The sequence below is a fragment of the Amycolatopsis sp. QT-25 genome, from assembly GCF_029369745.1.
Lineage (GTDB): Bacteria > Actinomycetota > Actinomycetes > Mycobacteriales > Pseudonocardiaceae > Amycolatopsis.
Genome location: NZ_CP120210.1, coordinates 795,371 through 909,524 on the forward strand (window position 1 = coordinate 795,371; position 114,154 = coordinate 909,524).

112 protein-coding genes (1 of these 112 only partly in view) are annotated in these 114,154 nt (G+C 68.6%); 50 read left to right on the plus strand and 62 right to left on the minus strand.

Annotated features, from left to right (window positions below):
- The first annotated feature begins 371 nt into the window (after positions 1-371).
- Positions 372-719 (plus strand): hypothetical protein, encoded by a 348-nt coding sequence (locus P3102_RS03980; protein ID WP_276366603.1) that lies wholly within the window; start codon positions 372-374, stop codon positions 717-719.
- Between the two features lie 459 nt (positions 720-1,178).
- Here the strand turns inward: P3102_RS03980 and P3102_RS03985 are convergent, their stop codons facing one another.
- On the minus strand, positions 1,179-1,925 hold the full coding sequence (locus P3102_RS03985; protein ID WP_276366605.1) for a serine protease: 747 nt from the start codon (positions 1,923-1,925) through the stop codon (positions 1,179-1,181).
- A 163-nt stretch (positions 1,926-2,088) separates the two neighbouring features.
- On the opposite strand from P3102_RS03985, the gene trpS reads away from it, so the two are divergent.
- Positions 2,089-3,108 carry a tryptophan--tRNA ligase gene (gene trpS / locus P3102_RS03990; protein WP_276366607.1) on the plus strand — a complete coding sequence of 340 codons (1,020 nt, stop codon included), beginning with the start codon at positions 2,089-2,091 and terminating at the stop codon, positions 3,106-3,108.
- A 41-nt stretch (positions 3,109-3,149) separates the two neighbouring features.
- Complete coding sequence (locus tag P3102_RS03995) at positions 3,150-4,172, plus strand: YhjD/YihY/BrkB family envelope integrity protein (RefSeq protein ID WP_276366609.1); 1,023 nt, start codon at positions 3,150-3,152, stop codon at positions 4,170-4,172.
- A gap of 348 nt (positions 4,173-4,520) precedes the next feature.
- Here the strand turns inward: P3102_RS03995 and P3102_RS04000 are convergent, their stop codons facing one another.
- Entirely contained in the window at positions 4,521-5,759 is a 1,239-nt protein-coding gene (locus tag P3102_RS04000) for a D-alanyl-D-alanine carboxypeptidase family protein (protein ID WP_276366610.1), read from the minus strand.
- 43 nt (positions 5,760-5,802) lie between these two features.
- Between P3102_RS04000 and P3102_RS04005 the strand changes: the two genes are divergently transcribed.
- Both P3102_RS04005 and P3102_RS04010 read left to right on the plus strand, forming a co-directional pair.
- Complete coding sequence (locus P3102_RS04005) at positions 5,803-6,057, plus strand: hypothetical protein (RefSeq protein WP_276366612.1); 255 nt, start codon at positions 5,803-5,805, stop codon at positions 6,055-6,057.
- A gap of 78 nt (positions 6,058-6,135) precedes the next feature.
- Positions 6,136-7,551, plus strand: a complete 1,416-nt coding sequence (locus P3102_RS04010) for a S8 family serine peptidase (RefSeq protein WP_276366614.1) — start codon at positions 6,136-6,138, stop codon at positions 7,549-7,551.
- A gap of 347 nt (positions 7,552-7,898) precedes the next feature.
- Here P3102_RS04010 and P3102_RS04015 read toward each other — a convergent pair whose 3' ends face one another.
- Positions 7,899-8,816, minus strand: a complete 918-nt coding sequence (locus P3102_RS04015; protein ID WP_276366616.1) for a DUF4064 domain-containing protein — start codon at positions 8,814-8,816, stop codon at positions 7,899-7,901.
- Between the two features lie 160 nt (positions 8,817-8,976).
- Here P3102_RS04015 and P3102_RS04020 point away from each other — a divergent pair, with 160 nt between their 5' ends.
- On the plus strand, positions 8,977-10,200 hold the full coding sequence (locus P3102_RS04020; protein WP_276366617.1) for a M14 family zinc carboxypeptidase: 1,224 nt from the start codon (positions 8,977-8,979) through the stop codon (positions 10,198-10,200).
- 79 nt (positions 10,201-10,279) lie between these two features.
- Here P3102_RS04020 and P3102_RS04025 read toward each other — a convergent pair whose 3' ends face one another.
- The 5 genes from P3102_RS04025 to sdhC all read right to left on the minus strand — a co-directional run bounded on the left by P3102_RS04025 (position 10,280) and on the right by sdhC (position 14,849).
- Complete coding sequence (locus P3102_RS04025; RefSeq protein WP_276366619.1) at positions 10,280-11,245, minus strand: hypothetical protein; 966 nt, start codon at positions 11,243-11,245, stop codon at positions 10,280-10,282.
- A gap of 168 nt (positions 11,246-11,413) precedes the next feature.
- Positions 11,414-12,184, minus strand: a complete 771-nt coding sequence (locus tag P3102_RS04030) for a succinate dehydrogenase iron-sulfur subunit (protein WP_007032047.1) — start codon at positions 12,182-12,184, stop codon at positions 11,414-11,416.
- On the minus strand, positions 12,184-13,938 hold the full coding sequence (gene sdhA, locus P3102_RS04035; protein WP_276366621.1) for a succinate dehydrogenase flavoprotein subunit: 1,755 nt from the start codon (positions 13,936-13,938) through the stop codon (positions 12,184-12,186). The genes P3102_RS04030 and sdhA overlap by 1 nt, the downstream gene beginning before the upstream one ends.
- Positions 13,939-13,983: 45 nt before the next feature.
- Positions 13,984-14,403 carry a succinate dehydrogenase hydrophobic membrane anchor subunit gene (locus P3102_RS04040; protein ID WP_037315751.1) on the minus strand — a complete coding sequence of 140 codons (420 nt, stop codon included), beginning with the start codon at positions 14,401-14,403 and terminating at the stop codon, positions 13,984-13,986.
- A gap of 2 nt (positions 14,404-14,405) precedes the next feature.
- Positions 14,406-14,849, minus strand: coding sequence for a succinate dehydrogenase, cytochrome b556 subunit (sdhC, locus tag P3102_RS04045; RefSeq protein ID WP_276366624.1), 444 nt, complete (start codon positions 14,847-14,849; stop codon positions 14,406-14,408).
- Between the two features lie 544 nt (positions 14,850-15,393).
- Here sdhC and P3102_RS04050 point away from each other — a divergent pair.
- From P3102_RS04050 to P3102_RS04075, 6 genes are all read left to right on the plus strand, one after another.
- Positions 15,394-16,533, plus strand: a complete 1,140-nt coding sequence (locus P3102_RS04050; protein ID WP_276366625.1) for a BMP family ABC transporter substrate-binding protein — start codon at positions 15,394-15,396, stop codon at positions 16,531-16,533.
- Positions 16,534-16,656: 123 nt separating this feature from the next.
- A complete protein-coding gene (locus P3102_RS04055) occupies positions 16,657-18,198 on the plus strand; it encodes an ABC transporter ATP-binding protein (RefSeq protein WP_276366627.1) in 1,542 nt (513 codons plus the stop codon).
- A gap of 43 nt (positions 18,199-18,241) precedes the next feature.
- Positions 18,242-19,330, plus strand: a complete 1,089-nt coding sequence (locus P3102_RS04060) for an ABC transporter permease (protein ID WP_276366628.1) — start codon at positions 18,242-18,244, stop codon at positions 19,328-19,330.
- Between the two features lie 37 nt (positions 19,331-19,367).
- The gene (locus P3102_RS04065) at positions 19,368-20,639 is read left to right on the plus strand and encodes an ABC transporter permease (protein ID WP_276366630.1); all 1,272 of its coding nucleotides are present in this window, start codon (positions 19,368-19,370) and stop codon (positions 20,637-20,639) included.
- Between the two features lies 1 nt (position 20,640).
- Complete coding sequence (locus P3102_RS04070) at positions 20,641-21,030, plus strand: cytidine deaminase (RefSeq protein ID WP_276366632.1); 390 nt, start codon at positions 20,641-20,643, stop codon at positions 21,028-21,030.
- Positions 21,027-22,307, plus strand: coding sequence for a thymidine phosphorylase (locus P3102_RS04075; RefSeq protein ID WP_276366634.1), 1,281 nt, complete (start codon positions 21,027-21,029; stop codon positions 22,305-22,307). The genes P3102_RS04070 and P3102_RS04075 overlap by 4 nt, the downstream gene beginning before the upstream one ends.
- A 112-nt stretch (positions 22,308-22,419) precedes the next feature.
- Here P3102_RS04075 and P3102_RS04080 read toward each other — a convergent pair whose 3' ends face one another.
- Positions 22,420-23,508 carry a PA containing protein gene (locus tag P3102_RS04080; RefSeq protein WP_276366636.1) on the minus strand — a complete coding sequence of 363 codons (1,089 nt, stop codon included), beginning with the start codon at positions 23,506-23,508 and terminating at the stop codon, positions 22,420-22,422.
- Positions 23,509-23,718: 210 nt separating this feature from the next.
- Here P3102_RS04080 and P3102_RS04085 point away from each other — a divergent pair, with 210 nt between their 5' ends.
- Both P3102_RS04085 and P3102_RS04090 read left to right on the plus strand, forming a co-directional pair.
- Positions 23,719-24,828: an adenosine deaminase gene (locus P3102_RS04085; RefSeq protein WP_276366637.1), complete on the plus strand. Its 1,110-nt coding sequence runs from the start codon at positions 23,719-23,721 to the stop codon at positions 24,826-24,828.
- Positions 24,829-24,884: 56 nt separating this feature from the next.
- On the plus strand, positions 24,885-26,093 hold the full coding sequence (locus P3102_RS04090) for an MFS transporter (protein ID WP_276366639.1): 1,209 nt from the start codon (positions 24,885-24,887) through the stop codon (positions 26,091-26,093).
- Between the two features lie 20 nt (positions 26,094-26,113).
- On the opposite strand, the gene P3102_RS04095 is transcribed toward P3102_RS04090, so the two are convergent.
- Positions 26,114-27,355 (minus strand): primosomal protein, encoded by a 1,242-nt coding sequence (locus P3102_RS04095; RefSeq protein ID WP_276366641.1) that lies wholly within the window; start codon positions 27,353-27,355, stop codon positions 26,114-26,116.
- A 153-nt stretch (positions 27,356-27,508) separates the two neighbouring features.
- Between P3102_RS04095 and P3102_RS04100 the strand changes: the two genes are divergently transcribed.
- Entirely contained in the window at positions 27,509-30,013 is a 2,505-nt protein-coding gene (locus P3102_RS04100; RefSeq protein ID WP_276366642.1) for a DEAD/DEAH box helicase, read from the plus strand.
- A 238-nt stretch (positions 30,014-30,251) separates the two neighbouring features.
- On the plus strand, positions 30,252-30,638 hold the full coding sequence (locus P3102_RS04105; RefSeq protein WP_276366644.1) for a winged helix-turn-helix transcriptional regulator: 387 nt from the start codon (positions 30,252-30,254) through the stop codon (positions 30,636-30,638).
- 94 nt (positions 30,639-30,732) lie between these two features.
- Here P3102_RS04105 and P3102_RS04110 read toward each other — a convergent pair whose 3' ends face one another.
- Positions 30,733-30,927 carry a ferredoxin gene (locus P3102_RS04110; protein WP_276366645.1) on the minus strand — a complete coding sequence of 65 codons (195 nt, stop codon included), beginning with the start codon at positions 30,925-30,927 and terminating at the stop codon, positions 30,733-30,735.
- A gap of 8 nt (positions 30,928-30,935) precedes the next feature.
- A complete protein-coding gene (locus P3102_RS04115) occupies positions 30,936-32,150 on the minus strand; it encodes a cytochrome P450 (RefSeq protein WP_276366647.1) in 1,215 nt (404 codons plus the stop codon).
- Between the two features lie 214 nt (positions 32,151-32,364).
- Between P3102_RS04115 and P3102_RS04120 the strand changes: the two genes are divergently transcribed.
- The gene (locus P3102_RS04120; RefSeq protein WP_276366648.1) at positions 32,365-33,003 is read left to right on the plus strand and encodes a TetR/AcrR family transcriptional regulator; all 639 of its coding nucleotides are present in this window, start codon (positions 32,365-32,367) and stop codon (positions 33,001-33,003) included.
- 266 nt (positions 33,004-33,269) lie between these two features.
- Here the strand turns inward: P3102_RS04120 and P3102_RS04125 are convergent, their stop codons facing one another.
- The 5 genes from P3102_RS04125 to P3102_RS04145 are packed head-to-tail and all read right to left on the minus strand — an operon-like array spanning position 33,270 to position 38,358.
- Complete coding sequence (locus P3102_RS04125; RefSeq protein WP_276366650.1) at positions 33,270-34,136, minus strand: aldehyde dehydrogenase family protein; 867 nt, start codon at positions 34,134-34,136, stop codon at positions 33,270-33,272.
- Positions 34,129-35,562, minus strand: coding sequence for an aldehyde dehydrogenase family protein (locus tag P3102_RS04130; protein ID WP_276366651.1), 1,434 nt, complete (start codon positions 35,560-35,562; stop codon positions 34,129-34,131). Before P3102_RS04130 ends, P3102_RS04125 begins: the two co-directional genes overlap by 8 nt.
- A gap of 3 nt (positions 35,563-35,565) precedes the next feature.
- Entirely contained in the window at positions 35,566-36,540 is a 975-nt protein-coding gene (gene deoC, locus P3102_RS04135) for a deoxyribose-phosphate aldolase (protein WP_276366653.1), read from the minus strand.
- Between the two features lie 19 nt (positions 36,541-36,559).
- Positions 36,560-37,729 (minus strand): serine hydrolase domain-containing protein, encoded by a 1,170-nt coding sequence (locus P3102_RS04140; RefSeq protein WP_276366655.1) that lies wholly within the window; start codon positions 37,727-37,729, stop codon positions 36,560-36,562.
- A gap of 20 nt (positions 37,730-37,749) precedes the next feature.
- A complete protein-coding gene (locus P3102_RS04145) occupies positions 37,750-38,358 on the minus strand; it encodes a DUF1707 domain-containing protein (protein ID WP_276371613.1) in 609 nt (202 codons plus the stop codon).
- A gap of 105 nt (positions 38,359-38,463) precedes the next feature.
- Between P3102_RS04145 and P3102_RS04150 the strand changes: the two genes are divergently transcribed.
- Together P3102_RS04150 and upp are read left to right on the plus strand one after the other, a co-directional pair.
- Positions 38,464-38,919 (plus strand): protein-tyrosine phosphatase family protein, encoded by a 456-nt coding sequence (locus P3102_RS04150; protein WP_276366656.1) that lies wholly within the window; start codon positions 38,464-38,466, stop codon positions 38,917-38,919.
- Positions 38,920-38,924: 5 nt separating this feature from the next.
- Complete coding sequence (gene upp / locus P3102_RS04155) at positions 38,925-39,548, plus strand: uracil phosphoribosyltransferase (protein ID WP_276366657.1); 624 nt, start codon at positions 38,925-38,927, stop codon at positions 39,546-39,548.
- Between the two features lie 202 nt (positions 39,549-39,750).
- On the opposite strand, the gene P3102_RS04160 is transcribed toward upp, so the two are convergent.
- Positions 39,751-40,347, minus strand: a complete 597-nt coding sequence (locus tag P3102_RS04160; RefSeq protein ID WP_276366659.1) for a TetR/AcrR family transcriptional regulator — start codon at positions 40,345-40,347, stop codon at positions 39,751-39,753.
- An 85-nt stretch (positions 40,348-40,432) separates the two neighbouring features.
- Between P3102_RS04160 and P3102_RS04165 the strand changes: the two genes are divergently transcribed.
- Genes P3102_RS04165 through P3102_RS04175 form a run of 3 tightly spaced genes read left to right on the plus strand, consistent with a single transcriptional unit; the run spans position 40,433 to position 42,841 of the window.
- Positions 40,433-40,834 (plus strand): MerR family transcriptional regulator, encoded by a 402-nt coding sequence (locus tag P3102_RS04165; RefSeq protein WP_276366660.1) that lies wholly within the window; start codon positions 40,433-40,435, stop codon positions 40,832-40,834.
- Positions 40,831-41,814 carry an aldo/keto reductase gene (locus tag P3102_RS04170; protein WP_276366662.1) on the plus strand — a complete coding sequence of 328 codons (984 nt, stop codon included), beginning with the start codon at positions 40,831-40,833 and terminating at the stop codon, positions 41,812-41,814. The genes P3102_RS04165 and P3102_RS04170 overlap by 4 nt, the downstream gene beginning before the upstream one ends.
- 25 nt (positions 41,815-41,839) lie before the next feature.
- Positions 41,840-42,841: an aldo/keto reductase gene (locus tag P3102_RS04175; protein ID WP_276366663.1), complete on the plus strand. Its 1,002-nt coding sequence runs from the start codon at positions 41,840-41,842 to the stop codon at positions 42,839-42,841.
- Positions 42,842-42,886: 45 nt separating this feature from the next.
- On the opposite strand, the gene hisS is transcribed toward P3102_RS04175, so the two are convergent.
- The 7 genes from hisS to P3102_RS04210 form a co-directional block, all read right to left on the minus strand.
- A complete protein-coding gene (hisS, locus tag P3102_RS04180; protein WP_276366665.1) occupies positions 42,887-44,173 on the minus strand; it encodes a histidine--tRNA ligase in 1,287 nt (428 codons plus the stop codon).
- A gap of 101 nt (positions 44,174-44,274) precedes the next feature.
- On the minus strand, positions 44,275-45,474 hold the full coding sequence (locus P3102_RS04185) for an amidohydrolase family protein (protein WP_276366667.1): 1,200 nt from the start codon (positions 45,472-45,474) through the stop codon (positions 44,275-44,277).
- Positions 45,471-46,604, minus strand: a complete 1,134-nt coding sequence (locus P3102_RS04190) for an MAB_1171c family putative transporter (protein WP_276371614.1) — start codon at positions 46,602-46,604, stop codon at positions 45,471-45,473. Before P3102_RS04190 ends, P3102_RS04185 begins: the two co-directional genes overlap by 4 nt.
- Positions 46,601-47,122 carry a hypothetical protein gene (locus P3102_RS04195; protein ID WP_034304696.1) on the minus strand — a complete coding sequence of 174 codons (522 nt, stop codon included), beginning with the start codon at positions 47,120-47,122 and terminating at the stop codon, positions 46,601-46,603. Before P3102_RS04195 ends, P3102_RS04190 begins: the two co-directional genes overlap by 4 nt.
- Positions 47,119-47,511, minus strand: coding sequence for a helix-turn-helix transcriptional regulator (locus P3102_RS04200; RefSeq protein ID WP_276366668.1), 393 nt, complete (start codon positions 47,509-47,511; stop codon positions 47,119-47,121). Before P3102_RS04200 ends, P3102_RS04195 begins: the two co-directional genes overlap by 4 nt.
- A 386-nt stretch (positions 47,512-47,897) precedes the next feature.
- Complete coding sequence (locus tag P3102_RS04205) at positions 47,898-48,350, minus strand: NAD(P)H-dependent oxidoreductase (RefSeq protein ID WP_276366670.1); 453 nt, start codon at positions 48,348-48,350, stop codon at positions 47,898-47,900.
- 1 nt (position 48,351) lies between these two features.
- Positions 48,352-49,998 (minus strand): phospho-sugar mutase, encoded by a 1,647-nt coding sequence (locus P3102_RS04210; RefSeq protein WP_276366671.1) that lies wholly within the window; start codon positions 49,996-49,998, stop codon positions 48,352-48,354.
- Between the two features lie 29 nt (positions 49,999-50,027).
- On the opposite strand from P3102_RS04210, the gene P3102_RS04215 reads away from it, so the two are divergent.
- Positions 50,028-51,185 carry a glycosyltransferase gene (locus P3102_RS04215; protein WP_276366673.1) on the plus strand — a complete coding sequence of 386 codons (1,158 nt, stop codon included), beginning with the start codon at positions 50,028-50,030 and terminating at the stop codon, positions 51,183-51,185.
- 64 nt (positions 51,186-51,249) lie between these two features.
- Here the strand turns inward: P3102_RS04215 and P3102_RS04220 are convergent, their stop codons facing one another.
- Entirely contained in the window at positions 51,250-52,035 is a 786-nt protein-coding gene (locus tag P3102_RS04220) for a purine-nucleoside phosphorylase (RefSeq protein WP_276366674.1), read from the minus strand.
- Here P3102_RS04220 and P3102_RS04225 point away from each other — a divergent pair.
- Positions 52,034-52,201: a hypothetical protein gene (locus P3102_RS04225; protein WP_276366676.1), complete on the plus strand. Its 168-nt coding sequence runs from the start codon at positions 52,034-52,036 to the stop codon at positions 52,199-52,201. The two genes, P3102_RS04220 and P3102_RS04225, sit on opposite strands and share 2 nt — an antisense overlap.
- Here the strand turns inward: P3102_RS04225 and P3102_RS04230 are convergent.
- Positions 52,198-53,970 (minus strand): serine/threonine-protein kinase, encoded by a 1,773-nt coding sequence (locus P3102_RS04230; protein ID WP_276366678.1) that lies wholly within the window; start codon positions 53,968-53,970, stop codon positions 52,198-52,200. The two genes, P3102_RS04225 and P3102_RS04230, sit on opposite strands and share 4 nt — an antisense overlap.
- Before the next feature lie 128 nt (positions 53,971-54,098).
- Here P3102_RS04230 and P3102_RS04235 point away from each other — a divergent pair, with 128 nt between their 5' ends.
- From P3102_RS04235 to P3102_RS04260, 6 genes are all read left to right on the plus strand, one after another.
- Positions 54,099-55,979: a methylmalonyl-CoA mutase family protein gene (locus P3102_RS04235; protein ID WP_276366679.1), complete on the plus strand. Its 1,881-nt coding sequence runs from the start codon at positions 54,099-54,101 to the stop codon at positions 55,977-55,979.
- The gene (gene scpA / locus P3102_RS04240) at positions 55,979-58,147 is read left to right on the plus strand and encodes a methylmalonyl-CoA mutase (protein WP_276366681.1); all 2,169 of its coding nucleotides are present in this window, start codon (positions 55,979-55,981) and stop codon (positions 58,145-58,147) included. Before P3102_RS04235 ends, scpA begins: the two co-directional genes overlap by 1 nt.
- 3 nt (positions 58,148-58,150) lie before the next feature.
- Positions 58,151-59,149 (plus strand): methylmalonyl Co-A mutase-associated GTPase MeaB, encoded by a 999-nt coding sequence (gene meaB, locus P3102_RS04245; RefSeq protein WP_276366684.1) that lies wholly within the window; start codon positions 58,151-58,153, stop codon positions 59,147-59,149.
- Positions 59,150-59,221: 72 nt separating this feature from the next.
- A complete protein-coding gene (locus P3102_RS04250) occupies positions 59,222-59,518 on the plus strand; it encodes a hypothetical protein (protein WP_276366685.1) in 297 nt (98 codons plus the stop codon).
- Positions 59,519-59,756: 238 nt separating this feature from the next.
- The gene (locus P3102_RS04255; protein ID WP_276366687.1) at positions 59,757-61,055 is read left to right on the plus strand and encodes an amidohydrolase; all 1,299 of its coding nucleotides are present in this window, start codon (positions 59,757-59,759) and stop codon (positions 61,053-61,055) included.
- A gap of 493 nt (positions 61,056-61,548) precedes the next feature.
- Positions 61,549-62,136, plus strand: a complete 588-nt coding sequence (locus tag P3102_RS04260) for a DUF559 domain-containing protein (RefSeq protein ID WP_276366688.1) — start codon at positions 61,549-61,551, stop codon at positions 62,134-62,136.
- 63 nt (positions 62,137-62,199) lie between these two features.
- On the opposite strand, the gene P3102_RS04265 is transcribed toward P3102_RS04260, so the two are convergent.
- Positions 62,200-62,652 (minus strand): gamma-glutamylcyclotransferase, encoded by a 453-nt coding sequence (locus P3102_RS04265; protein ID WP_276366689.1) that lies wholly within the window; start codon positions 62,650-62,652, stop codon positions 62,200-62,202.
- A 127-nt stretch (positions 62,653-62,779) separates the two neighbouring features.
- Here P3102_RS04265 and P3102_RS04270 point away from each other — a divergent pair, with 127 nt between their 5' ends.
- From P3102_RS04270 to P3102_RS04285, 4 genes are all read left to right on the plus strand, one after another.
- Entirely contained in the window at positions 62,780-64,183 is a 1,404-nt protein-coding gene (locus tag P3102_RS04270) for an NAD(P)H-quinone dehydrogenase (RefSeq protein ID WP_276366691.1), read from the plus strand.
- Between the two features lie 107 nt (positions 64,184-64,290).
- Positions 64,291-64,728, plus strand: a complete 438-nt coding sequence (locus P3102_RS04275; protein WP_276371616.1) for a hypothetical protein — start codon at positions 64,291-64,293, stop codon at positions 64,726-64,728.
- A 152-nt stretch (positions 64,729-64,880) separates the two neighbouring features.
- Positions 64,881-65,558: a class F sortase gene (locus P3102_RS04280; protein WP_276366693.1), complete on the plus strand. Its 678-nt coding sequence runs from the start codon at positions 64,881-64,883 to the stop codon at positions 65,556-65,558.
- 5 nt (positions 65,559-65,563) lie between these two features.
- Positions 65,564-66,061, plus strand: a complete 498-nt coding sequence (locus P3102_RS04285) for a hypothetical protein (RefSeq protein WP_276366695.1) — start codon at positions 65,564-65,566, stop codon at positions 66,059-66,061.
- A gap of 273 nt (positions 66,062-66,334) precedes the next feature.
- Here P3102_RS04285 and glpK read toward each other — a convergent pair whose 3' ends face one another.
- Both glpK and P3102_RS04295 read right to left on the minus strand, forming a co-directional pair.
- Positions 66,335-67,849: a glycerol kinase GlpK gene (gene glpK, locus P3102_RS04290; RefSeq protein WP_276366696.1), complete on the minus strand. Its 1,515-nt coding sequence runs from the start codon at positions 67,847-67,849 to the stop codon at positions 66,335-66,337.
- Positions 67,850-67,862: 13 nt separating this feature from the next.
- Positions 67,863-68,618, minus strand: a complete 756-nt coding sequence (locus P3102_RS04295) for an MIP/aquaporin family protein (RefSeq protein ID WP_276366698.1) — start codon at positions 68,616-68,618, stop codon at positions 67,863-67,865.
- Positions 68,619-68,852: 234 nt separating this feature from the next.
- Here P3102_RS04295 and P3102_RS04300 point away from each other — a divergent pair, with 234 nt between their 5' ends.
- Both P3102_RS04300 and P3102_RS04305 read left to right on the plus strand, forming a co-directional pair.
- Positions 68,853-70,592 carry a glycerol-3-phosphate dehydrogenase/oxidase gene (locus P3102_RS04300; protein ID WP_276366699.1) on the plus strand — a complete coding sequence of 580 codons (1,740 nt, stop codon included), beginning with the start codon at positions 68,853-68,855 and terminating at the stop codon, positions 70,590-70,592.
- A 215-nt stretch (positions 70,593-70,807) separates the two neighbouring features.
- Complete coding sequence (locus P3102_RS04305; protein WP_276366701.1) at positions 70,808-72,271, plus strand: aldehyde dehydrogenase family protein; 1,464 nt, start codon at positions 70,808-70,810, stop codon at positions 72,269-72,271.
- A gap of 87 nt (positions 72,272-72,358) precedes the next feature.
- Here the strand turns inward: P3102_RS04305 and P3102_RS04310 are convergent, their stop codons facing one another.
- The 5 genes from P3102_RS04310 to P3102_RS04330 all read right to left on the minus strand — a co-directional run bounded on the left by P3102_RS04310 (position 72,359) and on the right by P3102_RS04330 (position 76,065).
- On the minus strand, positions 72,359-72,889 hold the full coding sequence (locus P3102_RS04310; protein WP_276366703.1) for a GNAT family N-acetyltransferase: 531 nt from the start codon (positions 72,887-72,889) through the stop codon (positions 72,359-72,361).
- Positions 72,890-72,910: 21 nt separating this feature from the next.
- Complete coding sequence (locus tag P3102_RS04315; RefSeq protein WP_276371618.1) at positions 72,911-73,285, minus strand: DUF1707 domain-containing protein; 375 nt, start codon at positions 73,283-73,285, stop codon at positions 72,911-72,913.
- Positions 73,286-73,326: 41 nt separating this feature from the next.
- Positions 73,327-73,791 carry a DUF1707 domain-containing protein gene (locus tag P3102_RS04320; protein ID WP_276366704.1) on the minus strand — a complete coding sequence of 155 codons (465 nt, stop codon included), beginning with the start codon at positions 73,789-73,791 and terminating at the stop codon, positions 73,327-73,329.
- 45 nt (positions 73,792-73,836) lie between these two features.
- Positions 73,837-75,630: an acetyl/propionyl/methylcrotonyl-CoA carboxylase subunit alpha gene (locus P3102_RS04325; protein ID WP_276366706.1), complete on the minus strand. Its 1,794-nt coding sequence runs from the start codon at positions 75,628-75,630 to the stop codon at positions 73,837-73,839.
- A gap of 150 nt (positions 75,631-75,780) precedes the next feature.
- Positions 75,781-76,065 carry an SAV_915 family protein gene (locus P3102_RS04330; RefSeq protein ID WP_276366707.1) on the minus strand — a complete coding sequence of 95 codons (285 nt, stop codon included), beginning with the start codon at positions 76,063-76,065 and terminating at the stop codon, positions 75,781-75,783.
- 83 nt (positions 76,066-76,148) lie between these two features.
- Between P3102_RS04330 and P3102_RS04335 the strand changes: the two genes are divergently transcribed.
- On the plus strand, positions 76,149-76,841 hold the full coding sequence (locus P3102_RS04335) for a hypothetical protein (protein ID WP_276371620.1): 693 nt from the start codon (positions 76,149-76,151) through the stop codon (positions 76,839-76,841).
- Positions 76,842-76,939: 98 nt separating this feature from the next.
- Here the strand turns inward: P3102_RS04335 and P3102_RS04340 are convergent, their stop codons facing one another.
- From P3102_RS04340 to P3102_RS04395, 12 genes are all read right to left on the minus strand, one after another.
- A complete protein-coding gene (locus P3102_RS04340) occupies positions 76,940-78,304 on the minus strand; it encodes a dicarboxylate/amino acid:cation symporter (RefSeq protein WP_276366709.1) in 1,365 nt (454 codons plus the stop codon).
- A 100-nt stretch (positions 78,305-78,404) separates the two neighbouring features.
- On the minus strand, positions 78,405-79,031 hold the full coding sequence (locus P3102_RS04345) for a nucleoside triphosphate pyrophosphatase (protein WP_276366711.1): 627 nt from the start codon (positions 79,029-79,031) through the stop codon (positions 78,405-78,407).
- A 189-nt stretch (positions 79,032-79,220) separates the two neighbouring features.
- Positions 79,221-80,834, minus strand: coding sequence for a DHA2 family efflux MFS transporter permease subunit (locus P3102_RS04350; RefSeq protein WP_276366712.1), 1,614 nt, complete (start codon positions 80,832-80,834; stop codon positions 79,221-79,223).
- Positions 80,815-81,441: a PadR family transcriptional regulator gene (locus P3102_RS04355; RefSeq protein ID WP_276366714.1), complete on the minus strand. Its 627-nt coding sequence runs from the start codon at positions 81,439-81,441 to the stop codon at positions 80,815-80,817. Before P3102_RS04355 ends, P3102_RS04350 begins: the two co-directional genes overlap by 20 nt.
- A gap of 356 nt (positions 81,442-81,797) precedes the next feature.
- Entirely contained in the window at positions 81,798-82,118 is a 321-nt protein-coding gene (locus P3102_RS04360) for a hypothetical protein (protein WP_020633552.1), read from the minus strand.
- On the minus strand, positions 82,115-82,321 hold the full coding sequence (locus P3102_RS04365; RefSeq protein ID WP_276366716.1) for a DUF397 domain-containing protein: 207 nt from the start codon (positions 82,319-82,321) through the stop codon (positions 82,115-82,117). Before P3102_RS04365 ends, P3102_RS04360 begins: the two co-directional genes overlap by 4 nt.
- 197 nt (positions 82,322-82,518) lie before the next feature.
- Positions 82,519-83,352 carry a helix-turn-helix transcriptional regulator gene (locus tag P3102_RS04370; protein WP_276366718.1) on the minus strand — a complete coding sequence of 278 codons (834 nt, stop codon included), beginning with the start codon at positions 83,350-83,352 and terminating at the stop codon, positions 82,519-82,521.
- A gap of 85 nt (positions 83,353-83,437) precedes the next feature.
- Positions 83,438-83,659: an acyl-CoA carboxylase subunit epsilon gene (locus P3102_RS04375; RefSeq protein WP_276366719.1), complete on the minus strand. Its 222-nt coding sequence runs from the start codon at positions 83,657-83,659 to the stop codon at positions 83,438-83,440.
- On the minus strand, positions 83,656-85,302 hold the full coding sequence (locus P3102_RS04380) for an acyl-CoA carboxylase subunit beta (RefSeq protein ID WP_276366721.1): 1,647 nt from the start codon (positions 85,300-85,302) through the stop codon (positions 83,656-83,658). Before P3102_RS04380 ends, P3102_RS04375 begins: the two co-directional genes overlap by 4 nt.
- Before the next feature lie 157 nt (positions 85,303-85,459).
- Positions 85,460-86,122, minus strand: coding sequence for a response regulator transcription factor (locus P3102_RS04385; protein ID WP_276366722.1), 663 nt, complete (start codon positions 86,120-86,122; stop codon positions 85,460-85,462).
- Positions 86,119-87,270 (minus strand): sensor histidine kinase, encoded by a 1,152-nt coding sequence (locus tag P3102_RS04390; RefSeq protein ID WP_276366724.1) that lies wholly within the window; start codon positions 87,268-87,270, stop codon positions 86,119-86,121. Before P3102_RS04390 ends, P3102_RS04385 begins: the two co-directional genes overlap by 4 nt.
- 353 nt (positions 87,271-87,623) lie before the next feature.
- Entirely contained in the window at positions 87,624-88,403 is a 780-nt protein-coding gene (locus tag P3102_RS04395) for an NAD(P)H-dependent oxidoreductase (RefSeq protein ID WP_276366725.1), read from the minus strand.
- Between the two features lie 43 nt (positions 88,404-88,446).
- On the opposite strand from P3102_RS04395, the gene P3102_RS04400 reads away from it, so the two are divergent.
- From P3102_RS04400 to P3102_RS04410, 3 genes are all read left to right on the plus strand, one after another.
- On the plus strand, positions 88,447-89,457 hold the full coding sequence (locus P3102_RS04400; protein WP_276366727.1) for a helix-turn-helix domain-containing protein: 1,011 nt from the start codon (positions 88,447-88,449) through the stop codon (positions 89,455-89,457).
- 50 nt (positions 89,458-89,507) lie between these two features.
- The gene (locus P3102_RS04405) at positions 89,508-90,236 is read left to right on the plus strand and encodes a lysoplasmalogenase family protein (RefSeq protein ID WP_276366728.1); all 729 of its coding nucleotides are present in this window, start codon (positions 89,508-89,510) and stop codon (positions 90,234-90,236) included.
- A gap of 347 nt (positions 90,237-90,583) precedes the next feature.
- Positions 90,584-92,347, plus strand: a complete 1,764-nt coding sequence (locus tag P3102_RS04410; RefSeq protein ID WP_276366730.1) for a prolyl oligopeptidase family serine peptidase — start codon at positions 90,584-90,586, stop codon at positions 92,345-92,347.
- Here the strand turns inward: P3102_RS04410 and P3102_RS04415 are convergent.
- The 6 genes from P3102_RS04415 to P3102_RS04440 all read right to left on the minus strand — a co-directional run bounded on the left by P3102_RS04415 (position 92,344) and on the right by P3102_RS04440 (position 96,308).
- A complete protein-coding gene (locus P3102_RS04415) occupies positions 92,344-92,778 on the minus strand; it encodes a VOC family protein (protein ID WP_276366731.1) in 435 nt (144 codons plus the stop codon). The two genes, P3102_RS04410 and P3102_RS04415, sit on opposite strands and share 4 nt — an antisense overlap.
- Positions 92,779-92,830: 52 nt before the next feature.
- Positions 92,831-93,454 carry a LysE family transporter gene (locus P3102_RS04420; RefSeq protein WP_276366733.1) on the minus strand — a complete coding sequence of 208 codons (624 nt, stop codon included), beginning with the start codon at positions 93,452-93,454 and terminating at the stop codon, positions 92,831-92,833.
- 142 nt (positions 93,455-93,596) lie between these two features.
- Entirely contained in the window at positions 93,597-93,941 is a 345-nt protein-coding gene (gene trxA / locus P3102_RS04425) for a thioredoxin (RefSeq protein WP_276366734.1), read from the minus strand.
- Positions 93,942-94,337 carry a MerR family transcriptional regulator gene (locus P3102_RS04430; protein WP_276366736.1) on the minus strand — a complete coding sequence of 132 codons (396 nt, stop codon included), beginning with the start codon at positions 94,335-94,337 and terminating at the stop codon, positions 93,942-93,944.
- A gap of 41 nt (positions 94,338-94,378) precedes the next feature.
- Positions 94,379-94,774: a nitroreductase/quinone reductase family protein gene (locus tag P3102_RS04435; RefSeq protein ID WP_276366737.1), complete on the minus strand. Its 396-nt coding sequence runs from the start codon at positions 94,772-94,774 to the stop codon at positions 94,379-94,381.
- A 412-nt stretch (positions 94,775-95,186) separates the two neighbouring features.
- The gene (locus P3102_RS04440; RefSeq protein ID WP_276366739.1) at positions 95,187-96,308 is read right to left on the minus strand and encodes a C40 family peptidase; all 1,122 of its coding nucleotides are present in this window, start codon (positions 96,306-96,308) and stop codon (positions 95,187-95,189) included.
- An 80-nt stretch (positions 96,309-96,388) separates the two neighbouring features.
- Here P3102_RS04440 and P3102_RS04445 point away from each other — a divergent pair, with 80 nt between their 5' ends.
- The 5 genes from P3102_RS04445 (at position 96,389) to P3102_RS04465 (ending at position 100,121) form a co-directional block, all read left to right on the plus strand.
- A complete protein-coding gene (locus P3102_RS04445; RefSeq protein ID WP_276366741.1) occupies positions 96,389-97,213 on the plus strand; it encodes a biotin--[acetyl-CoA-carboxylase] ligase in 825 nt (274 codons plus the stop codon).
- A gap of 98 nt (positions 97,214-97,311) precedes the next feature.
- Positions 97,312-97,896, plus strand: coding sequence for a PH domain-containing protein (locus tag P3102_RS04450; protein WP_276366742.1), 585 nt, complete (start codon positions 97,312-97,314; stop codon positions 97,894-97,896).
- A complete protein-coding gene (locus P3102_RS04455) occupies positions 97,896-98,828 on the plus strand; it encodes a hydroxymethylglutaryl-CoA lyase (protein WP_276366744.1) in 933 nt (310 codons plus the stop codon). Before P3102_RS04450 ends, P3102_RS04455 begins: the two co-directional genes overlap by 1 nt.
- Positions 98,829-99,021: 193 nt before the next feature.
- On the plus strand, positions 99,022-99,846 hold the full coding sequence (locus P3102_RS04460; protein ID WP_276366745.1) for a TNT domain-containing protein: 825 nt from the start codon (positions 99,022-99,024) through the stop codon (positions 99,844-99,846).
- Positions 99,843-100,121 carry a hypothetical protein gene (locus tag P3102_RS04465; RefSeq protein ID WP_276366747.1) on the plus strand — a complete coding sequence of 93 codons (279 nt, stop codon included), beginning with the start codon at positions 99,843-99,845 and terminating at the stop codon, positions 100,119-100,121. Before P3102_RS04460 ends, P3102_RS04465 begins: the two co-directional genes overlap by 4 nt.
- A 24-nt stretch (positions 100,122-100,145) precedes the next feature.
- Here P3102_RS04465 and hisN read toward each other — a convergent pair whose 3' ends face one another.
- On the minus strand, positions 100,146-100,931 hold the full coding sequence (gene hisN, locus P3102_RS04470; RefSeq protein ID WP_276366748.1) for a histidinol-phosphatase: 786 nt from the start codon (positions 100,929-100,931) through the stop codon (positions 100,146-100,148).
- Positions 100,932-100,973: 42 nt separating this feature from the next.
- On the opposite strand from hisN, the gene P3102_RS04475 reads away from it, so the two are divergent.
- From P3102_RS04475 to P3102_RS04485, 3 genes are all read left to right on the plus strand, one after another.
- Positions 100,974-101,744, plus strand: coding sequence for a response regulator transcription factor (locus P3102_RS04475; RefSeq protein WP_276371622.1), 771 nt, complete (start codon positions 100,974-100,976; stop codon positions 101,742-101,744).
- Between the two features lies 1 nt (position 101,745).
- Entirely contained in the window at positions 101,746-103,029 is a 1,284-nt protein-coding gene (locus P3102_RS04480; RefSeq protein WP_276366749.1) for an ATP-binding protein, read from the plus strand.
- 64 nt (positions 103,030-103,093) lie between these two features.
- A complete protein-coding gene (locus P3102_RS04485) occupies positions 103,094-103,606 on the plus strand; it encodes a hypothetical protein (RefSeq protein ID WP_276366752.1) in 513 nt (170 codons plus the stop codon).
- Here P3102_RS04485 and P3102_RS04490 read toward each other — a convergent pair.
- The 8 genes from P3102_RS04490 to P3102_RS04525 all read right to left on the minus strand — a co-directional run bounded on the left by P3102_RS04490 (position 103,584) and on the right by P3102_RS04525 (position 111,863).
- The gene (locus P3102_RS04490) at positions 103,584-103,997 is read right to left on the minus strand and encodes a hypothetical protein (RefSeq protein ID WP_276366753.1); all 414 of its coding nucleotides are present in this window, start codon (positions 103,995-103,997) and stop codon (positions 103,584-103,586) included. The two genes, P3102_RS04485 and P3102_RS04490, sit on opposite strands and share 23 nt — an antisense overlap.
- A 3-nt stretch (positions 103,998-104,000) precedes the next feature.
- Complete coding sequence (locus tag P3102_RS04495) at positions 104,001-104,633, minus strand: response regulator transcription factor (RefSeq protein WP_276366755.1); 633 nt, start codon at positions 104,631-104,633, stop codon at positions 104,001-104,003.
- 118 nt (positions 104,634-104,751) lie between these two features.
- Positions 104,752-105,411, minus strand: a complete 660-nt coding sequence (locus P3102_RS04500) for a response regulator transcription factor (RefSeq protein ID WP_276366757.1) — start codon at positions 105,409-105,411, stop codon at positions 104,752-104,754.
- A 281-nt stretch (positions 105,412-105,692) separates the two neighbouring features.
- Positions 105,693-106,529 carry an NAD(P)H-binding protein gene (locus P3102_RS04505; RefSeq protein WP_276366758.1) on the minus strand — a complete coding sequence of 279 codons (837 nt, stop codon included), beginning with the start codon at positions 106,527-106,529 and terminating at the stop codon, positions 105,693-105,695.
- 12 nt (positions 106,530-106,541) lie between these two features.
- Positions 106,542-107,900 (minus strand): MDR family MFS transporter, encoded by a 1,359-nt coding sequence (locus P3102_RS04510; protein ID WP_276366760.1) that lies wholly within the window; start codon positions 107,898-107,900, stop codon positions 106,542-106,544.
- A gap of 246 nt (positions 107,901-108,146) precedes the next feature.
- On the minus strand, positions 108,147-108,686 hold the full coding sequence (locus P3102_RS04515; RefSeq protein ID WP_276366762.1) for a GtrA family protein: 540 nt from the start codon (positions 108,684-108,686) through the stop codon (positions 108,147-108,149).
- Between the two features lie 365 nt (positions 108,687-109,051).
- Positions 109,052-109,552 carry a GtrA family protein gene (locus P3102_RS04520; RefSeq protein WP_276366764.1) on the minus strand — a complete coding sequence of 167 codons (501 nt, stop codon included), beginning with the start codon at positions 109,550-109,552 and terminating at the stop codon, positions 109,052-109,054.
- Positions 109,553-109,562: 10 nt separating this feature from the next.
- Positions 109,563-111,863 carry a sigma-70 family RNA polymerase sigma factor gene (locus P3102_RS04525; protein WP_276366765.1) on the minus strand — a complete coding sequence of 767 codons (2,301 nt, stop codon included), beginning with the start codon at positions 111,861-111,863 and terminating at the stop codon, positions 109,563-109,565.
- A 309-nt stretch (positions 111,864-112,172) separates the two neighbouring features.
- On the opposite strand from P3102_RS04525, the gene P3102_RS04530 reads away from it, so the two are divergent.
- Entirely contained in the window at positions 112,173-113,045 is an 873-nt protein-coding gene (locus P3102_RS04530; protein WP_276366767.1) for a GGDEF domain-containing protein, read from the plus strand.
- A gap of 81 nt (positions 113,046-113,126) precedes the next feature.
- On the plus strand, positions 113,127-114,154 hold the 5' portion of the coding sequence (locus tag P3102_RS04535) for a glycosyltransferase 87 family protein (protein ID WP_276366769.1). Its footprint extends 319 nt past the window's final position; the window shows 1,028 of its 1,347 coding nt (coding positions 1-1,028); it begins with the start codon at positions 113,127-113,129; its stop codon lies off the right edge, out of view.

The following is a 114,154-nucleotide window of genomic DNA, read 5'->3' on the forward strand; positions in this document are numbered from 1 at the left end:
TGCAGGGAGATTGGTCTATACCTTTTAAGGGGTATGGCCAATAGGTATAGACCATTGCGGAGCAGAAACCAACCGGAGAAAGGTGGATCTTGCCTGTTCGGCCCCGTGGAGAGAGCCGAATGGCGTAACGCTGTCCGCTTTTGCCGGAAACAGATTCGGCCGTCGACAACTCCGGGAAGAGGGGTGCTCGAAAGAACCCCCTTGTGAGGGGCTATTCTCGGGCCTCGAGTTGATCAGACCCCCAAGTCTTGACACGCTCGGTAGTTTTTTGACCAGCAGTCTGGAAATGCTCACTCGTTCGGGTTAGCGTTCTGATTCGGCAAAGTCACGTCACGGGAGGCACTCCGGTGCGGAGCCCAGTTCATCTCCTGATGCGATCGGCCCTGCCCGCGGCAAGGGCCGCGGCGGTCGTCGCGATCCCCGTCGCCCTGCTCGTCGGAGGCGCCGGTCCGGCGTCGGCCGCGGAGATGGCGTCGCGCTCGGAGATGGCGTTCGGTCTTCTGGGCCCGGTCGGCTTGGTCGCCGTCGCGCTCGGCATCGTCGGTATGGCCTTCGGCGTGTTCCGTCAGCGTCGGAAGGCCCGCGCGGCCGCCGTCGCCCCCGCCCCCGCCCCCGCCCCCGCTCTCGCGGTCCCGGCCCAGCCCGCCGCCCCGCACGTCGCCGCGATGGCCGAGGCCGTACTCGCGGACGACGCCCTTATCCGTCGGCAACGCCTCTGACCTGCGCCATCCCGGTTCAGATCGCGGTTAGCCCGCTGAAGTCGACACGCCTGCGGATCGCGGTTAGCCCGCTGAAGGCGACGCGGCGGATTTCTTGGGTAGGTACACCTAGTCCCGCCCGGATTGTTTAGCCGCCCGCTGATCGCCACGCTCGGGTCCATGACGGTGACGCGGCGTCGCAGCCGGCCCGGTGACCCCTTCCCGCGCGCGCTGGACCGGGCGATCACGGACAGCGGTCTCGGCCTCGACCGGATCCGGCACCGACTCGCCCAGCAGGGCGTCCGGGTCAGTGTCGCGACCTTGAGCTACTGGCGGACCGGAAGAAGCCGCCCCGAGCGGTGCGACTCCTTGAAGGCGGTCGCGCTGCTGGAGCGGCTGTTCGAACTTCCGCACGGTTCGTTGCTGAACCGGCTGGGCCCGCGTCGCCCCCGGGGCCGGTGGGGCGACGCGGGAACCGGATCAGACTCCGGAGTTGGTGCGGATCCAGCTGCGGAAGTAGGGGACGTCCACGTAGATCGACGGCCCGGTCGCGCAGGTGCTGCTGTTGTTCCCGGCGCGGCTGGTGGCGCCGACCAGCTGCCAGACACCGTTGACCTGCTTCACCTGCGGGCCGCCCGAGTCGCCGTAGCAGGCACCCTTGTTCCCGCCGGGGTTGTTGGTACAGATCTCGCTGGCACCGCTGATCCCGAGACAACGGCTGTCGGCGACGATCGAGGTGTTCAGTTCCTGCAGGGTGATCGGGGCACCACAGCCGCCCTGCGGGGCGCAGGTCTGGCCCCAGCCGATGATCCGCGTCGCGGTGCCGACGGGCCCGGACGTGTCGGCGATCGTGACCGGCGCCTGCGAAACCGCCGTCGAGAGCCGCAGCAGCGCCAGGTCGGCGCTCGGGTGGGCGATCCGCTGGGCCACGCGGGCCACGGTGCCGCCGCTGGTGCGGTTCGTGGTGCCGACCCGCACCTGGTACGGCGTGCCGCAGTGCTTCGCGGTGACCACCCAGGTCGAGCTGATCAATGACCCACCACACTGATGCCCGCCGCCGCTCGACTGCTGGGACACCATGAACGAATAGACCTGCGTCGCGTTGCCGCCGCCGACGATGTTCGGCTGGACGCCTCCGGTGGGCTCGGCGGCCGCCGCGACGCCGGAAAGCGAGAAGACGGCCGCAGCCGCCGTGGCCAAGCCCATCAGCAGGGATCGTGCCTTCATCTGGGTTCTCCTTCGGTGTGGCCGGAAGATCCGGTGCCATGAACGCTAGGAATCGGGCACCTTGCCCAGAACCGTCGGAAGTATGTGGCCTTTAACCGTTTAGACCGTTCGGCCGGGGTGAGGCCGGATGACCTGCCGGGAGGTGGCCTGAGAGAATCCGGGCGTGTCCGACGAACTGAAGCGCCCGCGGGTGCTCTCCGGGATCCAGCCGACCGCCGACTCGTTCCACCTGGGCAATTACCTGGGTGCGCTGCGGCAATGGGTGCGGCTGCAGGACACCCACGACACCTTCTACATGGTCGTCGACCTGCACGCGATCACCGTCGAGCAGGACCCGAAGGTGCTGCGCGACCGGACGCGCCGCTCGGCCGCGCAACTGCTCGCGCTCGGCGTCGACCCGGCCCGCAGCGCGTTGTTCGTCCAGAGCCAGGTGCCCGAGCACGCCCAGCTGGGGTGGGTGCTGGAGTGCCAGACCGGGTTCGGCGAAGCGAGCCGGATGACGCAGTTCAAGGACAAGGCCGCGAAGCAGGGCACGGATCGCGCCAGCGTCGGCCTGTTCACGTATCCGGTGCTGCAGGCCGCGGACATTCTGCTGTACCAGGCGAACGAGGTCCCCGTCGGCGAGGACCAGCGGCAACACCTGGAGCTGACTCGCAACCTCGCGCAGCGGTTCAACAACCGCTACGGCAAGACGTTCACCGTGCCGGAGCCGCATATCGTCAAGGACACGGCGAAGATCTACGACCTGCAGGACCCGACCGCGAAGATGAGCAAGTCCTCGTCGACCGGCAACGGACTCATCGAACTGCTCGAAGACCCGAAGAAGTCGGCGAAGAAGGTGCGCTCGGCGGTCACCGACACGGGCCGCGAGATCGTCTTCGACACCGAGAACAAGCCAGGCGTCTCGAACCTGCTGACCATCCTCTCCGCGTTGACCGACCAGCCGGTCGCCGACCTTCAGAGCTCTTACGAAGGCAAGGGCTACGGCGACCTGAAGAAGGGTGTCGCGGAGGCCTTCGTCGAGTGGGTGACGCCGGTGCAGGAGCGCGTCCAGTCCTACTTGGACGACGTCACCGAGCTCGACAAGGCGTTGGCCCTCGGCGCGCAACGGGCCAGGGAAGTCGCTTCGGTGACTTTGCGGAACGTCTACGAGAACATCGGGTTCCTTCCCCCGGTGGCCTGATTCGCGCTGCGATGTCGTCGCTGTGTGGTTAGCGTTTGACGGTGGCGAAAGACGACGGCGCGAAGCCGGAAGAGGACAAGCTGTTACCGCGGTTGAGGCGGAAGTACGGCTGGCTCGATCACCTCATCCGGGCGAACGACGCGTTCACCGAGCGGTACGGAAACCACTACGCCGCCGCCATCACCTACTTCAGCGTGCTTTCGGTGATCCCGATCTTGATGGTCGCCTTCGCGACCATCAAGATCGTGCTCGCCGGTGATCAGGTGGTGACGAACCAGCTCGTCGACGGCATCAAGAAGTCGGTCCCGGCGGGGCTGAGCGAGCTGGCCGGCAGCATCATCAAGGCGGCGCTGGACTCCGGCGGCGGTATCGGGGTCTTCGGTCTGCTGCTCGCGCTGTACTCCGGCGTCGGCTGGATGTCGAACCTGCGGGACGCGCTGACCGCTCAATGGGGCCAGGAAAAGCAGAAGCTGCCGCTGGTTTCGACGACCATCAAGGATCTGCTGTCCCTCGTCGGACTCGGTGTCGCACTGGTGGTCTCGTTCGGTCTCACCGCGGCGGGCAGTGGCGTCGGGCGGTTCCTGCTCGAACTGGTCGGTCTCGAGAACCAGGCCTGGGCCGTGTTCCTGTTGAGAGTCGCGACGATCGTGCTCGGCCTGCTCGCGAACACCCTGGTCTTCCTGTGGGTCATCGCGAGGCTGCCTCGTGAGCACGTCGCGCTGCGCAGCGCGATCAAGGGCGCGATCTTCGCCGCGGTCGGGTTCATCGTGCTCCAGCAGGCGGCGACCTTCTACCTCGGCAGTGTCACGAAATCACCGGCGTTCACGTTGTTCGGCCCGGTGATCGGCCTGCTCGTGTTCGCGAACCTCGTCTCGCGGTTCCTGCTGTTCGTCACCGCGTGGACGGCGACGGCGAAGGAGAACGCGAAGACGGTCGTCGAGCCGCCGGCCCCGGTGCTGATCCACCCGAGGGTGACCGTTCAGCAGGGGCCGGGACTCGGCACCGTCGGCGGGGCTTTCGCGACCGGCGCGCTCTTGGGCTGGCTCGGCCGCCGAAAGTCCTGACTTGCCGGCCGGGTTCCGGCGTGACAGGCGCCGGCTGTGCCTGCGCGGCCTTCTTGTTCCGGACGAGGCCCGCGACGAGCAGGGCCACCCCGGCAACGCCGACGACGACGCCGAGCACCGGCTGGTAGTCCTCGGCCCACATCGGCAGGACGAACCGACGGTCGGTGTAGGTCATCGCGACCGAGCCGAAACCGAGCAGGATGAACAGGAACGCGAGTCTTCGCAGGGAAGAGGACACCCCGGAAACGAGTACGTGAGATCGGGGAACACCCGTGGCCGTCCCCCGAACGGTTCACGAGTGGAGACCGAAGGGCAGTGGCCCGGGTGGCCACTGTCCGCCGATCCGGGCTACTCGCCCGACATGGCCTTCTTGCGCTGGTGACCGACGACGAACGACACCACGATGATCAGGAAGACGGCCAGCGTGATGATCCAGCCCGTCACTCCGAACGGGTCTTCGGCCGTGGCGGCGGCCCCGCTGTTCGACGAGCCGTCGGCGTTCGGAGCGGGCTTGGCCACTTCCGCGTTCACGGATTCCGTCGGCTTGTAGTCGATCCGCCCGACCGGTTCGGCTTTGGCTTCACGCAGCGCGAAGCCGTAATCGAGAAGCTTCGCGGCCTGTTCGGTGACTCGCGTCGGCCGCTGCTCGGCGCGAAGCATCACGATCCCGATCCGATGACCGTTCTGGACCGCGCTGCCGGCGTAGGTGTGGCGCGCGTCATCGGTGAACCCGGTCTTCCCGCCGGTGAATCCGGGATAGTGGCCGAGGAGTTTGTTGTCGTTGTAGATCGTGACGACGGGTTTTCCCGCGATGGGCGGGATCTCGAAGCTCTTGGTCTTGACCACCTTGGCGAATTCGGGGTTCTTCATCGCGTGGTGGAAGATCAGGCTCATGTCGTAGGCGGAGGTCGACATGCCGGGGCCGTCGAGCCCGGACGGTGTCGCGGCCCGGGTGTCCGTGGCGCCGATGTTGGTGGCCAGCGCGTTCATCTTCGCGAGGGTCGCGTCCACGCCGCCGAGCACGGTGGAGAGCGCGTGCGCCGCGTCGTTCCCCGAGTGCATCAGCAGTCCGTGCACCAGCTGGTCCACTGTGTACTGACCACCCGCGGCGATGCCCATGCAGGTGCACTCCTGCTCGGCGTCCTCCTTGGTCGGCACGACGACCTTGTCCGGCGGGAGTTCGGTGACCACCACCAGTCCGAGCAGGACCTTGATCAGCGAGGCGGGCCGCTGGCGGCCGTGCGGATCCTTCGCGGCGATGACGTCGCCGGTTTCCAGATCCTGCAGCACCCAGGACGCGGCGGTGTTTCCCTCGGGCGGGTTCAGCGCGCGCTTCGGCAGCACGAGCCCGCATTCGGCCATCCGGTCGCCACCCACCGGCACCGGCGGGACCGGCAACGGCTCCGGCGCGGCCTCCCCTGGGCGCGGTTTCTCGGAGGTGTCGACCGGCGCGGGAGGCGTCGTCTTGTTCGCGCACGGCTGCGCCTGGGCTGGTGGCATCGGAGCGGCTGTGGCCACCGGCGTCACCGCGAAGGCGAGCACACCGGAAACGAGGACCATGAGCGACCGGGAGATAGCGCTGTGCACCCGAGCAATGTAGCGTCGCCGGGCCCGCTGCATACTCAGGGGCATGCGCATTTCGCGAGGTACTTCGATGTTCCTGCTGGGTTTCGGCGTGTGGTCGTGGATCATCTGGATCACGTTCGCCAAGAATCTCTGGGACAGCGACCGCGCCTGGGCCGCCGACGGCTCACCCACCGCCTACTTCATCGTGCACGCGGTGCTGACCGTGGTCTCGTTCGTGCTCGGCACCGTCATCGGGCTCATCGGTCTGCGCACGCTCCGTGGCGCCAAGTCACGAGACGCGGAAAAGGCTGACGCCTGATCAGGTCTGTCGTCCTTTTGACGGTGGTGGCCGGGCTCCGCCTCCCTTACGTTCACTCCACCGAATCATGGAGGTGGAATGTCCCGGATCAGACGCCTGCTCGTCCCCGCGCTCGTCGCGGCGGCGACGGGAAGTGTGTTCGCGGCCCCGTCGGTGAGCGCCGCGCCCGCACCCCAGTGCGACACCGCTAGCGCGCCGTTCAACTACGTGGTGCTCTACGACCCGCGCACCCCGGAGCGCAAGGTCGACGCCGAGCTGCGCGCCAAATGCGGCGAGAAGGTCGCGTACTACCCGGAGATCGGGGTCGCGGTGGCGACCTCGCGCAACGCCGACTTCCAGGCGAAGATCGGCGTCTTCCGCGCCTACTCGGGCGGCCGTGACGTGGCGTTCCCGCCGGCGGCCACCGCTCGCTCGACCCGCTCCGCCGTGGTCGACACCAAGGAGAACGAAGAGACCACCAGCGTCGCCGTCGAAGAGGACCTGTCGGCTCAGCAGTGGGACATGCGGGCGATCCAGGCTCCCGAGGCGAACAAGGTCTCCGGTGGCAGCCGCTCGGTGACCGTCGGCGTGCTGGACTCGGGCATCGAGCCGACCCACCCCGCGTTGAAGGGGGCACTGGACCCGAAGGCGTCCGCCGGCTGCAACTCGGGCGCGCCCGACACCACCCCCGCCGCCTGGGCGCCCACGAACTCCGACCACGGCACGCACGTCGCCGGCACGATCGCCGGCAAGGACACCGCGCGCGGCTTCACGGGCGTCGCGCCGGGCGTCAAGCTGGCGTCGGTGAAGGTCGTGAACGACGACGGCCTGATCCTTCCCGAGGCCGCGGTGTGCGGGTTCATGTGGGCGGCGAAGCACCGCTTCCCGGTCACGAACAACAGCTACTACATCGACCCCGGCATGTTCTACTGCTCGAAGGAGCCGGGCGACGCGGCCGCGTACGAGGCCGTCCGCCGCGCGGTGGTCTACTCGACCGGCCGTGGCGTGCTGAACGTCGCCGCCGCCGGCAACAGCGGCTTCGACGTCACGAAGCAGACCACCGACCCGAACCGCCCGCACCCCGTCGACTCGAGCTGCGGGATCCTGCCGAAGGCGATCGAAGGCGTCGTGACCGTGTCGGCCATCGGCTACGCGGGCACGAAGTCGTCCTACAGCAACTTCGGTGCCGGCCAGGTCGAGGTGACCGCCCCCGGCGGTGACCGCGCCCAGCTGCCGCCGACCGGTCAGGGCGCCGGTTGCCCGTTGTCGACCATCTTCAACGGTGCCTACGGCACCAAGTGCGGCACCTCGATGGCGTCCCCGCACGCCGCCGGCGTCGCCGCGCTGCTGGCGTCCCGCTACCGCCACGCTCCGCCGCGGCTGCTGACCTGGCTGCTGGAGCACCAGGCCGACGCCGTCGCGTGCGGCACCGCGGCGCCGGTCTGCGAAGGCCCGGCGAAGAACAACTCCTACTACGGGCACGGCCGCGTCAACGCCCTGGACGCGGTGAAGTAGATCTTTTCGAGTGCCGGGGCCCGTCCGCGTTTCGCGGGCGGGCCCCGGTTTCGTTTTCGGACTTGCGCGAAAGCAGGATTCGGTCGGTGATCGCCCGATCACGTGCCGGGTTTTTCGGTATTGACGGTCTTCCGACGAGGTAAGCTCGTGAGTGAAGCTCAATGGGGTGACACACCGAGCGAGTCTCCAGGGGCCTGCGTTAGGGTGCCCACTTCCACATCGCTCGATGGGGATGTCAGGTTCGACCTCGCGAATGGACACATGATGACCGGCGGTTCCGAGACGGGCGGCAACTAGCCCATCGCCTGGCTCCGGCATGAGGTCGAGCTTTCACCCATGCCGGAGCGTCAGCCGTTACGCGTGTAGTCCGCGACGAAGCCCATCCGCTGGCTCATTTGGGGCTCACGAGCGGAGAACTCGACTATCACGTCGTTGTTCCGCACCTTCTTCTTGAAATTGCGCGCGCCCTGGTTGCGCACGGTGAGAGAGGCGGGGTTCAGGACGTTGCGGAACACGACGCGGTGGGTGAACTTGCAGACCTGCTTGTCGAAGACCACGTCGAAGTCCTCCGGCTCGGTGCCGTTCATCAGGTCCGCCGACATCTTCGGCCACCACCACTCGACGGTCACGAGGTCACCGTCCGCGACCCGGTTCCCCAAGTGGACATAGATGTCGAGACGAGGTTGGCCGGCCTTCGAGTTCTTCCAGACCGAGGTGGCCTTCGCTCGGGTGCGTTCGGCAGCGCTTTCCGGCCTCGCGTGATACGCCTTGCATGAGATGCGCCGTTTCGCCCTGGCGGTCAACGGAGTTATCCCGTAGTAGGCCATCTTGAGTGAAACGTATCTCGGCTTGCCGTCCGCGGCGGCATTGAGAATGATGTTGCGTTTGCAGTAGACGTCACCGTTGTTCTCGACGATGGTTTCCTGCCGCCACTCGCGGAGGACGATCGGTGAATCCGTGTGCATGCTGTCGGCGTAGTCGTGGAGAATGTTCTCCACGTTGACGAGTTTGTTGCGTTGTCGTTGCGTTCCCGCGAACGAAACCAGTGCGGCCAAAACGAACAGGACGCCGGCGACGGTGGCGAAAACCGTCCTGAGCCAGGCGATGCCGAGTACCTGGCCGAGCAGGCCGACAAAGCCCAGCATCGTGACCGTGCCGCCGAAGACACGGATGTAACCGTGCTTGTAAACGAGTTCTTCGATTTCCGCGATCAACGGGAGAAATCGCTGCGAAAGGAGCGCACGCAGCTCCGAACCTGCCGTCATCCCCTCGCCGCCCCTCGATCACCGGCTTGGTGACTCTCCAGGCTATCTCAGTCACGTACCGTTTCCAACGGCTTCAGAGTCGGTGAAGCACCTTTCGTCGGATTCGCGATCGGGTCCCGCTGGTTACGTTGGGAACACCTTCGACAGTGGGGAGTTCACGATGTCGGTGTTCGGTCGGTTGGTTCCCGTGGTGGTGGGGCTGGCGGTGCTCCCGCTCGTCAGCACGCCCGCGGCGGTGGCGGCTCCGGTGGCACCTTGCAGCGAGGAGCCTCGGGAGCTGCCCATCAGCGAGTTCACCGACTATCGCGAGCTGGTCCGCGAACTCGGCAGGCTCGAGCGCGTGAGCAAGGGACGGGTGGCGGTCGAGGAGGTCGGGCGGTCCCACCGCGGGCGGGTGATCCACCAGGCGACCGTCGGTACCGGCCCGAAGGTCTTCGTGGTTTCCAGTGAGATCCACGGGAACGAGAAGACCGGGACCGACGCGCTGTTGCGCATCCTCGACTACCTCGGCACGTCGGAATCGCGGGACGCCGAGCGGCTGCGGAAGACCATCACCTTCGTCGCGGTCCCGAAACTGAACCCGGACGGCGCCGAACTCGACCGGCGCGGCAACGACCTCTCGTGGGCCGAAGTGCAGCGGAAGTTTCCGCAGCTCAAGGACCGGCCACCCGCCTGGAACTACCTCAGCGACGTCCTTCAGGGCGACGACTACCGGAAACGTCCGGGCTTCGACGTCAACCGCGACTTCAACCCGGACCTGAACTACGTCCCGCGCGCGGAGGACTTCCCCGGCGCGCCCGACCAGCCGGGCTGGTTCGTCACGCCCGAGGCGCGGGCACTGCGTTCGGTGTACGCCAGGTTGACCGAGCAGCGGGGGAAGGTCCCCGATGTCTACGTCGATCTGCACCATCAGGGCGCCTGCGTCCGGCAGGAAGGCAGCAACCGGCTTCTCGACGTCGGCATCGACTACCCGCCGCTGCCCGACAAGTTCTTCGCGCCCGGCCAGAAGTACGCGAAGTACCGCGATGTGTACACAAAGGACGAATCGCGGCAGCTGGCGATCAGCGCCTTCACCGGCATGACGGCACGCGGGTTCGTCGGCGCGCGGTATCCGCACGGCGCCGATCGCGATCTGCCGGGGCAGGCGCGGTGTTCGTTCGCCCTGAACGGGACCGGCACGGTGCTGTTCGAGGTGCGCGGGCAAACGCAGACGCTGGGGCAGCGGCACCGGGAGCACTTCACGCGCGCGGTGCTGGCCGGGCTGTACACCATGCTTCGGGACGTGAGCACGGGCGCTGTCGACTACCTCGATCCGGAGGCTTTCGACCGGCTGCCCGGAACCGCCGCTTCCTCCTCCGCGGCACTCGCCCGCGTTCTGGAGTAGCGGCTGTCTGCTTTGCCTCTTAAGTACATGATGGCCCCCTTCCTTGCGCCTAGGTACAGGAAGGCGGCCTTCATGTACTTCAGGCAGCTGTCGCCAGGTGAATGTCGGGCCCGGGTCTGCCCGCGGCGATGTCGTGTGCGGCGGTGAGGGAGGCGAGGACGCCATCGGGATCGTCTCGCAATCGGGTTGGCAGAGTCTGCACGACGACGAGGCCCGCCGCCGCATACCGAGTATTGCGCTCGACGGTTCGCGCATAGTCCGACTTGCGGAAATGAAACTCGAAGGAGTCGATTTCCCAGACGAGACCGATGTCCTTCCACAACGCGTCGGGACGTCCGATGTAGTTGCCTTGCCGGTCATAGATCGCCGCGTTCCAGTGAGTCGGTGGGGCCGGCATGCGCTGACTGAGGACTCTGGCGCGTGATTCGGCCATGGAACGGAGATCCACCCAGTTCGTGAGCAGGCGCCTCGGTACAGCGGTACCTCGAAGTGAGCCGTGATCAAGTTCGCGAAGCAAAGCCTTCGGATGGCATCCGCCTTTCTGGATCGCTTCGATCAAGAGCGCCTCTACCCACTCGGCGTCCCCGAGCTGTCGCGCCGTGTCCGTCGTGGCCCGGACCAACGGCGCCAAGGGAACTCCGTTTCGGAGGACCGGAGACGGCAAATGGATCGTCCGTTCCATCGTCACGAAGCCGGTGCTGCGGATCTTCCGATCATGCGGGATCAGCAGATGCAGACCCGTGTTCGGCGGCATCGTGGGTGTGCGCAGTCCGTGCCGCCGACAGGCTTCGAATCCGGTGAGAACCGCGTCCGCCCCGCCGTGCAGGAGCCCCGCGGTCACGAGCTGCTCGCTCGTGGGTTCGTTGTTGTGCAACAGGATGATGCCCGGCAGCAAGCGTTGCCAGGGGCCGCCGGGAAGGCAGCGGGTGTAGATCGTCCGGCTGCTCATCTCGAGGCTCTCCAGCTCGGATGCGCGGACGACGCCGTTGCGACTCCGTTCGTGCAGCAGTTCGGGATGCTGAGCCCATCTCCCCCGTTTGGTCATGTAGCTCAGCGTGAACCCGAAGCGACCTGTCCCGCTAGAGCCGATTTACCGACCTGTGGATAACTGCCCCATTGTGGATAACTCAGCTCCAAGTACATGAAGGCCCCCTTCCTTGCGCCTAGCGCAAGGAAGGGGGCCTTCATGTACTTACCGACCGAGTCAGAAGCGTCAGACGCGTTTGAAGAGCAGAGCGCGCTTGACTTCCTGAATGGCTTTCGTCACCTGGATGCCGCGCGGGCACGCGTCGGTGCAGTTGAAGGTCGTCCGGCAGCGCCAGACACCTTCGGAGTCGTTCAAGATGTCGAGCCGCTCTTCGGCGCCTTCGTCACGCGAGTCGAAGATGAACCGGTGCGCGTTGACGATCGCGGCCGGGCCGAAGTACGAGCCGTCGTTCCAGTACACCGGGCACGAGGACGTGCAGCAGGCGCACAGGATGCACTTGGTCGTGTCGTCGAACCGGTCGCGGTCGGCCTGCGACTGGATCCGCTCACGCGTCGGCTCGTTCCCGTAGGCGATCAGGTACGGCTTCACGGCCTTGTACGCCTCGAAGAACGGGTCCATGTCGACGTAAAGGTCCTTGAGCGTCGTCAGGCCCTTGATCGGCGCGATGGTGATCGTCGTCTTCTTGCCGCCGGTCTCCAGCAGGTCCTTCATCAGGACCTTGCACGCCAGCCGGTTGATGCCGTTGATCTGCATCGCGTCGGAACCGCAGACGCCGTGCGCGCACGAGCGCCGGAACGAGAACGTCCCGTCGATGTAGTCCTTCACGTAGAAGAGCAGGTTCAGCAGCCGGTCGGTGCGCTGCGCCGGGACGTCGTAGGACTCCCAGTGCGGCTCGGTGTCGACTTCGGGGTTGAACCGGAGGATCTTCAGCGTGACGGTGATCGGCGTGTGGTCGGAGGACACGGCCTCCGACTTCTCGGGGGTTGCCGTGGTCATCAGTACTTCCGCTCCATCGGTTCGTAGCGGGTGAAGGTCACCGGCTTGTAGTCCAGTCGGATGTCGGCGGTCAGCTCGGAACCCTGCTTGTAGGCCATGGTGTGCCGCATGAAGTTCGTGTCGTCGCGGTTCGGGTAGTCCTCGCGCGCGTGGCCGCCGCGGGACTCCTTGCGCGCCAGGGCGCCGACGACCAGGACCTCGGCGAGTTCGAGCAGGAAGCCCAGCTCGACGGCCTCGAGGACGTCGGTGTTGTACCGCTTCCCCTTGTCCGACACGGTGATGCGGCTGTACCGCTCCTTCAGCGCCTGCACGTCGGTCAGCGCCTGCTTCAGCGTGTCTTCCGTGCGGTACACCGAGGCGTGCGAGTCCATCGTCCGCTGCAGTTCGGTGCGGATGTCGGCGACGCGTTCGTCACCGTGCTCCGAAAGCAGCAGGGCCAGCTGGTCCTCCACCACGCGGGTCGGGTTCTCCGGCAGCTCGATGTGCTCGTGCGCCAGCGCGTACTCGGCGGCGGCGATGCCGGCCCGGCGGCCGAACACGTTGATGTCCAGCAGCGAGTTGGTGCCGAGCCGGTTCGAGCCGTGCACGGAAACGCACGCCACCTCGCCTGCGGCGTACAGGCCGGGGATGACGTTCTCGTTGTCCCGCAACGCCTCGCCGTGGATGTTGGTCGGGATGCCGCCCATCACGTAGTGGCAGGTCGGGAACACCGGCACCGGTTCGGTGACCGGGTCGACGCCCAGGTACGTCCGCGAGAACTCCATGATGTCCGGGAGTTTCGCGTTCAGCGTCTCTTCCGGGATGTGCGTGACGTCGAGGACGACGTAGTCCTTGTTCGGCCCGCAGCCGCGGCCCTGCAGCACTTCCTGCACCATCGACCGGGCGACGATGTCACGCGGCGCGAGGTCCTTGATGGTGGGGGCGTAGCGCTCCATGAACCGCTCGCCGTCGGCGTTGCGGAGGATGCCGCCCTCACCGCGCACGGCTTCGGAAATGAGGATGCCGAGCCCGGCCAGACCTGTCGGGTGGAACTGGAAGAACTCCATGTCCTCCAGCGGCAGGCCCTTGCGGAAGATGATGCCGAGGCCGTCACCGGTGAGGGTGTGCGCGTTCGACGTCGTCTTGAAGATCTTGCCCGCGCCGCCGGTGGCGAACACGATCGACTTCGCCTGGAAGACGTGCAGCTCGCCGGTCGCCAGCTCGTAGGCGACGACGCCGGAAGCGGCCGGGTTGCCGTCCTCGTCCGGGGTCAGCACCAGGTCGAGCACGTAGAACTCGTTGAAGAACTCCGTGCCGTGCTTGACGCAGTTCTGATACAGCGTCTGCAGGATCATGTGCCCGGTGCGGTCCGCGGCGTAGCAGGCGCGGCGTACCGCGGCCTTGCCGTGGTCACGGGTGTGCCCGCCGAAGCGGCGCTGGTCGATCTTGCCTTCGGGCGTCCGGTTGAACGGCAGGCCCATCTTCTCGAGGTCGAGGACCGCGTCGATGGCTTCCTTCGCCATGATCTCGGCGGCGTCCTGGTCGACCAGGTAGTCGCCACCCTTGATCGTGTCGAAGGTGTGCCACTCCCAGTTGTCCTCTTCGACGTTCGCCAGCGCGGCGCACATACCGCCCTGGGCGGCACCGGTGTGCGAACGCGTCGGGTAGAGCTTGGTGAGGACCGCGGTGCGGGCACGCTGGCCGGACTCGATGGCCGCGCGCATGCCGGCGCCACCGGCGCCGACGATCACCACGTCGTACTTGTGGAACTGCATAGGGATGCTCCGCTTATCAGGAATCGAGCACTGTGTGGTGGGGCGTCAGTTGGCCGAGATGCCGGGATCGAAGGTGAAGATCACCATCGTGCCGACGGCGAGGATCAGCACCATCGAGACGTAGAGCACGATCTTCAGCCAGAACCGGGTGCTGTCCTTGCGGGCGTAGTCGTCGATGATGGTGCGCAGCCCGTTGCCGCCGTGGATCTCGGCGAGCCACAGCATCGACAGGTCCCAGAACTGCCAGAACGGCGAAGCCCAGCGACCGGCGACGAAGCCCCAGTTGATGCGGTGCACGCCGCCGTCGAGGATGTTCATGATGAACAGGTGGCCGAGCACCAGCACGATCAGGGCGAGGCCCGAGATGCGCATGAACAGCCAGCTGTAGAGCTCGAAGTTGCTGCGGCGGGCAGCGGGGCGCTTCGGCGAGCGCGGCTTGTCGAGTGCGAGAACTTCGGATGCCATGGTCAGTGCCCCCCGAACATAACTTCGACGGTGCGCTTCATCATGAAGAAGGCACCGGGAATCATCACCACGACCCAGATGGCCAGGATGGTCCAGAGCATCGGCTTCTGGAACTTCGGTCCCTTTTCCCAGAAGTCGACCAGCATGACCCGGATGCCGTTGAGCGCGTGGAACAGCACCGCGCCGACGAGGCCGACCTCGAGCAGGTTGACCAGTGGGGTCTTGTAGGTCTCGATGACCTCGTTGTACGTGTCGGGTGACACGCGCACGAGCGCGGTGTCGAGCACGTGCACGAAGAGGAAGAAGAATGTCAGCACGCCGGTGATGCGGTGCAGCACCCAGGACCACATACCGGGGTCGCCCCGGTAGAAGGTCCCTTGCCGGCGTGAGGCACCCGCCCGATCGCTCGCGGCCGCCTCGGGGGCAGCGCTAGCCGTGGTGGACATCGGTGAACGGCCTCCAACGTCATGGCTTGGGCCCGCTGACCGCTGGTTTCCGCGCCTGCCGCCGGGACGTCCACCTGGGGACGGCTCCGGCGACGGTGCCGAGATCATGGTCATCGAGCGTGGATGAAAACGATGCTAGACCCGCACCTCACGGTGGGCTCACCTCCGGGTTCGTCTGTGTGATGGACCAGACATCGGGACCCTTCCACGATCGGGTGACGCGGGGCCGGTAACTCACCGGTTCGTCCACTGTGGACGGGACGGGGGAGGCGGGGATGTCCTGAACGGTGTGTGACGATCTTGGGTCCGTCCCGCGGCCAGGGGCCGGGTACGGCCTGCGTTTTACTCCGCCGCGATCACCGTGCGTACCGCGTTCGTCGCGCGTACGATTCATGAGTAAACGTTTGTGTTACGTAGCGTGCCTTTCCTATGGCGGCTAAGCGGCCGTTAGGTACCGTCTCTCGGTCGAACCCGGCACTGTCGCCGGGTCGTTTCTTCGGACCATCCGCTGGATCAGCGGGGAGGGAGACACACGTTGCGTCGCATGCGTGGAACCGCGCTGGCCGCCGCCGCCATGGCCGGTGCTCTGGTACTGGCCGGGTGCGCGAAGGATTCAGGTGCGGGGAACAACAACAACGCGAGCACCGGGGACCAGTCCGCCGGTTGCGTGACGGCGCCGAAGCCGCCCGCCGCGGCGGCCGCCTCGACCAGCACCAGCCAGGCCGGTGAGAAGGTCGACGGCAGCAAGCTCAAGGTCGCGCTGGCCTTCGACGTGGGCGGCCGTGGCGACGCGTCGTTCAACGACTCCGCCGCCGCCGGTACCGACAAGGCGAAGGCCGACCTCGGTGTCACGTCGGTCACCGAAAGCACCGCCGCCGCGACCGAGGACGAGGCCGCGAAGTCGCAGCGTCTCGACCAGCTCGCCTCGCAGGGCTTCAGCCCGGTCATCGCGGTCGGCTTCGCCTACGCCAAGGCCGTCGGCGCCATCGCGCCGAAGTACCCGAACACCCAGTTCGCGATCGTCGACGACGACTCCGTCAAGGCGCCGAACGTCACCCCGCTGGTCTTCGCCGAGGAGCAGGGCTCGTTCCTGGCCGGTGTCGCCGCCGCCTACAAGTCGAAGAAGTGCCACGTCGGCTTCGTCGGTGGCGTGAACACGCCGCTGATCCAGAAGTTCGAGGCCGGCTTCCTCCAGGGCGTGAAGGCCGCTTCGAACAAGGCCAAGATCGAGGACGAATACCTCACCCCGGCCGGTGACTTCTCCGGGTTCCAGGACCCAGCGAAGGGCAACGTGAAGGCCGCCGCGCAGATCGCCAAGGGCGCGGACGTGATCTACCACGCCGCCGGCGCCTCCGGTAAGGGCGTTTTCGAGGCCGCGAAGTCCAACAACGCCATGGCCATCGGCGTCGACTCCGACCAGTACAACCAGAAGACGGTCGAGGCGTCGAAGGACGTCATCGTCACCTCGATGCTCAAGCGCGTCGACGTGGCGGTGTTCGACTACCTGCGCGCGCTGGCGAAGGGTGACCTGTCGTCGCTGCCGAAGCGGTTCGACCTCAAGGTCGACGGCATCGGCTACGCCACCTCCGGTGGCAAGGTCGACGACATCAAGGACGTCCTCGACGGCTACAAGGCGCAGATCGTCTCCGGGGCGATCACCGTCTCGGACAAGCCGCAGAAGTAAGCTTCACCAGGGGGCCCGAAGTATGTTTTCCCGCTGAGGGCCGATCGTGACCGTGGGGCTCGGGAGGGTTGACCACCCTTCCGAGCCCTCACCTGTTTGACTCCCAGAACTGGATGGCTTTTCATGAGCGCTTCCCAGCCGGCCGTGCAGCTGACCGGGATCACGAAGCGGTTCCCCGGTGTCGTCGCCAACTCCGACGTCAACCTCACCGTCGCCAAGGGCGAGGTGCACGCTGTCTGCGGTGAGAACGGCGCGGGCAAATCGACCCTGATGAAGATCCTGTACGGCATGCAGCAGCCGGACGAGGGCGACATCGCGATCAACGGCGAACCGGTGAAACTGCGCAACCCGCAGGACGCCATCAAGGCCGGGATCGGGATGGTCCACCAGCACTTCATGCTGGCCGACAACCTGACCGTGGGGGAGAACGTCTTCCTCGGCGCGGAGAAACTGCACGGCATCGGCCGCGCGGCCAGGGCGAAGCTGGCGGAGCTGGCCGGACGGGTCGGCCTGCGCGCCCGGCCGGACGCGCTGCTCGAAGAACTCGGCGTCGCCGACCGCCAGCGCGTGGAGATCGTGAAGGTGCTCTACCGCGGCGCTCGGATCATCATCCTCGACGAGCCCACCGCGGTGCTCGTGCCGCAGGAGGTCGAGGCGCTGTTCGAGACCGTCCGCGCGATGAAGAAGGACGGTTTCACCTTCCTCTTCATCTCGCACAAGCTCGACGAGGTGCGCGCGATCGCCGACACGGTCACCGTGATCCGCCGCGGCACCACCGTCGGCACGGCCGATCCGAAGACGATCACCTCACGTGAGCTGGCCGAGATGATGGTCGGCTCGGAGTTGCCCAGCCCCGAGACCCGCGAGTCCACGGTGACCGATCGGCCCGTCCTCCGGCTGGACGACGTCTGCTTGCGCGTCGAGGGTTCCGAGCGCAACGTGCTCGACCACATCTCCTTCACCGTGCACGCGGGCGAGGTGCTCGGGATCGCCGGTGTCGAGGGCAACGGGCAGACCGAACTCGTCGAGACGATCATGGGCATGCGCAAGGGCGGCGGCCGGATCGAACTGACCGAGGCCGACGGCGAAGTCGTCGAGCTGTACAAGCTGGGGACGCTCGCCCGCCGCGAGGCCGGGATCGGCTACATCGCCGAAGACCGCACGCGGCACAGCCTCCTGCTCACGCAACCCTTGTGGCTCAACCGGATCCTCGGCTACCAGACCCGCGAACCGGTCGCGAAAGGACAGTTGCTCGACATCGTCGGCGCGCGTGAGGACACCCGCCGCATCGTCGCGCAGTACGACGTCCGCACGCCGGGCATCGACGTCGCGGCCGCCGCGCTTTCCGGTGGCAACCAGCAGAAGCTGATCGTCGGTCGCGAGCTTTCCGGCGACCCGGTGCTGCTCATCGCGTCGCATCCGACGCGGGGTGTCGACGTCGGCGCGCAGGCGCTGATCTGGGAGCAGATCCGCCGGGCCCGCGCGGCCGGGCTGGCCGTGCTGCTGGTCTCCGCCGACCTCGACGAGCTGATCGGGCTTTCCGACACCATTCAGGTCATGCTGCGCGGACGACTGGTCGGCGAGGCCGATCCCGCGACCGTGACCCCGCAGGAACTGGGTTCCGCGATGACGGGTGCTTCCGACTTCGAAGAAGGTGTGGCGTGAAAAGGTTCGCGGTTTACGGCACTCAGGGCGTGGGAGGCACAGCGTGAGCAGCTGGCGTACGCGGCTGCTGCCGCCTCTGCTCGCGATCGTGTTCGCCGTCATCCTGACGGCCATCGCGCTGATCATTTCGGGCGCCGACCCGCTCCAGGCCTACGGCACGATGATCGGCCAGCTCTTCAAGGGCTCGACGGCCGTCGACACGGTGAACCTGGCGACGGTCTACTACCTGTCCGGGCTCGCGGTGGCCATCGGCTTCCAGATGAACCTCTTCAACATCGGTGTCGAGGGCCAGTACCGGTTCGCCGCCATCGTCACCGCGATCATCGGCGGGGCACTGCGGCTGCCGCCGGTGATCCACGTGCTGGCGATCCTGGTCGTCGCGGTGGCCAGCGGCATGCTGTACGCGGCCATCCCGGCCGTGCTGAAGGTGACCCGTGGCGTTTCCGAGGTGATCTCGACGATCATGCTGAACGCGATCGTCGGCGGCATCGTGGCGTTCCTGGTGAACGCGGATCAGTTCGGCGTGCAGACCGGCAACAACATCGCCACCCGCGAGATCGCCGAGACCGGCCGGATCTCCGGCATCCCGATCGGGTCCGGTGAGCTGTTCGGTTTCGTGTTCATCGCGGCGCTGATCGGCGCGGCCTACTGGTTCATGCTCAACCGGACCCGGTTCGGGTTCGAGCTCAAGGCCTCCGGCGAATCGACGACGGCGGCGGCCGCCGGCGGCGTGAACGCCAAGAAGATGACGCTGATCGCGATGCTGCTTTCCGGTGGCGTCGCCGGCCTGGTCGCGATGCCGGAACTGCTCGGCCGCGACTTCAGCTACGGCATCACCTCGACCCAGATGTACGGCTTCACCGGTATCGCGGTCGCCCTGCTCGGCCGCAACCACCCGGCGGGGATCGCGCTGGGCGCCCTGCTGTGGGCGTTCCTCGACCGGTCCGCGGTGTCGCTCGAGCAGATCAACGTGTCCAAGGAGATCGCCACCATCATGCAGGGCGTGATCGTGCTGTCGGTCGTCATCGCGTACGAGATCGTGCGCCGCGCGGACCTGGCCGCCGAACAGCGTCGCGTCGGTCGCGCGCTGGCGGGCAAGGGTTCCAGCGTTTCCGAGGGAGGTGCGGTGTGACCACCACCGCCGACGTACTTTTCACCGCGGAGGCGGCATGACCACGAACGTTCTGTCGCCCGACACGGGCGGCGCCACCATGCCGGTGAAGCCGACGAAGCGGCGCCTCCCCGGCTGGCTCAAGGGCGCCATCTGGGGGCTGCTGGCGGTCGGCGTGCTCGCGATCGCGTCGTACGCCACCGGCGTCAACACGCTGACCTCGACCAACACCGCGCACACCGCGCTGAGGCTGGCGCTGCCGATCCTGCTCTGCGCGCTCGGCGGCCTCTGGGCCGAACGCGCCGGCGTGATCAACATCGGCCTCGAAGGCATGATGATCCTCGGCACCTGGGGTGCCGCCTGGGGCGCGTACCACGGCGGGGTCTGGGCCGGGCTGATCTCGGCGGTCGTGTTCGGCGCGCTCGGCGGGCTGCTGCACGCCGTCGCGACGGTGACCTTCAACGTCAACCACATCGTCTCCGGTGTGGCGATCAACCTCCTCGGCCTCGGGGTGGCGAAGTACCTGGCGAACCTGGTGTTCACCCCGCTTTCGGGGAACCCGCGCCAGTCGCCGCCGGTCCCGAAGTTCGACACCTATTCGGCGACGTTCCTCTCGGACTGGCTTTCGGATCTGGAGAAGATGCAGCGCGTCTTCGTCTCCGACCTCGCCGGCATTCTCAACGGCCTGGTCACCGAGGTCGCGCCCCTGACGATGATCGCGATCGCGCTGGTGCCGATCAGCTATCTCGTGCTGTGGCGGACGCGGTTCGGCCTGCGGCTGCGGTCCTGCGGCGAGAACCCGGTGGCGGCCGAATCCCTCGGCGTGAACGTCTACCTGCACAAGTACGTCGCCATGATCATCTCCGGCGGGCTCGCCGGAATGGGCGGCGCGTCGCTCGTGTTGCTCGCGGGCGGGGCGGACTACCTGGAGAACCAGACCAACAACCGCGGATACATCGGCCTCGCGGCGATGATCTTCGGCAACTGGCGCCCTGGCGGCCTGCTCGGTGGCGCGGCGCTGTTCGGTTACGCGGACGGCCTCCAGCTCGCCGGTGGCGGCACCGCGGTGCTCGCGCTGCTGTACGGCGCGGTGATCCTGCTGGCCGTGCTCGTGGCGGTGCAGTTGTTCCGCCGTCAGTGGATCGCTTCCGCGCTCGGGGTCGTGGGCGCCGGTCTGCTGTACGCGATCTACTGGACGAACGAAGACCTGCCCAGCGACTTGATCCCGTACACCGCGCACTTCGTGACGCTGATCGTGCTGGCGGTGGCTTCGCAGCGGCTGCGGCCGCCCAAGGCGGATGGCGCGCTGTACCGGCGAGGTGAGGACTGACATGGCGGAGTACGACTGGGATGCCCTGCGGGCTCAGGCCGTCGAGGCGGCGAAGTCGGCGTACGCGCCGTACTCGGGCCTGCACGTCGGTGTCGCCGGTGTGGTGGACGACGGCCGGATCGTCGTCGGCTGCAACGTCGAAAACGCTTCGTACGGCTTGGGAATGTGCGCGGAATGCACGATGGCGGGGCAGCTGCGGCTGACCGGCGGCGGCAAGCTCGTCGCCGTCGCCTGCCGCAGTGGTGAAGGCGATCTGCTGATGCCGTGCGGGCGCTGCCGTCAGATCCTGTTCGAGCACGGTGGTCCCGACTGCCTGGTGGACACCCCGAGCGGCATCCTGCCGATGTCTTCGGTGCTGCCGGACGCGTTCGGGCCGGACGACCTGCCATGACCGCGTTCGCCGCCGTCGACGTCATCCGCGCGAAGCGGGACGGCGAACGGCTCACCGACGAGCAGATCGACTGGACGATCGACGCGTACACACGCGGCGACCTCGCCGAGGAGCAGATGGCCGCGCTCGCGATGGCCGTCTTCCTGCGGGGGATGGACTCCGGTGAGATCGCGCGCTGGACCGGCGCGATGATCTCGTCGGGGGAGCGGCTCGACCTGAAGGTCGGCCGCCCGACCATCGACAAGCATTCGACGGGCGGGGTCGGTGACAAGATCACCCTCCCGCTGGCGCCGCTCGTCGCGGCCTGCGGGGCGGCCGTGCCGCAGTTGTCCGGGCGCGGGCTCGGGCACACGGGCGGGACACTCGACAAGCTGGAGTCGATCCCCGGCTGGCGTGCCGCCTTGTCGACATCGGAGATCATCCGGCAGCTCGACGAGGTCGGCGCGGTGGTCTGCGCGGCCACGTCCGGGCTGGCTCCCGCGGACAAGAAGCTGTACGCGCTGCGGGACGTGACTTCGACGGTGGAGTCGATCCCGCTGATCGCGAGCTCGATCATGAGCAAGAAGATCGCGGAAGGTTCGGCTGGGCTCGTCCTCGATGTGAAGACCGGTTCGGGCGCGTTCATGAAGACGCTTCCGCAGGCCCGCGAACTCGCGCGGACCCTGGTGGAGATCGGGACCGCGCACGGCGTCGCGACGACGGCGCTGATCACGGACATGAACGTGCCGCTGGGACATGCCGTCGGGAACGCGATCGAGGTCGCGGAGTCGGTCGAGGTGCTGCGCGGCGGTGGCCCGGCCGACGTCGTCGAGCTGACCGTGTCGTTGGCGAGGGAGATGCTGGCGCTGGCGGGATTGTCCGAGGTGGACCCGGCCGCGGTGCTCGCGTCGGGGAAGGCCTACGAGACATGGTGCCGGATGATCGCCGCGCAGGGCGGGGATCCGGACGCTGCTTTGCCGCGGCCCGAGCACGTCCATGTCGTCGAGGCGCCTGCGGACGGTGTGTTGTCTTCGCTGGACGCCTATTCGGTCGGGGTCGCCGCTTGGCGGCTCGGGGCCGGGCGGGCGCGCAAGGAGGATCCGGTGCAGGCCGCGGCCGGCGTGTTGTGCCTGGCGAAGCCGGGCGACAAGGTTTCCGCCGGGCAGCCGCTGCTGGAGCTGCACACCGATACGCCGGAGGCTGTTCCTTCGGCTCTCGCTGCGCTCACGGACGCCTACGCCGTCTCCTCGGATGCCCCGGCCTCCGCTTCGCTCGTCCTGGAGACCGTGCGGCCCTGATCGCGATCCGCGTGGTAGGCCCAGAAGTACATGAAGGCCCCCTTCCTTGCGCCTAGCGCAAGGAAGGGGGCCTTCATGTACTTCTGACGTGCTTCGGCGCGCTACGAGCGGATCAGTCGGTGGTCTCGTCGGTACCGTCGGCCTTGGTCTTGCCGTCGGCCGCCTTGGGCGCCCGGCCGTTGCGCGAGCTGCGCCGCGGCTGACGCGGGGCGGGCGGCGGCGGGGAGATCTGCTGCACGGCCGGGCCACCGCCGAGCATCAGCTCCGCGAAGGTCGCCATCGCCTCGTCCAGCTGGCCGCCGATGCGGCGCACGGACTCGTCGTTGCTCCTGCGCACCAGCGAGTCGACCGAGTCGGTGTCCGGCTGCTTCTGCAGCGTGCTCTCGACCTTCGACAGACCGGAGCGGATCGAGCCGTCGAGGTCGCCGAGGCGGCCGGTGAAGCCGTCTTCGACCTTGTCGAGGCGCTCGGCCAGGTCGTCGAGGCGCGAGGTGACCTTTTCGAGGCGGTCGCCGAGGCCGTCGAGGCGGTCCGAAGCGTCGATCATCTCGCCGGTCTCGGTCAGCGCGGTCTTGACCGCCTCGGTGTTCGCGATGAGGCTTTCCTTGGTCGCCTTGTCGAGGTTCTCGACGCGGGTGCGCAGTTCGCGGTCGACGGTGTCGACGCGGTCGCGCAGGGCCGACTCGGCCTGCTCGACGCGCTCGCGCACCGGGCCGATCACCGACTGCGGGAGCGCGTCGGTCTTCACGTCCTGCTTGTCGAGGTGCGCGCCGAGTTCGTCGAGACGGCGGTGGATGTTCTGGAGCTTGTCCTCGAGCCCGTCCATCCGGCCCCCGACGCCTTCCAGGCGCGCGGCCATGCCGTCGAGGCGGCCGTCGAGCTGGGCGAACGGCTTGGCGAGCTTGTCGACGATGCTTTCCACGGCGCGGGTCAGCGCGGCGATCGCGGTGTCCTGCGCTTCGAGCCGCGACATGGTCTCGTCGAGACGTTCGGCGAGCACGCTCGTCTCGGTGCGGTCGGGCATCTCCGAGAGCCGCTTGCGCACCGCGCCGAGCGAGTCGACCGGGGCCAGACGTGCGTAGATGTCGTCGAGCGCGTCGAAGATCTGCTGCTGTTCGCTCTCACGCACTTCGGCCGCGCGCACCAGCATGTTGCGCATCCGGTCGAAGGACGGGGCGGCAATGTGGTTGTCAGTGGTCACTGCGGTGTCCTTCGTGGGCGGGGAAATGGGAGGGACGTGACGTGAAGCTTATCCATTGCGAAATTGCGCTGCGTATGGCCCCCGGGTATCGGACAATGTCGAGCTCTGCCCCTGATGGCCGATTCAGCCCGTGATCGACAAAGCCGAGGGTTAACCAGAGCGTACGAGTTACCACCATGTAGGGGAATGACCGGCTGGTTACCGTTACGTATGTCCTCTGAAAGCAGCAGGCACGGCCTCCCGGAGGCGGTACTGGCCCGCGCTCCGAAGGTTCTCCTCCATGACCACCTGGACGGCGGACTGCGTCCCGCCACGGTCGCCGAACTCGCCGAACGGACCGGCTACCGGTCCTTGCCGACCAGTGATCCCGTCGAACTCGGCCGGTGGTTCCGCGACGCCGCCGATTCCGGCTCCCTCGTCTCGTACCTCGAGACGTTCGCGCATACCTGCGGTGTCATGCAGACCGAGGAAGCGCTGGTCAGAGTAGCTACCGAAGCGGTGGAAGACCTCGCGGCGGACGGCGTCGTCTACGCCGAGGTGCGCTATGCCCCCGAACTCTTCGTCGAACGCGGACTGTCACTCGATGCGGTGGTCGAGGCCATTCAGGCCGGATTCGCCGAAGGTGAACGGAGAGTGGCGGACGGCGGCGGCCGGATCCGTGTCGGGACGTTGCTCTGCGCGATGCGCCAGCACGCCAGGGCGCTGGAGATCGCCGGTCTCGCCGTCCGCTACCGCGACGCCGGCGTGGTCGGGTTCGACATCGCCGGACCGGAAGACGGATTTCCGCCTACCGGATATCTCGACGCATTCGAGTTCCTGCGGACGAACAATGCGCATTTCACCATTCACGCCGGGGAGGCGTTCGGGCTGCCGTCCATTCGGGAGGCGATTCAGCATTGCGGTGCCGAGCGGCTCGGCCACGGGGTGCGCATCGTCGAGGACATCAAGACCGACAGCGACGGCACGGTCCATTTGGGACGGTTGGCCGCCTACGTCCGCGACCGCCGGATCCCGCTGGAGATCTGCCCCACGTCCAATGTCCAGACCGGAGCGGCACGCTCGATCGGCGAGCATCCGATCGGCCTGCTCACCCGGCTGCGGTTCCGCGTCACCGTCAACACCGACAACCGGCTGATGAGCGGCTGCTCGATGACCAGCGAATTCGCGGCGCTGGCCGAGGCGTTCGGCTTCGGGCTCGCCGATCTCGAGTGGTTCACCATCAATGCGATGAAATCCGCGTTCCTCGATTTCGATCAGCGGCTCGACATCATCACCACGGTCATCGAGCCGGGCTATGCCGCCTTGCGTTCGTTAGCATAGACAACTATCGTTCACTATATAGGAAAACTTTCTCAATTAGTGGAACGGTGGTCATCATGACGCAGGTCGGGGACGTGGGGGTCGGAGGAAAAAGACGCTGGCTCGTCCTCGCGCTCGGCCTCGCCGCGCAGACCGCAAGCTGTTCGTTCCTCTACGGTCTCCCGTTCCTGGTGCCATCCATGCAGCGTGCGGAGGGGTTGTCGCTCGCCGAAGCGGGAACCGTGGTCGCGGCGCCGAGTCTTGGCCTGTTGTTCACCTTGATCCTGTGGGGCGCGGCCGCGGACCGTTACGGAGAGCGTTTGGTAATGGCCCTCGGGCTCGGCGGTTCGGGGTTACTCCTCGTGTACGCGGCCGTCGGCGACCACTCGCTCGCGGTCCTCTTCGGAGTGTTTCTGCTCGCCGGTGCGAGCACCGCGTCAGTGAACGCCGCGAGCGGCCGGGCCGTCCTCGGCTGGTTCGGCCCGGCCGAGCGGGGCTTCGCGATGGGTATCCGCCAGATGGCCCAGCCGCTCGGGGTGGGCGTCGCCGCCTTCGGTCTCCCGCCGCTCGCGGATCGCTGGGGTTTCCAGGTTTCGCTCATCCTGCCCGCGTCGACCGCGATCGCCGTCGCGCTGCTCGTCGCCCGGCTGCTGGTCGATCCGCCGCGTCCCGAGGCCGAAGCGGGCAAGCGGGAGAAGCCGCCGTCGCCGTACCGGAAGCCGGCGTTGTGGCGGGTCCACGGCGCGAGCGCGCTGCTGGTGGTCCCGCAGTTCACGGTCTCCGCCTTCACACCCGTGTACCTGGTGACCATGCACGGCTGGACGGCGGCGTCCGCGGGCTGGTTCGTCGGCGCCGTCCAGATCCTCGGCGCGTTGGGCAGGATCGTGTCGGGTTACTGGTCCGACCGCGCCGGCAGCAGGCTGCGGCCGATGCGGCAGCTGGCGGTCGCGAGCGCCGCGGTGATGCTGCTGGTCGCGCTCGGGGACGCGACGTGGCCGTGGCTGGTGCTGCTCGCGCTCGTGCTGGCCGCGGTGATCACCGTGTCGGACAACGGGCTCGGGTTCACCGCCTCGGCGGAGATGGCCGGGCTCGCGTGGGCGGGACGGGCGATGGGCACGCAGAACACCGGCCAGAACATCGCCGCGGCACTCACGCCGCCGCTGCTGGGCCTCGTGATCGGTGATGCGCGGTACGCCTTGGCGTTCTGCGTGGCCGCGGTCTTCCCGATGCTCGCCGTGGCGGTGGTGCCCGTCAGGCACGAAAAGGACCCCTCAGGACGAACCTGAGGGGCCCTTTCGCGGGTGGATCAGACTACCGTGAGGCGGTTCTCGAAGGTCTCGACGAGCTTGCGCCACTCGGACTGCTCGGCGTCGAACGGAGCGCTCGGCTCCAGGCGCGACGGGTCCGGCCGCAGCACGAACGACACCAGCCAGCCAAGGCTTTCGTTGCCGGCCAGCGCGGTCTCGACGCTGTCGTCCTCGGCCCATTCGGCGGCGTCGGTGATCAGCTCGACGGCCAGCTCCAGCTGGGTCGGGTCGATCGCCTCGGGGCCTTCGGCGATGTCGTCGGCGATCCCGTTCAGCACGTAGGTGTTCTCGGCGTCGACGTCGATCTCGAGCTCACCCGCGATGGCCTTCGTGGTCACCTCGTCCCAAGTGGACACGTGGGAGAGGTCGTTGTCCGCCAGTTCCTTGTCGTCCGCGATCGCGCGGACGAGGGCCTTCTCGGAGGTGAAGACGTCGATCTCGCCTTCGCTGCCGAGGAAGATCGGCTTGTCGTCGAGGTAGCAGCGCAGCGTGTAGTACTCGGCGCCGGAGGTGATGATCTTGATCGGGTCGATGCCGACCTCGCCCCAGAACCCGACGGGCTCGTCGTCGTCGTCCTCGTCATCGACATCGTCGACGAGGTCCTCGTCGACGGCGGCCGCTTCGGCTTCGGCGGACTCCGCGAGGAAGGTCGCGAGCTCCTCCGCCGTCTGCTCCAGCACCTTCTCGTCGACGTCGGGCGCGGTCACCAGACCGTCGATCGCGTCGAGGACGGTGTCCCACTTCTCGGAGACCGCCTGCGACAGGTCCGCCCAGAGACGCTCGCCGTCGCGGCCGGAGAAGGGCAGCGTGCCCTGATCCAGCAGCGAGAAGCTCTCGTGCGCGTCGAGGACTTCGTGGACCTCTTCGAGCTCGCACACGTCCGCGAGCGAACGCACGATGCCGATGATCTCGGCCAGCTCACCGAGCGTCCACTGGTCCGGCTTCTCGGCGACCAGCTCGGGGACACCCACCAGGTCGTAGGTGTGGTCGTCGTCCGGGATCAGCTCGGGCACGTTCAGCGCGGGCACGACCTCCCACGCCGGGTGGTCGAGCAGGTCGTGCTGCTCGGAGGTCCGAACGAAGGCGGCGAGATGCGCGGCGTCCGGGAAGGCGTACAGGTCTTCCTCGTCGCCGAGGAAGGCTTCCCATTCCTCGCCGTCTTCCCGCCAGCGCGGCGCCCAGAGGGTGACGACGTCACCTTGGGGCAGGCCGAGTTCGATCGGGATGATGTCCTGTGCCATTCCTAAGCCCTCTCGGATTACCGCCTGTGTGCGCGCGACCGGGCGTTGCCTGCCCGATGGGTGCGCGGTACCGCGAAGCCTACGGGTTTCCGGCTGAGGGCGCGATCACCCCTCGCCAAGAAGCGACCAACGGATGGCACGATAGGTCCTCTGATGACACTTACAGACCTCCTGCCTGCGCGTCCCGACCCCGACTCGCTGTTCGAAGCCTTCTCCACCTGGACGGCCGAGCGCGGACTCGAGCTGTACCCGGCGCAGGAAGAGGCCATCATCGAAGTGGTCTCCGGGGCGAACCTGATCCTGTCGACACCGACGGGCTCGGGAAAGAGCCTGGTCGCCGTCGGGGCGCACTTCACCGCGCTCGCGCACGGCCGCCGCAGTTACTACACGGCGCCGATCAAGGCGCTCGTCTCGGAGAAGTTCTTCCAGCTCATCGAGATCTTCGGCGCGGAGAACGTCGGCATGATGACCGGCGACTCGGCGGTCAACGCCGACGCGCCGATCATCTGCTGCACGGCGGAAATCCTGGCGAACATGGCGCTGCGCTTCGGTGCCGACGCGCCGGTCGGACAGGTGATCGCGGACGAGTTCCACTTCTATTCGGAGCCGGATCGCGGCTGGGCCTGGCAGGTGCCGCTGCTGGAACTGCCGAAGGCGCAGTTCGTGCTGATGTCGGCGACGCTGGGCGACGTCTCGTTCTTCGAGAAGGACCTCACCCGCCGGACGGGCCGTCCGACCGCGGTGGTCACCTCGGTGGAGCGGCCGGTGCCGCTGACCTTCCGCTACGCGCTGACGCCGTTGCACGAGACGATGTCCGAGCTGCTCCACGGCGGTCAGTCGCCGGTGTACGTCGTGCACTTCTCGCAGGCCGCGGCGATCGAACGCGCGCAGACGCTGATGAGCATCAACGTCACCTCGAAGGCGGAGAAGGAGGCCATCGCCGAGACGCTCGGCGACTTCCGGTTCTCGGCCGGGTTCGGGAAGACGCTGTCGCGGCTGGTCCGGCACGGGATCGGCGTGCACCACGCCGGCATGTTGCCGAAGTACCGGCGTCTGGTCGAGCAGCTCGCGCAGGCCGGGTTGCTGAAGGTGATCTGCGGGACCGACACCCTCGGCGTCGGCATCAACGTACCTATTCGCACGGTGGTCTTCTCGGCGCTGACGAAGTACGACGGCGTACGGCAGCGGCATCTCAAGGCGCGCGAGTTCCACCAGATCGCCGGTCGCGCCGGCCGCGCCGGGTACGACACCGACGGCTACGTCGTCGTGCAGGCACCGGACCACGTCGTCGAAAACGCCAAGGCGCTGGAGAAGGCGGGCGACGATCCGAAGAAGAAAAAGAAGATCGTCCGCAAGAAGGCACCCGAAGGGTTCGTCAACTGGACGGAGAGCACCTTCGACCGGCTGATCGCGGCCGAGCCGGAACCGCTGACGTCGAGCTTCCAAGTGAGCCACTCGATGCTGCTGAACGTCGTCTCGCGGCCGGGCAACGCGTTCGACTCGATGCGGCATCTGCTGGAGGACAACCATTCCGACCGTCCCGCCCAGCGGAAACTGATCCTGCGCGCGATCGCGATCTACCGCGCGCTGCTCGCGGCGGGGGTCGTGGAACGGCTCGGCGAACCCGACGAGCAGGGCCGCATCGTGCGGCTCACCGTGGACCTGCAGTTCGACTTCGCGCTGAACCAGCCGCTTTCGCCGTTCGCGCTGGCCGCGATCGAACTCCTCGACGTCGAGTCGCCGTCCTATCCGCTCGACGTGGTGTCCATTGTGGAATCCACTGTGGACAATCCGCGTCCGGTGCTGTCGCAGCAGCAGTTCAAGGCGCGGGGTGAAGCCGTTCAGGCGATGAAGGCCGAGGGCATCGAGTACGACGAGCGGATGGAGCTGCTCGAGAACGTCACGTATCCGAAACCGCTCGAAGAACTGCTGGAAGCGGCGTATTCCCGCTACCGGCAAGGGCATCCGTGGGTCGAGGACTACGAGCTCAAGCCGAAGTCCGTCGTGCGCGACATGTACGAGCGCGCGATGAACTTCGTGGAGTACATCGGTTTCTACCAGCTCGCCCGGTCGGAAGGGCTGGTGCTGCGGTACCTCACCGACACCTACGACTCGCTGCGGCACACGGTTCCCGACGAGGCGAAGACCGAGGGGTTGCAAGACCTCATCGAATGGCTCGGCGAACTGGTGCGCCAGGTCGACTCCAGCCTCCTGGACGAATGGGAAGCCCTGCGTCATCCGGAAGAGGAAGGCCCGGTGTCGACGAGGCCACCGTCCGAGCCGCCCGCGGTCACGCGGAACGAGCGGGCGTTCCGGGTGCTCGTGCGGAACGAGCTGTTCCGCCGGGTGGAGCTGGCCTCGCGGCGGGCGTACGGGACGCTCGGCGAACTGGACGCCGCGTCGGGCTGGGACGCCGACGCGTGGGAAGACGCCATCGAGGACTACTTCGACGAGCACGAAACCCTCGGCATCGGCCCGGACGCGCGCGGGCCCAAGCTGCTGATCATCGAGAAGGAGACGGAGATCTGGCGGGTGCGGCAGATCTTCGACGATCCGGCAGGCGACCACGACTGGGGCATCAGCGCCGAGGTCGACCTGGCGGCTTCGGACGAGGCGGGCTCGGCGGTCATCCGGATCACGGCGGTGGACCAGCTCTGACGCTTCGTGAGTGGTAGGGACGATTCCTACCGTCCTTGCCGCTCACCACCTGTGAGTACATGAAGGCCCCCTTCCTTGCGCCAGACGCAAGGAAGGGGGCCTTCATGTACTCCACGGTCGTCATGTTCGCCCCAGCCGAAGCGTCATGGCCGTCGAACCAGAGCCCCACCATGAACGCCATGTCGCCTCCATGAGCCGGGCCCGGTCGAGGCCACCCGCGACCAGCGGCGTGCACCCGATGTCGCGGACCAGTTCGCTCACTTCGCCGACTTGTCACCGCAGATCGGTACCGCCGGCGGACGGCCGCCGAACATCGGCGGAGTCATCCTCCAGACGTCCACGTGGCCTCAACGGCCTGGTCAGCAGACGGGACTGCAGCCGGCGGACGGCGAAGGTCGAGTACTCGCTGACGGACCTTGGGACCACGCTGCTGGCGCCCATCGAAGCCTTCGGGGAGTGGGCGTCCAGGCACGGCGACGAGGTGATGGCGGCGCAGGACGAGGTAACCCGGTTAGGCGTAACTCGCGTGCTTGGAGGCGTAACTCGCGTGATTGGACGGCGAACTAGCGTGCTTGGAGGCGTAACTCGTGTGATCGGGGGTCGCTCTGGCTCACCGAGTCCGTGAAGGCCTCCTTGAGGGACGCTGGGTCCCTCAAGGAGGCCTTCACGGACCGGGCCGGGGAGTCGACCGCGACCGGGAATTCAGGACATCCCACGGCCTACGCGAGCGAGAGTGCCTGACCAGGGCAGATGTGCACGGCGGTGCGCGCGTTCTCTTCGGCTTCAGCGCCTTTTGGTTCGGCGTTCAGCACGATGACCGTTCCGTCGTCCTCGCTCTGGTCGAACAGATCGGGGTCGGTGAGCACGCACTGGCCCGCGCCCACACACTTCCCGGTGTCCGCGATGATCTTCATGGATCCTCCTACCAGGTGACCGGAAGGGCGTGGAGGCCGTAGATCGACGAGTCGTGCTTGAACGGCAGCTCGTCGACCGGAACGGCGATCCGGATGCCCGGAATACGCTTGAACAGCGTATCGAACACGATCTGGAGTTCCATCCGCGCGAGATTCTGGCCAAGGCACTGATGCACGCCGAACCCGAACGCCACATGGTGCCGCGCGCCGCGTTCGATGTCGAAGGTGTCGGGGTTCTCGAACCCGTCCGGGTCGTGGTTGCCCGCGTTGCTCAGGCCGACGACGCCCTCACCCGCGCGGATGAGCGTGCCGCCGATCTCGACGTCCGCCGTGGCGACACGTGAGGTGGCGATCTCCGCGATGGTGAAGATCCGCAGGAGTTCTTCGATCGCGGGCAGGGTCTTGTCCGGGTCCGCCTTGATCTTCGCCAGCTGGTCCGGGTTCTCCAGCAGGGTCACCGTGCCGAGCGAGATCATGTTCGCCGTCGTCTCGTGCCCGGCGATGAGCAGCAGGAACGCCAGGCCCACGAGTTCGTCGTGGTCCTCCTCGCCCGCTTCCCGCTGCTTCAGGATTTGACGGCCGAGAAGATCGTCTTCGGTCGCGTCCGCTTCCTTCTTGGTGACGAGTTCGTCGAGATAGTGCTCGAGTCGCTCGAACGCGGTCATCCGTTCTTCGGCGGTGACTTCCCGGCTGAGCATCTTGGAACTGCAGGCCTGGAAGAAATCATGGTCCGCATACGGGACACCGAGCAGTTCGCAGATCACCAAGGACGGGACCGGCAGGGAAAGCGCCTGAACGAGGTCGGCGGGTCGGGGACCGGCGAGCAAGGCGTCGATGTGCTCGTCGACGATCTGCTGGATCCGCGGCTGGAGCGCTTTCATGCGTTTGACGGTGAATTCGCCGACCACGTCCCGCCTGGCCCGGCTGTGTTCAGGCGGGTCCATCGCGATGAGCGACGGGCGGAACGGCTTGTCTTCGCGGCGGATCTGCCGCGCGACCATCATCGGGAACGAAGGATTCTGCCGGTCGGAGCTGAAATGCGGGCTGCTCAGCATTTCGCGGATGTCCTCGAGCCGGGTGAGTGCCCAAGCCGTCTGGCCGGACGGCAGGCCGACCCGGGAAATCGGACTTTCCGCGCGAAGCTTCTCGTATTCGGGCGGCGGCGAAAACGGGCATTTCCGTTCCAGCGGCAAGGTCGCGGTGGTTTCCTCGACGTCGGTCATCGGGTCGTCCTTCCCCAGGTGTCGGGTGGCTCGGGCGGTAGCGGACAGGGAACCCCAAAAGATATGCGGATGGTTTCATTCCGCTTATGCCACCAAGGTACTCAAGCGGAGACAGGTCGTCCACTCGCGAAGGAGTGGTTTCCCGGAGCACGTGAGGGGCATGTCCTCACGTGCGAGAATCACGGCCCTGAAGGACCTTCGAGAGGCGAGGATCATGACTGCCGACCCCGAGACCCGCTTGCGCGCCGACGCGCGCCGGAACCGGGATCAGATCCTGGCCGCCGCGAGAGCCATCTTCGCCGCCCAGGGCGCCGAGGTCCCGATGGAGGAGATCGCACGCTCGGCGGGCGTCGGCGTCGGCACCCTCTACCGGCGCTTCCCGGACCGGGACGCGTTGATCCGGGCGGTCGCCGTCGACAACTTCGACCGGGTGCTCAGGGACGCGAAAGCCGCGAGGGACCAGGAGTCCTCCGACTGGGACGCCCTGATCCGGCTCCTGCACCAGTCGATGGAACTCCAGCTGAGCATCCAGCTCGCGATGGTGTCGCCCCGGGCACTGGTGATCCTGAAGAGCGACCCGGCGATCAAGGCCCTGCGTGACGAGCTGGTCCTGGTGATGGACGCCTTCGTCCGGGGCGCGCAGGCGGAGGGCAGGCTCCGGACGGACGTCGGCACGGGTGACGTCGCCATCCTGTTCGCGACGTTGCTGCGGCAGATGCCGGGCAAGGGCCAGGAGGTCGCGCGGATGGCGGCCCGGCGCTGCATCGGGATCATGATCGACGGCTTGCGGGCCGCCGAGGCGAGCGAGCCGCTCCCGGGCCGGGCCTTGACCGGCGCCGACCTGGATCCGTGAATCCGTGAAGCCGTCGCCCCGGGGTGGGCCCTCTTCGCCGAGCAGCTCCCGCCGCGACAGCCGGCACGGCTTACTTCCGGCAGTACATGAAGGCACCCTTCCTTGCGCCTAGCGCGAGGAAGGGTGCCTTCATGTACTGCTTCAGGTCTGGCGGGCGTGTCCGCGGGCAGCCCAGCCGGAGTGCTATGCCACTTTGACCGCGCCCTCGGCGTGTACATGAAGGGCCTCTACGTAGTCCAGGGTGTCCAACTGTCCGAATCGGGTGGTCAGACGCCCAGCGGATGCCAGACGGTCTTCGCTTCCAGGTACCGCCGCAGCCGTGCGATGTCGGCGTCGGCGGTCCAGTCCGGTTCGACGTCCGGGACGGTCAGGACGCGCTTCACGGTGCCTGCGGCATCGCGCGCCAGGTCCGCCCGCGCGGCCGGCTCGGCGCCCGCCGGGTCGAGGGCGTTGACGTCTCCGTGCGAAGCCAGCCACGAGCCCAGTTCCGCCGCGCGACCGGTCAGGATGTTCGCGACCCCGCCGGGCAGGTCGGAAGTCGCCAGGACCTCCGAAAGCGTGATCGCGGGCAGCGGCCGGTCCGCGCTGGAGACCACCACGGCCGTCGAACCCGTCGCCAGCACCGGCGCGAGCACGCTCACCAGGCCGAGCAACGACGACCGCTGCGGGGCCAGCACACCCACCACCCCGGTCGGTTCCGGGACGGTGAAGGAGAAGTACGGACCGGCGACCGGGTTCGCGCCACCGAGCACGGTCGCGATCTTGTCCGTCCAGCCCGCGTACCAGACCCAGCGGTCGATCGAAGCGTCCACAAGGGACTGTGCCTTCTTCGCCGCGATGCCTTCGGACGCGGCGACCTCCGCGACGAACTGCTCGCGGCGGCCTTCCAGCATCTCCGCGACCCGGTACAGCACCTGGCCGCGGTTGTACGCGGTCGCCGCCGACCAGCCACCGAAAGCCTTGCGGGCGGCGGAAACCGCGTCGCGGACGTCCTTACGGGACGCGTGCGAGGCGTTCGCCAGGAACTTGCCCTTGCTGTCGGTGACCGGATACACCCGGCCCGACTCCGAGCGCGGGAACTTGCCGCCGATGTAGAGCTTGTAGGTCTTCGCCACCGAAATACGGTCAGACATCGAGGTAGGCCTCCAGTCCGGTGCGGCCGCCTTCGCGGCCGAAACCCGACTCCTGGTAGCCGCCGAACGGCGCGGCGGGATCGAAGCGGTTGAACGTGTTGGCCCAGACGACACCGGCTCGGAGCTGGTTCGCCATCCACAGGATGCGCGAGCCCTTCTCGGTCCAGATCCCGGCGGAGAGCCCGTACGGCGTGTTGTTCGCCTTGGTGACCGCCTCGTCCGGCGTGCGGAAGGTCAGCACCGAAAGCACCGGCCCGAAGATCTCCTCGCGGGCGATGCGCATCGACTGCTGCACGTCGGAGAACACCGTGGGAGCGAAGAAGAAACCGCGTTCCGGCACCGGGCACGGGCTGGTCCAGCGTTCCGCGCCTTCGGCGTCGCCGGACTCCACGAGGCCCTTGATCTTCGCGAGCTGCTCGGCGGAGTTGATCGCGCCGACGTCGGTGTTCTTGTCCAGCGGGTCGCCCAGCCGCAGCGTCGAGACGCGGTAGCGGAGCTTCTCGAGCAGCTCCTCGGCGATCGATTCCTGCACCAGCAGGCGCGAGCCCGCGCAGCAGACGTGGCCCTGGTTGAAGAAGATCCCGTTGACGATCCCCTCGACGGCCTGGTCCAGCGGAGCGTCGTCGAAGACGACGTTCGCCGCCTTGCCGCCCAGCTCCAGCGTCAGCTTCTTCGCGGTGCCCGCGATCTGACGCTGGATGGCCTTGCCGACCTCGGTCGATCCGGTGAAGGCGACCTTGTTCACGTCGCCGTGGCCCACGAGCGCGGCGCCGATGTCCCCGGCACCGGGCAGGATGTTCACCACGCCGGGCGGGAGTTCGGCCTGCTGGCAGATCTCCGCGAACACCAGCGCGGTCAGCGGCGTGGTCTCCGCGGGCTTGAGCACCACGGTGTTGCCGGTGGCCAGCGCGGGCGCGATCTTCCACGCCAGCATCAGCAGCGGGAAGTTCCACGGGATGACCTGGCCCGCGACGCCGAGCGGCTTCGGGTTCGGGCCGTAGCCCGCGTAGTCGAGCTTGTCGGCCCAGCCCGCGTGGTAGAAGAAGTGCGCGGCTGCCGTCGGCACGTCGGAGTCGCGCGCTTCCTTGATCGGCTTGCCGTTGTCGAGGCTTTCCAGCACGGCCAGCTCCCGCGACCGTTCCTGGATCAGGCGCGCGATGCGGAACAGGTACTTGGCGCGTTCGGAGCCCGGCATCTTGGCCCAGACGCCGTTGTACGCCTTGCGCGCGGCCTTCACCGCGGTGTCCACATCGGACACCGACGCGGTGCCGACCTCGGCGAGCACCTCTTCGGTGGCGGGGTTGATCGTCTTGAGCGGCTCACCCGAGCCGTCGACGAATTCGCCGTTCACGAACGGCCGGTACTGCGGTTTGAGGTTCGCGAGGTCGCGCGATTCGGGCGCGGGCGCGTACTCGAAGATGCCCATGGGTCAGTCCACCGTCACGTAGTCGGGACCGCTGTAGTGGCCGTCGGCCTGGGTGCGGCGCTGCAGCAGGAGGTCGTTGAGCAGGCTGGACGCCCCGAACCGGAACAGATCCGGGGTCAGCCACTGCTCGCCGGCGACCTCGTGCACCGCGACCAGGTACTTGATCGCGTCCTTGGTGGTCCGGATGCCACCGGCGGGTTTGACGCCGCGCAGTTCACCGGTCTGGACGAACCAGTCGCGGACGGCCTGCAGCATCACGTGCGTGACCGGCAGCGTCGCGGCGGGCGAGACCTTGCCGGTGGAGGTCTTGATGAAGTCGCCGCCCGCCAGCAGCGCGAGCCAGGACGCGCGGCGGACGTTGTCGTAGGTGGCCAGCTCACCGGTTTCGAGAATGACCTTCAGGTGAGCGTCGCCACAAGCGGCCTTGATCGCCTGGATCTCCTCGAAGACCTCCAGGTAGCGGCCTTCCAGGAAGGCGCCGCGATCGATCACCATGTCGATTTCGGCGGCTCCGGCGTCGACGGCGATCTTCGTGTCGGCCAGCTTGACCTCGCGGCTCGTGCGGCCTGCCGGGAAACCGGTGGCGACACTCGCCACGTGGATGCCGGTGCCGCGGAGCGCCTCGACAGCCGTCTCGGCCATGTCCGGGTACACGCACACGGCCGCGACCCGCGGGGTGTCCGGGCGGTCCGGATCCGGCCGCATGGCCTTCGCGGCGAGCGCGCGGACCTTGCCCCGGGTGTCGGCGCCTTCGAGGGTCGTCAGGTCGACCATCGAAATGGCGGTGTCGATGGCCCAGAGCTTGGCGGCCTTCTTGATGCTGCGCGTGCCGAGTCCCGCCGCCCGCTGCTCGACGCCGACCTGGTCGACGCCAGGCAGCCCGTGCAGGAACCGGCGCAGGCTCGCCTCGTCGCGAGTCGCGTCCGTCAGCGGCGACGGGGTGGCCGTCGCCGCTGACGAGCTGGTCGTAGCTGTCATACGGGTGAGTGTAGGCGGCCTACAGGCTGGGCACCGGGGGCTGGGCGGCGGCCAGCGCGGGCAGCGCGGGCAGCACCGGCGCGCAGAACTCGGAGATCATCGGGAGCTGACGCTTGAGCGCGGCGTCCGGTGAAGCGGTGATGTCCACCGTGGCCAGCGTGGAGATGTTCTTGCCGGAGTCGTCCTGGAAGCTGAGGGTGGCGAAGCCCGGCAGGTCGCCGCCGTGGCCCCAGATCGAGATGTCCTCGGCGCAGGCGCCTGCCGTCTTGAGGTTCAGCTTCATCAGGCCGAGGCCGTACTCCATGCCGCCACCCACCGGGACCGTCTTCTTCATCTGCGCGAGCAGCTCCGCGGGCAGCAGACGCCCGCCGAACAGCGCCTCGAAAAAGCGGTTGAGGTCCTTGCCCGAGGACACCATGCCGCCCGCGCCGAAGTAACGCGAGTAGTTGTAGGTGGTGACGTCGGTGAGGCCACGCGGCGCGTCGTACAGCTGCTCGTAACCACGGGCGGCCGGGCGGATCAGGAACGGGAAGTCACGGGGGAGCGAGGTGTCGCGCAGGTGCAGCGGCCCGGTGACGCGCTCGGCGAGCGCGCATTCCAGCGGCTTCCGGGTGATCTTCTCGACCAGCAGACCGAGGACGTTGTAGCCGGTGTTCGAGTACGCCCAGCTCGTGCCGGGTTCGAACTGCAGCGGCTGCTTCGACACGCTCAGGCGGATCTGGTCGTCGCTGTCGAAATGCGCGAAGCGTTCGGTGTCGACCTCCGGACCGGACGCCCAGGTGTCCTCGGTGGCCAGGTCGCGCGGGAGGCCGCTGGTGTGCTGCAGCAGCTGGCGGACGGTGATCGGCTCCGGATACGGCAGCAGCCCCGGCAGATAGCGCCGCACGGGCTCGTCCAGCCCGACGCGCTTCTCGGCCACGAGCTGCAGGACCAGGGTCGCGACGAACACCTTCGACACACTCGCGATCCGCCACCGGCCCGACGCGTCGGGCTTACCCGGCCGGTCGATGTCCGCGACGCCGCTGACGCCACGGAATCCGTCGGAGACGGCGACCATGCCGGGGATGCCCGCGGCGATCGCCGCGTCCATCGCGGTTTGGCGTGGATCGGTCTTCCCGGCCGCCGCCGCCGGGAAGGCGGTGACGGAAAGCAGTGCGGCACAAGCGATCGCGACGATACTTCGGCGCATGTGATGACCCCCGGTCCAAGTCAGGCTTCCAGTTCGGATACGTCCTTCTTACGCGGTTTCCGCTTCACGACGACACCACCCCAGAACGCCAGGCCGGTGATCTTCACCGTCGGCGCGGTCGGCGGCGCCGGGGGCGTCCCGGCGCGATCCTCCAGCTCGAAGGCACCCATGAAGCCGATTCCGGTGACGTCCACGTTGATGTCGTCGGGCACGATGATGTCGATCCCGCCCATGATCGCGACCGCGGTGATCGTCGAATGCTTCTCGGCGAACCGCGCGTGCCGCAGATCGAGCTCGGCGCCGCCCCAGAACGCGAAGCTGTTGTGCTGCGAGGGAACGACCCAGCTGCCCTTGCGCGACGCGCCGGACATGACGGCGATCGACGCGCCGGAGCCCGGATGCCCGCCGATGCGATCGTCGGGCAGGCCGAGCGCGCGCGACGCGGACGGCTGGATCGCCGAACGGGACTGCGGCAGATCCGCGGTGACCGGCTTGAGGTCGCCGACGGTCTTGGCCGCGTAGACGATGGTGAGCCGTTCCTCCAGCTCGTTGATGGTGATGCGCCCTTCGGACATCGCCGCGTGCAGCACCTGCGCGACCTGCTCACGGTCGGCGTCGGAGATGCGCATCTGTTCGGGGCCCGGCAGGGCCGGCTCTTCACTCACCCGCAGGAGCCTAGCGCCGACGGGAAGGCCGAGCGTCCGACTTGTGGTCGACACTGGCATCATCCGGTGATGGGGAACGCACTACCCGGCGCCCTGGAGCTGCCGGATGGGATGAAGGTACGTGGACGGGGCCTGGGTCGTCCCTGGCCAGAGGGACCTTCACCGGAATTCGGACTGTATTTGGGCGGCGCGAAGCTGCGCCGCAAGCACGAGCACAAAATGGACTGGGAACGGGCGTGGATCCGCTGGCCCGACTTCCTCCTGCCGGCGGACTGGGCGGAGGCGCGGCACCGGATCGTCGACCTGCACACCCGGGCGGCGGCGGGCGAAGCCGTCGAGGTCGCCTGTTACGGCGGAGTGGGGCGGACCGGCACGGTGCTGTCCTGTCTCGCCACCCTTTCCGGGCTGAGCGCCGACGAGGCGGTGGCGTGGGCGCGGGCCAACCACGACAAGCGTTCGGTGGAGATGCCCTGGCAGCGCCGTTGGGTCGGGTGGTTCGCGCGGCAAAACCGACGGCTAAATTGACCGGCATGGATGTGCACGTCGTTGATCACCCGCTGGCCAAGGCCAGGCTCTCCACCATGCGCGACGCGCGCGCCGACAGCGCCGCCTTCCGCGCGGCGCTGCACGAACTGACCGTCATGCTGGTCTACGAAGCCACCCGCGACATGCCTGTGCGGATCGAACGGATCCACACGCCGGTGGCCCGCACCGACGGCTACGCGCTGGCGAGCCCGCCGTTGCTGGTGCCGGTGCTGCGCGCCGGGCTCGGGATGGCGGATCAGGCGCACAAGCTGATCCCGGACGCCCAAATGGGTTTCGTCGGCCTCGCCCGCGACGAGGAGACGCTCAAGCCGACGCCGTACCTGGAGTCGCTGCCCGAATCGCTCGCCGACCGGCCGGTGATGGTGCTCGACCCGATGCTCGCGACCGGCGGCTCGATGGAGTACACGATCCGGCTGCTCACCGATCGGGGCGCCACCGACGTCACCGCCATCTGCGCGCTCGCCGCGCCCGAGGGCATCGAGCACCTGGAGAAGACCGGGCTGCCGCTGCGGGTGGTGACCGCGAGCATCGACGAGCGGCTGAACGATTCCGGCTTCATCGTGCCGGGCCTCGGGGACGCGGGGGACCGGCAGTACGGGGCCGTCTGACCCGCCTTCACCGCCGGTCACTCTCTACGGATCGCGTTCTGCCCGCTAAACGCGACGCGCTCACCGGGGGACGGGTCGCAAGAGTCCGTGAAGGTCTCCTTGAGGGACTCTGGGTCCCTCAAGGAGACCTTCACGGACTGTCGACCGACGTGAACGCGCCGCCGGGCCAGCGCAGTCGGCCGGCCGGACCGCGTTCAGCCCGCTAAACGCGGCGCAGCCAGCCCGAGGCGTTCGCCCGCAGCGCGGTTTCGTAAGCGGTGCTCACGGTGAACTTCTCCGGCAGGTTCCCGTTCAGCTCCAGCGACACCAGCCCGTGCACGAAGCCCCAGCACGCCACGGTGACGACCTCGGGCGGCAGGTCGGCGAAGACGCCGTCGGCGATGGCCTCGCGGATCGTCTCCTCCAGCGGTGCCATCGTGGCGCGAGCCTGCTCGGCGGTCTCGTTCGCCGGTTCGAAACCCGGTACCGACTTCGTGAACATGATCGCGTAGAGATGCGGATCGGCCAGCGCGCTTTCCCGGTACGCGACGCCGAGCCGCACGAGGTCCTCGACCGGGTCGCCGCTCAGGGTGACCCGGGACATCCGGACGCCGAAGCGCCGGAAGCCCTCGGCGAAGAGGGCACCGACGAGCTCGGTCTTCCCGCCGAAGAGTGAATAGACCGCGGTGGTGGACGTGCCGACGTCGGCGGCCAGTTTGCGGAGACTCAGTGCCTTCGGGCCGTCGGCCGAGATGAGCTCACCGGCGCGGTCCAGTAGTTTCAGCCGGAGACTCTCGTCGTGCGTCTTGGGGCGGGGCATGCCGGCCAGGGTAACGCAACGCTGTTATCAATCGCTCGGATTCGCGGTTGACCTGGAGCGCACTCCAGGTCGTAGTGTCGTTCGCATGAGCTACTCGATAGCGGAAGCCGCGCGACGTAGCGGACTGTCCATCGACACTCTCCGGTACTACGAGCGCATCGAACTCGTCGAGCCCCCGGCGCGGGACGCCGCGGGGCGCCGCGCCTACACCGACGACGACCTCGGGTGGCTGGGGTTCCTGACCAAGCTGCGCTTGACCGGCATGCCCATCAAGCGGATGCGGGAGTACGCCTCCCTGCGCCACCACGGGGCGGCGAGCGCGGGGCGGCGCAAGGCGATCCTCGTCGACCAGCGCGAATCGGTCGCCGACCGGATCGCCGAGTTGCAGACCTGTCTCGACATCCTCGACTACAAGATCGACCACTACGACCAGGTGGAGCGCAAGGTGCTCGGCACCGGTGCCACCGTGGAGGGAATTTCAGCGTGATCAGCACCAGAAGGCTCGGCGGCCTGGAGGTCGGGGCGCAGGGGCTCGGTTGCATGGGGATGAGCCAGGCTTACGGCGTCCGCGACGACGACACGGAGTCGATCGCCACCGTCCACCGCGCCCTCGAACTGGGCGTGACCCTCCTCGACACCGCGAACGTCTACGGCGCCGGAGCGAACGAGGAGCTGGTCGGCCGCGCGATCGCGGGCAAGCGGGACCAGGTCGTGCTGGCGACCAAGTTCGGCATCGTGTGGGACAAGGACGGTGGGATGTCCGCTCGCGGTGACGCGGCGTACGTCAAGCAGAGCTGCGAAGAGTCGCTTCGACGGCTGAACGTCGACCACATCGACCTCTACTACCAGCACCGGGTCGACCCGGACACGCCGGTCGAGGAGACCTGGGGCGCGCTCGCGGAGCTGGTGAGCGAGGGGAAGATCCGCTACGCCGGGATCTCCGAAGCCGGTGCCGGCACGATCCGTCGCGCGCACGCGGTCCACCCGGTGACGGCGCTGCAGAGCGAATGGTCCCTGTGGACTCGCGGCATCGAAGGCGAGATCCTCTCGACCGTCCGCGAGCTGGGGATCGGCGTCGTGCCGTTCTCGCCGCTGGGCCGCGGTTTCCTCACCGGCAGCGTGACGTCGGTGAAGGACCTGCCGTCGGACGACATGCGCCGCGGGCTGCCCCGGTTCGCCGAGGGCAACTTCGAGCGCAACATGGCGATCGTCGAGGCGCTGCGCGCGCTGGCCGAGCGGAAGGGCGTCACCGCCGGGCAACTGGCGCTGGCCTGGGTGCAGGCCCAGGGCGACGACGTCGTGCCTATCCCGGGCACCAAACGCCGCAAGTACCTCGAAGAGAACGCCGCCGCGGCGGAGCTGGAACTGTCCGAAGCGGACATCGAGGCCATCGAAAAGGCCGCGCCCGCCGAGGCGATCGCCGGTGAGCGTTATCCCGAGCGGTTCGCCCGCGCCGCCGGTAAGTGACACCGAAAGAAGGGCGAGAGAGATCATGACGGGTTCCACCCTGCCCACACGCGGGCTCGGCACGCTGGAAGTCGGCGCGCAAGGGCTCGGCTGCATGGGCATGAGCGAGTTCTACGGCCAAGGTGACGACACCGAATCGATCGCGACGATCCATCGCGCGCTCGAACTGGGCGTCACCCTGATCGACACCGCCGACATGTACGGTTTCGGCCGCAACGAGGAACTGGTCGGCCGCGCGCTGGCGGGCAAGCGGGATCAGGTCGTGCTGGCGACCAAGTTCGGCATCGTGCGTGACGAGGCCGATCCCTCGAAACGCGGGATCCGGGGCGACGAGTTCTATGTGCGCCAACAGGTCGAGGCGTCGCTTCGCCGGTTGAACGTCGATCACATCGATCTCTACTACCAGCACCGCGTCGACCCGGACGTGCCGATCGAGGAGACCGCGGGCGCGCTGTCGTCGCTGGTCGAACAGGGCAAGATCCGGCACGTCGGGCTGTCCGAGGCCGGTCCGGAGACGATCCGGCGCGCGCACGCCGTGCATCCGGTGACGGCCGTGCAGACCGAGTGGTCGCTGTGGTCGCGTGACATCGAGAACGAGGTCGTCCCGGTCTGCCGTGAGCTCGGTATCGGACTGGTGCCGTATTCCCCGCTGGGCCGCGGTTTCCTCACCGGCCGCTTCAAGTCCAAAGAGGACTTCGCGGAAGGCGACTTCCGGCAGACGACGCAGCCGCGCTTCGCCGAAGGCAACCTGGAGCGGAATCTGGCGATGGTCGAGGCGCTGCGCGCGCTGGCCGAGCGAAAGGGCGTCACCGCCGGGCAGCTCGCGCTGGCCTGGGTGCAGGCGCAGGGTGAGGACGTCGTGCCGATCCCGGGGACCAAGCGGCGTAAGTACCTCGAAGAGAACGTCGCGGCCGTCGGTCTGAAGCTGACCGCCGAGGACGTGGCGGCGATCGAGGAGGCGGTACCGGCCGACGCGGTCGCGGGGGAGCGCTACCCGGAAGCGGCCATGCGCCTGCTGTCACGCTGAACACGGCGAAGCCGGCGCCCGGTCAGGGGCGCCGGCTTCGCCGTGTCAGAGCAGGGAAGTGACCGCCGGGACCACGCCGTCGAGGGCCACCGTCCGCTGCTCGCGGGTCTCGAGACCGCGGACGGTCACGTTCCCGGCGTCCCAGTCCTCCTGGCCGACGATCACCACGGCCCGCGCCCCGGCCTTGTCGGCCCGGGTGAGTTCCTTGCCCAGCTTGCGGAGTTCGACGGGTGTCGACGTGCGCAGACCGGCCTTCCGCAGCCGTCCCGCGACCGCGCGCGCGGCGTCCGTGAGTTCCTCGACCACCGGGATCACCGCGACATCGACCTCACTGCGCGGCTTCGGGGTGAGGCCGTGGGTGTCGAGGAAGTCGATCAGCGTGACGTCGCCCATGCCGAAGCCGATCCCGGGGATCTGCTGCGACGTGAACAACGACGCCAGGTCGCTGTACCGGCCGCCGCCGAAGAGGGCACGGCGGTTCTCCGGCGAGGTGTCGAAGACCTCGAACACGGTCGACGTGTAGTACGCGAGCCCGCGCACGATCATCGGGTCGAAGGTGATCAGGTCCGCGGCGCCGCTGTTGAGCACCTTGACCAGGTTCGAGTTCTCCTTGACCTGCTCCGGCAGCTCGTCGAGCAGAGCCGCGCCGGACGACAGGGTCTCGGTCAGCTTCCGGAACTGCTTGTCGGTCAGCCCGATCTCGGCCGCGAGGTCGCCGAGTTTCGTCCGCTCCGACTTCTCCCAGCGGTCCACCAGGGTGAACACCCGCGGGAGCTGCTCCGCGGTCACGCCGACGATGTCGGTGAGCGCCGACGAGAGCAGGTTCCGGTCGTTGGCCCGCACCTGGAACAGGTCCGGGGTCGCCCCGAGCGCGCTCATCATGTCGTGGACGAGCTCGAAGATCTCGATCTCGCAGTTCGCGCTGTCCGAACCGAAGATGTCCGCGTTGATCTGCCAGTGCTCGCGGACCCGGCCACGTTGCGGCCGCTCGTAGCGGTGGCAGTTCGGGTGGCTGTACCAGCGCACCGGGAACTGCAGCGACTTCGCGTTTCCCGCGATCATCCTGGCGACCGACGGCGTCATCTCCGGGCGCAGCGCCAGCCGCTCGCCGCCCTTGGTGGTCAGCGTGTACAGCTGCTGGTCCGCGATCTCCTGTCCGGACTTCCGCTCGTAGATCTCGGCGGGTTCGAGGATCGGCCCGTCGTAGCGGAGGAAACCGCGCAGTTCGAGCACGTCGTAGAGATGACCGAACACCTGCGTCCGGACGGACATCTCGGCGGGCAGGAAGTCGCGGGTCCCCTTGGCGGGGGCTGTCGGCAGGTATTCAGGCACGTCAGCAAGCTTAACGAGCCGTTTCCACCGCTTTCCTCAGGGGAAGGCCACGCCGTACGCGGCGGTCGGATCCGCCGCCCAGGCAGGACGGCTCCGGGGTGCTAACCCGAAACACCACTCACGACCACTCCGCGCGCAAGGACCAGCCGGACGTTCCGGAGCGCGGAAAGATCGGCGAGCGGATCGCCGTCCACCACCAGCACGTCGGCGCTCAGGCCCGCGGCGAGCCGCCCGGTCACGTCGCCGAGGCCGAGGCCGGCGGCGCTGTCCTCGGTCGCGATCTCGAGGATCCGGCGTCGTCCGAAACCGAGCCATTCGTAGAGTTCGAGAGCGCCGACGGGGTCGTCGAAGACCGAACCGGGCAACCCGGCGTCCGTCCCCGCCAGGAGTGGGACGCCCAGTTCCTCCAGCCAGGAGAGGCGGCCGTAGACGGTCTTCGCGAGTTCCTCGCCCATGCGCTCGGCCAGCATTCGCCAGTTGCGGCTGCTCGTCGAACACGCCGCGATACCCTCGGCCGCCATCCGGCGGGCGACGTCTTCGCGCCTGTCCTGCCGCTGCGGCCCGGTCAGCCACGTGCAGTGCTCGATGGTGCGGACGCCCGCCTCGACCGACGCTTCGATCGCGTCGGCGCCGTGGGCGTGCGCCGCGACCGGAAGCCCGTGGCGCGCCGCGTGTTCGACGATCACGCGCAGCGCCCGGACGTCGAACTGCGACTCCCACATGTCCGCGCCGCCCTCGGTGATCTGGCCACCGCTGGCCATCACCTTGATCACGTTCGCGCCGGCGGCCGCGTCGGCGTCGATCAGAGCCCGGATCGCGGCGTCGTCCGCGACCTCGCCACCGAAGAAATGGCAGTGTCCACTAGGGACGGTCAGCGGAGTGCCCGCCGTCAGCAGACGGGGAGCGGCGACCCGTTCAGCCGCCAGCTCCGCGCGGACCCGCGCGCCCAGCGCGTCGCGATCTCCGAGGTCTCGCACCGTCGTGACGCCGCTGCGCAACAGCTGTCCCAGCCGGTCTTTGGCACCTGCGCGCAGCGCTTCGTCTTCGCTCGCCAAGAAGTTCGGCAACATCTCGTGCGTGGCGTCGAACGCTAGGTGCACGTGGGCGTTGAACAGCCCGGGCAGCAAGGTGGAGCCCGGGAAATCGAGCCTTTCGGCGTCCGGTGCCGCCCGCGGGGCGACTTCGGCGCGAAGACCCGCTGCAAGGACGCGGTCACCCTCGACGAGAACGGCGCCGTCTTCGAGAGGTGTGCCCGGGCGCGGCAGGATCCGGCTCGCCGTCACCAGCAACTGCGCTGTCATGGTGTGCTCCCGGAGACGGCGGCGGAGAGGGCGAGCAGCGGCCGCACGTCGGATTCGATGTCCGCGGCGCCGCCGGGAAGCACGAGCTTCGCGCGCCCGTCGGTCTCTTCACCCGCCGTCTGCCGGGCGATCGCCGTCTTCAGCGCCTCCGCGGCCGCGCGGGGATCGTCGGCGGCGAGCGCGGTCAGATCGGTGTCCAGATAGGGGCTCAGCTGGACGAGCCCGTCGCGGATCTCGATCACGCGGCGGTAGTACCGGCGGTGGACGGTGCGCGGGCGCCACCGCTCCCACCGTCCCTGCGGCGTGGTCCGGAGCACGATGTTCGGGTAGACCCCGGCCAACGCGGTCCACAACGGGGTGAGCTCGTCGTGGTGGCGCTGGTGCTGGCGGCGGCGTCGCAGCGCGGCGAACCGCGCGCGGACACCCGGATAGGTGACCCCGGCGAGGAAGAGCACGCTTCCGAGGAGCACCAGCGGAACGGCGACGGTGAGCAGAAGCGGGATCGACGGCCCGAACGCCCACGCGATCACGATGTACAGCGCGCGGAAGACACTGCCCACCGCAAGGCAGATCAGCCCGGCGGCACCGAGTTTCAGCCCGGTCTTCAGATGCCGGTCCGCCGCGCGGACGTACCGGAAGATCCACCAGGCGCAGGCGGCGAGGCCGTAGATCAGGTAGCTCCCGGCGCCCAGGTAGAACAACGCCACGCCGGGCTCGTGCACGAGCTTCGGGCTCAGCGCGAGCCCTCGCACCCCCGGCGGGGTGATGGCCATCGCGACCAGCATCAGCGCGATCGCGCCGGAGAGCGGGATCAGCTCGAAGAGCACCCGTCCCGGCCGGCGCGGTCCCAGCTCGGAACCGAGGAACACGATCAACAGCGCGCACACCCCGATGGCGAGCAGGATGTTGTTGACCAGGCGTCCGGTGCCTTTGCCCGTCAGCCCGTCCAGCCAGCCGGAGACCACCTTCTGCTGGGCGAGGAAGGAGCCGGCGACGCAGACGATCGTGACCGTGATCGCCCAGTTCGGCAGCCGCCGGGGCGCCCGGTACGTCTGGTAGATCCGCCAGGCGAGCGCGGTCGCGAACAACACCATCGCCACGACGTTGAGCGGGGAGAACAGCGAATTCACAGCCACCCTTGATGGTCGCCCAGCGCGCCTTGGACACGGCGGACGTCATCGTCGTCGGCGCGACGGGGAATCGTGTAGTTCAAGACCGACGCCCATTCGAGGATGATGGTCGCCACGGTCTCGGCTTCCCATTCGTGCGCCTCATCGTAGGAGGTGCGGCGTAAAGCGCGGTGTACCGCGTCGCTGTCCAGACCGGTGGCCGGGCCGCGCAGGAAATCGGCGGGTTCGGCGTCGCCGCCGGGATGGTGATCGGCGAGCATGTGCCCGAGTTCGTGCAGGATGATGTGGTCTTGATGAGACTTCGTGGTCTCCTGCTGGAAGAAGATGTAGTCCGCCGAACCGGTGGCGATCCAGCAGCCGAAGGGACCCGGCACCTCCAGCGGATACGGCATCAGCCGGATCGGCCTGCCCCGCTGCTCGCCGAGCCGCTCGCAGAGCACGCCGACGTCGAGCGGTGGTTCGATGTCGAGCTTGTTCAGCATCTTGCGGCAGCGTTTGCGGAGTTCCCGTTCCTTCATCGGCTTTCGCCCGGCTGGTCGCGTTCGGCGCGTTCGTACCGTTCGACGAGTTCCAGCAGGTCCATGACCTGACGCCGGCCTTGCGGGGAGAGTTCCTGCGCGCGCATGGCCATGAGCTTCGCCTCTCCGACGGGGTGCGGTTCCTGATCTTCGAAGAAGTAGGTGATCGGTACCCCGAACAGTTTCGCCAGCGCTTCGACGTAGTGGATCTTCGGATTGACGCGTTTGCCCGTGGCGAGCTGCTGGAGGTACGCGGGCGACATGGTGGGCCCGCCGGCGCGATCGATCGCCGCGGACAGCTCGCGATAGCTGTGCGGGGCGCCTTCGTTCGCGCGCGCCGAATCGATCAGCGCGCTCAGTTTCTGGGCGAAGGTCTGGTACGGCGACATGACCCCCCATCCGTTCCAAGGTCCTGTTCCGTGGTCGGAGTGTAACGCGATCCGTCCTGTCCGCAGCTGTTGACAGGCTATGTATGCAGTGGTTTACAGTTGTCAAGCGGTTTCGTTCCGTGTTTCGGCCTCTCGCTCCGGAATCCGTGCCCTGGGGGTGCACGGACACCGGAGTGAGAGGCGTTTTTCCGGGCGGGTGCACAAGATCGTGCCGGATGTAGTACGCTTAGGCAGCCAAGGTTGATCGCCGTCACGGCGAACCCTTGGCCTAGGCCTGTTGCCGGAGGTCGACCCCCAGGGCTTCCGGTGACAGGCCCCTTACTTTTACAGGGCAATTCGTCATCTGGTCGCGTATGCGCGACCAGATGACGAATTGCGTGGAGGGATCAGGGCATGAGCGTGGCGGCCAGGGTGCCGCCCAGTTCGAAGCAGGCTTTCAACTCCGCTTTGCCCGGTTTTCCGGTGACGAGCACCGGAGAAGCCGCGCTCTCCCAGCCGAGTCCGGTGGTGATGCCCTCGATTCCGCGCACGGTGCCCGAGGTGTCGTTGTCGCCGTGCACGAAGAACCCGAACGGCCGTCCGCGCGTGGAATCCAGGCACGGGTAATAGACGGTGTCGAAGAAATGCTTCAGCGCGCCGGACATGTAACCCAGATTCGCCGGGGTGCCGAGCAGGTAGCCATCGGCATCGAGGACGTCGGGCACGGTCGCGCCCAACGCCGCGCGGCGCACCACGTCGACGCCCTCGATGTCCGGATGGTTCGCGCCGGAGAGCACGGCCTCGAACATCTCCTGCGTCGAGGGCGACGGCGTGTGGTGGACGATCAGCAACCTCGGCACGTCAGGTCAGCCGGGACTCGATGTCGGCCCGGACCGCGGCCAGGCGTGCGTCCGCCGCGGCGCGTGCGTTGGCGAGATCGCCGGACACCGGCTCCTTCACCTGGAGATACGCCTTCAGCTTCGGCTCGGTTCCGGACGGCCTGATGACGACGCGCAGGCCTTCGCCGGTCAGGCGGAGGACGTCGGCGTCGGGCAGGAGGTCTTCCATCGTGACGTCGCCGCCGCCCAGCGACGCCGGGGGAGCGCCGCGCAGCCCGGCCATCAGCCGCTCCCGCACCGACAGATCGGTGACCCGTAGCGAGACCTGATCCGTCACGTGCACTCCGTGCTTCACGGCCAGTTCGTCGAGGACGTCCAGCGGTCCGCGGCCCGCCGCGCGCAGGGAAGCGGCCAGCCCCGCGGCGAACACGGCGGCGGAGATGCCGTCCTTGTCGCGCACGAAACCGGGGTTCACGCAGAGACCGAGCGCCTCTTCGTAGGCGAACACGAGGCCTTCGCCCGCGCGGACGAGCCATTTGAAGCCGGTCAACGTCTCCGCGTAACGCGCTCCGAACTCCTTCGCGATCTCGCCGAGCATCGACGAGGACACGATCGTCGTGGCCACCAGCGGATCCGTGCCGACGGTTTTGTCCACAGTGGACAGAATGTGCCAACCGAGCAGAACACCGGTTTCGTCACCGCGCAGCATCCGCCACGAACCGTCCCGCTCGCGCACGCCCAGCGCGCAGCGGTCGGCGTCGGGGTCGAGCGCGATCGCCAGCTCCGCGTCCACTTCGGACGCCAGCGCCAGCAACAGATCCGTCGCGCCCGGTTCCTCCGGATTGGGGAAGGCGACCGTCGGGAAGTCGGGATCGGGCGTGGCCTGCTCCGCGACCAAGTGGAGATCGCCGAAACCGGCGCGGTCGAACGCCGCGCGCAAGGTGTCCGCGCCGACGCCGTGCAACGCCGTCGCGGCGACCCTGACTTCGCGCTCCGGGCCGCGTGGCAGAAGCGCGACCTTCGCGAGATACGCGTCGCGGAGCTCGTCGCCCAGCACCTCGGCGCCCGGCTCCCGCGGCACGCTGATCGCCGGGAGGGCGGCTTCGATGGCCCGCTCGATCTGACCGTCCGAGGGCGGCACGATCTGGCCGCCCGAGGCGTCGTAGAGCTTGTAACCGTTGTCGGCGGGGGGATTGTGCGACGCGGTGATCTGGATCCCCGCGACCGCGCCGAGTTCCAGGACGGCGAACGCGAGCACCGGGGTGGGCAGCGGACCGGGGAGCACCTTCACCACGAATCCGGCGGCCGTCAGCACCTCGGCGGCGGCCTTGGCGAAGGCTTCCGAACCGTGCCGCGCGTCGCGGCCGACCACCACGACCCCGCCCGGATGCCCTTGCGCGACCAGCCAGGCCGCGACCCCGGCCGTCGTCCGGGTGACGACCGCGACGTTCATCCCGTTGGGGCCCGCCCGCACCGGGCCGCGCAGCCCGGCGGTGCCGAATTCGAGCGGGCCGGCCATCCGGTCCGCGAGTTCGTCCGCCGCACCGGCTTCGCCGCCCATCGCGCGGGCGAGGATGTTCTGCAGTTCGACGCGGGAATCGTCGTCCGGATCGTCGGCGATCCAGCGGAAGGCCCGATCCCGGAGATCCGAGGTCAAGGAAGTCGTCACCGAGTCAGCCTACGGGTACGTTGGGGAGGGTGCGCTTGATCTTCACTTCTCTGGTGAGTCATGGTCATCTCTATCCCCTACTACCGCTCGCCGTCGCCGCTCGTGACGCCGGGCACGAAGTCGTGTTCGCCACCGGTGACGACATGCTGACGACCGTCGAAAAGGCCGGTCTGGCCGTGGAAAGCGCCGGATTCGGGATACGGGAGGCGTTCGAGTCGGTCGCCGGGCCCGACGCTCTCAAGCCCCACGCCTCCGACACTCCGCCCGAGTCGTTTCATCCCATTATCGGCGAAGTGTTCGGGAATGTGCTGCCTCGGCGGTTCGTCGCCGATCTCACGCCGTTGCTGGAGCGGCAACGGCCCGATCTCGTCGTCTACGAAATCGGCAACGCCGGGGGCGCCATCGCCGCCCACCTCGCCGGCATTCCCGCGATCGGGCACGGTTTCGGCCGCTTCTCCCCGGATGACGTCTTGGACGTCATGTACGGCCGCCTCGGGGAATTCGCCGCGGAGGTCGGATTCGAAGGCGTGAACCTGCCGTCCTTCGGCGATCCTGTCGTCGACATCTGCCCGGAATCGGTGCAAGCGCCGGAGTTCCTGGCCGAAGCGAACCGGATCCCGCTGCGTCCCGTCGGCTGGGCCGAACCGGGAGACCTCCCGGCGGGCGTGGTCGGCCGGGACAAGAGCCGTCCGCTGATCTACCTCACCCTCGGGACGGCCTTCGGCGACGAAAACGTGTTGAAACGGGCCATCGGCGGTCTCGCGCGGCTCGACGCGGACGTCCTCGTCGCGGCGGGACCGACGGTGGATCCGGCGGCGCTGGGCGAACTCCCTGGCAATGTCCGGGTCGAGGTCTGGGTGCCGCAGGTCGATCTCCTGCCGTACGTCGACCTCGTGGTCCACCACGGTGGCAGTGGGACGACGCTGGGTGCCTTCGGCGCCGGGCTGCCCCAGCTGGTGCTGCCGCAGGGGGCGGATCAGTTCACCAACGCCGAAGCCGTCGTCGCGGCCGGGGTGGGCACGCGGCTGATCGGCGCCGACGTCGTCGAGGATCTCATCTCCGAACAGGCGCGCGAGCTGCTCACCGACGAAACGGTGCACGGCACGGCGCGGAAGCTCGCCGACGAGGTCGCCGCGATGCCTTCGCCCGCGGAGGTCGCACTGCGATTGCCCGAGTTCGCCGGCTGATATGGATGCGGGCAGGCCCCCTTCTCCGCTCAGCCGGGGGAAGGGGGCCTGCCCGCGCGAAGTCTCAGGCGCGGGCGACGAGTTCCTTGAGCAGGGTGCCCATGCGGGTGGCCGACTGGCGGCCCGCTTCGAGAACCTCTTCGTGGTTCAGCGGCTCCCCGGTCATCCCGGCCGCCAGGTTGGTCACCAGCGAAAGCCCGAACGCCTCCACCCCGGCGGCGCGGGCGGCGATGGCCTCCAGCACCGTCGACATGCCGACGAGGTCGGCGCCGAGCGTCCGCAGCATGCGGATCTCCGCCGGGGTCTCGAAATGCGGTCCGGTCAGCCCCGCGTAGACGCCCTCTTCCAGCGAAGGGTCGATTTCGCGCGCGATGTCGCGCAGCCGCTTCGAGTAGAGATCCGTCAGGTCGACGAAGTGCGCGCCGACGATCGGCGAACGCGCGGTCAGGTTCAGATGGTCGGAGATCAGCACCGGCTGTCCGACCCGGAAACCCTCGCGCAGGCCGCCCGCGGCGTTGGTCAGCAACACCGTCCTGGCGCCCACCGCCGCGGCGGTGCGCACGTTGTGCACGACCGGATCGATGCCCTTGCCCTCGTAGAAATGCGTGCGACCCAGCAGGATCAGCGCGCGTTTCCCGCCGACGCGGACCGACCGGACGGTTCCCCCGTGCCCGACCGCGCCCGGCGCGACGAATCCGGGCAGTTCGCCCAGCGGGATCTCCGCCTCGGGCTCCCCGATGACGTCCGCCGCCGGGCGCCAGCCCGAACCGAGCACGACGGCGATGTCGTGCTTCTCGACGCCGGTGCGCTCGGCGATGGCGGCGGCCGCCGCGACCTCGTTCTCACTCATGCGACGAGCGTATCCGGACGGCTCGCCCGAGCAGGAACGCCACCGGCCCGAACGGGGACAGGAAGAGGGTGAGCGCCAGGAGCGGGCCGGTCGCCAGTGGGTGAATCCGGTGCTCGCGGGATTCGAGGTGCATCCAGCGCGCGATGACCAGGTCGAAGGGGGCTAGTCGTCGATGACGAGCGAAAGCGCGACGGGCTCGAAGATCGCCGTCTTCGCGGAGTTCTCCTGCTCGATCGGCGAGGTCACCGAAAGGATCCAGAGGTCCGTGCCTTCGCTGAACAGGTCCATGTACGTCGTGCGGGTGATGCTCTCGTTCGCGGAGTCCCGGTTCCCGGTGGCGCGCTCGGTCGTCCGGTAGGTGTACCGCTGGCTGTCGTCCCCCCGGCCGGGCACGGTGGTGGGCTCGCCGATGAGGGCGATCTCCGGATGCTGGCTCTTGAGCCAGCTGAGGTAGGCGGGCGGCGAGCTGCTCGACAGGAAACCGTTCAGCCGCTCGAGCCGGATGGCCTGGCGGCCGTCGGGCGAGACGTACTGCACCACGGTGCTCGGTGTCCCTCTGGTGACGTGCGGGGCGACGAACTTCTGCCAGCCCTCCGGGACACCGATGCTGAACCGGCCGCCCTTGAGACCGTTCACCGTGCTGGCGTCACCTTGCTGCGTGATCAGTTTCGGCGGCGGCCGAGTGACGATCGTGTCGCCCTGCTGCACCTTCTCCGGCGGCCGCAGCTCCTGCCCGCCGGCGGTCCTGGCCAGCACGAACCCGCCGCCCGCGGCCAGCAGGAAGAGCACGATCGACGCGAGCGTCAGCACCACGATGGCGGCCGGCGACCGGCCCGGCCGGCGAGGTGGCGGCGGGGAGACGGTCGGCATCGGCGCGAGTTCGGCCGGAGGGGACGGCGCCGCGGCGGGCTGGTTCAGGAACGGCAGCGGACCGGGGTCGGCGGCGAGTGCCGAACTCGTCCCCTCGCCCGGCTTTTCCGGCTTGACCGGCTTGATCACCTGGGTGTCGGTCGCGTCCAGATGCGCGGTGGTCTTCTTGCCGTCGGGCGTGTGGAACAGCTCCGCGGGGAAGAGGTCGATGAGTGTCTTGGCCTGCAACGGGTACAGGCGGCGCCGCACCTCGCGCAGCGTGATCCGCTTCGACGGCTCCTTCTTCATGAGCGCGCCGATCACGTCGGCCAGCGGACCGGGGCCGGGTTTCGGCACCTTCCCGTTGACGACCTTGCCGACCGTTTCGAGCGGGTCGCCGTCGGCGTCGTAGGGCGGCGAGCCCTCGATGGCGGCGAACAGCGTCGTGCCGAGACCCCACAGGTCGGCGGCGGGAACGACGGCGCCGCCGGAGGCGACCTCCGGTGCGATGTAGGCGGGGGAGCCCAGCATCATCCCCGTGCGGGTCATGGTGGCTTCGGAGACGTTGCGCGCGATGCCGAAGTCGGTGAGCTTGATGCGCCCGTCCCCCGCGACCAGGACGTTCCCCGGTTTGACGTCACGATGGGTGATCCCGGCGGCGTGCGCGGCTTCGAGCGCGGACGCCACGGCGATGCCGACGGCCGCCGCCTGCTCGACCGTCAGCGGCCCGTGGTCGCGCAGGATGTGCGCGAGGCTGCGCGACGGCAGCAGCTCCATGACCACGAACGGTTCGTCGTTCTCGCGCGCGACGTCGTGCAGGATGATCACGTTCGGGTGACTCAGCACGGCGATCGCGCGGGCTTCGCGCAGGGTCCGTTCGCGCAGTTCGTCGGCCTGCGAGGCCGGGACGCCGGGCGGGAGGCGGACCTCTTTGACCGCGACCGGACGGTGCAGGAACTCGTCGTAAGCCGACCAGACCGTGCCCATCGACCCTGAGCCGATGACCGAGCGCAACCGGTATCGCCCGGCGACTACACGCTTCTCGTCGCCGGGACTCTCGCTGGGCTCGGTGGTGTCGGACGGCACGGCCCAATTGTGGCGTATGCCCGCGTGACGGCCCTATGCGCCGTGCCCTGTCGGAGTGAACAGGCCACCCCTTCGGCGCGACTAGCGTCACAGGTAACGCCACTTGAGGGCCGTTAGCATCGATGGTTATGACGGAAGTGGCCGAGACGGAGTCAGTGCCGACCCGCGGCGAGCCCGACGCGCCCGAGGAGCTGAAGCTCGCCGCGGAGTTCCCGGAAGCGAGCCGGGACCAGTGGCGGGAACTCGTCGCCGGCGTGCTGCGCAAGAGCGGTGCCATCGACGAGTCCTTCGACGGCCCGCCCGAAAGCAAGCTCGTCACCCGGACGTACGACGGCCTGGAGATCCAGCCGCTCTACACCGCCGACGACGCCGTCGAGGGAACGGGTTTCCCCGGCCTTCCGCCGTTCGTGCGAAATGCGCGGCCCGAGGGTGCGGTGACGACCGGCTGGGACATCCGTGCCCGCTACGCGCGCCGTGACGCGAAGGCCACGAACACCGCGATCCTCGCCGATCTCGAAGGCGGCGTCAGCTCCCTCTGGCTGCGCGCCGGCGCCACCGGGGTCCCCGTCGCCGATCTGGGTGACGCACTGAACGAGGTCTACGTCGACCTCGCGCCCGTCACCCTCGACGCGGGCGAAGAGTACGAAGCCGCCGCGAACGAGTTGTTTGCCCTTTTCGCCGAACGGGAGATCCCGGCGAGCGCGGTCACCGCGACCCTCGGCGCCGACCCGATCGGGTCGGCCGCGCGCACCGGTTCGGCGCATCCGCTCGCCCCCGCCGCGGAACTGGCGGCGCGGGTCGCCGGCAGTCACCCGAAGGTGCGGACGATCGTCGCCGACGGGCTGCCCTTCCACGAGGCGGGCGGCTCCGACGCGCAGGAGCTCGGCGCGACCATCGCCGCGGGCGTCGCGTACCTGCGGGCGCTGACCGAAGCGGGGCTGGACGTCGACACCGCGGCCGGGCAGCTCGAATTCCGGCTCGCCGCCACCGCCGACCAATTCCTCACGATCGCCAAGTTCCGCGCCGCGCGCCGCCTCTGGGCCCGGGTCACCGAGGTCTCCGGCGGCAAGGGAGCGGGCATGCGGCAGCACGCGGTCACCTCGCCCGCGATGCTGACCCAGCGTGACCCGTGGGTGAACATGCTGCGCACCACGCTCGCCTGTTTCGGGGCCGGGGTCGGCGGCGCGGACGCGATCACCGTGCTCCCCTTCGACGCCGCGATCGGCCAGCCGGACGCGTTCTCCGCGCGGATCGCGCGCAACACGCACGCCGTCTTGCTGGAGGAAGCCAAACTGGCCGGGGTGATCGACCCGGCGGGCGGCTCCTGGTACGTCGAGAATCTCACCGAAGACCTGGCCAAGGCCGCGTGGCGCGAGTTCACCGCCATCGAGGCGGCAGGTGCTATCGAGGCCGAACTGGCCTCGGGTGCGCTCGCCGCGCGGCTCGCGGAAACCTGGGAGAAACGGTCCAAGCGGCTCGCGACCCGGCGCGATCCGATCACCGGCGTCAGCGAATTCCCCAACCTGACTGAGAAAACCGTCGTCCGTGATGTCGTCGAAGACCTGCCGGGCGGCGGCCTGCCGAGGCACCGGTACGCCGAGGCGTTCGAAGCCCTGCGGGACCGGGCGGACGCGCATCCGAGCCGTCCCCGCGTCTTCCTCGCCACGCTCGGCCCGGTCGCGGCGCACACCGCGCGGGCGAGCTTCGCGGCGAACCTGTTCCAAGCGGGCGGGATCGAGGCCGTGAACCCCGGCGCCCCCAAGGACATCGACGGCGTCATCGCGGAATTCCGGGCCAGCGGAACGAAGATGGCCTGTCTCTGCGGTAGCGACACTTCCTACGCGGAGGAAGCCGACAGCGTCGCGAAGGCGTTGAAGGAGGCGGGCGCCACGTCGGTGCTTCTCGCCGGTAAACCCGGCGATCACGCGGACGTCTCGGGCTACCTCTTCACCGGTTGCGACGCCCTGGAAATCCTGACCGGCACGTTGAACGAGCTCGGAGTGCAGTGATGACCATCCCGAACTTCGCCGGCATCGAGCTCGGCACCCCCGACCCCGTCGACCGTCCTCAATGGACCGAAGCGTTGCACGCCGCCACCGGCAAGGGCCCCGACGCACTCGCGTGGGAGACGCCGGAAGGCATCGGCGTCAAACCGGTCCACACCGCCGACGATCTGTCCGGAGTGGACTTCCTCGGCACCTATCCGGGCATCGCGCCGTATCTGCGCGGCCCGTACCCGACGATGTACGTCAACCAGCCGTGGACCATCCGTCAGTACGCGGGTTTTTCCACCGCCGAGGAATCGAACGCCTTCTACCGCCGGAATCTCGCGGCCGGGCAGAAGGGCCTTTCGGTCGCCTTCGACCTCGCGACGCACCGCGGCTACGACTCCGACCACCCGCGCGTCGCCGGTGACGTCGGCATGGCGGGCGTCGCGATCGACTCGATCTACGACATGCGCCAGCTCTTCGACGGCATCCCGCTCGACAGGATGAGCGTCTCGATGACCATGAACGGCGCCGTCCTGCCGGTGCTGGCGCTGTACGTGGTCGCGGCCGAGGAACAGGGTGTCACGCCGGACAAACTGGCCGGGACCATCCAGAACGACATCCTCAAGGAGTTCATGGTCCGCAACACCTACATCTACCCGCCGCAGCCGTCGATGCGGATCATCTCGGACATCTTCTCGTTCACCTCGCGGAACATGCCGAAGTACAACTCGATCTCCATCTCCGGGTACCACATGCAGGAGGCCGGGGCGACCGCCGATCTGGAGCTGGCGTACACGCTCGCGGACGGCGTCGAGTACCTCCGCTCCGGCGTCGAAGCCGGGCTGGACGTCGACAAGTTCGCGCCGCGCCTGTCCTTCTTCTGGGCGATCGGGATGAACTTCTTCATGGAGGTCGCGAAGCTCCGCGCGGCGCGGCTCCTGTGGGCCAAGCTGGTGAAGGGCTTCGAGCCCAAGAGTTCCAAGTCCTTGAGCCTGCGGACCCACTCGCAGACCTCCGGCTGGTCCCTGACCGCGCAGGACGTCTACAACAACGTCGTCCGCACCTGTGTCGAGGCGATGGCCGCGACCCAGGGACACACGCAGTCGTTGCACACCAACGCCCTCGACGAGGCGCTCGCCCTGCCGACCGACTTCTCCGCCCGTATCGCGCGGAACACGCAGTTGCTGTTGCAGCAGGAATCCGGCACCACGCGCGTCATCGACCCGTGGGGTGGCAGCGCGTTCGTCGAGAAGCTGACCTACGACCTCGCGAGCAAGGCGTGGGGCCACATCACCGAGGTCGAACAGGCGGGCGGGATGGCGAAGGCGATCGACGCCGGCATCCCCAAGCTGCGTATCGAAGAGGCCGCGGCGCGGACGCAGGCGCGGATCGACTCCGGCCGCCAGCCCGTGATCGGCGTGAACAAATACCAGGTCGGCGACGACGAGCAGATCGACGTGCTCAAGGTCGACAACGCCGGGGTGCGCGCGCAGCAGTTGGAGAAACTGCGGCGGCTGCGCGAGGAACGGGACGAGGACGCCACGCAGGACGCGCTGCGGCGGCTCACCGCCGGCGCCCAGGCCGACGGCAACCTGCTCGCGCTCGCGATCGACGCCGCCAGGGCGAAGGCCACGGTCGGCGAGATCTCCGACTCGCTGGAGCGGATCTGGGGGCGGCACTCCGGCCAGATTCGTACCATCTCCGGTGTGTACCGCGAGGAAGTCGGCAAGGCCGAGAACGTCGAGCAGGCGCGTGAACTCGTCGAGGTTTTCGCCCGGGAAGAGGGGCGCCGTCCCCGGATCCTGGTCGCGAAGATGGGCCAAGACGGCCACGACCGCGGTCAGAAGGTGATCGCGACCGGCTTCGCCGACATCGGTTTCGACGTCGACGTCGGCCCGTTGTTCTCCACCCCGGGCGAGGTCGCGCGGCAGGCGATCGAAGCGGACGTGCACGTCATCGGCGTCTCGTCGCTGGCGGCCGGGCACCTTTCGCTGGTCCCCGCGTTGCGCGCCGAACTCGCCGAACAGGGCCGCGAAGACATCATCGTCGTGGTCGGCGGCGTCATCCCGCCGCAGGACTACGAGGAGCTGCGCGCGGCGGGCGCGGCGGCGATCTTCGGCCCCGGCACGGTGATCGCCGAAGCGGCGATCGACCTCATCGGACAGCTGACCGCCCAGGAGTCCTGAACCTTGCCGCGCAGGATCGACGTCGGGGCACTGGTCGAGGGGGTCCTCGCAGGCGACCGCGGCCTGCTGTCGCGGGCGATCACGCTCGTCGAGTCGAACCGCGAGGATCACCGGGCACAGGCACAGGAGCTGCTGGTCGAACTGCTCCCGCACGCGGGCGGCGCACGGCGCGTCGGCATCACCGGCGTCCCCGGTGTCGGCAAGTCGACTTTCATCGACCAGCTCGGTACGGATCTCACCGAGGCCGGGCACAAGGTCGCCGTGCTGGCCGTCGACCCGTCGTCGACGCGGACCGGCGGGTCGATCCTGGGTGACAAGACCAGGATGGCGCGGCTCGCGGTGGACCCGAAGGCGTTCATCCGCCCTTCGCCGACTTCGGGCACGCTCGGCGGTGTCGCGCGGGCGACCCGCGAAACGATCGTGCTGATGGAAGCGGCCGGGTACGACATCGTGCTCGTCGAGACCGTCGGCGTCGGGCAGTCCGAAGTGACCGTGGCGAACATGGTCGACTGCTTCCTGTTCCTGACCCTCGCCCGCACCGGCGACCAGTTGCAGGGCATCAAGAAGGGCGTTCTCGAACTGGCCGACGTCATCGCGGTCAACAAGGCCGACGGCGACCACGAACGGGACGCGAAACGCGCGGCCCGCGAACTGGCCGGTGCCCTGCGGATGATCTACGGGCGGGACGCCGAATGGACCCCGCCGGTGCTGACCTGCAGCGCGCTCACCGACGTCGGACTGGACGAGGTGTGGGCCGAGATCGGCCGTCACCGTGCCGTGCTGGCCGCGTCGGGGGAACTGGACGCCCGGCGACGGCGGCAGCAGGTGGAGTGGACCTGGTCGATGGTCCGCGAACAACTGCTCGGCAGGCTCGCCGCGCATCCGGACGTGCGAGCGGCCGTCCCGGACGTCGAACGGGCGGTCCGTGACGGTGAACTGACCCCGACGCTGGCCGCGCAACGGATTCTGGAGGCGTTCTCCGGTCCTCCGCGTGGCGGCTGACGCGGGAACCCGGCAGAGTGCAGAATCGGATCCGCGCTCTGTCGACGAACCGAGCGCCGACGAAAGGGAGTCATGCCGAAAAGGTCTCGTCTCGGGCGGCTTGCCGGACTCGCCGCCGCCGGGCTGGTCGTCTGCGCGCCGGTCGCGCAGGCCAAGGAGATCCAGGCGCCCGCGCCGGTGATCGCGCAGGCGGCGGTGCACGAGGTGCCGCGCCAGGCGCCCCCGGGACCGGTGCTCGACCCCGCCGAGACCGACAAGGCCAACAGCCAGGAGACCAAGAACAAGATCATCGCGGGTGTCGTCGCGGCCGTCTTGCTGGGCCTGGTGATCCTCGGCCGTCGCGCCCGTTCCAAGAAGAAGAAGTCCTGAGCCGCGACCGGTAAGTAGAAGGACTCTCCGCTTAGCCCGGACCGAATTCCCGACGCCGTTCAACGCAGATCCACTACCGGCCATCTCCGGCTCGATCACTCGACGAGCGGCTTGTCATCTGCATGGTGCACGATCTATCGCAAATGCGTATCACAGATCGAACGGCACCCAGCGTGCCTTCCGCGACCACTCGTACGGTGGTAGACGAAGGTGACTGTGTCGCGGGAGGAGGTGCGGCGTGACGGTGCTCGATTCACGTCCGGACATTCCAGGCGACCCCGAGGGTCGCGTCGTTGCCCCTATAGAGGCGTCCACCGCGCTGATCCCCGAGGCCGGCATCAGCATGGCATCTGTGCATGACCTTGGTGCCGGACGCGGTCCTTTCTGGCTCGACGACTGGCTCCGCGCGAACGCCACCGACGTTCTCGCGTGGCGCCGGCACATCCACGCGCACCCGGAGCTTTCCCGCCACGAGTTCGCCACGACCGAAATGGTCGTGTCCCTGCTCCGCGCGGTCGGGCTCAAGCCGTGGGTGCTGCCCACGGGCACCGGCGTCGTCTGCGACATCGGCAGCGGGGACCGCTGCGTCGCCCTGCGCGCCGACATGGACGCCCTGCCGCTGACCGAGGCCACCGGCCTCCCGTACGCCTCCAAGACCGAAGGCGCCGCGCACATGTGCGGGCACGACGCGCACACCGCGATCCTGCTGGGCGCGGCGCGGGCGCTGGCGGGCGCGCCGGAGCTGCCGGGCCGCGTGCGGCTGATCTTCCAGGCCGCCGAGGAGGTCATGCCCGGTGGCGCGCTGGACATGATCGCCGCCGGCGCGATGGACGGTGTCGAGCGGATCTACGGGCTGCACTGCGACCCGCAGCTCGAGGTCGGCAAGGTCGGGCTGCGCGAAGGTGCGCTGACCTCCGCCGCCGACCTCATCGAGCTGCGGCTCACCTCGCCGGGTGGGCACACCTCGCGGCCGCATCTGACCGCGGACCTGGTGCACGCGCTGGGCACCGTGATCACGTCGCTGCCCGCGGTCCTTTCGCGGCGCGTCGACCCGCGCTCCGGGACCGTGCTGGTCTGGGGCGCGGTGCACGCCGGGCAGGCCGCCAACGCGGTCCCGCAGGACGGGGTGCTGCGCGGCACGCTCCGTACGGCCGACCACGACGTCTGGACGATGCTGGAGCCGCTCGTCGCGTCTTCGGTGGAGTCGCTGCTCGCGCCGACCGGCGTCGGGTTCTCCCTCGACTACCGCCGCGGCGTGCCGCCGGTCGTCTCCGACCCGGAGTCGCACGCGCTGATGCGTGCCGGTGTCGAAGCCGCGTTGGGCGAGGCCGCCGTGGCCGGCACCGAGCAATCGTCCGGTGGCGAGGACTTCGGATGGTATCTGGAGCACGTCCAGGGCGCCTTCGCGCGCCTCGGCGTCTGGTCCGGCGAAGGCCCGATGGCCGACATCCACCGCCCGACCTTCACCCTCGACGAGCGTTCGCTCCTGTGCGGTGTCCGCACCCTGGTCCACACGGCCCTGGCCACCCTCGCTTGAGTTACGGCTTCGATCACGCGAGTTACGGCTTCGATCACGCGAGTTACGTCTCTGCGCACGGGTGTTCGGTCCTATCGATCCCGAACACCCGTGCACAAAGTTGTCCACAACCTGGGCGAGTTATCCACAGCCCAGGAAACGCCCCTTCCCAAGATCGATCCGGTCGCCGATTCTCGAAGATGTGATCAATTGGGGAGGACGACAGGGGGCGGTCTCGCGTAGCGAGGCCGACAAGATCTTGGGGCGGCGAGTCGTCGTCGAAGGGCTGGCGCGTGGTGTGCTGGCTCAGCCATGGCGAGGCGTGGTCGTCCACGCGGCGGATCTGCTCAGCTTGCCGTGCCTGGCACAGGCGGCACTGCTCGCGGTTGGCCCACCAGCAGTGCTTTCCGGCGTGACTTCTCTTGCCCTGCATGGGATTTCGGCTGCCGACAGTACTGTCGTCCACCTGACCGTTCCTTACTCGAGACGGGTCCAATCGAGGTCTGGGCTGGTCGTGCACAGGGCGGAATTCCATCCGGCCGATGTACTCGAACTGGACGGACTTCCCGTGTTCCCGTTGAACCGCGCGCTGGCCGACCACCTCTGCGACGGCGACAAGCGAACAGCGTTCGCCGCGCTCGAAGAGGCGCTGCACAACCTCGCACCGGAACACCGGGGAGTCCTGCACGGCAACGTCCGGGATCGCATTCTCGACCGCCGCGACCGACGAGGTATCCACAGGGCACAGATGCTGCTCGCGCTCGCTACGGGCGAGGCCGAATCGCCGCCGGAGAGCATTCTTCGCTTGATCGTCGTGGAGGCCGGGCTGCCGGTACCGGTCGCACAGTACGAGGTCGCCACCATCGACGGGCGGAAGCTGTACGTGCTCGACCTCGCGTGGCCCGAAGCGCGTATCGCCCTGGAATACGACGGCTACGCCGCACACGAGGGCAGGCAGGGCCATGACGCGGAGCGGGACGCCAGGATGGCGGCGCGCGGGTGGATCACGATCCGCGCGACGGCGCCCGATCTGCGGGATCCACGACGGTTGCTGGCGGAATTATGCGGAGCGTTCGAGCGTCGTACGGCGCGACTCGCGTGATGGGAGATGCGACTCACGTGATTAAAGGCGCGATTCGCGTGATTGAAGGCGTAACTCGCGGGATCAGCCGCTGATGCCTTGGCAGGGGCGGGTGCGGAGCGCGTCGACGTAGTCGGCGGGGGCGCCCGCGGCTTCGGCGGCGTCGGCCAGCACGCCGAGATAGCGGGCTGAAGGGAGACCGCCCTCGTAGGCGTCCAGGACGTACAGCCACGCCAGGACGGAGCCGTCCATGGTCTGCACGCGGAGCCGGATCTTGGAGTGGATGCCCAGCTCGCCGCCTTCCCAGCGGTCGAGGCCGTCTTCGTCCAGCGGCGTGACGTCGTACAGCACCACGAAGACCCGGGAGCCGGGGTCTTCGACGATGGTCGCCAGCGCGCCTTCCCAGCCGAGGTCCTCGCCGCCGAAGGTCAACCTCCAGCCCTCCAGCCAGCCGGTGCCGGCCATGGGCGAGTGCGGAGCGCGCTCCAGCATCTGGGCGGGCTCCATATTGGATCCATACGCGGCATACAACGGCACGGGCACAGCCTAGCGACCCGGCGGTCACCCGGCTGGACGCACATGCCGTGTCCGGCCACTCAATCCGACCAGCGGTCGCCCGCGTACGGTAAACGCAGTCACAGACACCGCAGCGAGGAGGAGACCGGTGACCAAGATCGTGATCATGGGCGGAGGCCCCGCCGGTTACGAAGCGGCACTGGTCGCGGCCCAGCACGGAGCCGACGTCACCGTCGTCGAACGGGACGGCCTCGGCGGCGCGTGCGTGCTCTACGACTGCGTCCCGTCGAAGACGTTCATCGCCTCCTCCGGCGCGCTCGCGAACATGCACGACCTCCGTGAGCTCGGCATCAACACCGACATGGCCGACACCAGTGTCGACCTGCCGACCGTCCACGGCCGGGTGAAGGGCCTCGCGCTCGCGCAGTCCGCCGACATCCGCGCGCGCGTCCAGCGTGAGGGTGTCCGCGTCGTCATCGGACAGGCCCGCTTCGACGACGACGAGGCCGGGCTCGCGGCGCACAAGGTCGCCGTCACCGCCCCCGACGGCTCGACCGAGGTGCTCGACGCCGACGTCGTCCTCATCTCGACCGGCGCCACCCCGCGGGTGCTGCCCGGCGCGGTGCCGGACGGCGAGCGCATCCTCGACTGGCGCCAGCTCTACGACCTGCGCGAGCTGCCCGAGCACCTGGCCGTCATCGGTTCGGGTGTCACCGGCGCCGAATTCGCCTCCGCCTACACCGAGATGGGCGTCAAGGTCACCGTCGTGTCCAGTCGCGACCGCGTGCTCCCGCACGAGGACGCCGACGCCGCCGCCGTGCTCGAAGAGGTCTTCTCGCAGCGCGGCACCACGGTCGTCAAGCAGGCCCGCGCCGACAAGGTCGTGCGCACCGCAAAGGGCGTCGAGATCCACCTCTCCGACGGCCGCGTGATCGAAGCCAGCCACGCGCTGATGACCGTCGGTTCGGTGCCCAACACCGCCGACATCGGCCTGGAGAAGGTCGGCATCGAGCCCGGCCCCGGCGGCTTCATCGGTGTCGACCGCGTTTCGCGCACCAGCGCGCCCGGGATCTACGCCGCCGGCGACTGCACCGGGGTGCTCATGCTCGCTTCCGTGGCCAGCATGCAGGGCCGTATCGCCATGTGGCACGCGCTCGGCGAGGGGGTCGCGCCGATCAAGCTCAAGACCGTCGCCGCCAACGTGTTCACCCACCCCGAGATCGCGACCGTCGGCATCAGCCAGCAGGCGATCGATTCGGGTGAGGTGCCCGCCCGCACCATCATGCTCCCGCTCGCGACGAACGCCCGCGCGAAGATGGAAGGCCTGCGACGCGGTTTCGTGAAGCTGTTCTGCCGCCCCGCCACCGGCGTGGTCGTCGGTGGGGTGGTCGTGGCGCCGACGGCGAGCGAACTCATCCTTCCCATCGCGCTCGCCGTCCAGAACCAGCTCACAGTGGAACATCTGGCACTGACATTTTCGGTGTACCCGTCGCTGTCGGGGTCGATCACCGAGGCGGGCCGCCAGCTCATGCGGCACGACGACTTGGACTGATCTCCGCCGTCGAAGCAACCCTTGGCGGGATGTCCGCGTCCAGCGCGTGTCGGTGTTTCGTTGACGGCTAGGGGTTTTTCGTGGTTCGCAGGGTGCTCGCCGGAGTGATGGCGATCGGGGCGGTGGTGCTGGCGGGGCCGGCGACCGGGTTCGCTCAACAACCCCGGCCCGAGCCCGGTGGGGTCACGGTGCAGCTCAACGACGACACGGCCTACGAACTCGGACTCGTCGGCAAGTACGTGCACGGCGACTTCAACGTGGCGCTGGCCCAATGCCCCGGCGACGGACTGAAGGCGCCGAAGTCGACGACGTTCTCTTCGCCGGTGTTGAGCATCGGGAAGTACGACTACGGCCCGCTCATCGGCGTCCCGGCGAACATCAGTGCCGAGGTCACCCTCAAGGAGGGCACCGCTCCGGGCAGCTACCCGCTGACCGTCAACTGCAACGGAAAGTCCTATACGGCAACGTTTTCCGTTCCTCCCCGGCAGGTGAACGCGGTGCCCGCCGGTGCCGCTCACGCCGGTGACGGCAGCATGTCGTCCTGATCCTCCTCATCGCGATGATTTCGTGACCTGGGCGGGCAACCGTTCGGCCGCGCCTGGCGTCTGGCAGTCGTGGGGGTGAACGACGAACCGGTCCCGGTCTGGGGGCCGGGACCGGTTCCGTCGCTCCCGCGCCGCTTCCGTGAGGGGTGCACATGAAGTCGACGTGGTGGCGAGGACGACAGGCGCCGTTGGTGCTCGCGACCGTCCTGCCGGCCGTCTTGGCGACGCTGGCGATCGTCCTGTCCAGACCGGGGGAGACCGGGCAGGCCGCTCCGCCGCAGGTCACGGAGCAGGCCGGAACCTCGAAGGCGTCGCCGAGCGCCGCGCCGGAGCCGGAGCAGGAGCCCGCGAGCGAGTCCGTCACCGAGGGGCTGCCGAAGGCCGATCCGCTCTCGATCGACGTACCGAAGATCGAGGCGAAGTCCAGTCTGGTCCCCCTGGGGCTCAACGCGGACAACACCGTCGAGGTCCCGCCGATCACCCGGCCGATGCAGGCGGGCTGGTACGTGCACGGGCCGACTCCGGGGGAGGTCGGGCCCTCGGTGATCCTCGGGCACGTGGACGGGAACAAGCAGAAGGGCATTTTCTTCCGGCTGAAGGAACTGGCGCCCGGCGACAAGGTCTCGATCGTCCGGAAGGACGGCGAGAAGGCCGAGTTCGCGGTCACGAAGGTCGAGCGAGTGGCGAAGGACAGGTTCCCCACCGACGCGGTCTACGGCGACACCACCGAGCCGGAGTTGCGGCTCATCACCTGCGGCGGGGTCTTCGACAAGGCGTCGCACAACTATCTCGACAACATCATCGTTTTCGCCCGGTTGATCGCGAGGTGACTCCCATGATCAGGTCCGCCTTGGTGGTGGCGTGCGGCGTGGCCTTGGCCGCCCCGGCCGTCACGTACGCACAGGACACCCCGACCTTCACCCCGCCACCGATGCAGTACCCGTTCGTCGCCGTCTCCCCGTCGAAGTCGACGGCGGGGGAGGACGTCCTGGTCTCGGTCGGCTGCGCGAAGGACGACTTCGGCGAGGTGAAGTCGATGGTGCTGGACCGGATCGGGACCTTCGAAATGACCTCGGAGGATCCGATGATCCTCGGTGCCGTGGCGCATGTCAGCGCCAAGGCGAAGCCGGGCTTCTACGCGGTCAAGGCGACCTGCAAGACGGCGACGGTGACGATCAACCTCGAAGTCGCGCCGGTCAACACTCCGGCGGTGTCCCCGTCTCCGTCGGCCAAGCCACCGAAGGCGGCGCCACCGAAGGCGGTGCCCGCGCCGGGGCGTCAGGTTTCGAAGATCCCGGTGGGCGCGCCGCAGACCGGCGGCGATGGGACGTGACTGGCCGGGACGGTCGGCGCCAACGGTGTCTCAGGTACGTACTGCCGGTGCGCGGGGTGGCGGGCTCGCGTGTTCGAAGGGACGACACGCGTGACTGGATGGACGACACGCGGCGGAATCCTGGCGAAGCCGGTCGAGAGGGGAAGATCCAAGACGGCGCACGACCCGGATCATCCCCCTCGCCTTCATCACCGCTCCAGTGCGACACCGGTGGCAGTGGCAGGCGAATAGCGGTCCATCGGAACCGTCCCTGCCACTCACCAGCCCTCGGGGTCAGCTTTCGTCGTCGACCCAGTCGAAGGTCTTCGTGACGGCCTTCTTCCAGTTGCGGTACTCGGATTCGCGGCGGGCCTCGGCCATCGACGGGTCCCACTGCTTGTCCTGCGCCCAGTTGGTGCGGATGTCGTCTTCACCCTCCCAGAAGCCCACCGCGAGACCGGCCGCGTAGGCAGCGCCGAGCGCGGTGGTCTCGTTGACCACCGGGCGGATCACCGGCACGCCGAGGATGTCGGCCTGGAACTGCATCAGCAGTTCGTTGACGACCATGCCGCCGTCGACCTTCAGCGACTTGAGCGGGACACCGGAGTCGGCGTTCATCGCGTCGATGACCTCGCGCGACTGGAACGCTGTCGCCTCCAGGACCGCCCGCGAGATGTGGCCCTTGTTGACGAACCGGGTGAGCCCGACGATCGCGCCGCGGGCGTCGGAGCGCCAGTACGGTGCGAAGAGGCCCGAGAACGCCGGCACGAAGTACGCGCCACCGTTGTCCTCCACGGTGCGGGCGTACTGCTCGACTTCGGCCGCGGAGCCGATCAGACCGAGGTTGTCCCGCAGCCACTGCACGAGCGAACCGGTGACCGCGATCGATCCTTCGAGCGCGTACACCGTGTCCTTCGAGCCGATCTTGTAGCAGACCGTGGTGAGCAGCCCGTTGTCCGACATGACCTTCTCGGTGCCCGTGTTGAGCAGCATGAAGTTGCCGGTGCCGTAGGTGTTCTTCGCTTCACCCGGCGAAAGGCAGGCCTGCCCGAAGGTCGCCGCCTGCTGGTCGCCGAGGATGCCCGAGATCGGGACCCCGGCCAGCGCGCCCTTCTCGCGGACCTTGCCGTAGGTCTCCGAGGACGACCGGATCTCCGGGAGCATCGACAGCGGGATCGTCATCTCTTCGGCGATCTCGGCGTCCCAGGTCAGCGTGTCGAGGTCCATCAGCATGGTGCGCGACGCGTTGGTCGGGTCGGTGACGTGCACGCCACCGTCGACCCCGCCGGTCATGTTCCACAGCACCCACGTGTCCATGTTGCCGAAGACGAGGTCACCGGCCTCGGCCTTCGCGCGGGCGCCGTCGACGTTGTCGAGGATCCACTTGATCTTCGGTCCGGAGAAGTAGGTCGCCAGCGGCAGGCCCACCTTCGCGCGGTACCGCTCCTGTCCGCCGCCCAGCGCCCCCAGGTCGCTGACGATCTTGTCCGTGCGGGTGTCCTGCCACACGATGGCGTTGTACACCGGCTTGCCGGTGGTGCGGTCCCAGACCAGCGTGGTCTCACGCTGGTTGGTGATGCCGACCGCGACGATGTCGCCCGCGACCAGGTCGCCCTTGGCCAGCGCGCCCGCGGCGACGGCCCGTGTGTTCTCCCAGATCTCTTCGGCGTTGTGCTCGACCCAGCCCGCCTTCGGGAAGATCTGCTCGTGTTCGCGCTGGTCGACGGCGACCACCCGGCCGGAGTGGTCGAAGATCATGCAGCGGGTCGACGTGGTGCCCTGGTCGATCGCGGCTACGTACGAAGTCATCGAAGCTCCAGTCTCAGGTCAGGTTGTGGACGGCGAGGAAGAGGAGGGCGGCCAGGGCGCTGCCGACCAGCGGGCCGGCGACCGGGATCCAGGAATAACCCCAGTTCGGGTTGGCCTTGTTCTTGATCGGCAGCAGGAACGCGTACGCGATGCGGGGGCCGAGGTCCCGTGCCGGGTTGATGGCGTAACCGGTCGGGCCACCGAGGGACTGGCCGATGACCAGCACGACGAACGCCACACCCGCGTAGCCGAGCGCGGAGTTGCCGAAGTTCGGGGTGCCGCCTTCGCCCGTGGCGTTGGCGTAAACCGGGCTGAGCAGGATCCACGCGACCAGTACGAAGGTGCCGATGATCTCGGTGACGAGGTTCCAAGCCTTGTTCGGGATCTGCGGCGCGGTGGAAAAGATGCCGAGCGTCTCGTCGCCTCGCGGATGGTCGTCGAACTGGAGCTTGTAGGCGGCCCAGCAGAGCACGGCGCCGAGGATCGCGCCGATCAGCTGCCCGGCGAAATAGATCGGGACGTCCGCCCACTTCGTCTTGTCCGCGATGGCGAGGCCCAGCGTCACCGCGGGGTTGAGGTGCGCGCCGCTCGGCGCGGCGATGCTGGCACCGGCGAAGACCGCGAACGCCCACCCGAGGGTGATCATCACGATGCCCCCGTCGTGACCGTTGTTCTTGCGCAACACGTGGTTGGCGACCACGCCGTTGCCCAACAGGATCAGGACCGCCGTTCCCAGCAGCTCCCAGACGAAGATGGCTCCCGCACTCACCGCTAGACCTCCACTTTGGACATTCCGCGCAGGGTCGATCACGGTGTGCTACGGCGCCCTTGCCGACCCACGTCCGTGGCACGTTACCGTCGCGTATTTGTTCCTTCCAGGCATCGGGAGAATCAATCCTTCCAAGATCGACGAGGGTTACGCCACACGTGTCACCCGCATAACGGACCGGTCGCGGCCGATCGTGCGATGCTGGAGTCACAGCGGCACAAGGAGGAATGTCACGTGGCAAGCTCTCAGCGCGAAGCCGAAAACAGCCCCGCCAGGCTGGGACCGCTCAAGCGGGAAGAGTCTTGGCAGCGGCTGGGTGGGGACAAGTTCGACCTCGTCGTCATCGGCGGCGGAGTGGTCGGGGCGGGCACGGCGCTCGACGCCGCCACCCGCGGCCTGCGGGTCGCCCTCGTCGAAGCGCGCGACCTCGCGTCGGGGACGTCGAGCCGGTCCAGCAAGCTCTTCCACGGCGGGCTCCGGTACCTCGAACAGCTGGAATTCGGTCTGGTGCGGGAAGCCCTGCGCGAACGCGAGCTGATGCTGACGACGATCGCCCCGCATCTGGTGAAACCGGTCAGTTTCCTGTACCCGCTGACCCACCGGATCTGGGAGCGTCCGTACACCGCGGCCGGGCTGCTGATGTACGACACGATGGGTGGCGCGCGGTCGGTCCCCGGCCAGAAGCATCTCAGCCGCGCGGGCGCGCTGCGGATGGTTCCCGCGCTGAAGCGGTCCGCGTTGATCGGCGGGATCCGTTACTACGACGCGCAATCCGACGACGCGCGGCATACGATGACGGTCGCCCGCACCGCCGCGCACTACGGCGCCGTGGTGCGCACCTCCACCCAGGTGGCCGGTTTCCTCCGCGAGGCAGACCGTGTTTCCGGTGTCCGCGTGCGCGACGTCGAGGACGGCCGCGAGACCGAGGTCCACGCCTCCGCGGTGATCAACTGCACCGGCGTCTGGACCGACGAACTGCAGCGCCTTTCCGGTGGCCGCGGCCGGTTCCGCGTGCGGGCGAGCAAGGGTGTGCACATCGTCGTCCCGCGCGACCGGATCGTCTCGGAATCGGGCATGATCCTGCGCACCGAGAAATCCGTGCTGTTCGTCATCCCGTGGCGCAACCACTGGATCGTCGGGACCACCGACACCGACTGGAACCTCGACCTCGCGCATCCCGCCGCGACGAAGCACGACATCGACTACCTCCTCGAACACGTCAACACCGTGCTCGCGACCCCGCTGACGCACGACGACATCGAAGGCGTCTACGCGGGCCTTCGGCCTTTGCTGGCCGGGGAGAGCGAAGAGACGTCGAAGCTTTCGCGGGAGCACGCGGTCGCCAGGGTCGCGCCGGGACTGGTCGCGATCGCGGGTGGCAAGTACACGACGTACCGGGTGATGGCGGCCGACGCCGTCGACGCCGCGGCTGTCGACCTTCCCGGCAGGCCGCAGCCGTCCATCACGGACAAGGTGCCGCTGCTGGGCGCCGACGGGTACCACGCGCTGGTGAACCAGGCCGACCAGCTGGCGAGCGAGCACGGGCTGCACCCGTACCGCGTCCGGCATCTGCTCGACCGCTACGGCTCGATGGTGCACGAGGTCCTCGCGCTCGGCGAAGGACGGCCGGAGCTGTTGAAGCCGCTGGAGCACGCTCCGGACTACCTCGGCGTCGAGGTCGTCTACGCGGCCAGCCACGAGGGCGCGCTTCACCTGGAAGACGTGCTCGCGCGCCGGACGCGGATCTCGATCGAGTACGCGCACCGCGGTGTCGACTGCGCGGCACAGGTCGCCGCGCTGGTGGGTGAGGTGCTCGGCTGGTCGAAGGACGAAGAGAAGCGTGAGGTCGAGGTGTACCAGGCGCGGGTCGAGGCGGAACGGGAGTCCCAGTCGCAGCCGAGCGACGAGGCCGCCGACGCGTTGCGTTCGGCCGCGCCGGAAGCACGGTCCGGGATCATCGGACCGGTGAGTTGATCCCCGCTGCCGAATGGTGTGCCACGCGCGCAGAGATCGTTGCCTGATCGGGTGAATCTGGCATAGCGTCGGCCGTCCGAGCCCGCGCGGTCGAAGGCCCCGCTATCGCGGTGGCGGGCCCTTCACCGCGAACGGGAGAAGTTCGATCAGCGCCCTGCCGACGTCGATGGCGGCTGCGGGCTCCCTGATCGGACACCGATGCGGAAGGCGGCCTTGTGGTGTTTCTCGACTCGTCGACGTGGACGGACCGGATCTTCGCCGGCGGTTCCTGGGTGCCCGGTTCCGGTGGCACCCGTGACGTGACGGAGCCCGCGACCGGTGCGGTGCTGGGAAGCGTGGGCATCGCCTCGGCCGGGGACGCCGCGGAAGCGGCGGAAACCGCGGCCGAGGCGCAGCGGGCGTGGGCGGCGACACCGCACGTCCGGCGTGCCGCCGTCCTGCGCGAGGCCGCGCGATCGTGGTCCGAGTACGCCGACGAGATCCGCTGGTGGAACGTCCGTGAGGTCGGCGCCGTGCCCGGAGTCGCGGGTTTTTCCCTGCACGTCGCCGAGCAGGAGTGCTACGAGGCGGCGGCCCTGCCCGGCCGCCCGTACGGCGAACTCCTGCCGAGCGAAGAACCGCGGCTTTCGATGGCGCGCCGGGTCCCGGCCGGTGTCGTCGCGGTGATCTCGCCGTTCAACATGCCGATCATCCTGGGCATCCGTTCGGTCGCCCCGGCGCTGGCGCTGGGGAACGCGGTCATCCTCAAGCCGGATCCGCGTACCGCCGTCACCGGTGGCGTGGTCTTGGCACGGATCTTCGAGGAAGCCGGTCTGCCTCCGGGTGTGCTGCAGATGCTGCCCGGCGGCGCGGACGTCGGCGAGACACTGGTGACGCATCCGGCGGTCCGCGTCATCTCGTTCACCGGGTCGACCGGCGCCGGGCGCAAGGTCGGCGAACTCGCCGGAAAGCACCTGAAGCGGGCGCATCTGGAACTGGGCGGGAACTCCGCGCTCATCGTGCTCGACGACGCGGACGTCGACGAAGCCGCCGGAGTCGCCGCGTTCGGCTCCTTCTTCCACCAGGGCCAGATCTGCATGACCACCGGACGGCACCTGGTGCACGAGCGGCTCTACGACGACTTCGTCGAGCGGCTGGCGGCGAAGGCGGCCGCGTTGCGGGTGGGCGACCCGGCGCGGGACGAGGTCGCGCTCGGGCCGATCATCGACGCCGGGCAGCGGGACAAGATCCACGAGCTGGTGACGGCCAGTGTCGCGGCGGGGGCGCGGGTCGCCGCCGGCGCCGAATACGACCGGCTGTTCTACTCCGCGACGGTGCTCGCCGACGTGCCGGCGACGGCGCCCGCGGTCGCCGAGGAGATCTTCGGCCCGGTCGCGCCGGTCGTGCGGTTCTCCGACGCGGAGGAGGCCATCCGCCTCGCCACGGCGAGCGAATACGGGCTCTCGCTGGGGATCGTCACCCGCGATGTCCTCAAAGGACTGGAGCTGGCCGACCGCGTCCCGACCGGGATCGTGCACATCAACGACCAGACCGTCAGCGACGAGGCGAACAGTCCCTTCGGTGGCGTCGCCGCTTCGGGTACCGGAAGCCGTTTCGGCGGCGCGGCGGCGAACATCGAGGCCTTCACCGAGACCCGCTGGGTCACCGTCCGCAACCCCCCACCCACCTACCCGTTCTGACCCTTCGCAATTCGTCACCTACTTGCCCTCGGTCGAGCTCCGGCGCCGGTAAGCGGCCAGGCAATTAGGTGACGAATTGCGAGGGGGTCAGGCGGTGCGGCGCCAGCGGATGAGGCGTTCCCCGGTCGGGGCCGGTTCCAGTTCGGGCCCGACCAGGGTGAACCCGCATTTGCGGGCGACCGAGGCGGAGACCTCGTTCGTCTCCTCGTAGCGGTAGCTGACCTCGCGCAGGCCGAGTCCGCCGAATCCGAAGCGCAGGGCCGCGTTGAGCGCGGTGCTCGCGACGCCTTTGCCCCTGGACGCCGCACGCACCCAGACCGACGCCTCCGCGTACCCGGTGTCGAAGTCGAGATCCCGCAGGCCGACCTCGCCCAGCAACTCCCCGGTCGTCGGCTCGGCCACCGCCCAGGAGCAACGTTCGTCACCGGCCCACTGGGCCGCGCGCAGCGCGACGTACTCGGTCGCCTCGTCCAGATCCCGTAAACGATAGTTCAGGACGTACTTGCGATGCGTCGGGTCGGCGAAGGCCGCGACCAGCGCCGGACGGTCGTCGAGGGCCTTGTCCGCCCGCAGCTGCCGCAGGTAGTACTCGCCCGCGTTGATCTCCACCGGTTCCACTCTTCGAGGGTAACCGGCCTCTCAGCGACGGCGACTCATGATCAGCGCGACGGCCAGTGGCAGCAAGAAGACCAGGAACGTCCCCCGGGTGAAGAAGAACAGCGCGATCGCCACCGCCGCCGCGATCGGCACGGCGCCGGCCGCCAGCCATTTCGACGGCGGGGCGTCGTTCTTCGCGGACGCCTGCGCCACACCGGGCATCGGTGGCAGGGGGAGCAGCGCGGCGGGCCGGGGCGAGGGCAGATCCGTGAACAGCGGTTCCAGATCGCTCACCATACGCGCGGCACTGACCTTCGCTGACCGCGAACCGAACTCGTCGAGGTCGAGTCTGCCGGTGCGGACATGCTCTTCCAGCGCTTCGAGCGCGTCTTGGCGTTCGGCGTCGCTCAGCCGCATGTCCGGTCTCTCGGCACTCACGTCCCGAGTCTACGGGCGATTCAACGGTCCAGTTCCCGCCGACGTTGTTTCCCGAGCTTCTTGTGCGCGTTCTCCCAGCCCTTGCCCCAGATGCCTTCGCCGACGGCGCTGATCCCGATCGGGACGAGGATGAACCACCAGGTGACCCCGGTGGTGACGATGAGCACGATGGAGGCGATGAAGAGGATCGGCAGGAGCGCGCCCATGATCCGTTGCATCGGAGGGACGTCCGCCCACGACGACGCCGGTTTCCCCGGCTCGCTCACGGCCGGCTTGGGCGCGTCGGAGAGCGGATGTGGTCCGGGCAGGTCCGCGAAGATCCCGGTCAGGTCGCCGCGTGTCTTGGCGGCGGTGACCTGGGCGGACCGCTCCCCGAACTCGTCGAGGTCGATCCGGCCCACGCTCAAGTGCTCGCCGAGCGCTGCCAGCGCGGACTCACGATCCTGATCACTGATCCGCAGCCGCGGTGACGGAACCTCGCTCACCCTTGCGATGGTAGGCCGGGCGAGGCCCGCCGACCATGACAATCGTCAGTCTTTGAGCTCGAACAGCTGGGTCCCCTGGGTGACCGCCGCGCCGACCTCGATCGAAAGCCCGGTCACGGTGCCCGCTTTGTGCGCGGTGACCGGGTTCTCCATCTTCATCGCTTCGAGCACGACGACCAGCTCGCCCGCTTCGACCCGCTGGCCCTCTTCGACGGCGATCTTGACGATGGTGCCCTGCATCGGCGCGGTGACCGCGTCGCCGCTCACCGCGGCCCTGGTGCCGCCCGCGCGCTTGCGCGGTTTGGCCTTGACGGCCGTCCCGCCACCGCCACCGGCGTCGAGCGAGAAGCCGCCGGGAAGCGACACTTCGAGGCGGCGGCCGCCGACCTCGACGACGACGTTCTGGCGGGGCTGCTCTTCCTCGGCCTCAGTGGCTTCCGGGGCCACGAACGGCTCGATCCGATTGTCGAACTCGGTCTCGATCCAGCGGGTGTGCACGCTGAAACCGTTCTCGTCGCCGACGAAGGCCGGGTCGGTCACGATCACCCGGTGGAACGGCAGGACCGTCGCCATCCCGTCGGCGACCATCTCGGCCAGCGCGCGGCGGCTGCGCTCGAGCGCGTTCTGCCGGTCCGAGCCGGTGACGATGAGCTTCGCGAGCATCGAGTCGAACTGACCGCCGATGACGCTGCCGGATTCGACGCCCGAGTCGACCCGGACCCCCGGACCGCTGGGCGCGACGAACTTCGTCACGGTGCCGGGCGCGGGCAGGAAGCCGCGGCCGGCGTCCTCGCCGTTGATGCGGAATTCGATCGAGTGGCCGCGCGGCTCCGGGTCCTCGGTGATGCGCAGCTTCTCGCCGCGCGCGATGCGGAACATCTCGCGCACGAGGTCGAGGCCCGTGGTCTCCTCGGACACCGGGTGCTCGACCTGGAGCCGTGTGTTGACCTCGAGGAACGAGATCGTGCCGTCGACCGCGACGAGGTACTCGACGGTCCCGGCGCCGTAGTAACCGGCTTCCTTGCAGATCGCCTTCGCGGACTCGTGGATGCGCTTGCGCTGATCGTCGGTCAGGTACGGGGCGGGCGCCTCTTCGACCAGCTTCTGGTGCCGGCGCTGCAACGAGCAGTCGCGGGTGCCGACGACGATGGCGTTGCCGTGCTGGTCGGCGAGGACCTGGGCCTCGACGTGGCGCGGTTTGTCCAGGTAGCGCTCGACGAAGCATTCGCCGCGGCCGAAGGCGGAGATCGCCTCCCGCGTCGCGGATTCGAAGAGCTCCGGGATCTCCTCCCGGGTGCGGGCGACCTTCAGCCCGCGACCGCCGCCGCCGAACGCCGCCTTGATCGCGACGGGCAGGCCGTGCTCGTCGGCGAAGGCGATGATCTCGTCGGCGTTGGCGACGGGGTCCTTCGTCCCGGGCACGAGCGGAGCTCCGGCGCGCAGCGCGATGTGCCGCGCGGTGACCTTGTCGCCGAGGTCGCGGATGGCCTGCGGGCTCGGGCCGATCCAGGTCAGGCCCGCGTCGATCACCGCCTGGGCGAAGTCCGCGTTCTCGGAAAGGAACCCGTAGCCGGGATGGACGGAGTCCGCGCCCGACCGCTTGGCGGTGTCGAGCAGCTTGTCGAAGACGAGGTAGCTCTCGGCGGCGGTGGTGCCGCCGAGGGCGAAGGCCTCGTCGGCGAGACGGACATGGGGTGCGTCACGATCCGGATCGGCGTAGACGGCCACGCTGGTCAGCCCGGCGTCCTTCGCCGCCCTGATCACCCGTACCGCGATCTCCCCGCGGTTCGCGATCAGGATCTTGGTCACCGGACCACCTGTGCCGGCCTGCTCGGTCACGCCGTACCTCCTGCGTTCGCACGTCGGGCCGCCCCGATGCGGCTCCGCAGCAGTTTAGAAGAAATTCCCGCCCGGATTAGTGAGAGCAAGGCCACCCAGTGCCCTCTGTTCTACACCAGTGGTGCCGGGTCTCAGTTCTTCTATCAGGCCTTACACCAGCGCTTCACGGTGCCGCAATTCTTCCGGGAGGTCGGAATCGAGCACGATCAGGTCGTACGGCTGGGCCTGGTGGACCCGCCCGAGGTGCTCGGACTTGACCAGCGCCCACGGCTGATGCGGGCCGCAGCACTCGACCAGGCGCTGCACGGTGCTGAAGGCGATCAAGGCCATCCGGCCGTCCTTGGTCGCGCGAAGCTCGATCTCCGCGCTCGTGAAGTCCTTCGGCTTCTTCGCCGTGGGAAGGAACAGGACGTTGGGCAGTCCGGGATTCGTCACGGGAACAACATAGCCGTGCACTCTGCGCCAGATCACTTACGCTCTCGGATATGCGGACTCAGGAAGCGCGGGCGCCGCGATCCGTGCTGCTCACCGCGCTGCTGGCGGCGGTGGTGACGGCGGGCGTCATCGTGGCCGTGATCCTGCTCCGCCCGGCCGCGCCGGTGCCCGCCGGAGACCCCGGCGTGCCTCCCGTTTCCGACAACGCCCCGACCACGCCCGGGATCGGCTGCGGCGACTCGGCCTGCCGGGAGATCGGCGCGATGACCGTCGGCGGGCTGCCCGTCGTGCTGCTGGCCGACGACGCGGGGAAGCAGGGCGTGGTCCGGATCGGGGCGGACACGGTGTACCCGCTGATCCTCAACGACATGGGGGTCACCCTCAAGGGCGATTCTTTGCGCTGTGTCGACGGCGCGACGCCGGTCTGTCTGGTGCGCGGCGAAGTGAACGGCGGCTCGGCGGGCGAATTGTTCGTCGCGCGCGGCGGGATCTGGCGGGACACGGGGAAGCCGTACTTCTCCGACGCCGGGACGGTCACGCTGGACGACGTCACCGTCGACGGGATCGCGGACGTGATCGTCGTACGGCACGAATGCCCCGGCGCGCAGTCCGGCTCGGCCCGATGCCAGGCGGCGCCGGTGCTCGCCGAGGTCTACGACGTCGCCCGCGGTTCGGTGAGCTGCACGCGGCGGTACACCGCGCCCTCGGCGCTGAGGGGCTGGCCGGAGGTCCGGCTCACGAAGGCGGACCTGCGGGCTTGCCCCGAAAAGGAGTAAGGGACCTTTGCTCTCGCCCGTCGCGGCGGGTCCGAGTACATGAAGGCCCCCTTCCTTGCGCCTGGCGCAAGGAAGGGGGCCTTCATGTACTAAAAACCTCACGCACCTGCAGTAACAGGTTCCTTCGCGGACGTAGTAGCCGCTTCACCGTCGGAAGTGGGCGAAGGATCCGTCCGCGAGTTGAGCACGTCGTCGTCCAGAAGGCCTTCGCTGCGGGCGACGACGACCGGCACGACGATCTGGCCCGCGACGTTGGTGGCGGTCCGCATCATGTCCATGATCGGGTTCACCGAGTAGATCAGCGCGATCCCGAGCGCCACCTGCTGCGCGTCGAGCCCGATGAACGCGGTGGTCAGGGTCAGCGCGGTCAGCCAGCCGGTGGTGCCCGCGGTGGCCAGCGCGCCGAGCACGGCGACCACGACGATGCCGATGTACTGCCAGACGTTCAGCGAAACGCCGGACAGGTTCGCGATGAAGATGGCGCCGATCGCGGGGAACACCGCGGCGCAGCCGTCCATCTTCGTGGCGCTGCCCAGCGGGGTCGCGAAGGCGGCGTACGCGGGCTGGACGCCCAGGTTGACGGCGGACTGCCGGGTCAGGGGCAGCGTCGCACCCGAAGACTGCGAAGCGAACGCGAACTGGATCGCCGTGCTCGCCTTCGAGAAGAATTTCAGCGGGCTGACCTTCGCCACGAACTGCAGCAGGATCGGGTAGACCACGAACAGGACCAGCAGGCAGCCGACGTACACCGCGAGCGTGGTGGACAACAGCGGCCGGAACAGGGCGTCACCGTAGTTCGAGACCGCGGCGCCGATCAGGCCGATGATGCCGAGGGGGGCGAGCCGGACGATCCAGCCGAGGTAGCGCTGGATGATCTCGAAGACACTCGTGGTGAAGTCGACGAACGGCTTGGCCTTGTCGCCGAGGCTGTAGGCCGCCGCGCCGATCAGCACCGCGAGGAACAGCACTTGAAGTGTCTCGCCCTCGGTGAACGCGGTGAGGAAGTTCTTCGGCAGGAAGCCTTCGACGAAGGCGCTCCAGGAACCCCAGTTGTCGACGCTCTTGGTGGCCTTGTCCGCGTTCTTCGCGGTCGCGGCGACGCCTTCGCCGAGGCCGCCGCTGCCCGGGTTGAACAGCTTCGCGACGGCGATACCGATCAGCGACGCGATGAACGAGGTGATCGCGAACCACAGCACGGTCTTGCCGCCCAGCCGCGCGGCCTTCTTGCCGCCACCGAGGTTGCGCAGACTGTTGATGCCGACCACGATCGCCGTGAAGACCAGCGGGATCACCGCGATCTGCAGCAGCGTCGTGAAGATCGTGCCGATCTGGTCGAGCAGGTCGGTCAGCCAGCTCGCCTCGGTCGTCCTGGCGAGCACGCCGAGCAGGGCGCCCACGACGAGCGAGCCGAGGACCGCCACCGCGAAGACCCTTGGCCTTGTGTAGGTCCGAATGAAAGACACGGGGCGACTCCGGTGCGTGAAAGTTTCCTGATTTCCCGAACGTGAAGAACGTTCGGCCAGGCAGAACTCTTCCGGATCACCCGATCGTGTGGGAGTCGTCTCAGGATGCGGGACGGGTCCACAGATCGACGACGCTGACGCCGACCTCGGTCAGCAAGCGCCGTGTCAGCGGGAGGCTGATCCCGATGACGCTCGAGAAGTCGCCGTCGATGCCTTCGATGAACCAGCCGCCGAGGCCGTCCAAGGTGAAGCCGCCCGCCACCTGAAGCGGTTCGCCGGACGCGATGTAGGCCTCGATCTCTTCTTGCGAGGGCGTGCCGAAGCGAACAGTGGTGCCTTCGGTTCCGGAAGCTTCCTTCGTCCTTACGCCGTCCTCGACGCGGATGATCGCGTGGCCGGTGAGGAGTTCACCGGTTTTGCCCGCCATCGACGCCCAGCGCCGGCGCGCGACCTCCGGCGTGTGCGGCTTCCCGACCATTTCGCCGTTGATCGACAGCATCGAATCGCAGCCCACGACGACCATGTCGCCGTGCCCGCCGAGTGCCTCGAAAACCGCTTCGGCCTTGGCGGCGGCGAGCGCGCGGACCAGTTCCTCCGGCGCCGGATCGATCAGGGACGCGGCGACGGCGTCCTCGTCGACGCCGGAGACGACGACGCTCGGGTCGAAGCCGGCGGAACGCAGGACGCCGAGGCGGGCGGGGGACTGGGAAGCGAGGACGAAACGCACGTGAGGAACGTACTCGACGACCTGTCGTTGCCCCCTTGTGACCTGGGACATCCGACCGTGGAGCTGGTTCGAGCCGCGGAGGAACCCATGTCGTCCCGCCTCCACGGCCGAAGACGGACCGTCCGGAGCACCGGTGGGGGCCTCTCTCACCGCAAGTAGGTGACGAATTGCGGGGGGCGGGCAAGGGGGTCAGGCGGCGCTGGCGGCGGTTTCCAGGGCGGGAGGGTGCGGCGCCCGCGGAGCCGGGCGCCGCATGGTGAGGGCGGCGAGCACGCCCAGCACCAGCACCGCGGCCGGAAGCAGCAGCGTCACCCTTGCCGCGTCGGTGAGTCCATTGTGGACGGCGTCGAGCGCGAGCCGTCGAGCCTGCTCGGCGACGCCGGAAGGCAGGCCGGAAAACGCCGTCGGCCCGGACGAACCGAACTCGCCGGTCGATTCCGCGGCCTTCGCGACGCCTTCCGTGAACGGCGCCCGGTACTGCTCCGGCAACGCGCTCGCGGCCGACGCCGCCTCGTCGGCGATCGAAGCACTGATCCGCGCCTGCAGCAGCACGCCGACGGCGGCGCTGCCGAGCACGCCACCGACCTGGCGGGCGGTGTTGAAGATGCCCGACGCGGTGCCGACGAGCCGCGGTTCGACCGAACTCATCGCCAGGTTGCCCATCGGCGCGAAGATGAACCCGATCCCGAAGCCCGCGACCATCAGGGCCGGGGTGAGCGCCCAGGCGTTCCCGCCTGCCCGTGCGGTCAGCGCCGCCAGCGCCAACCCCGCCGCCAGCGCGGTCAGCCCGATGATCAGCAGGACCTTGCCGTTGACCCTGTCCGAAGCGCGGCCGACGAACGGGCCGATCATGCCACCCAGCAGCGACATCGGCGCGAACAGCAGACCGGACATCGTCGGTGACTCACCGAGCACGGCCTGGATGTAGATCACCAGCGGCAGGAACATGCCGGTCATCGCGAAGCCGACGGCGACGGCGGTCAGTGCCCCGGCCGAGAAGTTGCGGTTCGCGAAAACGCCCAGCGGCAGCAAGGGTTCCTTACGGTTGAACCGTTGCCACAGCACGAAAGCGACCAGCAGGGCGAGACCGGTGCCGATGATCTCGAACACGGTGATCGGCCCGAACGCCCGGCCCCAGTCGTACTGCTGTCCATTTTGGACGCCGTAGACGACGCAGAACAAGCCGGCACCGGACAGCAGGATCCCGGGAACGTCGAAGGAACGCGAGTGCTTCGGCTGCCAGTCCGGCACCTTGAGCAGCGCCAGCGCGAACGCGACCACGCCCACCGGCAGATTGACGAAGAAGATCCATTCCCAGCCGAGGTGGTCGACGAGCACGCCACCGAGCAGCGGTCCGACGATGGCCGCGATGCCCGCGACACCGCTCCAGAGTCCCATCGCGGGACCGCGTTTCGCCGGCGGGAACAGATGGCTGATGAACGCCAGGGTCTGCGGCGTCAGCAAAGCGGCCCCGAGTCCCTGCACCGCGCGGGCCGCGATCAGCGTTTCCACCGAACCGGACAGGCCGCACCACAGCGAGGCCAGCGTGAACACCACGAGCCCGGCCAGGTAGACGCGTTTCGGGCCGAAACGGTCGCCGAGGCGGCTGGCGAACAGCATCGGCACCGCGTAGGCGAGCAGATAGACGCTGATCACCCAGACGATGGCGTTCAGCCCGGTGCCGAGTTCGCGCAGCATCGCGGGAATCGCGGTCGAAACGATCGTGGTGTCCAGCAGGATCATGAAGAAACCCAGGCACAGCGCGGAAAGCGCGGCCCAGGGGTTAGCTTGTTTCGCGTTCATCGGTGTCGTCCTCGGTGACCAGAGTCAGCTGTGGCGTGCAGTGCTCCTGGAACCGGATGCGGCCGGATTCCAGGTCCTCGATCAGTTTTCGGGTCCACTCGAGCTCGAAGGCACGCCGCGCGGTGGCGTAGGACCAGTCGAGCCAGTAGATCTCGGGAAGCTTGTGCTCCTCGGCCAGGTTCTCGAGGACGACCTGGTCGGAAGCGATGGCGGCCTGTAGCCGCAGCACCCGGTGCCTGAGCTGGGTGAGGGTCGTTTCCCGGCCGAGTTCGTCGATGGCGGCGAGCGCGCTGAGGTACTCGGGGTACTCCTCGGCGGGCGTGGCCAGCATGTCCTGCGCCCGGTCGACGAACTCGTCGCGGCCGGCCTCCGTCATCGCGTACACGGTGCGCTCGGGGCGTTTCCCGTCTCGCTGTGTCTCGACGACCTCGACGAAACCGTTCTCCGCCAGGCGGTCCACCGCGTGGTAGAGCGAGCCGGCCTTCACTTTGACGCGCGTGCTGACGTAACGCTCCTTCATCAGCTGCGCCATCTCGTACGGATGCATGGGCCGTTCGTGAAGGAGTTCCAGCACCGCCATGGCGAGCGGGGTGAGCTTCGCGGCCAAGATGATCCCCTCGGAAGATTCCGTACTGATTATTCCGAGTGGACTATATGGCAGGCCGGGGTCGAACTCAAGTGGGGGTCCCGCGTTCAGAGGCGAAAATCGCGTGCTTGGAGGCGCGTCTCGCGTGCTTGAGGGCGTGACTCGCGTGCTTGGAGGCGCGTCTCGCGTGCTTGAGGGCGTGACTCGCGTGCTTGGAGGCGCGTCTCGCGTGCTTGAGGGCGTGACTCGCGTGCTTGGAGGCGCGTCTCGCGTGCTTGAGGGCGTGACTCGCGTGCTTGGAGGCGCGTCTCGCGTGCTTGAGGGCGTGACTCGCGTGCTTGGAGGCGCGTCTCGCGTGCTTGAGGGCGTCACTCGCGTCAGTTCAGCGGTCTCGGGCCGATTTCGCGTTCGAGGAAGCGGTGGTACTCGATCGCCGCGATCGAGTTCTCCAGCTGTTCGAACGTCGGCGCGGGCAGCGCGCCGTTGAAGACGATCGTCAGGCTCTTCCGCGGGATGTTGATGACGTACGGGTCGACGTCGAGTTCCTCGCAGTACTCGCGGAGGACGGCCGTCCAGTGGTCCAGGTCCTCGTCCTCACCCAGGTGTTCCCAGCGCGCGACGATCCAGTTGCCGTTGATCAGCTGGCCCGCCATCTCCTGTGGATGGTGGACCATGTACGGCTCGGCGACGTCGTTCATCGGCCAAGGTGATCGAGGAGCGCGGCGAAGGATTCGGACGGCAGCACCAGGATGGGCCGCGTCTGGTCGGGCATCGCCCACTGTTTGGTGTCCCGGATACCGACCAGGCCGGGCGCGGCGCCGACCTCGACGCAGGCGTTCTCCTCCCAGTGCGTGTAGGTCGACTTGTGCCAGCCGGTCATGTTCTCGTGCCAGGTGGTCATCGGAGGCCCTTTCCCCAGTGACTGTTTCGGCAAGTAGACGGGTTGCGCGGCAGCAAGGTTGGCGAGATCGGGTGATCTGTGCCCGCTGGTCGGTGAACGGCGTCGGTGATCGCGTTCGGCGCACGAAAGTGGACCTTCACCGACAGCCGCTTTACTCAAGATGCACTCTGGGAGTGCATAGGGCAAAGGGTCTTAGGTCACCGAAGTGGTCCGACCGCGAGCTGTCGGTAGTCGGCCGCGATCCGCGTCAGATGCGAGCAGGCGATGTCGCCGTAAGTGGCGTAACGCTCGACTTCGGTGAAGTTCTTCTCGTAGTCGGTGACTTCGCGTTCGTCCGTGACGAGCGCGGTGGCCGTCTGCGTGCCGAGGAGCACCGCCCGCGAGTCGTAGATGTCGAAACCGTGGAGTACGGGGACCGACACCGGCGTGGTCCACGGGATGACGCCGAGCCGCACCCTGCCGTGCCGGGACATCTCGATGAGATGGCCGAGCTGGGCCAGCATGGTCGCCGCGCCACCCATGTTCCAGCGCAGGGCGCCTTCGGTGAGCACGAAGTGGAACTGGCGGTCCGAGTCGAGGATCCGCTGGCGCTCCAGCCGGGCCTCGACGGTCTGGTCGCGTTCGTCCGGCGGCAGGGAATCGCCGAACAGCGCGGTGACGTAGTCGCGGGTCTGGAGCAGGCCGAACACGATGGTCGGCTGGAAACTGCGGATGCGGGCGGACGCCGTCTCGATCTTGCCGATGCGCTGCTGCATCCGCCAGGCGCCGCGCTGGAGGACGACGCGGGCGGACGACGCCTCTTCACGGAGGTCCCGCGTGATCGCGACCAGCGCCCGCCGGACCTTCGCGGGTGCGCGGTAGGCCCGGCACAGCGCGACGACCTGGTCCTCGGTCGGCATGAACGCGCCGGTTTCGACACGGGAGACCTTCGATTGGCTGAGACCGGTGAGCCTGGCCGCTTCGGTGCCGGACAACCCGGCGGCTTTGCGCAGACGGCGCAACTCGGCGGAAAGCTGATCCTGGTTCGTCACGCACGGCTTTCTGAGGGCGGATCCGGTCGGCAGGACTGTCACCCTAGTCCGCGGAAACCGGATCCGCGCCGTCCGACGGGCCGCGTCAGCGAGGAAGCGCCGAAGCCCGCCACGCGCCTTCGCCGGGGGCGAGCGGGGCCCGCACGAGCGAAGTCTTGTCCGCCCACCACGAATTCCGTTTCGGCGCCGGTTCCGGCGCTCGCGCACCGGCCGCCACCGCCGCGACGACGGCGGTCAGCGCGGCGAGTTCGGCGTCGTCCGGATTGCCCCGGACGACTTTCAGCAGCGGGGTTTCTGCCGCGCTCACAGCGGGATGTTCCCGTGCTTCTTGGGCGGCAGGCTTTCTCGTTTGCCTTGGAGCAGCGACAGCGCCTTCGCGATGTGGCCGCGGGTGTGCGCGGGCACGATCACCGAGTCGATGTAGCCGCGCTCGGCCGCCGCGTACGGGTTCAGGAGCGTGTCCTCGTACTCCTGGATCAGCTCGGCCCGCAGCGCGTCGACGTCCTTGCCGTCGGCGGCCGCCGCGGCGAGTGTCTTGCGGTGCACGATGTTCGCCGCGCCCTGCGCGCCCATGACCGCCACCTGCGCCGTCGGCCACGCCAGGTTGATGTCCGCGCCGAGGTGCTTCGACCCCATGACGTCGTACGCGCCGCCGTACGCCTTGCGGGTGATGACGGTGACGAGCGGGACGGTCGCTTCGGCGTAGGCGTAGATCAGCTTCGCGCCGCGGCGGATGATGCCGTTCCACTCCTGGTCGGTGCCGGGCAGGAAGCCGGGCACGTCGACGAAGGTCAGCACCGGGATGTTGAACGCGTCGCAGGTGCGCACGAACCGTGCGGCCTTTTCGGACGCGTCGATGTCGAGGCAGCCGGCGAACTGGGTCGGCTGGTTCGCCACGATGCCCACGCTGCGCCCGTTCACCCGGCCGAAGCCGACCAGGATGTTCGGTGCGAACAGCTCGTGCACCTCGAGGAAGTCACCGTCGTCGACGACGCGGTCGATGACCTCGTGCATGTCGTACGGCTGGTTCGGCGAGTCCGGGATGAGCGTGTCGAGTTCGCGATCGGACTCGGTGACGTCGTCGAAGCTGTGCTGATGGGCACTCGCCGGCGCGTCCGTCTCGAACAGGGGCGCTTCGGACAGGTTGTTCGCCGGGAGGAACGAGAGCAGTCCCTTGACGTAGGCGATCGCGTCTTCGTCGTCGGAGCCGAGGTAGTGCGCGTTGCCCGAACGGGTGTTGTGCGTGCGCCCGCCGCCGAGTTCCTCGAAGGAGACCTCTTCGCCGGTCACGGTCTTCACGACGTCGGGGCCGGTGATGAACATGTGGGAGGTCTTGTCGACCATCACCACGAAGTCGGTCAGCGCGGGGGAGTAGACGTGCCCGCCCGCGTTGGCGCCCATGATCAGCGAGATCTGCGGGATGACGCCGGACGCCTTGACGTTGCGATTGAAGATCTCGCCGTACAACCCGAGCGAAACGACGCCTTCCTGGATCCGCGCGCCACCGCCCTCGTTGATGCCGATGATCGGGCGGCCGGTCTTGATCGCCAGGTCCATCACCTTGACGATCTTCTCGCCGTACACCTCGCCGAGCGAACCGCCGAAGACGGTGACGTCCTGGCTGAACACGCACACCGGGCGGCCGTCGACCGTGCCGTAGCCGGTGACGACGCCGTCGCCGTAGGGCCGGTTCTTCTCCTGGCCGAAGTTCACCGAGCGGTGCTTCGCCAGCTCGTCGAGTTCGACGAACGAGCCTTCGTCCAGCAGCAGGTCGATCCGCTCGCGAGCGGTCTTCTTGCCCTTGGCGTGCTGTTTCTCCACCGCCCTCGCGGAACCCGCGTGCACCGCCTCGTCATACCGGCGGTACAGGTCGGCCAGCTTGCCGGCCGTCGTGTGGATGTCCGGTTCGTCCTCGGGCGGCGTCCCGAGCGGCTCCGTCGCACTGCTCATGAAACCGCAGCCTAGCTACTCGACGGTCACTTCGCGTGTGGCGTAGGCAACGTCCTTCACCGGAGTGATACCGGTACCGCCGGTACCGCGTACCCCTGACGCCACACCTGAGACACGGTCGATTCCGAGCCGAGTCGCCACTGTCGCCCGACCCGGCCTACAGCAAGGCGCGTACCAGGCCCGACTCGTAGGCCGCGATGACCAGCTGTGCCCGGTCCCGTGCCGCGAGTTTGTGCAGGAGGTGGCCGATATGCGTCTTCACCGTCGCCAGCCCCAGGTGCAGTGTTGCGGCGATCTCGTCGTTCGACAGGCCGCGCGCGATCAGGCCCAGGACCTCGCGTTCGCGTGCGGTGATGTTGTCGAGCGAGGCCGCGACGCGCCGGCCGGGTTCGGGCAGCCGGGCGAACTCGGCGATGAGCCTTCGCGTGATCGAAGGGGCGAGCAGCCCTTCGCCCGCCGCGACGACCCGGATCGCGTTGAGCAGTTCGGCGGGCGGGGTGTCCTTCAACAGGAATCCGCTGGCGCCCGCGCGCAGGGCCGAATAGACGTAGGCGTCGAGGTCGAAGGTCGTCAGCATCAGCACGTGGACGCCTTCGGTGGCGGACGACGCGCAGATCCGCCGGGTCGCTTCGATCCCGTCCAGTTCCGGCATGCGGACGTCCATCAGCACGACGTCGGGGCGCTCCCGCCCGGCCAGTTCCGCCGCCTCCGCGCCGTCGCTCGCCTCGCCGACGACTTCGAGGTCCGGCGCGCTGTCGACGAGCACGCGGAAACTGCCGCGCAGCAACGCCTGGTCGTCGGCGATCAGTACGCGGATCATCGTGTCCCCACTTCCTTGGCGGCGTACGGCAGCCGGGCGAACACCCGGAATCCCCCGGCGGGCAGCGGGCCCGCTTCGAAGTCACCACCGTAGACGGCGACGCGTTCCCGCATGCCGATCAAGCCGTGCCCGCCGCCGATCGACGGCGAGCCTTCGCCGCGCCCGTCGTCGACGATCTCGACGCTGACCTCGCCGGGGCCTTCGGTGATCGTGACCCGGCAGGCCGACGGTCCCGCGTGCTTCACGACGTTGGTCACCGCCTCCTGGGTGATGCGGTAGACCGAAAGCGCGACCCCTTCGGGGAGGTCGTCCACCGCCTCGCCGGACAGTTCGACGCGGACCCCGGCCTGTCCGGCGCGTTCGGCCAGGGTTCGCAGATCGGCGAGTTTCGGCGCGGGCCCGAGCGCCGCTTCGGGCGTCCCGTCTCCCGAGCGGAGGACACCGAGCATCCGCCTGAGTTCGACGAGGGTTTCGCGGCTGGTGAGCTCGATGACCCGCAACGCTTCGCGGGCTTCTTCGGGCTGTTCCCGCGCGACGTGGTTGCCGACGGCCGCCTTGACCGCGATCAGGCTCATGCTGTGCGCGACGACGTCGTGCATCTCGCGCGCGATGCGCAGCCGTTCGTCGGAAACCGCCTGCTCGGCTTGGGTTTCGGCGAGTTGCGCCAGGTTCGCGCGCCGTTGCCGCGCCATCCAGCCCAGCGCCCAGGACCCCGCCACCCCGCCACCGGCGAAGGCCGTCGACACGATCGTGTTCGGCCCGAGCCGCAGAAGCTCGAAGATCATGACGACCGCCAGGCCGAGACCCATCGCGGTCAGCGAGCGGGCCCGCGGGTGTTCCAGTGCCACGGTGGACAGGGCGCACGCGGTGGCCACGAGCGCGGCCGGGCCCAGTCCGCTGCCGGCGAGCATGGCCGGGATCAGGCTGCCGAGGCCGAGGCCGTAGGCGATCAGGGGCCGGTGGCGCCGCAGCGCGATCGCGATCCCGCTGGCGGCGACCGTCGCCCAGGCGAGCCACATCGGGAGGGGGACGAGGAACGTCCAGGTCCGGGCGGCGAGGTTCCCGCCGACGGCCACGACGAGCACCACCGCGACGAGCGCGTCGATCGTGTACGCCACCCGTTGCGGGAGCGACGACGGCTGTTTCATACGGCGAACTTAGCCGGACGGGTGGCGCGTGCGCGTCCGTCCGGTGGAGGTCATCCCCAGGATGGAGATCCTTCAGCTTCTCGCGCCAACTTCGCGGCGCCGCAGGAATGACATCGCCCTGTCCGGCCGGGACGGTGCACGGCTCCCGCCTGATGTGCCTCGCGAAGAATAGAACCGTGCCGTAGTACTTCGGTCAGCCAAGTCCGCACTCGCGTGATCGAAGCCGTAACTCGCGTGATTGGAGCCGTAACTCGCGTGATCGAAGCCGTAACTCGCGTGATTGGAGCCGTAACACCGAGTTCGCCGCCTGATCACGCGAGTTACGCCTTCAAACACGCGAGTTCCGTCTCCACTCACGCGTGTTCGCCCTTCACGTGGACGTCGAGTCCGTTCCGGCCGGGGGCGAGGTCGTCACCCAGGACCAGCTCGTCGTCGTAGTCGCCGCCGTTCTGGTGACGGAACGGGATCGGGTCGCGAGTGGACAGTGTCCGCAGCCGTTCGCGCAGTACCTCGGCGGCGGCCTCGTACTGCTCGGGGGAAACGCGGTCGGCGCCGCAGATCGTCAGCGGCGGGAGCACGGACATCCCCGCGTACCACAGGGTTCCGTGCTGTACCGGGAACAGCAGCTCGCCGAGTTCACCGTTCACGCCGCGCGGTCCGATCGTGGCCTCCGGCGCGCCCGCGGTGAGCACGACCAAGGCGCGTTTCCCGGCCAGCACCCCTTCGCCATAGCGCGCTGTCCGGCCGTCGGGACGTCGGACACCGTAGGCGAACCCCTTGACGAAAACGCGGTCGAACCAGCCCTTGAGGATGGCGGGCATTCCGTACCACCACAGGGGGAACTGGATGATCACCGCGTCCGCCCACGCCAGTTTCCCGTGCTCGGCGCGGATGTCCTCGCCGAGTTCGCCGGTCTCGAAGGCGTGCTTCGACGTCGAGCCGACGACGAGCCGGTCCGTGGAGGCGGCCCGGCCGAAGTCGTCGGCGTCGACGACGGCCTTCCACTTCATCGCGTACAGGTCGGATTCCCGGACGTCGGCGCCCTGGGCGCGAAGAGCGCGTACGCCTTCGTCGCGCAATGAGCCGCCGAGGGAACGGGGTTCCGGATGGGCGAAGATCCACAACACGTTCATCCGTCCACCGTCGCGCGGTCCGTCGGCCGACGCGAGTGGCCCGATGGCCAATATGTGCAAGAATCGAGCCATGAGCTTTTCCGGGCATCCCGGCCGCCACCGGGTCGCCGTGCTGGTCCGGCACGGAATGCTGGTGATGGAGCTGGGCATCGTCATCCGGCTCTTCGGCACGGCCGAAGCGGCCGACGGCGAGCCGCTCTACGAGGTCGTCACCTGCACGCCGGAACCCGGCCGGATCCGGACCGACGCCGACGTCACCATCTCGGTCCCGCTCGGTCCGGAAGTGCTGGCCGAGGCCGACACCGTGGTCATCCCGGCCTCGTCCACCGAATACGAACCCTCGGGGCACGACCTCACCGCACCGCTCGCGCGGGCGCTGGAGCTGATCCGGCCGGACGCCAGGATCGCGTCGATCTGCACGGGTGCGTTCGTGCTCGCCGCCGCCGGACTGCTCGACGGCCGGAAGGCGACCACGCACTGGCGTTCGGCGCTGGACTTCCAGGCGAAGTTCCCGAAGGTCGACCTCGACCCCGACGTGCTCTACACCGACGACCGGAACGTTCTGACCGCGGCGGGTGTCGCGTCCGGGATCGACCTCTGCCTGCACATGATCCGGTGCGATCACGGCGCCGCGATCGCGAACGAGGTCGCACGCGGCACGGTCGTCTCACCGCATCGCGAGGGTGGGCAGGCGCAGTTCATCCGGCGGCCGGTACCGGAGCCACAGTCCTCGTCGACGGCGGCGGCGCGGGCCTGGGCACTGGAAAACCTCGACCGGCCGCTGACGCTGCGCGAGCTGGCGGCGAAAGAGGCGATGAGCACGAGGACGTTCACCCGGCGGTTCCGTGACGAGGTCGGGATTTCGGCGCTGCAATGGCTGACCCGGCAACGGATCGAACGGGCCCGCCAGCTGCTCGAAGAGACCGACCTGCCGGTGGACAGAGTCGCCGCCGAAGCGGGCTTCGGCACCGCCGCCTCACTGCGCCAGCACCTACAGGCGGCTTTAGGGGTCTCGCCGAGCGCGTATCGGAACACTTTCCGCGAAGCCGTCTAGAAAGTTGACCGCCTGGTAATTTACCCGGAAATAAGTTCCGGAGGTGGTCAGTGACGACAGCGAGGACCCGCGAGTTCGCCGAACGGCTGCTGTTCGCCGCCGCCGCGATCGGCACGGTGTACTCCGCCAGGACGGGGAACAGAAAGCTGCAACTCGCGACCAAACCGGCCGCGGTCCCGGTGCTCGCCGCCAGGGTCGCGCGTGCGCGCGGGCTGGCGCCGGGGGAAAAAGGCATGCTCGTCGCCGCGCTGGTCGCGGCGGGGGCGGGTGACCACTTCATGGGCAGGTCCGACGAGGACGGCCGGCTGATCCGGGGTGCCGCGTCGTTCGGCGTGATGCAAACGCTGTACTCCGCGCTGCTGTGGCGTCGCGGCGCTCGTCCGCGCGCGGCGACCGCGCCGCCCCGGCTGGCGGCATGGGCGGCGGCCACCGTCGCGATGGCCTTGCCGAAGCTGTCTCCGGTGTCTTCGCTGCTTTCGCTCTACGGAGGCCTGCTGAGCACGACGTCGACCCTCGCGGCCGACCCGGTCTTGGCGCCGAAGGCCAAGGTCGCGGGCGGGATGGTGATCCCGTCGGGTGACCGCCGGACCTGGATCGCCGCCGGCGCGCTGCTGTTCTCCGCGTCGGATCTGGCGATCCTGATCCGACGCGACTTCGTCACCGGCGAGCGGGCGCGGGCCCATCTCGAGACCTTCGTCCTGACGTCGTACCTCGCCGCACAATGGCTGCTCGTCGAGGGCATGACCGCGGAAGACTGGAAAGGTCGAGCAGCTACTTGACCAATGCTCGGCAGCACCTCCAGGTATTGGAGGCCGCCGGGCCCCTCCACTCCGAAAAGGCGGACCGGATGCGGACCTGCCGGCTCGATCGTCTTGGTGGCTTTCTGGACTCCGGCGAAGGGAACCGGTCATGACCGCCGAACACGCCACGTTCACCCTCGAGCGCGTCCACCCCGTGCCGCCGGACCGCGTCAACGAGCGGATCGTCCACGCGGGGAAGCTCTCCGGCTGACGTTGATCGAGCAGGGGAACCTACCTCGACGGCCACGAAGAACCGGAGTGGCGGGAACAGGACGCCGGCAACTGGCTCGACGACCTGGGGAAGGCATTGTCGGCAGTATGAACACATGCTGACCGCTGAGTCGATCGTCGACAGTCGTGTCCCGTCGCAACCCGCGCTCTCCCCGGACGGGCGGTGGATCGCCTACCAGGTCGCGACCATCGCGAAGGGAGCCCCCGAGATCTGGCTCGCGGCCGTGGACGGCGGTGAAGAACCGCGGAAGCTCGCCGAGGGATCCGCGCCCCGGTGGTCGCCGGATTCCCTCTACTTCCTGCGAGACGGCCGGATCCACTCGGTGGACGGGCCGCTGTTCGCTTGGCGGAGTGAGATCACCGCCTTCCTGCCGCTGCGCGACCGGATCGTGTTCATCGCCGAAGACGAGACGCCCGCTCCGGCCGTCCGGGTCTGGAGTGAGAGCCTTCGCCCGGCGCGGCTGCGGAGCTTCGACCCTCGAACCGGTGAAATCACGACCCTGCTCGAAGACCACGTGGCCGACGTCGCCCGCCGTCAGGACGACAAGGCGCTCGCCGTGGTGACGTGGCCGACCCCGGAACTCGACCACGGCGGGCTCGAACCCCGGCTCTCCCTGCTGGACCTGGAAACCGGTGAGCAGCGTGAGCTCGGCCGGGCCTTGGTCGAAGCCGCCGGCCCCGTTTGGTGGCGGGACGAGGACGGCTGGCACATCGCGTATCTCGGGAATCCGGAACTGGTGGGTGGCCGGGCGGTCGTCGATGTGGCCGTGGAAACGGGGGTGCACCGGAACCTGACCCCGGAATCGGCCTGCCCGATCCTGCTCACGCAGGTCGATTCCGGTGCTCCCCTGATGCTCGTCGCCGACGGGCTCGACACTGCCCTCCATCGGCTCGGCGACGGCGAAGTGTCGTTCTGGCGCGGGCAAGCCGACGCGCTGGCCTCGAACGGCGAGATCGTGGTCACCGTCCTGAGCACCGCACATCGGCCGAAAGATGTCCATTGTGGACCTTTGGGCGGAGCGTTGACGCGAGTCAGCGACACGGCGCCGGAGTTCACCGGGATTTCGTGGGGCTCGCAGGAACGATTGTCCTACAAGGCGTCCGACGGCCTCGCCTTGGACGGCCTGCTCGTCCTGCCGCCGGGAAAGACCCGTGCCGACGGGCCTTTCTCGCTGGTCACCGTGGTTCACGGCGGACCGTACGACCGGTACGCGGACCGCTTCATGCTCGGCTGGTTCCCGTCGGCGCAGTGGCTGGCCCTGGCAGGGCACGCCGTCTTCCTGCCGAATCCCCGTGGTGGACAAGGCCACGGGCACGAATTCGCCGCTTCCGTCGCGGGACGGGTCGGCCTGGAGGAATGGGGCGATCTCCAGGCCGGGATCGATCTCCTCATCGCCGATGGAACGGCCGATCCGGAGCGGCTCGGGATCGCGGGCGGGAGTCACGGCGGATACATGACGGCCTGGGCCGTCGGGCAGACCCGGCGGTTCAAGGCGGCGCTGATGGTCGCCGGGATCTGTGACTGGGGAATGCTCGCCGCGACCGGTGAACTCGGTCCGCTGGTGGAATCCGCGCATGCCGGGAGTATCGGCTGGGAAGGAACTGGACCGCACCGGCACGATCAGCTCAGCCCGATCTCCTTCGCGTCGAAGATCGAGACCCCCGTGCTGATCGTGCACGGTGCGGAAGACACGAACGTCCCGTTGTCCCAGGCGGAATTCTTCCACCGCGCGCTACGCCACTTCGGCGTCGAACACGACCTCGTCGTCTATCCCGGCGAAGGGCATAAACTCGCCGAACGGGAGCACCAGCTGGACCTGCTCCGCCGGGCTCGCGAGTGGTTCGCGCGGTTGCTTTAACTCCAGTCGGTCTGCGGCTTTCCGGGGATATACGTGCCGAAAGTCCATTCATAGCCTTCGAGATCGTCGACACGGCAACGGTAGTTGCCCCATTCGGTGTTCTCCGGTTTCCAGACCGGCTTCGCGCCGGCTTCGACGGCGGAAGCGAAGACGGCGTCCACGGCCTCTTGTGTCGGAAGGCTCACGTAGAGGCCGTGGCCGACCGTTTCGCCCTTGCGTGCGGGGCGGTCGTAGTTCTCTTCCGCGCTGAAGACGATGATCCCGACTCCGCCGAGCCGCAGTTCCGCGTGCATGATCAGGCCCCTGTCGTCGGGGAACTCCATGACGGTCTCGAAGCCGAAGGCCCGTTCGAGCCAGCGGAGCGCCTTCGGGGCATCGTGGTAGGCGAGATAGGAGTGAAGGGAGGCGAGGCGTTCCTGGGTTTCGGTCATGGGCACAGCCTCGCAACCGATGCGGACAGCCACGGTCCTCGATTCTCGGCGATCACCAGAGGAGGCGGAGGCCGAGCACGGTGATGAGCGCGCTGGACGCCAGCGCGGTCACCAGCCGTCCACGGCGGCCGGTCAACGCCTTGCCGAGTACGGCGCCACCGCCGGCGAGGAACAGTTGCCAACCGGCCGAAGCGGCGAACGCCGCGAGCACGAAAACCACTTGCTCCGCCCCGCTCGCCGCGGCCATCTCCTCGCTGCCGAGCACGAGCGCCGCGAAGTAGACCACCGTCGTCGGGTTCAGCAGCGTGATCCCGAGCAAGCTCACGTATGCCTTCACCGGGCCGATCGCGACCGGCTGGGTCACCTCGGCTTTCGCGGAGGCACGGTGGTTCCGGACCCCGGTGAGTCCGATGTGGACGGCCAGCCCGAGCAGCACGGCCACCGATACCCAGCGCAGCGGTTCGGCGACCGGCTCGATGATCGGGATGAGCCTGCCACCGCCGAGGACCGCTGTCAGGGCGTACAGGCCGTCGGCCGTGGCGACTCCCAAGGCGGCGTACGCGCCGATCTTGAGCCCCGCCCGTGCCGTCAGTACCACGAGATAGGTCGCGACCGCGCCCACCGGGATGGCGATACCGAATCCGGCGAGCAGGCCCGCCACGAGCGCGGCGCTCACGGCAGGACCGGTGCCGGCCTCCGCCAGGACCCGGCCTGCTGCCGCACCCGCACCCGTCGGGCGACGGAGGACGAGGGCAGGAAAGCGCGGGTCGAAGTCATGTGGTGAAGGATGCGAACGCACGGCCTCGCGCGCAACACCATTAACGAGCGCCGGTCCGGTGAAGCTCCAGAACGGCGTCCAGGTCGGCCAGCAATTTGGCCTTCGGCCGGGCACCGACGGTCGTCCACACCGGGCTCCCGGCACGGAAGAGGATCAGCGTCGGCAAGGACATGACCTGGTAATTCCTTGCCGTGAGCGGGTTTTCGTCGGAGTTCAGCTTGCGGACGAGCAGCGCGCCGGCACGTTCCCCGGCGATCTCCGCGAGCACCGGCGCGATCATGTGGCAGGGCGGGCACCACTGCGCCCAGAAGTCCACCAGGACGGGCTTGTCCTGGTCGAGGACGAGTTCTTGGAAGGTTTCGTCGGTGACGACGGAAAGGGACATTCAGGCCTCCTCGGTTCGCGGCACGACGACACACGGTCCCGGCGGCGTTTTCAACGCACCCGCCAGTTTGGTCAGCAGGCTGTCCCGCACGTCGTTGAGCCTGGACAGACAGGCGTCCACCTCGGCGAGTTTGCGTTGGTAGACCTCGATCGAATCGGCGCACGAATCGCCGGTCTCGTGCCCGGCGCGCAGGCACTCGACGAACGGCCTGGTGTCCTCCAGACTGAGCCCGACCGCTTGCAGGGTCAGGATCTCGTGCACCAGGCGGTAGTCGTCCTCGTCGTACTCCCGGTAGCCGTTCGACGCGCGCCGTGCGTCGAGAAGCCCTTGTGACTCATAGAAACGCAGCGCGCGGGTGGTGGTTCCGGTACGCGCGGCGAGCTCGCCGATCCGCATGGCCCGAGGGTAAACCTTGCCCTTGGCGTCAAGGCAAACGTTCAGTCGCCGAGATCGACCCGGATGGTGAGGAGGTTCGTGCCGATCGCCCGCACGGCGGCGCTGTTGAGCCTCGGCAGCGCTTTCAGGCGGGCGCGGGGGTCGTCGTCGGGGACCAGGTGTGCCGTGCCGGGGTGCCACCGGCCCTTGAGCCGGACCCGGACGCGCGGATCGGCCTGGATGTTGCGGACGTACTGCGACTTCTCGCCGAACTCGGAGACGATCCAGAACTCGCGGCCTACCCGGCGGCCACCGATCGGCGTCCGCCGGGGCACGCCGGACCTGCGGCCGGTGGTCTCCAGGACCGGCTGGTTCGGGAGGCGGACGAGGATCGGGTTGCCGACGTGGCGCTGGAACGTCGTGGCCACCCGGTGCTTGATCTCGTGATAGCGGGACATGGCTCCAGGGTGCCCTACGCTCGGCCTATGGTGAACGAGTCCGACGTGGCTCCGGGGGACGGGACCACTGCATCCGGCTTGGGCCGTCACGTATTTCGGCAGGGGTGAGGTCGGGTTTCGTCGGCTGTACCGGTGCGCCTGGAGTACATGAAGGCCTCCTTCCTTGCGCCTGGCGCAAGGAAGGAGGCCTTCATGTACCTACGAGAGAGAGCCACGGCGACGGCATAGCGGGCACTGGTGTCCTGTGTCCCTTGTGGACTGTCGAAGCCAACGCCAGGCCACTTCAGCGATTCGCGCTGCCCCCGGCTTCAGTACGTCAAGTTTGCCGTACCCCTCGATCGAGCTGGCCCCTTCAGCTCCAGCGCGCCATCCGCGACCTATCGCGAAGCCCAGGGACCGGCCGCCTCGTAGGTCAGGCCGCGGGCCGTCCGGCACCGGTGTAGTCGTCACCCTTCGAGTGGTACGTGTGGATCTGGATCGCCTGGCCCTGGGTGGGCGCGTTGATCATCAGGCCGTTCCCGAGGTACAGCCCGACGTGATGGATGCGCGTCGCCGGGTTGCCGTAGAACACGAGGTCGCCGAGTTTCGGTTCTTGACCGCCGGGCACCTGCGGCAACGCCCGGAACTGGCTGTCCGCGGTCCGCGGGAGCGAGACCCCGGCCTCGTCGTAGGACGCCTTGGTCAGTCCGGAGCAGTCGAAGCCCGCCGCGCCGGCTTCCGGCCCGTTGCCGCCCCACACGTACGGGAGACCCAGCTGGCCGAGGGCGAACCGCGCCGCCTTCACGGCGGGGCTGCCGGATCGCGCCGGGTCGAGGGACAGGGTCGCGTACAGCTGCGCGTTGCCCAGGACACGTTGACGGAACAGCTCGGCTTCGTTGCCCTTGCCGCCCTGGTAGCCGGCGATCGCCTTCCACCAGCCGTTGCCGCCACCGAGGTCGGCGCCGGAAGCGCACAGCGCGCGGCCGGCGGCGACCGAGGCGGAGTCGGGGTCGGCGAGCGCGGGTTTCGCGATTCCGGGGATCGACGCGCCGTGCTTCTTCCATTGCTGCGCCGACAGGCCGAGGGGGTTGTCGCCGCCGCGTCCGTGGTTCGAGCTCGCCGCGCCGACCCCGGCCAGGGTCACCCAGGACAGGTGGCAGTTCGGCTGCTCGCCGCGCAGCGCCAGTTCGCCGTTCGCGTAGCCCATGAGCGACTTCGCCGGGATGTCGAGTGGCCCGGCGAGTTTGCCGGCCCACTCTTCGAGCGGCCGGGCGCCCTTCGGCGTTTCCTGGGCCTTCACCGGCGCGCTGACTTCGAGGACCGACGGACCCGCACCGCCGCCGACGGTGGCCGGATCCTGTTTGGCGGCGGGGACCGGAACCGGCTGGTTTCCGCCTGCCGGTGCCGGATCGTTGCCGCCGGCGAGCAGCCAGCCCGCCGTGGCGAGGCCCGCGACCAGCGGGAGTGCGACCAGGCCACGCATCGCCACGCCGTGCGCCCACGATTTCTTCTTGCTGTTCTCGGGCGCGCTCGGGGCGGAATCGGGCTCGGTCACGCCGTCCAGGTTATTGGAGACCACCCCTGCGTAACGAGCGAACGCCTTGCACGTTAGGGGGACTCTCATATTCTGGACGAATGAGTGAGACGGGAGCGCTCGACGCCGAGCGTCTGAGTGCCGCGCTGTCCGGCCGGTATGCCGCGATCCAGGTCGTGGCGAGCACCGGGTCCACCAACGCCGACCTGCGGGAAGCCGCCGCGAAGGGGGCACCGGACCGCACCGTGCTGATCGCCGAGGAGCAGACGGCGGGCGTCGGCCGCCGCGCCCGGCAGTGGTCCTCGCCGAAGGGATCCGGCCTCTACGTCAGTGTGCTGCTGCGGCCGGACGGGGTGCCGTTCAGCACTTTGGGGTCACTTTCCGTGGTCGCGGGTCTCGCGGTCCGGGAGGTCGCCGCGGAAGTGGGCGTCGACGCCGTCCTCAAGTGGCCGAACGACGTCTTGGCCGGTCCGGGGCGGGCGAAGTGCGCGGGGATCCTGGCGGAGGCCGCCGCCGGTGACGAGACCACGGTGGTTCTCGGCATCGGCCTGAACGTGCTGCCGCTCGGCGAGAACGTCCCTGCTGGGCCAGGTGGGCTGCCCGCGACCTCGCTGGCCGAGCAGGGGGCGACGGAGACCGATCGCGCCGAGATCGCCACCCGGCTGCTCGCCGGTTTCGACGAGCTCGAACGCCGTTGGCGGCTCGCCGTCGGGTCGCTGGCCGAGGCCGGTCTGCTCGGGGACTACCGGCGGCATTGCGCCACGCTCGGCCAGGATGTCGAGGTCCAGTTGCCCGACGGCTCGGCGCTGACCGGCCGTGCCGCCGACATCGATCCCGCCGGCCAGCTCCAGGTCGACGTTCCCGGTGGTGAGCGGTACACGGTGTTCGCCGGTGACGTCGTGCACGTCCGGCCCGCCGGGGCCTGATCCCCGCGTCTCGATTTCCGGCGTCTCCTCTTCCGCCGGGACCGTTCGCCGGTACGGTGAGCTCACCAGCGCCGAACATACTTTTGGGAGCGTCCGTCGTGGCCTATCCGGACGATTTGCTCAGCGAAAACGAGCACGTCGTGGTGCACAGTCACCCGCATTTCAAGATGCTGATCTTCCCTTTCCTCGCGCTGATCGTCACGCTCGGCGTGGGCATCTGGCTGGCCGTGATCGCGAAGGACGCGACGGCCCCGTGGGACCTGATCTCGGAGATCGCGATCGCCGCGGTCGGGCTCGGTCTCGTCGTGTGGCTCTTCCTTGCCCCGTTCGTCCGCTGGCGCACGACGCATTTCATCGTGACCACGGATCGGCTGATCGCCCGCGAAGGCGTGCTCAAGCGGACCGGGATCGACATCCCGTTGTCGCGGATCAACAGCGTCCAGTTCGAGCACGGCCTGCTGGACCGGGTGTTCGGCTGCGGCACGCTGGTGATCGAGTCCGCCTCGGACGAACCGCTGAAGTTCGACGACATCCCCAAGGTCGAGCGTGTGCACACGGTGATCTACCGCGAAGTCAACGACAACCCGTACGACGACTTCGCGCCGCCTGCCGCCGGCGCGCCGCAGCAGACCGAACCCTTGCCGCCGCAAGGGCCTCCGCCGCGCGGAAACCGGCGGCGTTGATGGGAACGCGAGAGCTGGGGCTGCCTGATCGCGTCCCGTCGGCCGCCGCGTTGCCGCAACGGGTGACGATCTGGGAGGTCGGCCCGCGTGACGGCCTCCAGAACGAGAAGTCGATCGTCCCGGTCGAGGTCAAACTCGAGTTCCTGGACAAGCTCGCCGCCGCCGGGCTGACCACGCTCGAGGCGACCAGTTTCGTGAGCCCGAAATGGGTGCCGCAGCTGGCCGACGCCGAGCAGCTGCTGGCCGGGCTCGAAAAGCGCGAGGGCGTCCGATACCCGGTGCTCGTCCCGAACGAACGCGGGCTGGACAGGGCGCTGGAGGCCGGGGTTTCGCATATCGCGATCTTCGCCAGCGCCACCGAGACCTTCGCCAAGAAGAACCTCAACTCGACGGTGGACGACCAGTTCGCGATGTTCGAGCCGGTCGTCACCCGCGCGCGGGCCGAAGGTCTCGACGTCCGCGGCTACGTGTCGATGTGCTTCGGCGACCCGTGGGAGGGTGCCGTCCCGGCCGCGCAGGTCGCCGGAGTGGGTAAGCGGCTGCTGGACCTCGGCTGCTCGCAGCTCTCCCTCGGGGACACCATCGGCGTCGCCACCGCCGGCCAGGTCGAGGCACTGATCGGGCAGTTCGCCGACGTCGCCGCGCTGGCCGTCCATTTCCACGACACCTATGGTCAGGCGCTCGCGAACACGCTGGCGGCCCTGCGTTGCGGCGTGTCCACTGTGGACTCCTCGGCCGGCGGCCTCGGCGGCTGCCCGTACGCCGAATCCGCCACCGGGAACCTCGCCACCGAAGATCTGGTGTGGCTGCTCGACGGTCTCGGCGTCGAAACCGGGGTGGACCTCGACGCGCTGGTGGCGACGAGCAAGTGGATGGCCGGGAAGCTGGGCAGGCCCAGCCCGTCCCGGGTGGTCAACGCGCTCGCCGGGTGAGGTTCGCCGGATTCGCGGATCGGTGAGCCCGTGCGCGAACGCGGGTTCCGCCCTCGTCGAACGCCGCCCCGCGCGCCTCGCCGCGCTTTCGGGTATCCGCCGACGGGCACGCCGGTCGGCGCTAAGGTCGTAACGCGTCCTGTCCGCTGCCTCCCCCGTCACCGGTGGGGTCCGATTCCTTGGGGGAGGTGCGGTGACCGATCCGAGCGAGGCCGGAACGTGCCCGATCCGGCTGCCCGTCCAGTACGACGACACCCCGACACCCCCGCACGGGGCGCGCGCTCCGTACGCGCCTTCGCCGTGGCCGCCCGCGGTGGCGCCCTTGCGGGTGCCGTTCCCGCCCCGGCCCGTCGCTCCGCCGCCCATGGGGGCGTTGCGGACCGAACGGGAGAGTGTGCTCGCGCTGTTCCTCGTGCACATGTTCCCGATCGGGCATCTGCCGATCGCGATGGGGAAACCCGCGCGCCAGTTGCCGCTCCCCGACGGCGGTTCCGGCCCGCAGGATCACCCCGAAGCGGGCGTGCTGGACGATTCGGCCGCGTTGTCGCATGTCAGCAGTGGCTTCCGGCGATCCTCGACGACGCGGGCCGTCGCACCCCCGCCGGCGTTGAGGAGGGGACACGATCCGTGGGGCGGCATGTCCGAAGAGGACTGGACGGCGCGCTTCGTCGGTGAGAACGGCTGTCTGTGGCCTCCCGCCGAACTCTTTCCCGAGGGCGGTATCGACCCGGCGACACCGACGATGCTCGAAGCAGGCACCCTTGTCGATCGCTTCGGGGATCAGCACGGCCGGGTGTTCGCCGAGGACGGGACCCTGTTCCCGATGCGCTCGCTGCCGCCAGAGCAGATCTGCGCGTACCGGCGTTATCACGTCGTCCGGCCGCTGCCGGTCTGGCGATCGGTGACCGCCGAATGGTTCGGCCAGCCGGGCGGCGGGGTGCGCTTCCGCACGGTGCTGGGCGCCGATGAACTCGTCACGCTGGGCTTTCTGGCGGACGTCACGGGGGAGGTTCGGTGAACACGGGGACGATCCTGCGCTGGCTGGCCGCGCTGGGGGTGCCTGCCGAGGTGGTCTCGGTCGGCGCGGAGACGGACAACGCCTGGTGTCTCATGCGGACCGAGGAAGACGACGGCGCCGAGCCCGCCTGGGAGGTCTTCTGGCGTGAGCAGGGCAACCGGTACGACTGGGCCCGGTTCACCAGCGAACAGGTCGCCTGCCACTACCTCTTCGGGCGCCTCGCCTGGGCTCAGGTCGCGCGTGGCGCCGTCGGCCTTCTTCCCGGCGCGCAGTGACCCGGCGGGCGTGCCGTCGCAGGTTCAGCGCTGCAGGATCGCCAAGACCTCGTCGTGGAGCAGGCCGTTCGTCGAGAGCGCGGAGCCGTTGTCGTAGCGCGCTTCGCCGTCGAGGTCACTGAACCGGCCACCGGCTTCGGTGACCAGCACCTGGGCGGCAGCGACGTCCCACGGGTTCACGACGCATTCCGCGGTGACGTCGAGCGCTCCTTCGGCGACCAGGCAGTGGTGCCAGAAATCGCCGAAAGCACGGCTTTCCCAGCACGCGTCGACGAGGTCGAGGTATTTCTCCCGTGAGTGGTACTCCACCCACGAATTCACGTCCGTCGTGGACAGATACGCGTCTCCGAGCGACGCGACCTTCGACACCGAGATGCGGCGTACGCCGGCGGAGTCGCTCATCCAGGCGCCATCGCCCGCGGCGGCCCACCAGCGGCGGCCGAGCAGCGGCGCGCTGATCATCCCCACCACGGGGTCGCCGTCTTCGACCAGCGCGATCAGCGTCGCCCAGACCGGGACACCACGGAGGAAGTTCTTGGTCCCGTCGATCGGGTCGAGCACCCAGGCGCGGCCGGTCGCCGCGGTGCCCCCGCGTTCCTCGCCGAGTACGGCGTCGTCCGGCCGGTCCGTGGCGAGGATCGCGCGGATGGCGTCTTCGACGGCGGTGTCGGCGTCGGTCACCGGCGTCCGGTCGGGTTTGCGCTCCACGGCCAGGTCGAGCGCGCGGAACCGGGTGGTGGTGATCGCGTCGGCGGCGTCGGCCAGCCGGGTGGCGAGTTCCAGATCATTCTCGTAGCCAGGCACGGTCACGATGTTTTCACGCCCCGCGGTCGTAGAGTTGGCCAGGTGAGCATGGTGCTACTCGCCGAGGACGACCCGGCCATCGCCGATCCGCTTTCCCGCGCACTCCAACGGGAGGGGTACGAGGTGCGGGTCGTCGGCGACGGTCCCGCCGCTCTCGACGCGACCGAGAGCGACAGGGTGGATCTGCTGGTCCTCGATCTCGGCCTGCCCGGCATGGACGGGCTCGAGGTGTGCCGGCGCCTGCGCGCCAGCGGCACCGAGGTGCCGGTGCTGATGCTCACCGCGCGCACGGACGAGGTCGATTTCGTGGTCGGGCTCGACGCCGGCGCGGACGACTACGTCGCGAAGCCGTTCCGGCTCGCCGAACTGCTGGCCCGCATCCGGGCGCTGCTCCGCCGCCGGGCCCCCGACGTGCTCGAAGCCGGGGGAGTGCGGATGGACCTCGGCGCCCGGATGGTCACCGTGGACCTGCACGAGGTGCAGCTGGCGAACAAGGAGTTCGAGCTGCTCCGGGTGCTGATGAGCCGCGCGGGCCAGGTGGTCAGCCGCGACGAGATCCTCGCCGAGGTGTGGAACGACCTCGAATCCAAGACCTCGAAGACCCTCGACATGCACATGTCGTGGCTCAGGCGGAAGCTCGCCATAGCCGCCGACGAAGCGGTCAACCGAGCAGGCAAGGCGGGTGGCTCAGGCGACAGTGGCCACAGCATGGCCGCCGACGAAGCCGCGGGCAGGGCGGGCAAACCCGGTGGGAACGGCGACGGGGAACGGCGGATCGCCACGGTCCGCGGCGTCGGTTTCCGCTTCAACGCGGAATAGCATGCGCCGTCGCATCCTGCTGGCGATCCTGCTCGCCGTCGCGGTCACCGCGGCGGTGCTGGGCATCCCGCTGGGGATCACCGCCTGGCAGCTGGTCGAGAACCTCAACCGCGAGAACCTCGCTTCCTCGGCCCGGGGGATCGCGGCGACGCTGGACAACGAGATCGCCGTCGGCCAGCCGATCGACCTCGACCTCGTCCGGGTCGCCGTGCCGCCGGGCGGGCTGCTGACCGTCCGCGCGCAGGGGCAGATCGAAAAGCGATACGGCTCCGACCCCGGCTCGGACGTGGTGTCCGAACGGGCGCCGATCGCGTTGCACGGCGAGGTCGAACTGGCCGTGCCCGCCGGGCCCATGCGCACCCGCCAGACCCAGGTGACGTTGCTCGTACTCTTGCTGGTCGTGCTGTCGGTGGGCACCGGCACGGTGGTCGCGACGGTGACCGCGCGAAGGCTCGCGAAACCGCTGAGACACGTCGCGGATCGCGCGGTCAAACTCGGCGGCGGAGACTTCCGGCCGGACCCCAAGCGCTACGGCGTCGGGGAACTCGACATGGTCGCCGAAGCGCTCGACGCGTCCGGTTCGGCGCTCGCTCAGCTCGTCCAGCGGGAACGCCAGCTCGTCGGCGACGTCTCCCACCAGCTGCGGAGCCGGTTGACCGCCTTGCAACTCCGGCTCGAACCGCTCACCGTCCACCCCGATCAGGACGTCGTCGACGAGGCGAAGGCCGCGCAGGAACAGGCGGACCGGCTCGCGGAGGCCCTCGACGAGCTGCTGGCCGCCGCGAGGGCGGCGCGCGAGGTCGGCGCGGAGCCGGTGAACCTGCCGGAAGTGCTCCCCGAGGTGTCCGAAGAGTGGCGACAGCTGCTTCGCGCCGAAGGCAGACATCTGCGGATCCGGGTCACCGACGGGCTGAGGGCGAGAGCGACGCCGGGCCGCTTGCGCGAGGTCGTCGGCGTCCTGCTCGACAACGCGCTCCGTCACGGCGCGGGAACGGTCACGCTCGCCGCCCGGCGCGGTGACACGGAGGGCACTGTCGTCATCGAGGTGGCCGACACCGGCTCGGGCGTGCCCGACGAACTGGCGCCGCACATCTTCGAACGCGGCTTCTCCGGCGGCGGTTCGACCGGCGTCGGGCTCGCGCTCGCCCGCGCGCTCACCGAGGCCGACGGCGGACGGCTGGAGCTGTCGAGCAAGCAGCCCGCGGTGTTCAGCCTCTTCCTGAAGGTGCCCCGGCCGGGTGACGTGGCCGAAGTGCGCTGGCCGGCCGAGCGGGTCCCGCGCTAGGACCTCCCCAAGGACCTCCCCATCGGGCAATGCCGCGGAAGCGCGCCGACCTACCGTCGGAGGGGTGCGTTCGACGGCGTTCCGGTACCGCCCGCCGGTGAGTCCGGTGGCCGCGGCGACCCTGGAGATCGGCAAGGTGGCGATCTCCGTGCGGTTGTTCTTCGACGGCGCTCTGTACGCGTGCCGCGAACCGCCCGGCGTGGTGGAACGGATGGAGGCCGAGGCGCTGGATCTGCTCTCGAAAGGGCTGTTCGTCAGCGGGATCGACACCCCGGTCGCGACCGTCACCGGCGCGGCGGGCCACCGGTTCAGCCAGGAGAGCGCGGTGTTCCGGCCGCCGGACACCCGGCTCTACCGGGGCAGGTGCGGCGTCGGCGCCAGCCGGAACGGGCTGACCTTGACCGGGATGGTCGGCTACCGCCTCGAAGTTCGCGCGGGGTGGGCCGGACGGGCCGGTGACTGCGGTCCGCCCGGAACGGCCGCCGAATGGGCCGACCTCTTCGGCGGGCCACTCGCGTCCATCGGCGGTGTGGTCCTGCGGCGGTCCTCGCTGCTCAGTTCCGGTATTCCGCCGTGACCGTGACGACGAACGCCGCCCTGGCGGGCAGGCCGAGGCTGACCCACAGCCCGGTCGGATCGGTCTCCCCGAGGGCCATCCGCACCGGTTGCTCGCCGACCATGAGGAACTCGGTCCCGAGCAGCACCCGCAGCGACCGGTCGAGCAGGGTGTGCTCGTCCCGGACCTTGTCCGCCCGCGCCGTGACCAAATAGGACAGTTCGCACCGCTTCGCCCGCACGGCGCCGGTTCCCTGGCCGGCGCCGTGCAGGGCGAAGAGGAACAGATCGACGCTCGACACCCGCGTCTCGGTCTGCCAGGCGGGTTTCGGCGGATCCAGCCGGACCACCGTCCCCTCCGGCAGCTGAGGCGCGATGAGCAGGCACAACGCCTCGTCGACCTGGCTGATCACGGATCAGATCAATCCCTCACGCAGTGCGTAAGCCACCGCGTGCGAGCGGTTCCGGAGCTGGAACCGGTTGGTCACGTCGTGCAGGATGCTCTTCACCGTGCGCTGCGAGTAGCAGAGCTGGTCGGCGATCTCCTGCGTCGAAAACCCCGACGCGACCAGTTTGAGCACCTCGGTCTCCCGGCTGCTCATGCCCCCGAATTGCAGGCCGCGCGGCTGCAGGACCTGGCGTTGCAGCCGCGAGACCCGGTGCAGCAGCCTGCCGAGCAGGTCGGGCGGCAGCGCGCCTTCCCCGGCCGCGGCCGCCTTGATCAGTCGGACCAGGACGTCGGCGCCCGCCTCGGAACGGCGGGCGACCGCGCAGACGCCGTGCTCGATGGCGCTGAGGATCTCGTTGTCGTCGACTTCGCCCGCGACGAGCACGACGCGGGTGAATCCCTGGTGATGCAGGGCGGACAGCAGTTGCGTCATCGCCTCGTCGAGGCGGTCGGTGACCAGGAGGGCCACCATCGTCGGGTCGGCGGTCTCCCCGTCCACCAGCCAGACATCGTCACGGGAGCGGAGCGTCATGCGGACGCCGTTGTGCAGAATCGGATCGGTGGCGCGGACGACCACAGGCGTCCGGTTCGGTTCGAACATGTGAGTCCCATTCCCCTCGAACGGTGCGAGGGCCCCACCCCCCGCACTGCTCACCCTGCCGGGTGAGGTGTCCCGGGCGCATGGGACTCCGGTCCCGACATTGCCCGAAAAGCCGCCCTCATCGGGGTTCTCGAACACCTAATCCGGCCTCGCGGGCGCGGACGATGGCTTCGGCCCGGTCCGCGACGTGGAGTTTGCTGAAAACGTGGGAAACGTGGTTCCGCACGGTCTTCGGGCTGAGGCACAGGGCGCTGGCGATGGCGGTGTTGCTGTGCCCGCCCGCGATGAGTGAGAGGACCTCTCGTTCGCGGACGGTCAGTTCCGGGAATACGGTGTCCGTACTCGGCGGAGTGTGGTTGAAAAAGCCGAGAACCCGCGTCGCGATGTCAGGCCCGAAGATCGCTTCACGCCTCGCGACGGCGTGAACGGCACGAATGATTTCGTCGGGTTCGGCGTCTTTCAACAGATATCCGCGGGCGCCGGCACGCATCGCGGAGAAAACCGATTCGCTTTCGTCCGCCATCGTCAACATGAGCACGCCGACTTCGGGCCGTTCGGCGACGATGTGCCGGGTCGCTTCGGCGCCGCTGATATCGGGCAGATGCAGATCCATGACCACGACGTCGGGCGTGAGGGCGCCCGCCGCGCTGATCGCGTGCGCGCCGCTCGCGGCCTCGCCGACCACGTCGATCCGCGGCTCGTTGGCGAGCAGCGTGCAAACCCCGAACCGGAACAACGGATGGTCGTCGACCACGAGTACGCGAAGGCGTTCGTTCATTGGTTCCCCCTGTCTCCCCGACGCGGCACGTTAGCGAGAGGGCCGGACGTGGACAACGCGTGGCCCGGACAGCGGACCGGTGAGAATTAAACGCCTGATGAGTGTCGCGTATCTTCGGGACCCACCCAACCCATTAACCCTTTCGGCGCAGTGTTGGTGAAAGAGGCCGCTCGCAGCCCAAGTACATGAAGGCCCCCTTCCTGTACCTAGGCGCAAGGAAGGGGGCCTTCATGTACTCAAGAGCCAGGCGACAGCAAAGGTCCCTTGCTCACTTCCGCAGGTCAGGCGAAAGCGGCGGCGTGCTGGCGGGCCCAGTCGTCGAATGTCAGCGGCGCCCGGCCGAGCAAATCGAGAACGGTGTCGAACACGATCTCCTCGTTCCCGGCGGACTGCCGTTTGAGCTCGAACATCCCGTCGACCGCGGAAGCGGGCCACTCGAACCCGAGCATCCGGGCTCGAGAATCGGCTTCGGGTTCTTCGACGTACGTCAGTTGCCGCCCGAGCGCACCGCCGAGGATTTCGACCTGCCGCCGCGTCGTGAGTGCTTCGCCGCCGGTGATCGGGTACGTCTTGCCCGCATGCCCGTCACTGGTCAGGACGGTCGCGGCGACTTCGGCGATGTCGCGGGCGTGCACCAGCGCGGAGGCCGGATCGCCCTCGGTGACGCGGACGACCCCGTCGCCACGGACGGCGGGCAGCCACGCGAACCGGTTGTCCATGAAGGTGCCGGGGCGCAGGATCGTCCAATCCGGCCCGGCCTCGCGCACGGCCCGTTCGGCCTCCGCGTGCACGAGGGAGATCGGGTCGGTCTGTCCGAAGTGGACTCCCGTGGTGGAGAGTTTGACGACGTGCGCGACACCGGTGGCGGCCTCGAGCACGGTGCGTTCCTGAGTGAGCGGGTCCGAGCCGTGACCGGAGGTCAGGACGAACACGCGGTCGACACCGTCGAGCAGCGCCGGATCGAAGGCGTCGAGATCGCCGGTGGCGACCTCGGCACGCGGGTCGATCCGGGCGCGGGCGGGGTCGCGCGTCAGAGCACGCACACGGGCACCCTTGTCCAGGAGCGCGGGCACGAGTTCGCGGCCGATCTTGCCGGTGGAACCGAGAACGAGAATCATCGAAATATTCCTTCAGTGGTCGCGCCGCAGGGAAACGCGCGGCAGGAAGAGGGAAGCAATGAGGCCGATCGCCAGTACGGGGACCATCGCCCAGAACACGCCACCGAGCGCGGAGGCGTACCCGGCGGGGCTGTCGGAGTCGAACGAAGCAGTGAACACCGCGCCGAAAACGGTCAGCCCGGCCGTGGTGCCGAGGGAACGCAGGAAACCGACGGTCGCCGAAACGGCGCCGAGATCGGTCCGGGCGACGCCCTGCTGGGCCGCCATGGAAAGCACCTGCATGTTGAGCCCGGCCGCCACGCCGAACACGACGAGATAGGCGACGACGAGCGGCAGCGGCGTCGTTTCGTCCATGGTGGACATGGCGAGGGCGGCGGCGAGGCCGAGGGTCATGCTGAGGATCGGCGCCCACCGATAAGCGCCGGTCTTGGCGATGATCCGGCCCGCGACCATCGACGACGCGGCGACCGCGAGGGTCATGGGCAGCAGCAGGAGCCCGGCTTCCGAAGGTCCGGCACCACCGGCGGTCTGCAGGAAGAGCGCCAGATGGTTGACCGAACCGAGGAAGACGAACCCGGCCGCGGCACTGGCCAAGACGCTCAGGCCGAACATCCTGGCGCGGAACAGCCGAAGCGGGACGACCGGTTCGGCCGCCCGGCGTTCGATGACCAGGAAGGCGACGAGCAGTACCGCGCCGATCGACGCCGTGAGCGGGGTCGCCAGGGTCAGGCCGATGATCGCGCCGGACAGCACGACGATGCCCGCGAAGTCGAACGGCGCGGTCTTGCGGCGTCGTTCGAGCCGCAGGCATCGCGCCACGACGCCGAACGCGACCAGCCCGATCGGCACGTTGATCCCGAAGATCGACCGCCAGCCGGCGAGGTCGGTCAGGACACCGCCGACGACCGGGCCCGCCAGGGAGGAGCCGGCGAAACAGATCGAGAACCAGGCGAAGTAGCGGGCGCCTTCGCGTCCCGGGAACAGTTCGCCGATGATCGCGGCGACCGCGACGAACAGGCCGCCGGAGCCGATGCCCTGCAGGACGCGGGCGGCGATCAGCAGCGGCATCGTCGGCGCGAGCCCGCAGGCGAGGGAGCCGAGGACGAACAGTGCGATCGCGACGAGCACGACGCGCTTGCGGCCGAAGAGGTCACCGAGTTTCCCGTAGACGGGGGCGCTGACGCTGCCCGCCAGCAGGTAGGCGGTGGTGACCCAGGCGAACGAGGTCGCGCCGCCGAGTTCGCCGACCATCCGCGGCAGCGCGGTCGCGACGACCTGGGCGTCGAGCATCGCCAGGAAGACGGCGGCGAAGAGCCCGACGAGGGCAAGAGTGTTACGGGCGCGCGAAGGCGCGCCGAGAGCGGTGCTCAAGGAGAAATCCGTTCACTGGAAGAAACGAGGGAACGCGAGGGACGCGGAGCACTGCTCGGAAGCAGCCCCGGATCCCCGCCAAGACGGGAAAAGGCTCAACCGTCATCCGAACCGGATGCGGTCCTCTTCGCGCTTGGCGATCACCTCGGATTCGTCCCGCTCGACCGTACGAACCCGGCCGGCGTCATCAGTGAAGGAACATCGACATGGATGACCTTAGGCAATCACATGTCATTTGACAAGTACTTAGCGGAGAGGAACGACGTCGTCGTCCGGCTCGTCGCTGTCCCGGCGGCGTTTGCCGAGCTCATCGGGGAAGACCCACTTCTTGAAACCCCAGAAGCGGAAGAACATCGCCAGGAGCATGCCGATGATCGACCCGCTCGTGAAGTCGGCGAACTCCTGGACGAACCGCGTCACATGCGGCACTTCCAGGTCGAAGATGTAGCGCGACGTGTAGAGCGGGATCAGGTTGACCACCACGGCGATCCCGCTGATCACGAAGAAGAGCGCCGCCTCGTGATGGCGCTCGCGGCCGCCGCGGGTCCGGAAGGACCACTCGCTGTTGAGGATGTAGGACACGATCGTCGCGACGATGATCGCGATCGCCTTCGCCGTGGTCGGCTTCGACTCCAGCACGCTCAGTTTCAGCAGGTACCAGACGCCGTTGTCGACGAGGAACGTCGTGCCGCCCACGATCGCGAACTTCAACAGCTCACGGTGCTTGATCAGCACGGATCGGAACGGCTCGGGCGTCCTCGAAAGGACGGATTCGACCACGGTCACCGGATCAGTCTAATTCGCTTCGCCCGCCGAATGGGCCGGGAGGGGGATGGACAGTGCGTTATATGACGCTTTGGGCGATTGGGGGAACGGCTGATCGTGAAGCCCCTCAGCGCAAGTGGCGGCTTCGCGTGATCGGAGGGACGGCACGCGTGTTCAGGCGGACGGCACCCCGTGGAACCCGCCGCGCCCGTGTCGTCCCTCCAATCACGTGTGTCGTCCATCGGATCACGTGTGTCGTCCGTCCAGTCACGCGACATCGTCGGCTCGGCAGCGGTGGTCGTGGCGCCACTCGGTATCCGCCCTTACCGCGAGCTTTGGCCTGACCTGCGGAAAGAGAGCAAGGGACCTTTGCTGTCACCTGACGGTCAGGCGGCGGGGTCGTCCGGAATGTCGGAGATCTCCGGTCCGCCGCCGCGCACCAGCCGCGGCCGCGCGCCGGCCTCCGGAAAGACCCACTTCTTGAACGACCACCAGCGGAACGCCGTGCCGAGCAGGGTCCCGACGAGCACCCCGCTGACGAAGTCGGCGATCTCCTGGGTCAGCAGCCCGACGTGCGGCTGCTCCAGTTCGAACACGTACCGCGAAACCCACTGCGGAAGCGCGTTGAGGCCGAGCGCGATCGCGCTGAGCAGGAAGAAAAGGGCCGCTTCGTGGGCTCGCTCCCGGCCACCGCGGGTGCGAAAGGACCATGCCCGATTCGCGACGTACGAAAATACGCTCGCCACCAGCACGCCGATGATCAGCGCGGTCACCGGCTTCTCGGTCAGCACGGTGAACTTCAGGCCGTAGGTGATCGTCATCGTGATGACGAAACTGGCGCCGCCGACCAAGCCGAATCGCACCAGTTCGCGATGCTTCCCCCGCATGCGGGCGACGCTACCGGAAAATGCGGTCGACCACTCCATTGGGTTGAGTGGACGGCTTCGTCTTGCCAGGCCGCGGCGGCGCGCTCGTGGCCGGCTCCGCAGGGGCGGGCTGTTGTTTCTTGGGCTCCAAAGGCGTCGCTGACGGCGAAGGCTTCTTCGACGGCGAAGGCCATTCTGGCCGCCCCGGCTTCGTCGTCTCAGGCCTGCCCGAAGGCTTCGAAGTGACCGAAGGCGTCAAAGTGACCGAAGGCAGCGAAGGCACCGTGGTCGGCGGAAGCAGCGCGCTGTCGTCACACCAGTGGTGCCAGCAGCCGAAGTGGACCGCGACCGGCTTCGCCTTGGCGACGCCGAGGGTGGCGGTCACCGTCACCGGCATGTTCTCCGCCGGACGGCCCTTCAACCGGACCAGCAGACCCACCTCGCGCCCCGGAGCCAGCGCGCCGCGCGAAGTGCACGACGCGCCTTCGCCGGTCGGGGTGCACCGGATGCCGTACACGCTCCAGGCGGTGAACACGCGATGGTCGAGAGTGATCGTGACCGGCTTCGTCGTCTTGCCCGTGTTCGTCACACGGATCTTCATCAGCGGGTGGTGGATCCACGGGAACGCCGACAGCCCGTCGCTCTCGGCACTCAGGTCGACGCCGTCCGGCGGAGCGGGCACCTTGACCCGCACCGAGACCGACACCTTGATCCGCGCACCCGCCGTCACCGAACCGGTCACCACGCTGCCGTCCACGGCCGTCGCGTCGGCGAGCAGCCGGAACATCAGCACCGCGGACTGTCCCGGTTCGAGGCCGGTGCCGGTCCGGCAGGTCACCGTGCCGGAGCCACCGGGGCAGCCCACCGCGATCGGAGCCGGTGCCTGCTGCCGGAAGTCGTTGGCGCCCATCGCGCCACCGCCGGCGGCGGTCACGGCCCGCACACCCCTCGGCAGGTTCAGCGAGACCACCACGGGCTCGGACTTCGATCCACCGTCGTTGCGCACGGTGATCGGCAGATCGGCTTTTTCCCCGGGCCGGAGTTGCACACCGCCTGCCGGGGTCGACGTCGTCATCGCCGGAGGCGCCGGAACGACCGGCGAGGTTGCGGGTGGCTCGGCGGGTGCCGGAGTCGGTATGGGTGCTGGAGGAGCGGCGGGGGGCGCGGCCGGAGGCGGCACCTGCTCGGCGGGTGGCACGGCCGGAGGCACCGGAGGCGGCACTTGCTGGGCGGGCGGCACGGGTTGCTGTGCCGGCGGGACGGCCGGAGGCTCCGCAGGCGGGACCGCGGGGGCGGGAGCGACGGCAGCGGGCGGCGTGACGGCCGCGGCGGCCGGGATCTCCTGCGTACCGCCACCGGCGGCGAGCGCCACCGCGACGGCGGCGACGATGGCCGCGCTCGAACCGGCCACTCCGGCGAACTGGCGCGGTCCGGCCGCGGCGGCACCGGCGGCCCCGGCCGAACCCGAACCCGAACCCGCGGCGGCGGCCGTCGCGGCCGCGGTGACCGCGCCCGCCTTGCCGGCGCCGGTCGTGGTGAGGTAGCCGAGAGCCGCGCCACCGAGCACGATCGGCGCGATGATCCCGCGCAGACCGGTGTTGACGTCGGCCAGTTCCGCGGCCAGCGCCCGGCAGTTCTCACATTCGTCCAGATGGCTCTCCACCTGGGCACGTTCGCGTTTGGACAACCCGTCGCGGGTCCACGCGCCGAGCTTGTCCGCGCTCGCGCGGCAGCGTTCGGCGGAGTTCTCGGCCAGGTGGACCTGCAGATAGGCCTGCCGCAGACCCTCACGCGCGCGGTAGGCGAGCGCGGAGACACCGTTCGCGGTCAACCCCAGCAGCGGCGCGACCTCGGCGGGCGTCTGCCCTTCGATCTCGGTGTGCCACAGCACCGCCTGCCAGCGTTCGGGCAGCCGGTCGAACGCCTTCGCGGCGAGCGTGCGCTCGAGCCCGGCGACGGCGGTGTCGGAGAAGGGAACTGTCAGCGCTTCGCCGACGGCGCCGCCGACGTCGGACATGTCCTCGTTGAGGTCGACGCGCTTGTCCTTGCGCGTCTTGTCGTAGGCAGTGTGCCGGAGCGCGGTCAGCAGGTACGCGCGGAACGCGGCGTCCGGGCCTTTGCCACCGCGCAGCGTGTCCAGCACTTTCGCGAAGGCTTCCGAAACGAGGTCGTCGGCCTCGGAACTCGAGCGGGCGAGCTGGCGGGCGAGGTTGTGCGCCGCGCCGGCGTGGCGCTCGTAAAGGGTTCCGTAGGACGCGATCTTCCCGTCACGCACCTCGGCGATCAGCTCGGCGTCACTCTTACCGGAGAGATCGGCGGGAACGGTGGACACGGGGCTCCTTCATCTGCTGGTTCGGCGGTCTACTGTCTTGACGCCCGAACCTGCTCAGTGTGACGGACTGGGCGACGCACGTCACCTCACGGTCCCTTCGATGACCCGGAGAGCGCAACAACCTTCACCCGGCCTGGGTGGGATTTGCTCCTCGCGCGCAGCGCGTCCGTCGAGGGCGGCGGCAGCGGGCATGGATGGAGAGTTCGGAAAGATCCTTGAAAAACGCCGTCACGCCCGGCGTGGACCGGCGTCCTCACCGTGAAGCGATCGCAAGATCGAAAAGATCGGAACGGAAAGGGGCGGTGGGCTGTGGACGTCCCGGTCACCGGTGCGCCGTCCGGGGGATTCGACGGGCGAACCGCCTGGAACCGGTTCGAACGAGATCGCACGCTCCGCGCACTGCGGGCTCGCTGGCGCACGGCCAGCTTGGCCGCCGGCTGGCGTTTCCCCAGTGACTGGGGCCTTCCCGAGGTCGACGCGGTCTGCGCGGCAGTGCTCGAGAACGGCCGGGTCGAACTCACCGAGGTGGCGGAAACCGCGATCGCGGGACTGGGCCGGGCACGGGCCGCCGCGGGTGCCGGATTGGCCGAAACGCTCGCGGACCTCGCGGCGTTGCACGCCGTGCTCGCCGATCCGGACGCGGTCGACAGCTTCCTCGCACCGGATGCCGACGCCACGCCCTCCCGGTTACTGCGGGTGACGGCGCTGGCGTGGGCGGACGTCGCGACCGACCAGCTCGTCAACACCGAGGTCACCGAACCGCTCACCGGGCTGCCCACGGCCGCGTACCTGAGGACCCGGTTGGGTGAGCTGTACCGCCAGGCCCGACGTGACGAGCGGCCGGTCGCGGAGGCGCACACGCTGCTCGTGGTCTCGATGGACTTCAGCTCGGTGGCGGGCTGGCCCCGGCTGACCGGGATGATCCTGGTCGCGGACGCCTTGAAGCAGGTGTTCGACGGCGGGGAGAGCGTCGCTTCGATCGGCCCGTCCGTCGCGGGCGTGCTCGTTCCGAAGGACCTGCGGCTCGCTTCGTCCGGCGTCGCGCTGCGAAGGGCGCTCCACGAGCGGCTTTCGGTGGACGCTCAGCTGCGGGACGTCGGCCGCCCGCGGATCTCGGCCGTCCGGCTTCCGGCGACCTACGATCTGGCGTGCGATCTGCTCGGTGGCCTCGCCCGTTCCTGACGCGGGGTAGCGTGAGACGTTCTCCAGGTCACGGCCGACCCAGTCGAGGTAGCGCGACCCGGTTCATGATTTCCTGTTTGCGTGACCCGGACTGCTTCCGCCGACGCCGACGGCGACGTTTCGGCGAGCCGCCCGCAGCATCGTCTCTCACTGCGGAAGTCGCTCGCCCGCTTGTCCGTCCGGCCGAGATCGATCCTCATCCTGTCGGTGATCCCGCTGGTCGCGATGGGCTTCGGGATCTGGGGCTGGCAGCACGAATGGGTGCTGGGCGTGGACAGCGCGGTCTACCGCGCCGGCGCCGAGACGTTGTTGAACGGCGATCCGCTGTACGACGCGAACACGCTTCCGGTGGAGCCGTGGTGGGCGTTGTTGCCGTTCACCTACCCGCCGACCGCCGCGCTGCTGTTCATTCCGCTCGCGCTGGTCCCGACTCAGGTCGCCTGGGGGCTCCTGACCGCGGTCTCGCTGCTCGCGCTGGCGCTGTGCGTCCGCATCGCCATCGGCGCGCTGCCGAAACCCTCGACCGACGGCCCGCGCTGGTGGGCCTCGCCCGCCCGCTCGACGCTCGCGTTCTTCCTGGTCTTCCTCGGCCTCGAGCCGGTGTGGCGCACGATCTTCCTCGGCCAGATCAACATCATCCTGATGGCGCTGGTGATGCTCGACATCCTCGTCATCGGGGCGAGGGGCAGCCGCTGGGGCGGCGTGCTCGTCGGCGTCGCGGCCGCGGTCAAGCTCACCCCGATCGTGTTCCTGGGCCATCTCTTCATCACCGGCCGCCGGATGGACGCCCTTCGCGGGCTCATCACCTTCGTCGTGATGCAGGGCCTGATGTTCCTGATCATCCCGCACGACGCGGCCCGGTACTGGACCTACACGCTGCCCGACACCGGCCGCATCGGCCCGGTGCACTGGGCGGGCAACCAGTCGCTGAACGCGTTGATGAACCGCTTCACCGAGCTCGCGCCCTGGGCGTCGAAAGCGGCGATGGGGATCGGCGCGCTGCTCGCGATCCCGGCGATCTGGCTGGTGCTGCGTTTCCACCGCAAGGGCCAGGCGCTCGCGGCGATGCTCGTGACGGCGTTCTGGATCCTGCTGATCTCGCCGATCTC

Coding starts and splice junctions, on each gene's coding strand:
- P3102_RS03980 (WP_276366603.1), top strand. CDS start 372: ATGCGATCGGCCCTGCCCGCGGCAAGGGCCGCGGCGGTCGTCGCGATC.
- P3102_RS03985 (WP_276366605.1), bottom strand. CDS start 1,925: ATGAAGGCACGATCCCTGCTGATGGGCTTGGCCACGGCGGCTGCGGCC.
- P3102_RS04005 (WP_276366612.1), top strand. CDS start 5,803: ATGCGCATTTCGCGAGGTACTTCGATGTTCCTGCTGGGTTTCGGCGTG.
- P3102_RS04010 (WP_276366614.1), top strand. CDS start 6,136: ATGTCCCGGATCAGACGCCTGCTCGTCCCCGCGCTCGTCGCGGCGGCG.
- P3102_RS04015 (WP_276366616.1), bottom strand. CDS start 8,816: ATGACGGCAGGTTCGGAGCTGCGTGCGCTCCTTTCGCAGCGATTTCTC.
- P3102_RS04020 (WP_276366617.1), top strand. CDS start 8,977: ATGTCGGTGTTCGGTCGGTTGGTTCCCGTGGTGGTGGGGCTGGCGGTG.
- P3102_RS04025 (WP_276366619.1), bottom strand. CDS start 11,245: ATGACCAAACGGGGGAGATGGGCTCAGCATCCCGAACTGCTGCACGAA.
- P3102_RS04030 (WP_007032047.1), bottom strand. CDS start 12,184: ATGACCACGGCAACCCCCGAGAAGTCGGAGGCCGTGTCCTCCGACCAC.
- sdhA (WP_276366621.1), bottom strand. CDS start 13,938: ATGCAGTTCCACAAGTACGACGTGGTGATCGTCGGCGCCGGTGGCGCC.
- P3102_RS04040 (WP_037315751.1), bottom strand. CDS start 14,403: ATGGCATCCGAAGTTCTCGCACTCGACAAGCCGCGCTCGCCGAAGCGC.
- sdhC (WP_276366624.1), bottom strand. CDS start 14,849: ATGTCCACCACGGCTAGCGCTGCCCCCGAGGCGGCCGCGAGCGATCGG.
- P3102_RS04050 (WP_276366625.1), top strand. CDS start 15,394: ATGCGTGGAACCGCGCTGGCCGCCGCCGCCATGGCCGGTGCTCTGGTA.
- P3102_RS04055 (WP_276366627.1), top strand. CDS start 16,657: ATGAGCGCTTCCCAGCCGGCCGTGCAGCTGACCGGGATCACGAAGCGG.
- P3102_RS04065 (WP_276366630.1), top strand. CDS start 19,368: ATGACCACGAACGTTCTGTCGCCCGACACGGGCGGCGCCACCATGCCG.
- P3102_RS04070 (WP_276366632.1), top strand. CDS start 20,641: ATGGCGGAGTACGACTGGGATGCCCTGCGGGCTCAGGCCGTCGAGGCG.
- P3102_RS04075 (WP_276366634.1), top strand. CDS start 21,027: ATGACCGCGTTCGCCGCCGTCGACGTCATCCGCGCGAAGCGGGACGGC.
- P3102_RS04085 (WP_276366637.1), top strand. CDS start 23,719: ATGTCCTCTGAAAGCAGCAGGCACGGCCTCCCGGAGGCGGTACTGGCC.
- P3102_RS04090 (WP_276366639.1), top strand. CDS start 24,885: ATGACGCAGGTCGGGGACGTGGGGGTCGGAGGAAAAAGACGCTGGCTC.
- P3102_RS04095 (WP_276366641.1), bottom strand. CDS start 27,355: ATGGCACAGGACATCATCCCGATCGAACTCGGCCTGCCCCAAGGTGAC.
- P3102_RS04100 (WP_276366642.1), top strand. CDS start 27,509: ATGACACTTACAGACCTCCTGCCTGCGCGTCCCGACCCCGACTCGCTG.
- P3102_RS04105 (WP_276366644.1), top strand. CDS start 30,252: ATGTCGCGGACCAGTTCGCTCACTTCGCCGACTTGTCACCGCAGATCG.
- P3102_RS04110 (WP_276366645.1), bottom strand. CDS start 30,927: ATGAAGATCATCGCGGACACCGGGAAGTGTGTGGGCGCGGGCCAGTGC.
- P3102_RS04115 (WP_276366647.1), bottom strand. CDS start 32,150: ATGACCGACGTCGAGGAAACCACCGCGACCTTGCCGCTGGAACGGAAA.
- P3102_RS04120 (WP_276366648.1), top strand. CDS start 32,365: ATGACTGCCGACCCCGAGACCCGCTTGCGCGCCGACGCGCGCCGGAAC.
- P3102_RS04125 (WP_276366650.1), bottom strand. CDS start 34,136: ATGTCTGACCGTATTTCGGTGGCGAAGACCTACAAGCTCTACATCGGC.
- P3102_RS04130 (WP_276366651.1), bottom strand. CDS start 35,562: ATGGGCATCTTCGAGTACGCGCCCGCGCCCGAATCGCGCGACCTCGCG.
- deoC (WP_276366653.1), bottom strand. CDS start 36,540: ATGACAGCTACGACCAGCTCGTCAGCGGCGACGGCCACCCCGTCGCCG.
- P3102_RS04140 (WP_276366655.1), bottom strand. CDS start 37,729: ATGCGCCGAAGTATCGTCGCGATCGCTTGTGCCGCACTGCTTTCCGTC.
- P3102_RS04145 (WP_276371613.1), bottom strand. CDS start 38,358: ATGCGCATCTCCGACGCCGACCGTGAGCAGGTCGCGCAGGTGCTGCAC.
- P3102_RS04150 (WP_276366656.1), top strand. CDS start 38,464: ATGGGGAACGCACTACCCGGCGCCCTGGAGCTGCCGGATGGGATGAAG.
- upp (WP_276366657.1), top strand. CDS start 38,925: ATGGATGTGCACGTCGTTGATCACCCGCTGGCCAAGGCCAGGCTCTCC.
- P3102_RS04160 (WP_276366659.1), bottom strand. CDS start 40,347: ATGCCCCGCCCCAAGACGCACGACGAGAGTCTCCGGCTGAAACTACTG.
- P3102_RS04165 (WP_276366660.1), top strand. CDS start 40,433: ATGAGCTACTCGATAGCGGAAGCCGCGCGACGTAGCGGACTGTCCATC.
- P3102_RS04175 (WP_276366663.1), top strand. CDS start 41,840: ATGACGGGTTCCACCCTGCCCACACGCGGGCTCGGCACGCTGGAAGTC.
- P3102_RS04185 (WP_276366667.1), bottom strand. CDS start 45,474: ATGACAGCGCAGTTGCTGGTGACGGCGAGCCGGATCCTGCCGCGCCCG.
- P3102_RS04195 (WP_034304696.1), bottom strand. CDS start 47,122: ATGAAGGAACGGGAACTCCGCAAACGCTGCCGCAAGATGCTGAACAAG.
- P3102_RS04200 (WP_276366668.1), bottom strand. CDS start 47,511: ATGTCGCCGTACCAGACCTTCGCCCAGAAACTGAGCGCGCTGATCGAT.
- P3102_RS04225 (WP_276366676.1), top strand. CDS start 52,034: ATGCGACGAGCGTATCCGGACGGCTCGCCCGAGCAGGAACGCCACCGG.
- P3102_RS04220 (WP_276366674.1), bottom strand. CDS start 52,035: ATGAGTGAGAACGAGGTCGCGGCGGCCGCCGCCATCGCCGAGCGCACC.
- P3102_RS04235 (WP_276366679.1), top strand. CDS start 54,099: ATGACGGAAGTGGCCGAGACGGAGTCAGTGCCGACCCGCGGCGAGCCC.
- scpA (WP_276366681.1), top strand. CDS start 55,979: ATGACCATCCCGAACTTCGCCGGCATCGAGCTCGGCACCCCCGACCCC.
- P3102_RS04250 (WP_276366685.1), top strand. CDS start 59,222: ATGCCGAAAAGGTCTCGTCTCGGGCGGCTTGCCGGACTCGCCGCCGCC.
- P3102_RS04275 (WP_276371616.1), top strand. CDS start 64,291: ATGGCGATCGGGGCGGTGGTGCTGGCGGGGCCGGCGACCGGGTTCGCT.
- P3102_RS04280 (WP_276366693.1), top strand. CDS start 64,881: ATGAAGTCGACGTGGTGGCGAGGACGACAGGCGCCGTTGGTGCTCGCG.
- P3102_RS04285 (WP_276366695.1), top strand. CDS start 65,564: ATGATCAGGTCCGCCTTGGTGGTGGCGTGCGGCGTGGCCTTGGCCGCC.
- glpK (WP_276366696.1), bottom strand. CDS start 67,849: ATGACTTCGTACGTAGCCGCGATCGACCAGGGCACCACGTCGACCCGC.
- P3102_RS04315 (WP_276371618.1), bottom strand. CDS start 73,285: ATGCGGCTGAGCGACGCCGAACGCCAAGACGCGCTCGAAGCGCTGGAA.
- P3102_RS04350 (WP_276366712.1), bottom strand. CDS start 80,834: ATGAACGCGAAACAAGCTAACCCCTGGGCCGCGCTTTCCGCGCTGTGC.
- P3102_RS04360 (WP_020633552.1), bottom strand. CDS start 82,118: ATGAACGACGTCGCCGAGCCGTACATGGTCCACCATCCACAGGAGATG.
- P3102_RS04365 (WP_276366716.1), bottom strand. CDS start 82,321: ATGACCACCTGGCACGAGAACATGACCGGCTGGCACAAGTCGACCTAC.
- P3102_RS04380 (WP_276366721.1), bottom strand. CDS start 85,302: ATGAGCAGTGCGACGGAGCCGCTCGGGACGCCGCCCGAGGACGAACCG.
- P3102_RS04385 (WP_276366722.1), bottom strand. CDS start 86,122: ATGATCCGCGTACTGATCGCCGACGACCAGGCGTTGCTGCGCGGCAGT.
- P3102_RS04390 (WP_276366724.1), bottom strand. CDS start 87,270: ATGAAACAGCCGTCGTCGCTCCCGCAACGGGTGGCGTACACGATCGAC.
- P3102_RS04395 (WP_276366725.1), bottom strand. CDS start 88,403: ATGAACGTGTTGTGGATCTTCGCCCATCCGGAACCCCGTTCCCTCGGC.
- P3102_RS04400 (WP_276366727.1), top strand. CDS start 88,447: ATGGCCAATATGTGCAAGAATCGAGCCATGAGCTTTTCCGGGCATCCC.
- P3102_RS04410 (WP_276366730.1), top strand. CDS start 90,584: ATGCTGACCGCTGAGTCGATCGTCGACAGTCGTGTCCCGTCGCAACCC.
- P3102_RS04415 (WP_276366731.1), bottom strand. CDS start 92,778: ATGACCGAAACCCAGGAACGCCTCGCCTCCCTTCACTCCTATCTCGCC.
- trxA (WP_276366734.1), bottom strand. CDS start 93,941: ATGTCCCTTTCCGTCGTCACCGACGAAACCTTCCAAGAACTCGTCCTC.
- P3102_RS04430 (WP_276366736.1), bottom strand. CDS start 94,337: ATGCGGATCGGCGAGCTCGCCGCGCGTACCGGAACCACCACCCGCGCG.
- P3102_RS04435 (WP_276366737.1), bottom strand. CDS start 94,774: ATGTCCCGCTATCACGAGATCAAGCACCGGGTGGCCACGACGTTCCAG.
- P3102_RS04445 (WP_276366741.1), top strand. CDS start 96,389: ATGAGTGAGACGGGAGCGCTCGACGCCGAGCGTCTGAGTGCCGCGCTG.
- P3102_RS04455 (WP_276366744.1), top strand. CDS start 97,896: ATGGGAACGCGAGAGCTGGGGCTGCCTGATCGCGTCCCGTCGGCCGCC.
- P3102_RS04475 (WP_276371622.1), top strand. CDS start 100,974: ATGGTGCTACTCGCCGAGGACGACCCGGCCATCGCCGATCCGCTTTCC.
- P3102_RS04480 (WP_276366749.1), top strand. CDS start 101,746: ATGCGCCGTCGCATCCTGCTGGCGATCCTGCTCGCCGTCGCGGTCACC.
- P3102_RS04495 (WP_276366755.1), bottom strand. CDS start 104,633: ATGTTCGAACCGAACCGGACGCCTGTGGTCGTCCGCGCCACCGATCCG.
- P3102_RS04500 (WP_276366757.1), bottom strand. CDS start 105,411: ATGAACGAACGCCTTCGCGTACTCGTGGTCGACGACCATCCGTTGTTC.
- P3102_RS04505 (WP_276366758.1), bottom strand. CDS start 106,529: ATGATTCTCGTTCTCGGTTCCACCGGCAAGATCGGCCGCGAACTCGTG.
- P3102_RS04520 (WP_276366764.1), bottom strand. CDS start 109,552: ATGCGGGGGAAGCATCGCGAACTGGTGCGATTCGGCTTGGTCGGCGGC.